76 protein-coding genes and 3 tRNA genes (1 of these 79 running past the window's edge) are annotated in these 95800 nt (G+C 39.9%); 33 read left to right on the plus strand and 46 right to left on the minus strand.

All coding sequences use genetic code 11. The annotated features are described in order from the left end of the window. The 7 genes from EFY79_RS17005 to EFY79_RS17035 form a co-directional block, all read right to left on the minus strand. Nucleotides 1-190: the 5' portion of an ABC transporter substrate-binding protein gene (locus EFY79_RS17005; RefSeq protein WP_158605237.1), read on the minus strand. 884 nt of this gene lie to the left of the window's left edge; 190 of the gene's 1074 nt are visible here — the first part of the coding sequence; it begins with the start codon at nt 188-190; the stop codon falls past the left edge of the window. Nucleotides 191-220: 30 nt separating this feature from the next. Next, a complete protein-coding gene (locus tag EFY79_RS17010; protein WP_123121945.1) occupies nt 221-946 on the minus strand; it encodes an ABC transporter ATP-binding protein in 726 nt (241 codons plus the stop codon). Then, complete coding sequence (locus tag EFY79_RS17015; protein WP_123121946.1) at nt 936-1742, minus strand: ABC transporter permease; 807 nt, start codon at nt 1740-1742, stop codon at nt 936-938. Before EFY79_RS17015 ends, EFY79_RS17010 begins: the two co-directional genes overlap by 11 nt. A gap of 230 nt (nt 1743-1972) precedes the next feature. Further along, on the minus strand, nt 1973-7489 hold the full coding sequence (locus EFY79_RS17020) for a T9SS type A sorting domain-containing protein (protein ID WP_158605238.1): 5517 nt from the start codon (nt 7487-7489) through the stop codon (nt 1973-1975). Nucleotides 7490-7523: 34 nt separating this feature from the next. Then, a complete protein-coding gene (locus EFY79_RS17025; RefSeq protein WP_148041958.1) occupies nt 7524-9935 on the minus strand; it encodes a T9SS type A sorting domain-containing protein in 2412 nt (803 codons plus the stop codon). 294 nt (nt 9936-10229) lie between these two features. Continuing rightward, nucleotides 10230-11027: an alpha/beta fold hydrolase gene (locus EFY79_RS17030; protein ID WP_123121949.1), complete on the minus strand. Its 798-nt coding sequence runs from the start codon at nt 11025-11027 to the stop codon at nt 10230-10232. Between the two features lie 196 nt (nt 11028-11223). Then, the gene (locus EFY79_RS17035; RefSeq protein WP_158605239.1) at nt 11224-12504 is read right to left on the minus strand and encodes a rhomboid family intramembrane serine protease; all 1281 of its coding nucleotides are present in this window, start codon (nt 12502-12504) and stop codon (nt 11224-11226) included. 213 nt (nt 12505-12717) lie between these two features. On the opposite strand from EFY79_RS17035, the gene EFY79_RS17040 reads away from it, so the two are divergent. The 3 genes from EFY79_RS17040 to EFY79_RS17050 all read left to right on the plus strand — a co-directional run bounded on the left by EFY79_RS17040 (nt 12718) and on the right by EFY79_RS17050 (nt 15258). Continuing rightward, entirely contained in the window at nt 12718-13596 is an 879-nt protein-coding gene (locus tag EFY79_RS17040) for a hypothetical protein (RefSeq protein ID WP_123121951.1), read from the plus strand. Between the two features lie 287 nt (nt 13597-13883). Further along, nucleotides 13884-14081 (plus strand): hypothetical protein, encoded by a 198-nt coding sequence (locus EFY79_RS17045; RefSeq protein ID WP_123121952.1) that lies wholly within the window; start codon nt 13884-13886, stop codon nt 14079-14081. 553 nt (nt 14082-14634) lie between these two features. Beyond that, nucleotides 14635-15258, plus strand: a complete 624-nt coding sequence (locus EFY79_RS17050; RefSeq protein WP_123121953.1) for a fibronectin type III domain-containing protein — start codon at nt 14635-14637, stop codon at nt 15256-15258. 179 nt (nt 15259-15437) lie between these two features. On the opposite strand, the gene EFY79_RS17060 is transcribed toward EFY79_RS17050, so the two are convergent. Further along, complete coding sequence (locus EFY79_RS17060) at nt 15438-16058, minus strand: LuxR C-terminal-related transcriptional regulator (protein WP_123121955.1); 621 nt, start codon at nt 16056-16058, stop codon at nt 15438-15440. A gap of 379 nt (nt 16059-16437) precedes the next feature. Between EFY79_RS17060 and EFY79_RS17065 the strand changes: the two genes are divergently transcribed. The 5 genes from EFY79_RS17065 to EFY79_RS17085 are packed head-to-tail and all read left to right on the plus strand — an operon-like array spanning nt 16438 to nt 23902. After that, nucleotides 16438-18237: a type I restriction-modification system subunit M gene (locus EFY79_RS17065; RefSeq protein ID WP_123121956.1), complete on the plus strand. Its 1800-nt coding sequence runs from the start codon at nt 16438-16440 to the stop codon at nt 18235-18237. Beyond that, nucleotides 18234-19565: a restriction endonuclease subunit S gene (locus EFY79_RS17070; protein ID WP_123121957.1), complete on the plus strand. Its 1332-nt coding sequence runs from the start codon at nt 18234-18236 to the stop codon at nt 19563-19565. The genes EFY79_RS17065 and EFY79_RS17070 overlap by 4 nt, the downstream gene beginning before the upstream one ends. Continuing rightward, a complete protein-coding gene (locus EFY79_RS17075; protein ID WP_148041959.1) occupies nt 19558-19902 on the plus strand; it encodes a hypothetical protein in 345 nt (114 codons plus the stop codon). The genes EFY79_RS17070 and EFY79_RS17075 overlap by 8 nt, the downstream gene beginning before the upstream one ends. Further along, nucleotides 19899-20915 (plus strand): hypothetical protein, encoded by a 1017-nt coding sequence (locus EFY79_RS17080; RefSeq protein WP_123121959.1) that lies wholly within the window; start codon nt 19899-19901, stop codon nt 20913-20915. The genes EFY79_RS17075 and EFY79_RS17080 overlap by 4 nt, the downstream gene beginning before the upstream one ends. A gap of 2 nt (nt 20916-20917) precedes the next feature. Further along, the gene (locus tag EFY79_RS17085; protein WP_123121960.1) at nt 20918-23902 is read left to right on the plus strand and encodes a type I restriction endonuclease subunit R; all 2985 of its coding nucleotides are present in this window, start codon (nt 20918-20920) and stop codon (nt 23900-23902) included. 123 nt (nt 23903-24025) lie between these two features. Here EFY79_RS17085 and EFY79_RS17090 read toward each other — a convergent pair whose 3' ends face one another. Together EFY79_RS17090 and EFY79_RS21475 are read right to left on the minus strand one after the other, a co-directional pair. Beyond that, nucleotides 24026-24958: a cation diffusion facilitator family transporter gene (locus EFY79_RS17090; RefSeq protein WP_123121961.1), complete on the minus strand. Its 933-nt coding sequence runs from the start codon at nt 24956-24958 to the stop codon at nt 24026-24028. A gap of 241 nt (nt 24959-25199) precedes the next feature. Continuing rightward, nucleotides 25200-25367 carry a hypothetical protein gene (locus EFY79_RS21475; protein WP_158605240.1) on the minus strand — a complete coding sequence of 56 codons (168 nt, stop codon included), beginning with the start codon at nt 25365-25367 and terminating at the stop codon, nt 25200-25202. A gap of 126 nt (nt 25368-25493) precedes the next feature. On the opposite strand from EFY79_RS21475, the gene EFY79_RS17095 reads away from it, so the two are divergent. From EFY79_RS17095 to EFY79_RS17120, 6 genes are all read left to right on the plus strand, one after another. After that, the gene (locus tag EFY79_RS17095; RefSeq protein WP_123121962.1) at nt 25494-25718 is read left to right on the plus strand and encodes a DUF433 domain-containing protein; all 225 of its coding nucleotides are present in this window, start codon (nt 25494-25496) and stop codon (nt 25716-25718) included. Continuing rightward, entirely contained in the window at nt 25708-26073 is a 366-nt protein-coding gene (locus EFY79_RS17100; RefSeq protein WP_123121963.1) for a DUF5615 family PIN-like protein, read from the plus strand. Before EFY79_RS17095 ends, EFY79_RS17100 begins: the two co-directional genes overlap by 11 nt. A 672-nt stretch (nt 26074-26745) precedes the next feature. Beyond that, nucleotides 26746-27162 carry an NAD(+)--rifampin ADP-ribosyltransferase gene (arr, locus tag EFY79_RS22045; protein ID WP_394338873.1) on the plus strand — a complete coding sequence of 139 codons (417 nt, stop codon included), beginning with the start codon at nt 26746-26748 and terminating at the stop codon, nt 27160-27162. Nucleotides 27163-27267: 105 nt separating this feature from the next. Beyond that, nucleotides 27268-27570: a DUF1330 domain-containing protein gene (locus EFY79_RS17110; protein WP_123121965.1), complete on the plus strand. Its 303-nt coding sequence runs from the start codon at nt 27268-27270 to the stop codon at nt 27568-27570. A 150-nt stretch (nt 27571-27720) separates the two neighbouring features. Further along, a complete protein-coding gene (gene pta, locus EFY79_RS17115) occupies nt 27721-29820 on the plus strand; it encodes a phosphate acetyltransferase (protein WP_123121966.1) in 2100 nt (699 codons plus the stop codon). 18 nt (nt 29821-29838) lie between these two features. After that, nucleotides 29839-31047: an acetate/propionate family kinase gene (locus EFY79_RS17120; protein WP_123121967.1), complete on the plus strand. Its 1209-nt coding sequence runs from the start codon at nt 29839-29841 to the stop codon at nt 31045-31047. 104 nt (nt 31048-31151) lie between these two features. Here EFY79_RS17120 and EFY79_RS17125 read toward each other — a convergent pair whose 3' ends face one another. The 5 genes from EFY79_RS17125 to EFY79_RS17145 all read right to left on the minus strand — a co-directional run bounded on the left by EFY79_RS17125 (nt 31152) and on the right by EFY79_RS17145 (nt 35719). Further along, entirely contained in the window at nt 31152-31535 is a 384-nt protein-coding gene (locus tag EFY79_RS17125) for a DUF3037 domain-containing protein (protein WP_123121968.1), read from the minus strand. Continuing rightward, nucleotides 31513-32310, minus strand: a complete 798-nt coding sequence (locus tag EFY79_RS17130) for a HipA family kinase (protein ID WP_123121969.1) — start codon at nt 32308-32310, stop codon at nt 31513-31515. The genes EFY79_RS17125 and EFY79_RS17130 overlap by 23 nt, the downstream gene beginning before the upstream one ends. Before the next feature lie 324 nt (nt 32311-32634). Beyond that, on the minus strand, nt 32635-33516 hold the full coding sequence (locus EFY79_RS17135) for a hypothetical protein (protein WP_123121970.1): 882 nt from the start codon (nt 33514-33516) through the stop codon (nt 32635-32637). A 79-nt stretch (nt 33517-33595) separates the two neighbouring features. Then, nucleotides 33596-34300, minus strand: a complete 705-nt coding sequence (locus tag EFY79_RS17140; protein ID WP_123121971.1) for a YggS family pyridoxal phosphate-dependent enzyme — start codon at nt 34298-34300, stop codon at nt 33596-33598. A gap of 264 nt (nt 34301-34564) precedes the next feature. Continuing rightward, nucleotides 34565-35719 (minus strand): acyl-CoA dehydrogenase, encoded by a 1155-nt coding sequence (locus EFY79_RS17145; protein WP_123121972.1) that lies wholly within the window; start codon nt 35717-35719, stop codon nt 34565-34567. Nucleotides 35720-35958: 239 nt separating this feature from the next. Between EFY79_RS17145 and argH the strand changes: the two genes are divergently transcribed. The 5 genes from argH (at nt 35959) to EFY79_RS17170 (ending at nt 42637) form a co-directional block, all read left to right on the plus strand. Beyond that, nucleotides 35959-37290 carry an argininosuccinate lyase gene (argH, locus tag EFY79_RS17150; protein WP_123121973.1) on the plus strand — a complete coding sequence of 444 codons (1332 nt, stop codon included), beginning with the start codon at nt 35959-35961 and terminating at the stop codon, nt 37288-37290. Between the two features lie 62 nt (nt 37291-37352). Beyond that, complete coding sequence (locus EFY79_RS17155) at nt 37353-38519, plus strand: 1-deoxy-D-xylulose-5-phosphate reductoisomerase (protein ID WP_123122016.1); 1167 nt, start codon at nt 37353-37355, stop codon at nt 38517-38519. A 76-nt stretch (nt 38520-38595) separates the two neighbouring features. Further along, entirely contained in the window at nt 38596-40062 is a 1467-nt protein-coding gene (locus EFY79_RS17160; RefSeq protein ID WP_123121974.1) for a site-2 protease family protein, read from the plus strand. Between the two features lie 209 nt (nt 40063-40271). Continuing rightward, the gene (locus EFY79_RS17165; RefSeq protein WP_123121975.1) at nt 40272-41405 is read left to right on the plus strand and encodes an endonuclease/exonuclease/phosphatase family protein; all 1134 of its coding nucleotides are present in this window, start codon (nt 40272-40274) and stop codon (nt 41403-41405) included. A 113-nt stretch (nt 41406-41518) separates the two neighbouring features. After that, entirely contained in the window at nt 41519-42637 is a 1119-nt protein-coding gene (locus tag EFY79_RS17170; protein WP_123121976.1) for an endonuclease/exonuclease/phosphatase family protein, read from the plus strand. Between the two features lie 6 nt (nt 42638-42643). Here the strand turns inward: EFY79_RS17170 and EFY79_RS17175 are convergent, their stop codons facing one another. Next, on the minus strand, nt 42644-42931 hold the full coding sequence (locus EFY79_RS17175) for an HPF/RaiA family ribosome-associated protein (RefSeq protein WP_123121977.1): 288 nt from the start codon (nt 42929-42931) through the stop codon (nt 42644-42646). Between the two features lie 179 nt (nt 42932-43110). On the opposite strand from EFY79_RS17175, the gene EFY79_RS17180 reads away from it, so the two are divergent. Beyond that, complete coding sequence (locus EFY79_RS17180; RefSeq protein ID WP_123121978.1) at nt 43111-43767, plus strand: toxin-antitoxin system YwqK family antitoxin; 657 nt, start codon at nt 43111-43113, stop codon at nt 43765-43767. On the opposite strand, the gene holA is transcribed toward EFY79_RS17180, so the two are convergent. Then, nucleotides 43764-44780, minus strand: a complete 1017-nt coding sequence (gene holA, locus EFY79_RS17185; protein ID WP_123121979.1) for a DNA polymerase III subunit delta — start codon at nt 44778-44780, stop codon at nt 43764-43766. The two genes, EFY79_RS17180 and holA, sit on opposite strands and share 4 nt — an antisense overlap. A 140-nt stretch (nt 44781-44920) precedes the next feature. Here holA and EFY79_RS17190 point away from each other — a divergent pair, with 140 nt between their 5' ends. Continuing rightward, entirely contained in the window at nt 44921-45913 is a 993-nt protein-coding gene (locus EFY79_RS17190; protein ID WP_123121980.1) for a coiled-coil domain-containing protein, read from the plus strand. Between the two features lie 279 nt (nt 45914-46192). Here EFY79_RS17190 and EFY79_RS17195 read toward each other — a convergent pair whose 3' ends face one another. The 4 genes from EFY79_RS17195 to EFY79_RS17210 all read right to left on the minus strand — a co-directional run bounded on the left by EFY79_RS17195 (nt 46193) and on the right by EFY79_RS17210 (nt 52542). Continuing rightward, nucleotides 46193-48652, minus strand: coding sequence for a TonB-dependent receptor domain-containing protein (locus EFY79_RS17195; protein WP_123121981.1), 2460 nt, complete (start codon nt 48650-48652; stop codon nt 46193-46195). 203 nt (nt 48653-48855) lie between these two features. Next, nucleotides 48856-49350: a GNAT family N-acetyltransferase gene (locus EFY79_RS17200; RefSeq protein ID WP_123121982.1), complete on the minus strand. Its 495-nt coding sequence runs from the start codon at nt 49348-49350 to the stop codon at nt 48856-48858. Continuing rightward, a complete protein-coding gene (locus tag EFY79_RS17205; RefSeq protein ID WP_148041960.1) occupies nt 49351-49710 on the minus strand; it encodes a hypothetical protein in 360 nt (119 codons plus the stop codon). 126 nt (nt 49711-49836) lie between these two features. Then, a complete protein-coding gene (locus EFY79_RS17210) occupies nt 49837-52542 on the minus strand; it encodes a valine--tRNA ligase (RefSeq protein ID WP_123121984.1) in 2706 nt (901 codons plus the stop codon). Between the two features lie 93 nt (nt 52543-52635). Between EFY79_RS17210 and EFY79_RS17215 the strand changes: the two genes are divergently transcribed. Both EFY79_RS17215 and EFY79_RS17220 read left to right on the plus strand, forming a co-directional pair. Continuing rightward, nucleotides 52636-54018, plus strand: coding sequence for an exonuclease domain-containing protein (locus tag EFY79_RS17215; protein WP_123121985.1), 1383 nt, complete (start codon nt 52636-52638; stop codon nt 54016-54018). Nucleotides 54019-54188: 170 nt separating this feature from the next. Then, entirely contained in the window at nt 54189-55349 is a 1161-nt protein-coding gene (locus EFY79_RS17220) for a DUF1624 domain-containing protein (RefSeq protein WP_123121986.1), read from the plus strand. 127 nt (nt 55350-55476) lie between these two features. Here EFY79_RS17220 and EFY79_RS17225 read toward each other — a convergent pair whose 3' ends face one another. The 5 genes from EFY79_RS17225 to EFY79_RS17245 all read right to left on the minus strand — a co-directional run bounded on the left by EFY79_RS17225 (nt 55477) and on the right by EFY79_RS17245 (nt 60203). Next, nucleotides 55477-58299: a PKD domain-containing protein gene (locus tag EFY79_RS17225; protein ID WP_123121987.1), complete on the minus strand. Its 2823-nt coding sequence runs from the start codon at nt 58297-58299 to the stop codon at nt 55477-55479. 324 nt (nt 58300-58623) lie between these two features. Beyond that, a tRNA-Leu gene (locus EFY79_RS17230) sits at nt 58624-58709 on the minus strand. Between the two features lie 75 nt (nt 58710-58784). Next, nucleotides 58785-58857: transfer RNA gene (locus EFY79_RS17235), tRNA-Gly, on the minus strand. A 63-nt stretch (nt 58858-58920) separates the two neighbouring features. Continuing rightward, the gene (locus tag EFY79_RS17240) at nt 58921-59127 is read right to left on the minus strand and encodes a hypothetical protein (protein WP_123122017.1); all 207 of its coding nucleotides are present in this window, start codon (nt 59125-59127) and stop codon (nt 58921-58923) included. Between the two features lie 44 nt (nt 59128-59171). After that, nucleotides 59172-60203 (minus strand): glycosyltransferase family 2 protein, encoded by a 1032-nt coding sequence (locus tag EFY79_RS17245; RefSeq protein WP_123121988.1) that lies wholly within the window; start codon nt 60201-60203, stop codon nt 59172-59174. Between the two features lie 97 nt (nt 60204-60300). On the opposite strand from EFY79_RS17245, the gene EFY79_RS17250 reads away from it, so the two are divergent. The 8 genes from EFY79_RS17250 to EFY79_RS17280 all read left to right on the plus strand — a co-directional run bounded on the left by EFY79_RS17250 (nt 60301) and on the right by EFY79_RS17280 (nt 66943). Beyond that, on the plus strand, nt 60301-61449 hold the full coding sequence (locus EFY79_RS17250) for a sensor histidine kinase (RefSeq protein WP_123121989.1): 1149 nt from the start codon (nt 60301-60303) through the stop codon (nt 61447-61449). Between the two features lie 42 nt (nt 61450-61491). Continuing rightward, nucleotides 61492-61575: transfer RNA gene (locus EFY79_RS17255), tRNA-Leu, on the plus strand. 253 nt (nt 61576-61828) lie between these two features. Beyond that, nucleotides 61829-62128: an ATP-dependent Clp protease adaptor ClpS gene (locus EFY79_RS17260; protein WP_123121990.1), complete on the plus strand. Its 300-nt coding sequence runs from the start codon at nt 61829-61831 to the stop codon at nt 62126-62128. 32 nt (nt 62129-62160) lie between these two features. Then, nucleotides 62161-62802, plus strand: coding sequence for a leucyl/phenylalanyl-tRNA--protein transferase (gene aat / locus EFY79_RS17265; RefSeq protein ID WP_199727565.1), 642 nt, complete (start codon nt 62161-62163; stop codon nt 62800-62802). A gap of 74 nt (nt 62803-62876) precedes the next feature. Beyond that, complete coding sequence (locus EFY79_RS17270) at nt 62877-63605, plus strand: glycerophosphodiester phosphodiesterase (protein WP_199727566.1); 729 nt, start codon at nt 62877-62879, stop codon at nt 63603-63605. Between the two features lie 316 nt (nt 63606-63921). Then, a complete protein-coding gene (locus EFY79_RS21480; protein WP_158605241.1) occupies nt 63922-64080 on the plus strand; it encodes a hypothetical protein in 159 nt (52 codons plus the stop codon). A gap of 120 nt (nt 64081-64200) precedes the next feature. Then, entirely contained in the window at nt 64201-65385 is a 1185-nt protein-coding gene (locus EFY79_RS17275; protein WP_123122018.1) for an acyltransferase family protein, read from the plus strand. A gap of 250 nt (nt 65386-65635) precedes the next feature. Next, entirely contained in the window at nt 65636-66943 is a 1308-nt protein-coding gene (locus tag EFY79_RS17280; protein ID WP_123121993.1) for a glucosidase family protein, read from the plus strand. Nucleotides 66944-67566: 623 nt separating this feature from the next. On the opposite strand, the gene EFY79_RS17285 is transcribed toward EFY79_RS17280, so the two are convergent. The 8 genes from EFY79_RS17285 to EFY79_RS17325 form a co-directional block, all read right to left on the minus strand. Then, nucleotides 67567-69198, minus strand: a complete 1632-nt coding sequence (locus EFY79_RS17285; protein WP_123121994.1) for a serine/threonine protein kinase — start codon at nt 69196-69198, stop codon at nt 67567-67569. A 1-nt stretch (nt 69199) separates the two neighbouring features. After that, complete coding sequence (locus tag EFY79_RS17290; RefSeq protein WP_123121995.1) at nt 69200-69967, minus strand: FHA domain-containing protein; 768 nt, start codon at nt 69965-69967, stop codon at nt 69200-69202. Nucleotides 69968-69990: 23 nt separating this feature from the next. Next, nucleotides 69991-74115: an FtsW/RodA/SpoVE family cell cycle protein gene (locus EFY79_RS17295; protein WP_123121996.1), complete on the minus strand. Its 4125-nt coding sequence runs from the start codon at nt 74113-74115 to the stop codon at nt 69991-69993. A gap of 3 nt (nt 74116-74118) precedes the next feature. After that, a complete protein-coding gene (locus tag EFY79_RS17300) occupies nt 74119-75513 on the minus strand; it encodes a PP2C family protein-serine/threonine phosphatase (RefSeq protein WP_123121997.1) in 1395 nt (464 codons plus the stop codon). 92 nt (nt 75514-75605) lie between these two features. Beyond that, entirely contained in the window at nt 75606-76556 is a 951-nt protein-coding gene (locus tag EFY79_RS17305; RefSeq protein WP_123121998.1) for a hypothetical protein, read from the minus strand. A gap of 434 nt (nt 76557-76990) precedes the next feature. Continuing rightward, nucleotides 76991-77413 (minus strand): VOC family protein, encoded by a 423-nt coding sequence (locus tag EFY79_RS17310; protein ID WP_123121999.1) that lies wholly within the window; start codon nt 77411-77413, stop codon nt 76991-76993. 192 nt (nt 77414-77605) lie between these two features. Then, entirely contained in the window at nt 77606-78790 is a 1185-nt protein-coding gene (locus EFY79_RS17315; RefSeq protein ID WP_123122000.1) for an MFS transporter, read from the minus strand. A 264-nt stretch (nt 78791-79054) separates the two neighbouring features. Next, a complete protein-coding gene (locus EFY79_RS17325) occupies nt 79055-79558 on the minus strand; it encodes a GNAT family N-acetyltransferase (protein ID WP_233578043.1) in 504 nt (167 codons plus the stop codon). A 261-nt stretch (nt 79559-79819) separates the two neighbouring features. On the opposite strand from EFY79_RS17325, the gene EFY79_RS17330 reads away from it, so the two are divergent. Then, the gene (locus tag EFY79_RS17330; RefSeq protein WP_148041961.1) at nt 79820-80707 is read left to right on the plus strand and encodes a hypothetical protein; all 888 of its coding nucleotides are present in this window, start codon (nt 79820-79822) and stop codon (nt 80705-80707) included. A gap of 17 nt (nt 80708-80724) precedes the next feature. Here EFY79_RS17330 and abc-f read toward each other — a convergent pair whose 3' ends face one another. The 12 genes from abc-f to EFY79_RS17390 form a co-directional block, all read right to left on the minus strand. Then, a complete protein-coding gene (abc-f, locus tag EFY79_RS17335) occupies nt 80725-82311 on the minus strand; it encodes a ribosomal protection-like ABC-F family protein (protein WP_123122003.1) in 1587 nt (528 codons plus the stop codon). A gap of 378 nt (nt 82312-82689) precedes the next feature. Then, nucleotides 82690-83493 carry a PIG-L family deacetylase gene (locus tag EFY79_RS17340; protein WP_123122004.1) on the minus strand — a complete coding sequence of 268 codons (804 nt, stop codon included), beginning with the start codon at nt 83491-83493 and terminating at the stop codon, nt 82690-82692. A 64-nt stretch (nt 83494-83557) separates the two neighbouring features. Further along, nucleotides 83558-84763, minus strand: coding sequence for a glycosyltransferase family 4 protein (locus EFY79_RS17345; protein ID WP_158605242.1), 1206 nt, complete (start codon nt 84761-84763; stop codon nt 83558-83560). Nucleotides 84764-85211: 448 nt separating this feature from the next. Further along, nucleotides 85212-85484 carry a hypothetical protein gene (locus EFY79_RS17350; RefSeq protein WP_123122006.1) on the minus strand — a complete coding sequence of 91 codons (273 nt, stop codon included), beginning with the start codon at nt 85482-85484 and terminating at the stop codon, nt 85212-85214. 19 nt (nt 85485-85503) lie between these two features. Next, on the minus strand, nt 85504-86712 hold the full coding sequence (locus EFY79_RS17355; protein WP_123122007.1) for a family 1 glycosylhydrolase: 1209 nt from the start codon (nt 86710-86712) through the stop codon (nt 85504-85506). Between the two features lie 2 nt (nt 86713-86714). Continuing rightward, the gene (locus EFY79_RS17360) at nt 86715-88859 is read right to left on the minus strand and encodes a family 1 glycosylhydrolase (RefSeq protein ID WP_123122008.1); all 2145 of its coding nucleotides are present in this window, start codon (nt 88857-88859) and stop codon (nt 86715-86717) included. Beyond that, a complete protein-coding gene (gene glf / locus EFY79_RS17365; RefSeq protein WP_123122009.1) occupies nt 88828-89970 on the minus strand; it encodes a UDP-galactopyranose mutase in 1143 nt (380 codons plus the stop codon). Before glf ends, EFY79_RS17360 begins: the two co-directional genes overlap by 32 nt. Beyond that, entirely contained in the window at nt 89963-91105 is a 1143-nt protein-coding gene (locus EFY79_RS17370) for a glycosyltransferase family 1 protein (protein ID WP_123122010.1), read from the minus strand. Before EFY79_RS17370 ends, glf begins: the two co-directional genes overlap by 8 nt. Before the next feature lie 328 nt (nt 91106-91433). After that, nucleotides 91434-92165, minus strand: a complete 732-nt coding sequence (locus EFY79_RS17375) for a hypothetical protein (RefSeq protein ID WP_123122011.1) — start codon at nt 92163-92165, stop codon at nt 91434-91436. A 62-nt stretch (nt 92166-92227) separates the two neighbouring features. Continuing rightward, nucleotides 92228-92362, minus strand: coding sequence for a hypothetical protein (locus EFY79_RS21930; RefSeq protein ID WP_262684791.1), 135 nt, complete (start codon nt 92360-92362; stop codon nt 92228-92230). Next, nucleotides 92363-92611, minus strand: coding sequence for a hypothetical protein (locus EFY79_RS17380; RefSeq protein WP_123122012.1), 249 nt, complete (start codon nt 92609-92611; stop codon nt 92363-92365). Between the two features lie 559 nt (nt 92612-93170). Further along, the gene (locus EFY79_RS17390) at nt 93171-93827 is read right to left on the minus strand and encodes a hypothetical protein (protein WP_148041962.1); all 657 of its coding nucleotides are present in this window, start codon (nt 93825-93827) and stop codon (nt 93171-93173) included. A gap of 304 nt (nt 93828-94131) precedes the next feature. On the opposite strand from EFY79_RS17390, the gene EFY79_RS17395 reads away from it, so the two are divergent. Next, entirely contained in the window at nt 94132-95199 is a 1068-nt protein-coding gene (locus EFY79_RS17395) for an IS110 family RNA-guided transposase (protein WP_123122015.1), read from the plus strand. Nucleotides 95200-95800 lie beyond the last annotated feature (601 nt).

Here is a 95800-nt window from a genome sequence, read left to right on the forward strand (position 1 = left end):
AGGTAAGATGGCAGGTAACAGGCAGGTAGCCCACGGTTAGTTCGCGGGTAGCTTTTTTATTTACGCCCTCGTGTATTACATCCCTTGCCGAATTTGCGCCGTTCTTTTCCCACGGCTTATATCTAAGCAGGCCCAGCGCGGTTAAGACAACCACTATCCCGAGGATCAATTTGCCAAAAGTAAATTTCATGCTCATTCTATTTTCAAATGTAATTTAGGATTATTGCTGCAATCCCAGTTCAATCAAAATTGTCTTCATCGTTTCAATCACTGCGGCGCCGGTCAGATCTCTCGGGCGTTGCTCATTCACATGCAGCTCGCGACAAATGGTAGCGGGCCGGCTCGACAATACCAAAACCCTGTCGGCCAATTGCGCCGCTTCTTCAATATCATGAGTTACAAATACAATCGTACGGGGCCTTTGTTTCAGAATCCTAACCAATTCAAGGCGCATGCGCAATCTTGTTTGATAGTCCAGTGCAGAAAACGGCTCATCCATCAGCAAAATATCCGATTGGCCCGCCAAAGCTCTTGCCAGTTCTACCCGTTGGCGCATTCCACCAGATAATTGATGGGGGTAATGATTTTCAAAACCCTGCAGATGTATTAACTCGATCAGGTCTTTTTTTTCCGTTTCGCGCTGCGGCTGATTGCCCAGGGAGCGTAATCCCATATCAATGTTCTCGCCAACGGTCAGCCACGGAAAAAGCCCATCGTGCTGATACACGGTGCGGATGTTTCCCGTCCGGTTTACCCTGCCTTGCGTAGGCCTGATATGGCCGGAAAGCAAATTTAATATAGTTGTTTTACCACAGCCCGAGGGCCCGACAAGTACGAGCACCTCTCCGTTTTGTACTTCCAGGCTTAATGACTGTAATACATTGACTGCGCCATAGCTGTGCGATACGTTGTCGAATGACAGGCTTACTAATTGCTTATCGTTCATAGCCCCATCTTACATTTGGAAGTTTAGTTAATTGTGCCAGCAGGCGGTCTATTCCCATACCAATTACACCGATTACTATCATATAGCACACGGCAGAATCCAGCCGCAGTCCGTTTCGCGCTTCCCAAATCCCATACCCGAGGCCATCCTGGCAGCCTACCATTTCTGCGGCTACAATTACCACCCAGGCGATGCCATAGCTCACCCGCAAGGCGGTAATAATTTGAGGCAAAACGGAAGGGAATGTTACTTTAGTCAGCAATTCCATTCCCTTATAATTATAATCTTTTGCCACTTTAAAATAGATGCTTGGAATAGTAGCGACTGCCGCCATAGTTGCCAGGGCCAATGGAAAAAATGTTGCCATAAATATCAGGAAAATGGCCGGCTTGTCGCCGATATGAAACCAAAGTATAGCAAAGGGAATCCAGGCCAGGGGAGAGAGGAAGCGAAAAAAGTTCAGCATGGGTACGAACGCCTGCCGCAGGTGCAAATGCTGACCCAGCAGCAAGCCCGCCGGAATGCCGAGTACGGCGGCTAATACAAAGCCCACCGCCACACGCCATAAAGAAGCAATGATATCGTTCAGCAGCCGGCCCGCTTCGAATTCTTCTTTAAAGCTTTTTAATACCGAGCCTGGTGTGGGAAGCGCGTATGCGGGGAAAAGATTGGCATAAGAAATGACCACCCATAATAATATCACAGCCACCAGCACTAACGCAGGTAATAATATCGAATCTGTTTTTTGAGAATTGGTGCCATTTTTAGAACCTGGTAGAAAAGAAATTTTAGCCATAACGTTTTGCGTAGCCGCCTCTCTGCGTTGCGGATTTTTGCAAAATATTACATTATTTGTAAATAATGGGTTTAGATGTGAAATAGTTTAGCCTGACGGCAGAAGATTTCTAAACACAGTGAATGAATAAATAGGCAGAATTTTTATTTTACAGCGAAAGAAAATTCATACATAAAAAACCTTAGCATGCATTCACATAAGCGAATGCGTGCCGAGGTTAATTGTAGTCTTTATTTTATTACCTGGATATTTTCCGTTTTTCCTGCTGGCGTATTTATTATTAACTGATACACCCCATTCGGTAAATTATCACATTTAATGTCTTCACTGTTGCTGCTTTCAGTATGTTGAATGTCTTTGGAAAACAATACCTGCCCGCCCGTATTGTATAATTTGATTTGGTATTTTCCTGTTGCCTGGTTATGGAGCTGTAAATGAATTACGTTGCCGGTAATGGGGTTTGGATATACGGTGATTGCTCCTGGCTTGCTTTCATTGCTCACTTTTACTATTGAACTATAGCTTGCTTTGCCATCCATGCTGATGATTTTTATCCGGTAGTAATTGGTTCCTTTAGTTGCATTTTGGTCAACCGCTGTATAATTTCCTTTCGGTTGGTTGGCTGCCTGGGCTATGGCTACCTGGCTAAAATGCGCTGCATCGACCGATTTTTCCACTTCATATTGCTTTATGCCGCTTTCATTGGCCACCGTCCAGCTTATGATGTTGTCTGCATTTTTGTTTATCGCTGTTACGGAGGTGATGCTTACCGGCAATGTGGCCATTTGCCTGAAGACTACTTTAAATCTATCTGCGGCTGAAGAGCCAGCGTCTGAGGTTATGGCTACTTCGATAATGGTGCTGTCGCTTAAACTTACCGCGGTTTCCGTCTTAAGGTATTTGTCTGTCAGTATGCCCTGGATACCGGTGGCTTCCATATGCTCAGGAGCAAAAATGAGCTTATAAGCTGTTTTACTGAGGTTCGTAAGATTGTAAAAAATGGTATCCCCGGCTGACACCTGGCTTTTGGCTTCTATGCTTAAAATTTTCCCTGCGCTTTTGATACCAAAGTTTTCTCCGCTATTCGTGAGCTTTACCACGTCGTTGCCGTCTATGGCATTTCTAAAACTGTTGTCGAAGGCTGCTACGTTGCCGTCTGCCATTAATCCGGCTGAGGTAACAAGGCTGGCGCGTAAAAACTGCCTGTCTTCATTGGTTGTGCCTGTGGCTTCCCTGTTTGAATGGCCTGGCCTTCCTGTTGCGGATTTACTGCCTTCTGTTATGGTAAGGTTGCCGTCGGTACTGCTGTTGGAATGTACAAAGAAGGCCTGCCCCGACTGGATAACTGACGACAGCACATTGACAGGATAAGCGCTGGTACCTCCCGGAACAGGCTTCCAATTGTTGACGCTGCTTAATGTCTGGTAGCCTCCTACGCCGTAGGTGCCATACAGGTATGGGTCATACACATAAAATGCATTATCAACATTCGCGTCTTTGGTAATCAAAGCAAAATCTATGGGTGAAGCATAGGGATTGCCTACAGACTGAAACTGGCCGGCTTTTACGGTTACGGGCAATTGTGTGCCTGTAAACAATGTGCCTTTGCTTCTGAGTATGGTCAGATTAGCGGCCTGGGCGGTTGTAGTTATTGTGCGGTCTCCTCTTATAAATACCATATAGCCGCCGGTATTTGATATAATGGCATTGGCGCTGCCAACACCTTTCCAGTTGCCGGTGGAGGGGTCAAAATATTTCATGGAAGGGGCCACGGAATACATATCAAAACCTGCTGCTGTGCCTGCAGGACCGCTTATCGTGGTTCCATAATTACCAGGTATATTTCCATTTTCCATCCAGCTTTCTTTTATGGTTTGCCCATAGGTGGGCGCTGATAAAAACTGCCATGATTTTCCATGCTGGCCCGCGCCGGTGCCGGTGTTGATGTATCTTTCTACAATTACTTTGCCGGTGATAGTGTTCCCAATCCCGACTGTTCCTATTCTTGCTGTTCCCAGAGAATTGGAAACCAGGGTGATATTATCGCCTGTATTTAATGTGGCGGTCGCGCTTCCAAAGGTTATTGCGCCGGTAATTTTCAATGTGTCGTTGGAAATAGAAGAAACGGATAGCCCGCTGCCTGTGTTGCTTACAATTAAATTCTGAATGGTTTTATTGAGGAACATGCTCCCGGATATGCTTTGAGCAGATGCACCGTTCATTTCTATGGTGCCGGAGGCGGCATTAAGTGTGCCACTATTTGAAACAGTCCCGGATATTTTTAATTTACCTCCTGCAACCGTCAAAGAGGCACCGGACTGTATGGTAATATTTCTGGCATAATCAGTTCCGGCATTTATAACCGGATAAAAGCTGAGCCCTGAAGGAATCGTAACATCAATTGCCGAAGTAGGAATAGGGCCGCATACCCAGTTTGCAGCGTCATCCCAATCAGAACTTACAACGCCTGCCCAGCTTCCGGAAGGGTACTGCGACAAAGTCACACTCGCTGATTTCGTAAATCCGTTTCCATCCGTAACGGTAAGTGTGTATGTAGTCGATGATACAGGCGTAGCAGTGGGATTTGCAATAGTTGTTGAACTCAAGCCGGTTGACGGTGACCATGCATAAGTCATGCTGCTGGTTCCGTTAGTAATAACCGGATTAAGGACTACAGATCCTCCTGCACAATAGCCGGTAGAAGAAATAGAAACCGTAGGCAATTGATTGGTGATTCCACTGATAATAATTCCTGTGCCGGTGTTATTTATAGAAGTTGTAGTAACCGTGTTGGAACTGATAATACCATACCTGACCCACGTAGCAGTTCCTGCGTATTTGGCTGACGAAATATTTGATTCAGTTCCTGCTATATCCGCTGCAACATATTTTGCATTTGCCGTGAATGAAGGCGCCGTAATTCCACTGTTACTTATTGTCCAATATCTTTTTAAAAAATCAGTAGAACTGGTATTATAAGGGCTCCTGGCGTTCGTTACCTTTACTCCTGAATAGGCGCCTGCTGCAAAGCTTCCGGAAGTATAGTTTAAAGTAATGGGCGAATATTCAGCGGTTCCTGTAATATCTCCAACGGGGAAAAAATAAGAACCCGTTGCTGAATAATTTTTTCTCACTTCACCGCCTCCATCTGCAACTATCATTGTAGCAGCAGAAAATGATCCGGCAACCGCGGCAGCCGAAGGACCAAAGGTAAAAATCTTTGTCCCGACATTTAATCGTCCGGCAGAAAGAGTTAAGGTTGAATTAACTGTCTGGTCTTGTGAGATACTTACACCCGAAGTGTTGTTTACAGTTAATTTGTTGAAGGTAGTGGGTGCAGTGCCACCAATTGTTTGTGCAGAACTTCCATTAAATGTAAAAGTAGAAGTGCCGGCCGAATATCCGGAAGCTGATACATTGTTGTACCAGTTACCGGCGATAGTGTGAGCATAAGTGGCTCCTGCGAAAACCGCTGAAGAATTTATGTTTAAATTACCTGCAATATTTACTACTCCGGTTGCTGTTTTTGTGCTATTGTTTGATACAGTAAGACTTCCATACGTGACAGGTGAAACAGATTGGGCAATGGTTCCATAATATTCGACGGTGCTGTTTACATTCAATGTATTCGTAGAAAATGATTGAGGAAAGTTATTTGCTCCGGCCGCTTTGAGCAATGTTCCTGAGGCAAGGGAAAATATTCCACCTAAAGTAGTTCTGTTACAGGTGAATGTAGTCAAATCAAATATGCCGGTTGACACAGTAAGGTTGCCGTTCATTACAATGTTGTTTGAAACTGAAGAAACGGTAACGCCAGCCGAAGGGTTGATGGTTAAATTATTGAAATTGTTTGAGGTGGTACCTCCGATTTGCTGATTGCCGGTTCCCTTGAAAGTGACGGTACTGCCTGCCGGAGTAAATGCACCGGAGTTAGTCCAGTTGCCGGTAATATTTATTTGAGGTGCGTTGCTGCAGGTTATCGAACCTAAGGAGCCAATGGTTAATGAACCGTTTAAATTCACTGTACCTGCGCTGATATTCATTGCGGCGCCACTTCCATAATCCACCTGGGTTGAACCATTCACGGTTAATGTACCGCCTATAGTTACATTAAACGTCCCTTTATTCATAACCAGACTTCCAAACGTTACATCTTTGCCATTTGTAGTAAATGTGCCATTTGCGCCAAACATAATCCAGGCTTCCTGGTTGGTTTTAAGCGGGCCGCTGGCCGTAAAATCGCCATTGTTCATCGTCAATATACTGAGTGTGGAGGCAGGATTTGTTCCGGTCTGTATGGTATGTGGGCCTAAACCATTTAGTTGAACATGTGACCTGACAGTTGGATTAAAAATACCTGTTACTTCAAGGTTGCCACCAATAGAAATATTTTTGCCAGCAGCATCCCAGTCCACACTATGAGTTAATGTTGCATTGGGAGAGACAGTTACATTCTTTTCAAAATTGTAATTATTATCTGTTGCAGCCAGAATAAGATTCCCCGTTGTAACGGTCAGGTCGTTGCTGACCGAAAAAGCTTTGGCAGAGCTGTTATTTGTCAATGTGATTCCGGAAGAAGATTTGTTTAATACAAGATTATAAAAAGTGGTAGACGCACTTCCGGTAATTTCTGAATTTCCTGACCTGTCAAAAGTTACCGTGCTGGTTGACGTAGTGGTAAAAGTGCCATTGTTGGTGAGGCTTCCGTTGATATTAAGTGAGGCAATTCCGGCACCTGTGGTATTATACACACCATTATTCAAAAAATTACCGGCAATGCTTAAAGCGGAAGTAGCCGTTTGTTTATAAGTGCTGCTGCTGTAGTTGAGATTTAAAGACCCATTTATCGTATTCGTTCCGCCGGATTGGGTAAATGTGGAATTTTGGCCCAGATCGAGTATAGCAACATTTATATTTCCTCCCGACAAAGTACAGGTTCCTTTGGGGGTAGCGCCCGAAGTGCCTAGATAAATGCCGCCTCCGCTTATATTAATTGTACCTGAACTGACTTGTAAGTCTCCGTCCAAAGTTGACGTACGTCCAATAAGCATTCCACCAACTGTGCTTCCAACAGTTAATGTACCTCCATCTACATAAAAAGTTCCCCCACTCACCACTACACCCCAGTTAGCATTTACAATTTGACCATTGGTGTGAAAAGAACCGCCAACCTGGTTCCACATGGCATAAAAATCCTCGTTAACAGTTACGGTCCCATTGGCGTAAAAGTTCCCGGTTCTAAACAATAACTTACAAAGAGAAGTAGAACCAGTATTGATATAACGCGTTCCGGAACCGTTCATCCAGACGGCAGGTGAATATCCGGTATAACTATAAGTACCGGCAATACTTAAGTCTCCATCAACTTCAAGAATAGTTGAGGCATTATCGTAATTGTTGTTTTGTTGAAGCGTACCAACGGATGCAACTGTTAAACTACCGCCGAATTTTACAGTTCCTGCAACCGTTATTTTGAGCGTTCCTGAAATTTGCACCGAACCTGCCACTGTCCATGAGGCGGCTGCTGTATAAATATGCCCTGATTGAACAATAAAAACATCTGCTGAGTTAGTAAAAGCAGCAGGGTGCAAACCGGTACCGTTAGTACCTGTCCACCAATAGTTTCTATTGGTTGCATCCCTATTACCATATGAATAATAAGTCGTTGCATTGACAACTGATGCTGACATAAGCAGCAATCCTGTAAAAACGATTGATACTTTATTAAAGAATTTATTAGTTTTCATGAACATGGATATTTAGGGTACGGTAGCCGGAATTTTATTTTTCAATTTTAAAAGTAGCCGTTCGTCCTGCAAGGCTGGTTTTTATAAAATAAATCCCTTTGGGCAGGTTTGCAAGATTATTGATAGCGGCAACAGCCTGGCCTTTTGTAACATTGACCTTTTTGTTCAGGATAATTTTGCCATTGATATCAGAGATAGAAATATTCAATATACCATCCTGCTCCTCTTTTAAAGAAATTTCAATTTTATCAGTAAAGGGATTAGGGAAAACTTTCGCGTAAGTGCTCATTTCACTGTTCAAATTAATTACCTGCACTTTACTGTAGGAAACCTGGTTGTCGTTTGCAATACTTTTAAGGCGATAGTATAATTTGCCAGAAGCCGGTACGCTGTTCAACGCACTGAAATCGGTTATGAAATAGGTTTGAATGTTTTCTGACTTACCAGGTAATTGGGATTGAATATCCGTAAAGTTTGACCCGTCAAAGCTTTTTTGAATTTTATATTGCTGCAGGCCTGACTCCTGCGAAGATTTCCATTGCAATAAAACATCATTGTTTTCCTGTTTTGCCCCGAAAGAAAATATCCGCAGAGGCAAAACACTATAGCTACCATATCCTCTTTCATTGATAGAAATATCATCAACATAACCAGTGAAGGTTCCGCTCTGAGCAGCATGATCATAGCCTACAAGAATTGTTTTGATGGTTTTACCGTTTACAAAACTTCCAATCTTACAACTGGTCTTCGTCCAGGTACCTACTGTTCCCCGGCCTGCTGAAGGATGCATCGACATACCATTATCATCATAAGCACCCGCATCACGAAGGGCTGTTCCATCGGTAAACAAAAGGTCAACCGAAATGTATCTTCCTAAAGCATTTGAAGGATTGGTCCAGAAAGTCAGCTCTGTAGTGTCAGAAACCGGAATATTAACCGAAAATGCATTAAAATAGACATACGAGCTGGACGTAGAATTATCAGTTCCTGTAACTTTTAACGCATAGGTGCCACGGTGTGTATTTCCTGATACGGTTGTGCACGTGGGTGTACCATACATATTTTTCTTCAGGTAAACCGTTCCTGAAGCTATTGCGTCGTATTTTTTTTCATTGCTGGTTCTGAAAAATATTGGCCCCACGGAATAAGGAATCGGAACAGTTGACGTTGATGCATCTGTTTGCTTGATAACCCTTGACGATTTGCCTGCCAACCGCAAATAAAAATCAGAAGAAAGGTAAGTGCCATCAGCGCTGCTGGTAACAAAATATTGGTCAGTTGGGATCATATCATAACCGTCGGCCATGCTCATGATTGCTGTGCCTTCATCGTATTCATCAAACATGGCAATTTCTGCAGATTTAATTCCCAATAAACGAAGATTGGTTACCTGTCGCCACAAAAATTCTCCCTTATTTCTCGGTATCTGATTTTGCGTTCCTCCATTCCAGTTTGACCATGAAAAGCCGGGAAAAATAACCGGTTGATAAGCGATACCATGTGAATTACAATAAGTAAGATCAGGAGTCAGAAAATTGGTTTTGAAGTTGTCTGCCGAAGCCTGATCAGAATAAGCGCCCACTGCCCACGGCGATATCATATCTCCGGCATTGTAGGTATTGATCCAACCAGGTAAAGATGCTCCCGTTCCGGTGCGCCAGCCTGTGGGAACGCCAATTATTACATAGCAGCCCTGTGCTTTGAACCAATTTATCAGATCGAGCTGAATTGCCGCTGTACCTATTATATGATTATACCCAATGCCCCAAAGTTGCACTACAGGCTTTCCGCCCTGTTTTGCATACATGGGTGAAGAAGTGAACTGAAGATTTCCGACCATGTTGGCAGACCAATCGTTTTTAATGGCGTCAAACCTTGCCTGATCATTGGCAGCCGGTACATTTCCCAACCCGCTGAGATCATAAACCAGGTAAAACATGCGGTTATATTTTTCAGCAGATTTTCTAACATGTACGGCCATTGAATCCCTGTTGGCTTTATACCTGGGATCAACCAGTACTTCCCAGATAAACCGTTGGAAAGCTACACCGTCAATGCCATTTTTTTGCATCAGGCCGAATTGTTTATCTGTCACATCCTGCTTTATGGAAGCGTATAATTTTGAGGATGTTCCATTCCCCAGGTTGGCAAAATTTGTCTGAAACAGACTTGATGAATCATAATATTCAACGTCCGGATATACATCAAAATCCAGGTTTGGATTCGGATTCGGCAAAACGCCTGCTTTTGGAGCCGTTCCGATAGACCAGTGCGACCATGTATTAATGGGAGAGCCATCGCCTTCGGCGGTAAACCAGCCCTGGTAGCCACAAACCACCTTTCCAATTATGGATGATGGATCTGCGGGGGCTTGGGCTTTTGCCCCGTTGGTAAAAAGAGACAAAAGTCCCAAACAAATCGCTTGTAAAATGTAGACGCATTTCATGGATTTTCGTTTTGAATTATTTGATTTAATGGATTTAGCAAAATATTAAACGGAAATTTTCCTGGTGTAGTATTTAAGCTACAGGAACGTATTAATAATATAGAAAATATTAACGGCGTGAAATTGTACAAAATGCCTTATTAGTAAGTGTTTCAGAACTTATGCATCCATTATTTAAGTAAGAAAGCTATTCTTCAGGCAAAAAAATATTGATAATTGTCAAATACTTTTTGAGTACAATTTATTATGGCTTTAAAACAAAAGGTTGTTTGCGTGGTAGCAGAATTTTCAAAACTATTTATCCAAAAATTTTTCAATCATTGGCACCGCCAGGTCAATTTCCCTGAAGCCGGGTGTAAGTGTTGTTATTTCACCAATGTAGTCGCCGTGGCCGCCAGGTATTATGGCTAATTCAGAATTAGCTATTTGCCGGTGTAGTTCGATGGCATGCTCGGGAGTTATAACGTCCCGGTCGCCAATGATGATTAACGCAGGCGCGGTAACAGATTTAATTTTTTCATCCTGAATGTCTTTAAAATTTTGCATTCGCTTTACATCCCTGTCGTGCATTATTTGCAGGTCGTTTGCATCGGCCGCCACTTGTTTATAGGCAACCTTTAACTGTTCGGGCATATCATCCAGCTTCGCGTTTTTCATAAAATCCCAAAACCAATCGTGAACGCCATGACGCTTGGCAAGGGCTGAACCCAAAATTATTTTGTCAACGATTTGCGGATGGCGGATAGCGATTTGAAGGGCGGTTGTGCCACCGTTGCTGAAACCGAAGAAATCCGCTTTATCAATATGTAAATTTTTGAGCAGTGTGGCCACATCATCCGCATCCTGTTCAAAAGTTAAGTCGGCATTGCGGTCGCTTGTGCGCCCGTGCGCTTGTAATTCAACAGCGATTACTTTCCGGTTTTTTGCAAATAACGGAATAGCTTTTCCGAAGGAAGTTTGAATGGTTGAACCGCCGCCATGAATTAAAACAAGCGGCTTACCGTCCCCGTAAATTTCGTAATACATTTTCAAACCATTTACCTGCGAATAGCCACTGGTAAAAGTCAATTGGCTTTGTGTTGCATTTTCCATTTTGTATTGCTGGCTTTATCTTTTTATAGAAGAGTAAGGTAAAAATCACGACGGAAAGATTACCTGTGTTTATTTCTTTTATTATCGAATGTAAATAAAAAAGCGGGTTATATGTTTGTTTACTATGAATTGGTTCTGCCCCAGGCCGTGTCTCTCTTTCGGGCCTTGTACATATGCAGGACACGGCCGTGCTGAATTATTCACTGTCAATAGGGTATTCGCTCTGCATTTTTGGCGACACTTTATTGTTGTTCTTCTTCCGTTTGTTACTAACTGTTCCGGACAATGTCAATATTGCGCCGGCAGCAAAACCTGAAATAAGTCCGCCGATATGTGCAGCATTGTCGATATTTCCGGCTAGTCCCATTATTAAGTTGTAGCCAACAAAAATTAAAACCGTTGTAATCATTCCGCTGTTTACTTCTCTGTCTTTTTTATTCACCAAAACAAGCAATGCTAAAAAGAAGCCATACAATCCAAAAATTGCACCCGATGCCCCGGCGCTAACAACATTGTCGTGCCACCAAACACTTGTGAGACTTGCACATAGTCCGGTCAATAGATACAAAAATAAAAACCATTTTTTTCCAAGTACTTGTTCAACAAAAACGGAAACGAAAATAAAGCCAATAGCATTCATTAAAAGATGGACGATACCTATATGAACAAAAATGTTTGTCAGTAGCCGCCAGTATTCACCTTGATATATCGTTAATGCCCTTACGTTCCCTCCCCAGTTTACGATGTCTGTAACAAGTGGTTCATAAATACTAACACCATCGAGTAGCATAAGAACGAAAACCAAAATATTGATATCAAGAATGAGCGCTGAAATGAAATTGTCTTTGGCTGGAATTAAAAATGAGAAAAAGCTAAAAAACGATGTTTTCTCCTCTGTTTCCTTACCAAACAGCACCGATTTGTAAGGCTGCTTTTGAGAGAAAGAATACCCCGATGTCTTTTTTACTAACCGTTCGATAATTTTCTCCGTCGCTTTTGTGATTTTAATTACCTGCTTTCCATTTTCACTCACTTCTATTCTTAAATTTTCGCCAACTTCAAACTGGTCAAAAGTTTCATTAGAGAAATAAAGCTTCCGCAAATAGTCATCAGCAAGTTTTAAACAATATTCGTCCTTTCGAAAAAGCGGGCTATTTATTTTATCGGTGACCTGTGTGACGATAATTCTTTTCAAACCTGTCTGCAAACCCAGGACAGCCCTGTGAACTTTTTTAAAATAGTTTATGGAGAGAGGAATAAGAAATATTAGCCCGAAGAACAGCAAAGCCATTCTATAACTCATACTTTCTATCAGTGGCTTTTGATTTGGTCTGTTTGTTAGAAAAGGCGCAACCAACCAAAAGGCACCAAAAATGATTAGTTCCAGCCGAAAATCTTTCTTCCGGTTTTTGAGGTTCTGAAGCAGTCGCTTCCTGTCACTCTCAGTCTGGGCAGATAGCAGGTGTATGTATGTCATAGAAAAACGCATAACAATATTATACTAAACCCTTCATAAATCCAAGAAGTTATCCCTATTGATTATAAGCAAATTTTTATTGCGTTTTTTGCAGTGTTGTCGTTCTTCAAAAAGCATGCTTTAGATAAAGCATGTAAAAAATAAATCAATTTATAATAACATCTTTTAAATTTATATTATTACTTTAAATTGAATTTCTAAATACTTACAATTGTGAATGAAGAAAATAATTTGCCGGAAGATGATAAATTCAGTGACGATCCGGAAGAGAACCTGCGCATGCAAAATGATTTTTTGAAAATGAAAATGATGGCGGAGTCCGGCGCTTTTTTTGGCGGTGAAGGTGGCCTGCCACCAGATATTGAAAACCAGTTTCTAAAAAATATAATGGAGTTTGAAAACGCCAACCTGGATGCGAAATCTTTTACCGTATTTGATCTTCTTGATAAACCCGGTTTTGAAGATGAAAAGGATCTTAACGATGAAAGGTTTGAAACTGAATATTCCAGGTTAATCAGGTTATTGCAGGATCACAGCATAGATGTTTCGTTTAGCCGTGAGAGAGATGATCGTTTTAAATACAACTTTATTACCAAAGAATTGTTTGAGCATCAAACCACTTTTATGCCGGTGAAGGGAATGGTAACAGGTTTTCTGTATGAAGAATTTCATCCTGATCATGAATTGGATATTACAAATTTAACCAACCGTTTTTTGGATGATTTTTTTGAAAGAAGCCTTGATGTAGATACTTATTATATCAATGAACAAATCATACATCCTGACGGCAAACTTATCCCCCGGGAAGAAATCATCAAAAGATTTTTGTCGATGTATGAAGCAATACCGGAATTTGAAAACACTTCTTTCGTTATAGAAAACCAGGATTTTGAATTGCAGCAAAAAGACGATGCTGAAACAGGAATGGGTTTTAGCGAGGGAACTATTCAGTATGATGCAATATTCCGGGACGGAGAACGTAAAAAAATCAATGGCCCGTTTAAAATATATTTTGCGTTGGAGTGGGATTGCTGGACAATTTGCTTCTTCTATCTCGCGGGGTATAATATCTTCGCAAAAGAAAAAGATTAGTCAGAAAGAGAAATAATTTTTTTTGTACCGCTGCTCTCTGTCCGTTTGCACCGACCAATAATTATCTGGCTGCTTCATTTTATGAAAAAGAGATAAGTAATTTGAAATTTGCAAAGCATATAGAGTGGTTTTTCTGGAACCATCGCGGTTTTCGTGAACACGACCAGGACTGGAGGAAGCCGGCCTGAACTAAAGTTTACGTGACGTCCACTCTCATGAGACGTTGCTTAGAAGAAAGATATATCCCAGTCAGACTGGCCTTTCCTTGAACTTTGTAGTTGTTTTCCATGAAAGTTTTTCTGCTTGTATTGCCGAAGTCAACCGGTAATTACCCGGCTGCCTCCTTTTATGAAAATAAGATAAGTACTTTCAAATTTACAAAGCATATCAGAGTGGTTTCTCCGGAAAACATCGCGGTTCGTGAACACGACCAGGACGGGAGAAGCCGGCCTGAATTAAAGTTTACCCTACGTCCACTATCGTGAGACGTTGCTTAGAAGAGGTCATTGTGAGGATATACAAAGGTCATTGTAAGGGTACACAACGGTCGTTGTAAGGATATACAACGGTCGTTGTAAGGGTATACAATGGTCATTGTAAGGATATACAATGGTCGTTGTAAGAGTATACAATGGTCGTTGTAAGGGTATACAATGGTCGTTGTAAGGTATACAATGGCCGTTGTAAGGGTATACAATGGTCGTTGTAAGGGTATACAATGGTCATTGTAAGGGTATACCATGGCCATTGTACACCGTGATTTTTGAAATTCCAGGTCATTCATGCGTCGGGGAGAGTTGAGCAAATACCGCTTTTCTGCCGCGAAATGTGGATAACTTCATTTTTCCAACAGCGATTTAAAAAAACTTTTTGGAAAACGGAAGCGCTGCAATGCCCTGTTTGCGGGCTTTTTTGCTTGCAACGAAAAAAACTGCTTTTCATTATACCCCATTAATGGGGTTGCAGGCGTCGGCTTTATATTTCAATTTAGCCTTCTCATTAAAAAAAAAATGAGGCCTAAATCTAAATTTTATATCAATGAAAAAGTTTATCAGGAGGGTTATCAAAACTTTCAAAAGACTAGCCGACGCAAATTTTCTGGCATTTGGTCAAAACGTTACCGGCAAAATGAATGCCGCCGTAGCCACATTCCCAAACCCTGTACCATCGCTCGAGAGTATTAACAACGAGCTGGACAATTATGCAGCGTTACTGCAGAGCTCGGCCAACAGGGACAAGGTACAGGTGCAGCTAAAAAACATCAGCAAGTTTAACCTGAACCAAATGCTGAGCCAGCTTGCAGATTATGTTAACACCACCACTACCGACTCGGCGTTACTTGCCAGCACCGGTTTTGAATTGAACAAGCTGCCACAACCCATTACGATCACAGCCCCCGAAAACCCTACTCTCACCGATGGTGGGGGTAGCGGCCGGCTGCTACTTAAATTTAAAGCGGTAAAGGGTGCATCAAGTTACGTGTTTCAATACACGTCGGATCCTACTTTGCAGGAGAGCAGTTGGGTAAGCTTCCCCGCTACTACCACCTCCTTCACTTTTACCGGGCTTACCAAAGGCACTACTTATTACTGCCGGGCATTGGCTGTAGGCGCCAACCAGCAGGTTAAGGACAGTATTGTCGTAAACCGTATTTCACAATAATCACCCACAGGCCTCGTTTTTTTCTTAATTGAAAGTTGAAAATGGAAAATGGAATTAACTTCCAAAACCCATTTTCAATTTTTATTTTCCATCCTTCTTCCTCCATTCTCCATTCTCCATTTTCAATTCCCAGTCTACAATTCTCCATTTCTCATAATTCATAATTCCTAATTCATAATTCACGATTCATAATTCAACATCCCCTCCATCCCCGCCACACTTCTATACCCCATCATACTCTTCAGCTTTTTCCGGTAGCTTTTTACCGTATTTTCTTTTAACCCGGTAGCCATAGCTATTTCTTTATTACTGTAGCCCATGCAAATGCAGTACAGCATCCGCAGCCACGTATCATCCAGGTTTTTTGCAAAAGAGGCTGCTCCGTTCAGTCTTTGCCGCAATTGGGTCTGGCTGCAATAATACTGTTTGCCTTTGGCCGCCTGCTTTACGGCATACAGGTATTCGATAGGCGACGCGTCCCGGGCAATGTATCCGGCATGCAAAGCGCGTATCATTGCCGGGAGTTTATCTGCATCCTGATGGCGCCATGATACCACCAGCTTTGTTTTGTCGCATCCGGCTGCCAGCTTTTGCCATGCAGCCCTATCGCGCACGCCCTCTAGTTCCAGCCCTGCCAGCACCACGTCAGGCTGCAGTTCCTTTACTTTTTCGGGCAGCGCTTTGCCATTGTCCACCCTTGCCACTACGCCGATGCCGGCATGTGACTCTACAATGTTTTGAAGAATGTCGCTGAACACATAGTGGTTATGGGCGATGATAAGTGTGATGGGAGTACTCATTTGGGGTTAGTTTGGTGGAATTAATTATTTGGTAGATTAAATATATATCGTTGTGATATGTTTTCAAAGAAATAGGGGGATTTTTTTTGGGTTCTTTAAATGGGAGGCAAGCGATAGGATCGCTACTGCGCCGTTTTGGTGCCCGCTAAAATTATTTGATTCAACACTTCCGCCGGATCGTGAAAAAATTTCTTTTTTAAATATTCAATTATTTTTACCTTGAAGCGCTTTTGAGTTTCTCCTTCCATGAAGAAACTAACTGTGGTTGATGAAAATATGCATTATCATACCATTCTATAAAAAAGCATTTAGCTTTTGTTCTCCGGAAGATAATCAAATTCATAAAGAGGACTGTTTTGAGAAATAATAAAAGATATTAATGAAGAACTTTAAAGAGAAAGCCGACCTAATTTGGAGAGTAGCTGACCTGCTGCGAGGAGATTACAAACAGTCGGACTACGGAAAGGTAATCCTTCCTATGACAGTGCTAAGAAGACTGGACTGCGTACTTGAACCAACCAAACAGAAAATGCTGGATTACCTGCCAAAAGTGGATTCTCTAAAAGAAAGCGCCAAAGATATTGCACTGAATAAAATTGCTGGTTTCAACTTCCATAACAGAAGCCAATTCAACTTTGATAAGCTGATTGCCGATCCAAATAACATTTCTGTAAATCTGAGAAACTATATAAACGGTTTCTCCACTAGTGCAAGGGAAATTATTGAGTACTTCAATTTTGACGATCAGATTGACAGAATGGACGACCCGAAAACAGACATCCTTTTCAGAGTGGTCAAAGCCTTTCAGGAGATTGACCTGACTGACATGGATTCTATTGAAATGGGTTACACGTTTGAAGAATTGATCCGAAAATTTGCGGAACAATCTAATGAAACAGCCGGAGAACACTTTACCCCAAGAGAAGTCATTCGGTTGATGGTGAATTTGTTGTTTATTGAAGACAAAGATATTTTAACCCAAGAGGGCATTGTAAAAACACTTTATGACCCTGCTTGCGGAACGGGTGGTATGCTTTCTGAAAGTGAAAAGTATTTAAAAGATTTCAATTCAAAGGCTGATTTAAAAGTATTTGGACAAGAAATCAATCCAGAATCCTACGCCATCTGTAAATCGGACATGCTGATTAAGGGACAAAACCCAAGCAATATCAAGTTTGGAAACACCTTTACTGTGGACGGTCTGGAAGATGAAAAATTTGATTACATGCTTTCCAATCCACCTTTTGGTGTGGACTGGAAAAAAGCCGAAAAAATCATCAAAGCTGAGGCAGATAGCAAAGGCATGAGCGGACGCTTTGGTGCAGGTTTGCCAAGAATTAATGATGGTTCTTTGCTTTTTCTGCAACACATGATTTCTAAAATGAAATCAGGCAGAACCCGTATTGGTATTGTTTTCAATGGCTCGCCATTGTTTACTGGTGCAGCAGAAAGTGGTGAAAGCAATATCAGAAAATGGATTATTGAAAATGATTGGCTGGAAGCCGTTATTGCACTACCCGACCAACTTTTTTACAACACAGGTATCAGTACCTACATTTGGATTGTTACCAACGATAAAAGTGCGGAGCGAAGTAGGAAAGTGCAATTGATAAACGCAACAGGAGCAAAAGATGAAGAACTAACCAAAGAAGGAAAATTAGATTTCAACCGTTTTTGGCAAAAAATGGATAGAAGCCTGGGCGACAAGCGAAAGAAAATTGCTGAAAACGGCAATAGCAAAGGCATTGGATTTATTACCCAACTCTACGGCAATTTTCAAGAGAACGAATTCTGTAAAATTTTACCCAACGAGTTTTTTGGCTACTGGCGAATTACAGTAGAACAGCCACTAAAAGAAAACGGCAAAGTGGTAAAAAGCAAAGGACAACGCAAACCAGACACTTCTTTACGGGATTATGAAAACATACCATTCTTGAAAAAAGATGCTGACGGAAACCTTATACCACAAACCATTGAGGAATACTTTGACACAGAGGTGAAACCTCACTTACCCCAAGCATGGATAGACCACAGTAAAACCAAAATTGGCTACGAAATCAATTTCACCAAGTATTTCTATGAGTTCAAGCCATTAAGACCTTTGGCGGACATCAAAGCGGATGTTTTGGCTTTGGAGGAAAAGACATTGGAAACCGAAAAAACAGTGCTGGACTCATGAGAAAATACGATTCATACAAAGAGTCTGGCATTGAATGGATTGGCGAGATTCCAAGTGAATGGAAGACAAAGAAAATCAAACACCGTTGCACTGTAAAAGCACGTGTTGGATGGAAAGGGTTAAAGTCTGATGAGTTTCTAACTGAGGGTTATTCTTATCTGGTTACTGGTTCTGATTTTAAAAATAATTCTGTTAACTGGAAAGAATGCTACCACATTGACCAAGAACGCTACGAGGAAGACCCATACATTCAACTACAAGAAGAAGATTTGCTAATTACAAAGGATGGCACGATAGGTAAACTTGCCATTGTTAAAAAATTAGATAAGCCGGCTTGTTTGAATAGTGGAATTTTTGTTCTTCGTTCTACCAATAAAGATTTCTCAACTGAGTTTTTATTCTGGATACTAAAGTCCAAAGCATTTACACAGTTTAACGACTATACATCCTATGGTTCAACGATTCAACATTTGTATCAAAATGTATTTGTTGAATTTTCATATCCTTTTCCAAGCACCAAAGAACAAGCCGCCATCACTCACTACCTCGACCGCAAAACAGCCGAGATAGACGAACTGATAGGCGACAAAAAACGTCTACTCGAACTCTACGAAGAAGAAAAAACAGCCATCATCAACCAGGCCGTCACCAAAGGCATCAATCCGGATGTACCAATGAAAGATTCAGGCATTGAATGGTTGGGCGAAATACCGGAACATTGGAACACAAGCCCCTTAAAGTATCTTGGTAAGTTCATTAATGGTTTTTCATTCAAAAGTTCCGACTTTTCGTCATATGGCGTACGAGTTTTAAAAATATCGAACATTCAGCATATGAGGATTGATTGGGGTGATGAATCATTCATTGATGAAATATTTTATGAGTCACATGAAAACTTTAGGGTTCTTGAAAATGATTTAGTCTTTGCCCTGACCCGTCCAATAATATCGACAGGAATAAAAGTTGCTTTGATTGATACTTCTGAACCTATTCTTTTGAATCAAAGAAATTCAATATATAGACCGACTGATATAGATATAAAGTGGGTTTACTACATTCTGCTTTCAGCAAATTTCATTCAAGAATTTGATAGCAGAATTGACAAAACAGGACAACAGCCGAACATTTCTTCTAATGACATTGGGGAGATAAAAATCACCATTCCAAAAGAAGGCGAACAAAAAGAAATTATTTCATTCATTGATAAAAGGTGTGCTGAAATAGAAATGAAAACAGCAAAAACTGAGAAATTAATTGGATACTTAACCGAATACCGCACGGCCTTGATTAGTGAAGTGGTAACGGGAAAAATAAAAGTAATTGAATAAGCTTATGGGTAATTTATTAAATAGAATAGAAATTGAAGAATCATTTTCGGCAATAAGAAGTTTTCTTCAAGCTGGCGGATTAAATCCTATTGACCATCATCTTAACTTGGAACTTGAAGTGTACGTTAAGAGGCAAAATTTCACTGGTCGATTTGAAATAGAATGTAGAGATTATTTGGACAATATAAGTTATATTCTTTGCTCAGATGTGTTTAAAGCTAACGGCTTTTATCGACCCGTTTGGACTGCATATAACTTATTTAGCTTTAATAATACAACTCAAGAGCTTTCTTTTCAACTTGACAAGGATAAATATATAATAAATCACCTAAAATGACACTGTGCACCGCATATATACGCCAAGCTAACGATACCGAAGAACTGGTATTTGCCACAGATAGTTGCTTGACTGGTGGCGAAAAATGGAAGCACGGCATCAAACTTTTTGAATTACCAAGAAAGGATTGCTTGCTTTGTTTTGCCGGTAGTACAATTCGTGCTTATCCTTTGGTTTTGAATTTGGTTTCTTCTATATATTTAGACAATTACCTGCAATCTCCTTCAGCTACGCTGGCGGAAGTATTAGAATTCCTGTCGGAACTCTTTACCAAACTGGTCAAGACTATTACAGAAGTTGGCAAAGAGCAGATCCATGAAGAACGAGGGGCAGCTCGCTTTCTGTTCGGAGGTTGGGATTGGCAGGAAGGCCGGAACGGTGCATTTAAGGTTTGGGAGTTGTTTTATTCTAAAGAGGTAGAAGGCTTCATTTTCAATGAACTGACTAACAACAGCACGCAAACCATCTTTTACACATTCCTTGGCGATGCGGCTATTGATGTAGAGAAGGAGGCTAAAGACCGTTTCAAAAAGTTGCTGGCTGACGAAGACAGGATCGGCTCTAAAATCGACATGGAACCGCTGCGCATCCTTAGTGGAATCTCATTGGATAAGAACATTCGGGAAGTGGACGGCAGTTTGCAGATAGCCAAAATTTATAAATCCAACCGTACTGAGTTCTTTGGCATTTACTGGGAATCCAGCAAAGGAAAACCCTGTTTTCAAGGAAGGGAGTACAACGAGATCAACAAACCATTGGTACGTTATTTTGATCCGGATACCTTTGAAATCATTGAATCCGATTTGCCCAATAAACTATGCAACATCACAGAAGAAGTTTATCAGGAAGATTACGAAACAGTAAAAGAATGTTTTGATGATGGAGGATTTTTGAAGGGAAATTTAACCGAGAAGCAAAAGTATACCCTACGATTGATATTCAAAAACGTTGCGTATAAGCAATTTATAATGCTGCAGGAAGAGTCAGAAGCGCAACTGCACATAAAAGAATGAGAATGAGCATAACAACCGAAAATACATTTGAAACCGCCTTAGTGCAGTCCTTAACAGAACAAGGCGGCTACACCGAAGGAAATGCACCGGATTACAGTCCTGAATTGGGTATGTTCAAATATGAAGTGATTAAATTTTTACAAGAATCACAACCTCAACGCTGGGAGAAGATTTGTTTGATCCATGGTGAAGACGCTTATAACCGGGTCATTCAAAGACTTTACAAAGAATTAGACTTGCGGGGTAGTCTCGATGTGCTTAGAAATGGTTTTGTAGATTATGGTGTACGGTTTCAAATGGCCTATTTTCAACCTGCTTCGGGCTTGAACCCGGATGCAGTGGATTTATACAATAAAAACAGCCTAAAAGTTTACCGCCAAATTTATTACAGCACTAAGGTTAAAAATTCAGTTGATGTACTACTTTCGCTCAATGGCATTCCTATTGCAACATTAGAACTCAAAAATCAATTTACAGGGCAAAATGTCGGCAACGCTTTAAAGCAATACAGCACCACAAGAGATACCAGAGAAATCCTTTTTGCCTTTAAAAAGCGTGCTTTGGTTCACTTTGCCGTTGACCAGGATGAAGTGTTCATGACTACCAAATTAGACGGTAATAAAACCTATTGGCTTCCTTTCAACAAAGGTACCAACAACGGCAAAGGCAATCCTCAAAACCCCCACGGATACAGAACCGCTTATTTGTGGGAAAATATTTTGAAAAAAGACAGTTGGATGGAAATCCTCCAAAGGTTTGTGCATTTACAAACGGAAGAAATTGAGGTAGAAGGCAGAATCTACAAAAAAGAGAAGCTGATATTTCCAAGATTCCATCAATTAGATGCCGTTAGACGCATTGACGAAAATGTTTTGAATGTCGGTATTGGTAAAAATTATTTGATACAACATTCTGCCGGGTCAGGTAAAAGTAATACCATTGCCTGGTTGGCTTACCGTCTATCAAGTTTGCACAACTCTATAGATGAGAGAATATTCGATTCTGTAATAGTAGTAACTGATAGAAAAATTCTTGACCAACAATTACAAAACACCATTTACCAACTTGAACACAAAACAGGAGTTGTTCAGAAAATAGACAAAGACAGTACGCAATTGGCTTCTGCCTTGGGCTATGGCACTAATATTATCATTACCACCCTTCAAAAGTTCCCTTTTGTCGTTGACAAAGTGAGTGAACTACCAGAAAGAAAATATGCCGTAATTATTGATGAAGCCCACAGTTCACAAGGTGGCGAAGCCAGTAAAAAACTAAAAGAAGTTTTGACTTCAAAATCTTTGGAGCAAGCAGTCACCGATGACAATGATGATTATACAAGTGACGATTTTGTAAGAGAACAAATCGAGAGATCAGCAGCAGCGAGAGGTCAACAACCAAACATTTCTTTCTTTGCTTTTACCGCAACTCCGAAATATAAAACATTACAGGTCTTTGGTGATAAAGATGCAGAAGGAAAACCAAAGCCCTTCCATCTGTATTCTATGCGTCAAGCTATAGAAGAAGGTTTTATTTTGGACGTGTTGCAGAACTATACAACTTATGAACTCTATTTTAAGCTGACCAAAGCAATTGAAGAAGACCCAAATTTCAATAAGAAAAAGGCAGCAAAAGCTATCGGCAAATTCATATCATTACATCCGCACAACTTAGCGCAAAAAACCGAGATCATCATTGAGCATTTCAGAAATATAGTTGCCAAAAAGATTGGAGGCAGAGCCAAAGCCATGTTAGTATGTGGTTCAAGATTGCACGCCAAACGCTATTTTGAGGAATTTCGCAGATATATCAAAACCAAAGGTTATGAAAAAGAAATCAAGGTATTGGTTGCATTTTCAGGAAAAGTAATGGACAATAATGTACCAAATGGTGTGTCTGAATCTGAACTGACTGGCTACAGCGAAAAAGAATTGCCAACTATTTTTGACAAAGAAGAATACAAAATTCTAATTGTAGCTGACAAGTATCAAACAGGTTTCGACCAACCCTTGCTGCATACCATGTATGTAGATAAAAAGCTTTCGGGCGTAAAAGCGGTTCAAACCCTTTCACGTTTGAATAGAACCTGTCCCGGCAAGGAGGACACTTTTGTGTTAGACTTTGCCAACTACAGGCAAACGATTCTCGATTCGTTTCAGCCTTATTACGAGGTAACTTCTGTGAAGGAAGAAACAGATGTAAATCACCTGTATGACTTGAAAGCGAGATTAGACGAATTTCAAGTATACTGGAAACAGGAAATAGAGGCATTTGCGAAAGTTTACTTCAATCCTAAGACCAAACTGAATAATCCTAAACAGCAAAAGCATTTATATGCATTTACTGACCCAGCCGTAGACCGATACAAAGCTATAGCTGAAGAAGAAAAAAAAGATGAATTCAAAAAGAGCTTACGTTCCTGGACAAACTTATATGCTTTCCTTTCTCAAATCATGCCTTTCACTGATTCGGAATTTGAAAAGTTCTATGCATATACCAAACTACTTCAAACCCGCTTGCCAAAAAGAGAACTGTCAGAATCGTTACATTTAGACGATGAAGTAGCTTTGGAATACTATCGGTTGCAGAAAATAAAAGAAGGTTCAATAGAATTACAAAAAGGGGATGAAGGTGAACTAAGTGGAACATCAGAGGCAGGATTAACAAGGTCAAAAGACGAAGAAGCTTTGCTTTCTGAAATTATTAATGTACTAAACGACCGCTTTGGGACTGAATTTGAAGAAGCAGACAAACTTTTCTTTGACCAAATAGAAGCCGAATTAATGGAAGATGAAACGTTGAAGACTCAAGCAAGAGTCAACAAAATTGACACTTTTAAATTCGCATTCAACGATAAGTTCATCGATAAACTCATCGGACGTATGGACCAAAATCAAGAAATCTTTGAAAAAATTTTAGAGGATAAAACTTTTGGCGATTTGGTAAAAGAATTAATGATGAGAAAAATTTATAAAAAGCTGAATGAATGAATTTACTCGCCTGTTTTTTTGAACTATGCCAATAATCAACCGGGCTCTACAGCATAACGGGTTATTTATGCCTTTTGATTTTAAATGATCTATCCATTTGTAAACAAGACAAATGACCCGCTTTTACCGTTGCTTCTTTTGTTGGCTATCAAATGCGGTATAGCCCTGCGGTTGGATGATCACAAATTCAATACGCGTGAATTCTTCTTTGATTGTCTTGCGCACGCGTTCTATGGCATTGGTTATTTCACCGGTATCCAGGCCGGGTTTAAAATATACGATGAGCATCAGCACCACTTCTTCGGGTGCCTCATAAGTGGAAAGTATGCGACTTACCTTAACAATTGATGGATCTTTTTCTACAAGCGCTTTTATCCTTTTTTGCGTTTCGGGCGCTATGCCTTCGCCCATCAGCAGGCTGCGGCTTTCTCTTGCGAGTATCATCGAGGCAAACACCAGCAATAAACCGACAAGTATGGAAGCAATGCCATCCAGCGCGGGCATGTTATAGGCATTGTTGAATACCATTAAAATAAAAACAATAAACAATCCAAGCACTGCTGCGCCGTCTTCAAACAGTACCAGAAAACTCGATGGATCTTTGCTTTGTATGATCGCTTTCCAAAATGACAGGTCGCCCCTGGCTTTATTAAATTCTTTTATAGCGATAAGAAATGAGCCGCCATCAAAAATAAAAGAAAAGCCAAGCACCGCATAATTCCAGGTGGGGTCTCCTAATGGCTCCGCGTTGCGGATATGTAAAATGCCCTGGTAAATAGAAAGTCCGCCTCCAAGGCCAAAAATGAGAATTGAAACAATGAATGACCAGAAATAAAGTTCTTTTCCATAACCAAAAGGCCTGAGATTATCTGCCGGCTTCCTACTTCTTTTCAGGCCATATAAAAGCAATACCTGGTTGACAGTGTCTACCAACGAATGAATACCTTCAGAAATCATGGAAGAACTGTTGGTGCGCGCACCGGCAATAAATTTTGTAGCGGCTATCAAAATATCAGCTACTAAGGCACTGTAGATGGATGCTTTATTTTTTACCATAGAAAATAGATTGCACTTAAAAGGCGCCTGATTTACAGAGGCATTTCATTTAGATTCGATCAGTCCTATCTGTTCTGAAATTGAACCGATCAAAAGCAATACCATCGTTACGATATGGCAAAAGAATTGTGGGTAAAGGTTCTTTTCGTAACAACGCGCGGGAAGTAACAGAAGTAAAGATTGTTGGCGGGGACGGCAACAACAGCAGGAAAACTGTACAAATAATTTGTTTGCCGAAAGATTAAAACCGGCAGGGCTGGCTTGTATAATTACCGTTGACGCCATTTGCTTTCCAGGCCGATAAAATCTTCGAGATGGTAAATTGAATCCGAACCGGCAAATAAAATGGTTCTGTCATCCACAATCGTGTCCATTCTCCTTTTTGAGCCGGATGAAAATATTGCTTCATCTGAAATTGAGAAGATTGAGTTAGACAGATGAGAACAAGCAAAACCTTATTGTCGGTGTTACGACCCACTCTTTTGCTACATCTTTTTATCTTAAGAATTCTGACTAACTTTAAACAAATATTTTTATGGTAACAGATTATATCGAACAAAAGCCAGGCGTGCTTGGCGGCAAAGCTGTAATAAAAGGTACGCGGATTGGAGTTGATCTTATTTTGGAAAAAATAGGTGCAGGCGAAAGCATTGAAGACCTTCTAAAAGCTTATCCTTTTTTAAGCAAAGAAGCTATCCTTGCCTGTATTTCCTACGGTGCATCATTGGTGAGAAATGAAATTCTTATCGATGTTGAATAAATTTCCTTTGATCATAGTGGATGAAAGTACTGATGCGAGAATCAGCAAAACTTTGAGGAATGCGGGTTTCAGTATATTTTCTGTTCAGGAAATGATGCCTGGAACAGACGATCTCGATATTATCAAATTTGCTGCTGAAAAAGAGGCTTATATTTTAACTGAAGATAAAGATTTTGGGGAGCAACTTGTTTATCGAAGATCTTCACATTACGGTGCAATGCTTTTGAGATTAAAAGGGATTGACATTAAAGAAAAGAATCGCCTTGTATTATTGGCTTTGGACAAACATTCGGTTGAATTGCTAAATAATTTTTCTGTATTGACTAAAAATAAATTACGAATTCGTAAGCGGTGACCGAGAGACATGCATTTAAGAAACAAACAGATTATGGCATTTTTGTTCCACGAATTTCTCTGCCATGGTTCCTGACTCATGAACCGCAACTTTAAATTATGGAATTGGAAAATTTGTATCTATATTATTGATACATTCATTTTGTCTTGTCCTAAAATACGTTTACGCAAAAAAAGTGTAAAATGTATAATTCAAATGAGTTTGTAACATGAACTTTTTCCAATAACAGCAGGACAAGCCTTCGACAGGCGTTCGACAAGCCTTCGACAGGCTCAGGCTGACATCCGCTGCAATGATTGATAAAATCGGGTTAATTTTATTGGCTAAAAATTTGCATTTCTAATTATGGAATTCAGTCCAAAGAATAACGTTGTAAAGCTTTGCCTGCAAGGTATGAACCTTGAACAAAATGGCAGCGCCGAAGAAGCGAAAAATATATTTCTCCGTGCATGGGATGAAGCGGCGTCCGGCTTCGAAAAATTTATTGCTGCTCATTTTGTGGCCCGCCACCAAAAAAATATTCCCGATCAGCTAACGTGGCTTCAGACTCAATTGAACCTGGCTCTACAGGTGAATGATGCTGCTGTTAAGCCTGCTTTTGCTTCGCTGTATTCTAAAATCGCGGAATGCTACGCAGAATTACATGATGCAGAAAATTCGGAAAAATATTTTATGCTTGCTAATTCGTGCGTACAAACACCTGCTGATAAAGGCCCTTTCTATCATGGAACAAAGGCGGATTTGAAAGCCGGTGATTTCCTTACAGCGGGTTTTGGTTCCAATTACAAATCAGATTTGATAATGAACCATATTTATTTTACGGCGATGATAAATGGCGCTGGCCTCGCGGCTTCTATGGCAAAAGGGGATGGGGAAGAGCGTGTTTATATCGTTGAGCCAACAGGCGAATTTGAAAATGATCCCAATGTCACCAACAAAAAATTTCCGGGCAACCCTACGCGTTCTTACCGGACTGATTCGCCTTTAAAAATTATCGGTGAATTAAGGGACTGGGCCCGGCAAACGCCGGAGGAGCGGGACAAATGGCGGGAGAGATTGGCAAATAACAAAGGAGAAATTATTAATTAAGGCCATCAACAAAATCTGCATTTCTTTTAACGAGCGGTTTAAGAAATTTATTCAAAAAAATCTTCTTCATCGATTGCACAAAATAATTATCTAAAATTATAACCGATGTTTTTTATCACGCAACTTATCTACATTAAACAAGAGCAGGAAAATGTGTTCGATCAATTTGAAGATATTGCCATGCCTCTTATTGCAAAATACAATGGCAGGCTTTTACTTCGCGTAAGGCCTACGGAAAATTCCTTTATAGAAAATCAGATTGATAAGCCTTATGAAATTCACCTGGTGGAGTTTGGCTCCGAACAGGATTTTCACAATTTTGGCAAAGATGAAGAGCGCAAAAAATTTCTTCATCTGAAAGAACAATCGATTAAATCAGTGATGATGATTAAGGGCACGGAAGTCTGAATACCGGCAACATTGAATTGTAACAGAATGTATGGTGGGAATGAAATAAAAAATTATATTATTTGCCTGTTTACTGCAAATAGGTTGTGCGTGCTTTTCACTGATAGAAATGACCGACTTTTGCAAACTTAAATGATAAACATCAAGTGAATGTCTAAAGCGATTTATATTGCTTCCTCGGAATCGAATAGCGGAAAGTCAATAGTTACCCTCGGATTAATGAATATATTATTGGGAACCATCAGGAAGATTGCCTATTTCAAACCAGTAATCAGGGATAGCCCTGACAACAGGAAAGACATCAATATCGAAACGATGATTGATCATTTTGAGCTTGATACTCTTTATGAAGATTGCTATTCATTTACCTATTCCGAGCTGCTGCGGCTTCGCGGTGAAGGCAATCATTCGTTTGTAATAGATTCCATAATTAATAAATACAAAAGGCTTGAAGACACTCATGATTTTGTGTTGGTGGATGGAATGGATTTTGAAGGCGAAGGCGCTTCGTTTGAATTTTCGTCCAATGTAGATATTGCCAAAAACCTGTCAATCCCACTTATCCTTGTGGCAAAGGGAAGCGGTTATACTCCGGCTGAGATAACAAGGAATGTACTTTCCACCATGCAAATTTTAAGAGAAAGGGAAGTGCCTTTGCTGGCGGTGATTGCCAATAAATTGGATCCTTCAAAAATTGAAGAATTACAAAATTTATTTGCGCACAGCTTGTCTAAAAGAGTCCTCACTTCCATCATCCCTTATTCGCAGCAATTAAGCAGCCCCACGATGAAAGAAATTGCTGAAGGCGTTAATGGAAAAGTTTTATTCGGGCAAAGCTATTTATCTAATCCTGTCGATCATTTTATTGTTGGCGCAATGCAATTGCAAAATTGCCTTACACACCTTGATGAAAATACGTTGATTGTTACCCCCGGAGATCGTGGGGATATTATTCTTGCGATGATACAGGCTAATCTCTCTAAAAATTATCCCAAGGTGGCGGGTCTTGTTTTTTCAGGAGGATTAACGCCCGACGAACCAATCATCAAATTGCTGGAAGGCCTGGAAACACTGGTGCCGATGGTGCAGGTGGAAACGGGAACTTTTGAAACGGTAAATAAAGTAGCCTCAGTTAAATCAAGAATTTACCCGGAAAATAAATTGAAAATTGATTTCGCTATCGCCGCGTTTGAAAAAAATACGGACACTGTTGCGCTTGTAGATAAGATTGCTACTTCGCAATCAAAAGGCATTACGCCGCGCATGTTTCAATATCAACTGGTAAAACGCGCCAGGCTTGCAAAAAAACATATTGTGCTTCCTGAAGGCAGTGATCCGCGCATATTAGAAGCCGCCGGCAAGTTGTTGAAACAGGAAGTGGTGAGGCTTACAATCCTTGGTAAGAAAGATGAAATAGAAGCTTCACTTCTGAAGTTAAATATTGAACTGGATGAGAAGAATGTCAACATTATCAATCCTGTGGATTCGCCTCTTTTGCCCGCGTATATATCCACATTATATGAATTAAGAAAATCGAAAAATGTGAACATGGATATGGCTACGGATTTTATGAAAGATGGCGCTTATTTCGGAACAATGATGGTATATAAAGGTGATGCGGATGGAATGGTTTCCGGTGCCATAAATACAACACAACATACGATTCGCCCGGCATTGCAATTCATAAAAACAAGACCCGGCGTTTCCACAGTGTCTTCTGTTTTCTTTATGTGTCTTGAAGATCGCGTAATTGTTTTTGGAGATTGTGCGGTGATTCCCAAGCCCACTTCAGACCAGTTGGCCGACATCGCCATTTCTTCGGCAGAAAGCAGCATTATGTTTGGCATTGAACCAAGGATTGCCATGCTGTCTTATTCATCCGGCGCTTCGGGCACAGGCGAAGAAGTGGAAAAAGTAAGGCGTGCGACCGAGCTTGTAAAACAACGCAGACCTGATTTACCGGTAGAAGGGCCCATTCAATACGATGCCGCCGTTGATCCTATAGTGGGCAAACAAAAATTGCCGAATTCTAAAGTGGCCGGGCAGGCAACGGTTCTTATTTTCCCTGATTTGAACACCGGCAACAATACTTACAAAGCCGTTCAGCGCGAAACCGGTGCAGTGGCCATCGGGCCTATGTTACAGGGATTAAACAAACCGGTAAACGACCTGAGCAGGGGATGCACCGTGGATGATATTTTTAATACGGTTGTTATTACAGCGATACAAGCGCAGCAAACCAAAATCTAAACAAGCCGAATTATTATCATGAACATTTTTGTTATCAACTCAGGAAGCAGTTCTATAAAATACCAGCTTATCGAAATGCCTTCGGAAAAGGTAGTGTGCAGCGGCATTGTAGAAAGGATAGGAAAGGAAGGCGCTGCCATTACGCATAAAGTATTCAGGGGCGAAAAGGAAAAAGACAAAAAGCTTGTAATGCAAATATCAGATCATGAGGAGGGCTTAAAAGAAGTGGTTGACCTGTTAACCGATGATCAAATTGGTGTGATAAAAGATCCTTCAGAAATCAATGTAGTTGGGCATCGTGTGGTGCATGGGGGAGAAAGCTTTGCTGCCACTACTTTTATTACAAATGAAGTAAAAGAAGAAATCAAAAAATTATTTCCGCTGGCATCACTTCATAATCCTCCTAATTATCTGGGAATAGAAGTGGCCGAAAAATTATTTCCAACTGCTGCGCAAATTGCAGTCTTTGATACAGCCTTCCATCAAACGCTGCCGCCGGAGGCTTATCGTTACGCTATTCCTTCAAAATTTTATAAAGAAGACAGAATCCGCGTATATGGCTTTCATGGCACCAGCCATAAATATGTAAGTGAAAAAGCCATTGAATATCTTCAAAAAGAAAATTCAAAAATTATCACCATTCATCTGGGAAATGGTTGCAGCATGACGGCTGTGAAAGACGGAAAATCGGTTGATACCAGTATGGGTTTTGGCCCGATGAACGGTTTGATAATGGGAACACGCGCCGGCGATATTGATCAATCTGTAATTTTTTATCTTGTTAATCAATTAGGATATGAGGCGGAAGATGTGAAAAATATGCTCAACTATAATAGCGGAATGATTGGGCTGACGGGCATGAACGATATGCGCGATATCATCGCAAAAATTGAAAGCAGCGATAAAGAGGCAATATTGGCTTATAACATGTATGCCTATAGAATCCGGAAATATATTGGAGCTTACACAGCGGTGCTGAATGGTTTGGATGCGATTGTGTATACCGGTGGGGTAGGAGAAAATGATAGCAGGATGCGCGAGCTTTCTGCGTCTGATCTTGAATATCTCGGCATCCATCTGGATCCGTATAAAAACAATCTGCGTTCAAAAGCAATTCGTGAAATCAATACCGAAAGATCGCCGGTAAAAATTTTGGTGATCCCGACTAATGAAGAATTAGAAATTGCATCGCAGTGTTTTAGTTTGATGGAGAAAGGGAAAAGCTGAAAGGCAGAAGGCAAAAGGCGTAAGGCGTAAGGCAAAAGGCAAGAGGCAGGGTGCTTTTCCAGTAAACGAAGAAATAGTTCAAATTTTTATTTTAGTCCGCAGGATTATAAAACCAACTGTTCAAACAATTTATTCAAAGTTTTTTCTGCATCGTCGCAAAATCCGGGATGGACTTTTGAAGTTTGAATAATAGTGCTTCTTGTTGCCGTAAGCCAGCGAAATCTTTCGGCAATCGGAAGCTTTGCGATTGGTCCGGAACCCGCATCTCCATTACTTATCAGCTCAAAAGTTTTTAAATATTCTTCCAAAATATTGATGTCGATCTGGTCACAAAAATGAGCGATTCTTTTTTTGTTGAGGTGATATTTTGCTCTCAGAAATTTTTGTTTGGGGCAATACAAAATGACGCCCACATTCAGGAATTCTTCACGCTCAACACGTGGCACAATTCTTATAACCGCATATTCAAATAATAGATTCTCTTGCATGCTTTGCTTCGTTTACAAAAGTTTCTGAATGTGCGATCCTGATTGATAAAAAATCAATATAGGCCTGGCGGTGTTTTTCTATCGATTCAAAAGTTGTTTCATCTTTTAACCATTCCTCCGGAATTGCAGCAACAATATTTTCAATAATCTCTTTTGAAAGAGCTCTTTTAAATTCACTATTGACCAAATCCAGCTCAGAAGCCTGTGGCAGCAACACATGATCTTTCACCAGCACAAAAGGTTTTTCCGCCTGTGCTTTCCAATTGTTCCAGGAATGATGAAAATAAAGCGAAGCGCCAAAATCTATCAGCCACAATTCTTTATACCAGATAAGCATGTTGGTGTTTTTCGGCGTGCGGTCCACGTTGGTAAGAAGGCAATCAATCCATACAATTTGAGAAGCCAGTTTGGGATCAATTGTTGAAACTGCCGGATCGTAAGTGATGGAACCTGACAAATAATGAAGCCCCAAATTAAGTCCTATACTTGCTTTCAGCAAATCCTGGATTTCTTCATCGGGCTCTGTGCGCCCAAATGCCGGATCTAAACTGGCAAAAACAATTTCCGGAACTTTCAATCCTAACGCCCGCGCTATTTCGGCGCCAATGAATTCGGCAACCAATGCTTTTTTCCCTTGCCCTGCGCCACTGAACTTTATCACATACAGAAACTCATCATCGGCTTCTGCAATTGCAGGCAGGGAGCCGCCTTCGCGCAACGGCGTTATGTACCGTATTACGTTCACGGTTCTTATCTCAGGAATATATTGTTCCATATAATGAGTGCACAATTTACATTAAGACAGTAAACAAAGAAAAAAGGAAATATTTTATTCCGGCTTTTCCTGATTTCATTTGATTCGGACCAGCAAAAAGTTTCAGTGAATTTAATTCCAGGAATCTTTAGCCGTTCTACAGCAATCAAATAAACTGCGAATCAGTATAAGAAGTAGAAAACAAAAATATTAAATATTTGCTGTTTCACTGTGGCTATAGTTCATTGTGAATGCAGGTTGCAAACAATTTAAGGGTTGTTAGAAAAAATTTTCTAATTTTTAAATAGAATCCCGGAAAAACAAGATTTGTTGTTTGAAAACCTCTTAATTCTTCAACACAAAATTAAAAAGTATCGTTCCGCTTTCAATATCATTTTGAGCTGCTGGAAATTTTAATTGCCTGGCTTTTTCGATAGCTATACTTCGTAACTGGGAATTGGAAGTGGTAGTTCCTTTCGCAACAACCGCGCCGGTAACGGTTCCTGCGGCATTTACTTTTATATCCACATACACTTTTGCGTTCTCATTAAAATCGCCCTGCATGTTCGGGAAATGAATCGGACGTCTTCCTGACAAGCCACGAACCACGCTGAACCCGCTTTTTCCGCCGGGAGAATTTCCATAAGCATCAGGGCTTCCGTCAGGACTTCCTGCGTCGCCGTTGCCAGGTTTATACCCCTGGTTTCTATAACCGTTATCTTCTGTCGCGCCGTTGCCACCTGTTCCTGTTCCTCCTTTGTATAAAGGAATTTTTGGTTTTGGCGGAGCGGGATTTGGATTTACTACCGGTGACGGATGAATATTTTTTGACGCTTTGGTGGAGCTTTCTTTATTTTCAATTTTTGCTGTTTCATTTTTCTTTTCAGTTTTCACAACGGGCGCAGCCTCTTTATCATCACTTTCATCAGCCGGGATATTTTGCGAAGGCTCTTCATTCACTTTTCTTGCTGATTGATGAGAGGCTACACTTTGATTATCCGGCGCACGGTCGCCTTTTACCAGGGGCTGCACATCGCCCATGCCTTCCACTTCATTGCCAAGATTTACATCAATGAGATCCATAACAACCGGGGTAGGCGGAACCTGCATTTGCCACGTATAAAAAATGGCGAATATTAAAAATATGCCGCAAACAATCGCGGTGTACATTAATGCTTTCCGGTTTTTTTCGCCTTCAAAAGAATGATTAATAAATGCTGAATCCAAGGCTTTAATTTTTTATCAGTTCAAATTTAATGAATGCATAAAAATATACATGACTGAAAATGTTAAAAGAAAAAGTAAATTATGACTTAGTATAATTTCTCTCTCCAAACAGCAAGCTTCCGATTCTTACCATGTTGCTTCCTTCTTCAATCGCGATTTTATAATCGGCGCTCATGCCCATACTTAAAATGCTGAAGGCCGAAGGCTGAAAGCTTAAAGCCGATGAAAACTTGTCAAATAAAAATTTCATTGAGTGGAATTCGTGTCTTACTATTTTTTCATCATCTGTAAATGAAGCCATTCCCATCAAGCCTTTTATAGAAATATTTTTAAATGATTTTTCTTCATTCGTGTTGTTTGCGAGATTGAGTGCCTGGATTATCTGCTCCAATTCGTTTTCATCTAATCCAAATTTAGTCTCTTCTTTAGCAATATGAACCTGCAATAAGCAATCAATGATTCTTTCATTTTTTTTGGCTTCTTTGTTAATTTCTTTCAGCAGCTTTTCACTATCAACGCTATGAATTAGATGAACAAACGGCGCGATTAATTTTACTTTATTGCTTTGTAAATGACCGATAAAATGCCAGTGAATATCTTTCGGAAGCTGATGATATTTTTCTGCCAATTCCTGAACATAATTTTCGCCAAAATCTTTTTGTCCGAGGTTATATAATTCTAAAATTTCAGCAACTGATTTGGTTTTTGAAACAGCAACAAGCGTTACATTTTTTTCTTTTAGTTCGTTTGAAATTTGGTGGTATAATTCTGAATGTACAGGCAAGTTTATTATTTGATTATTGAATTATTTGATTATTAAATTATTAAGGCGCCGCCGATTCTTGCATTCATTAGCACATCAGCTAATCAGCTAATTTTCTCATTTTCCCATTTTCAAATTTTCACATTCACTTGAGTTTATTATTTGATTATTGAATTATTTGATTATTAAATTATTAAGGCGCCGCCGATTCTTGCATTCATTAGCACATCAGCTAATCAGCAAATCAGCTAATTTTCTCATTTTCAAATTTTCAAATTTTCACATTCACTTGAGTATCCCCCTGCTGATCACAATTCTTTGCATTTCGCTTGTGCCTTCATAAATCTGTGTAATCTTGGCATCGCGCATCATTCTTTCTACATGATATTCTTTTACATAACCATAGCCACCGTGGATTTGTACCGCTTCTGTGGTAACCCACATGGCAGTTTCACTCGCATATACTTTTGCCATCGCTGCGCTTTCAGTATAATCCTGGCCATTATCTTTTTGCCATGCAGCCTTTAAACAAAGTAATCTTGCGGCGTTAATTCTTGTTGCCATATCGGCAATTTTAAATTGAATAATCTGGTGGTTTTTTATTTCTGTACCAAAAGCTTTTCTTTCTTTTGAATAGGCAATTGCTCTTTCCATTGCGCCGGAAGCCAGTCCAAGCGCCTGTGACGCAATTCCGATACGGCCACCGGAAAGTGTTTGCATTGCGAATTTAAAGCCAAACCCATCCGCGCCAATCCTGTTTTCCTTTGGCACTTTTACATCGGTGAACGAAATGCTGTGTGTATCACTTCCGCGTATGCCCAGCTTATTTTCTTTGGCGCCCACTTTTACGCCCGGCCACGCTTTTTCTACAATAAATGTGTTGATTCCATGGCTTCCTTTTTCAGGATGAGTTTGCGCCATCACTAAATAAACTGAAGCCGTATTTCCATTGGTTATCCAGTTTTTTACTCCATTAATTACATAATGATCTCCTTTATCTTCCGCAGTAGTTCTTTGGGAAGTGGCGTCGCTGCCGGCTTCGGGCTCGCTTAATAAAAAAGCGCCGATGTATAATTCGCCATCTTTTTTCCCCTGCGCAAGTGGCACGAGGTACTTTTTCTTTTGTTCTTCGTTGCCAAAAGCTTCCAGGCCATAGCAAACCAAACTGTTGTTAACGCTCATACAAACGCTGGTGCTGGCATCTATCTTACTGATTTCTTCCATTGCCAAAACATAGCTGATCATATCAAGTCCTGCGCCTCCGTCGTTTTCAGGCACCATCATTCCTAAAAAACCGAGATCCGCAAGCTTCATCACCTGGTCGTAAGGAAATTTTTGATGCTCATCCCGTTCGATAACTCCAGGCAAACATTCATTAACTGCAAAATCACGCGCAGCCTGTTGAATCATTACATGCTCTTCCGATAACGAAAAATCCATAGCTTATTTTTGAGAGTACAAAAGTACATGGAATTAAATAAGGAAAAGATCATACACCAGGCAATGAAATTTTAATACTGGGTTGCGTATCATACAATTTTGGATTCAGAATAAAAAAGAGGCTTATTTATTTGTTTACTACATTAGCGCAGCATGAAAAAGCAGGAATAAGATAAAATTGAAAAAGGAATTATTATTGCAAAAACGGGCGGTTAATCATTAAACAATTATTAAATAAAATGAAACTCTGGCAAAAAAATACGGATTCGCTAAAGGAAGTCGAAACATTTACGGTGGGAAAAGACCGCGAGCTGGATTTATTTTTAGCACCGTATGATGTTTTAGGCTCTTTGGCACATATTAAAATGTTGGAAAAGGTTGGCTTGCTAAGCACCGAAGAATTGACTGAACTTGAAATTGGTTTGAAAAATATTTATGCCGATATTCTTGCAGAAAAATTTTCATTAGACGAAGATGTAGAAGATATTCATTCACAAATTGAATTTCTTTTAACGAAAAAATTAGGAGATGCCGGTAAGAAAATACATGCAGCCCGCTCAAGAAATGACCAGGTGATTTTGGATCTGAAACTTTTTTTCAGAAATGAAATTGAAAACCTCGTTCATGAGGTAAATGCTTTTTTTGAACTGCTTTTGCAGCAAAGTGAGAAATATAAAAATTATTTATTTCCCGGCTATACGCATTTGCAATTGGCTATGCCTAATTCATTTGGTTTGTGGTTTGGCGCCTATGCCGAAAGCCTCGTTGACGATATAATTACCATGCATGCTTCCTGGCAGATAGTGAATAAAAACCCGCTGGGATCGGCTGCGGGGTTTGGTTCTTCATTTCCTATTGATAGAAAATACACTACTGAATTATTAGGATTTGACGAGTTAAATTATAACGTGGTGTATGCCCAGATGAGCCGTGGAAAAACCGAGAGAGTGATTGCCCAGGCGCTATCAAATATAGCTTCCACATTGGCACGCATGAGCATGGATGCCTGTCTGTACCTCAATCAGAATTTCGGATTTATTTCTTTCCCCGATGAACTTACAACCGGCAGCAGTATTATGCCGCATAAAAAAAATCCCGATGTTTTTGAATTGATACGCGGGCATTGTAATCGCATACAAGCTCTTCCCAATGAAATTTTGATGATGATGACGAACCTGCCGTCCGGGTATCACCGCGATTTGCAATTATTAAAAGAACATCTTTTTCCGGCCATTCAAAATCTTAGATCCTGTATTAATATGGCGTCGCTCATGTTTCAACATATCGAAGTGAAAGAAAATATTCTCGAAGATGAAAAATACAAATACCTTTTTACGGTAGAAGAAATGAACAAGCTGGTTTTGCAGGGAATTCCCCTGCGGGACGCTTATAAAAAGATAGGTGCAGATGTAGAAGCGGGAAGTTTTACAACTGATCGCAAAATAGCCCACACTCATGAAGGATCCATCGGGAATCTTCAAAATGAAAAAATCCGGAGCATGATGCAAAATGTAATCAGCCGTTTTACATTTAAGGAAGTGAATGATGCTTTACAAAAATTAATACAGTAAATTGCCGCCACTAAAATGGGGGTATTTTGGGTTCCCCTTTCTTATATATTAAAGAAGATGAAATGTCAGAAGCGATAAAGAAAAGGATTGCTGTTTTTGGCTCCACTGGTTCCATTGGCACCCAGGCGTTGGAAGTGATTGAAGCGCATCCTGATTTATTCGAAGTTGAAATATTGACCGCTCAAACCAACGATAAGCTACTAATAGAGCAGGCGTTGAAATTCAATCCGAATGCCGTAGTGATTGCGGATGAATCACGGTATGAAAAAGTAAAACTTGCGCTGGAATCAACGGATGTAAAAGTGTTTGGTGGCGAAAATGCTTTAGACGAGGTAGCTGATTTTGATACTTACGATATGATGCTGGCCGCAATTGTAGGATTTGCGGGATTGAAACCAACATTAAGAGCGATAGAAAATGGAAAAGCAATCGCGCTGGCCAATAAAGAAACACTGGTGGTGGCTGGTGATTTGGTAATGCAATTGGCGGTGGAAAAAAGAGTTCCGATAATACCGGTGGACAGTGAGCACTCAGCGATTTTTCAATGTCTTGTTGGCGAAACGAGAAACCGGATTGAAAAAATTATTTTAACCGCAAGTGGTGGCCCATTCCTTGGGAAAAAGCCCAATTTTCTGGTAAATGTAAAAAGAGACCATGCGCTGCAACATCCTAACTGGAAGATGGGGGCCAAAATTACCATAGACTCTGCAACGCTGATGAACAAAGGGCTTGAAATGATTGAAGCTAAATGGCTTTTCAATCTTACGCCCGAACAAATTGAAGTCGTAATCCATCCGCAAAGTATTATTCATAGTATGGTGCAGTTTGAGGATGGAAGCATCAAAGCGCAAATGGGGCTGCCTGATATGAAATTGCCAATACAATATGCGCTTGCCTTTCCTCAAAGGGTTGCCAATAATAATCCCCGGCCTAATTTTAAAAAAATCCCCATCCTGTCTTTTGAGCCGCCGGATGTAAAAACCTTCCGCAATCTCAGCCTCGCAGAAATGGCGCTTGAAAAGGGCGGCAATTTTCCCTGTATTTTAAACGCAGCCAATGAGATAGCTGTGTGGGCGTTTCTGAACAACCGCATTGGTTTTTTAGATATTACCGCCGTCATAGAAAAAACACTTCAGAAAATAAATTATATAGAAAAGCCAAATCTTACGGATTATTTTGAAAGCGATGGCGAGGCGCGTAATTTTGCAGCTTCTTTAATAAGAATGTGAGCAAAAGGCTAAAAGCCAAAAGCTAAAGGCTAAAAAACAAAATCAAACATCATATATCATACATCGTTCATAAAGCATGACATTATTAGCAATTAACTGGCCGGCTGTGGGTTTGCAAGCTGGCTATCTTATTTTCTCCCTTTCTATACTGGTAATCGTTCATGAATTTGGACATTTTATTACAGCCAAATGGTTTAAATGCCGCGTTGAAAAATTCTATTTATTTTTTGATCCGTGGTTTTCCATTTTCAAAAAAAAGATAGGAGCTACAGAATATGGCATAGGCTGGCTTCCTCTGGGCGGGTATGTAAAAATTTCGGGAATGGTGGATGAAAGTATGGATAAAGAACAAATGAAACAGCCGCCACAGCCGTGGGAATTCAGGAGCAAACCTGCCTGGCAGCGTTTGATTATTCTTTTGGCAGGCGTTACCATGAATGTGTTGCTGGCTTTTTTTATTTATGCAATGATCCTTTTTACCTGGGGCGAAACTAAACTTCCGCTAAATAGTTTGCAAAACGGCATTGTGGTTTCAGACAGCCTTATGAGAAATATTGGCTTGCAGACAGGAGATAAAATTGAAAAAGTAAACGGTGAACCTGTTCAATATTTTGATGATCTTCCGGGAAAAATTTTATTAGGAAAACAAATCACTTTAGAAAGAGACGGACAACAAAAAACCATTAACGTTCCTGTTAATCTGATTGAGCAATTGGTTGAGAGGAAAGGTAAGACCACATCCCTGGGAATAGAGCCGAGAATGCCAGTGATCATCGGCGGCTTTCCGGGAAGTGAAGACGCTGCCACAGGCGCATCAGGTAAAGCTGCTTATTCTACGATAAGGGATGCGAAGCTAGATGAAACCGGGAGTAAAATGCCCTCAAAAAATGGCAACCAGCAACGCCTGGAAGTGGGCGATAGAATCGTCGGCGTAGATTCTTCGGCTGTCAGCTATTTCGATCAGATGTCGCCCTTGCTTCAACAGAAAAAAGGCGACAGCGTTACTTTAAAAATCATTCGCAGCGGAGCACCGATCGATGTAAGGGTTTTTGTGGATACTGCCGGCACAATTGGGTTCTACAATATCAATTATGTGCAGGCTGACAGCCTGGGCATCTTAAAAATTGAAAATAAAAAGTATGGATTTCTTGCCTCCTTTCCTGCGGGTGTAAGGGAAACCGGCAAGCAATTGAATTTTTACATTCAGCAAATTAAGTTGATTTTAAATCCTGAAACCGGTGCCTATAAAGGGTTAGGAGGCTTTAAAGCTATGGCTTCCATTTTCCCTGACACCGGTTGGAACTGGCAGGCCTTCTGGCGAATCACTGCCTTCTTTTCTATTATTCTCGCCTTCATGAATTTATTGCCCATACCGGCGCTGGATGGCGGCCATGTGGTGTTTACCATAGTTGAAATGATTACGGGAAGGAAGCCAAGCGATAAATTTTTGGAATATGCGCAGATAGCGGGGATGGTAATCTTGTTTGCTTTGCTTATTTATGCAAATGGCAATGATTGGTTTGGGTGGGGCAGAGGCCACTAAGGTAATTGTGTTGCGTTTGTGATTGCTGGTTTTGCTTTGCAGTGAGGCAATAAATAATTTAAATTTTATCTTGATTAGAAAGCAAGAAAAGTAGCATGGTATGGCCCGCAATTGACCACAAACAGTGAAACATTAAATAAGGTGATTTTTTATTTCAAAAATTTTGCTGAAGCGGGCTTCAATTTCAGCGTTGTAATACATTTAAAACTATGTCTTATTACAAGCGGCCGGTTTACCAGAAAATACTAATCGTTTTTAGCTTCTGCATCATCATTCCTTATTTGCTGGCGTGCCTCGTGCCTTTTGTTAATACCGCCGATAACTGGTTTGTTGCCTTACCGGGACTTATATTTCCAATCCTGTTTTTTGTTTTGCTTCTCTTGATTCTGATGTGGGCTGTCTTAAAATCCCGGATGGTTTGGATTTGCCTGATAACCCTTTTGCTTGGCATCCAGCAAATAACTGCAGTTTTCTCTTTTCATTTTCCTCAAAAATTTTTGTATCAAAAAAATCCCAATACTTTACGCGTGCTTCAATGGAATGTGATGGCATGGGACCAGGGAAATGAACAACAAAATATTGAGCAGGGCGGCCATGCCCTGCGCCCTTTGATGATGGAGGAAGTGAAAGATCAAAAAGCTGATGTGCTTTGTTTTGAGGAATTTTTTGAGTCAAAAGATTCTTCGGTTTTTGGTTCCAACATCGGCATGATTGAACAAATGGGATTTCCGTTTTATTATTTTCCCGATAGAAATGAAGACACAGGAGCGCCCTCCGGCCTGGCTATTTTTTCAAAATATCCAATCATTGACACGGCTGCTTTCAGCTTAAACCTGAACAGAAAAGGGGCACAATTAATTTATGTCGATATTAAAGTGCAAGGAAAAACTTTCAGGGTTTTTACTATGCATTTGATACCGATACAATTTGCAAATTGGCAAAACCGGAGGGAAATGAACCAGGAAATATATGGCGAGGCGCGCAGCGGTAGCTACCAAAATATTTTAAAAAAGTTGATCCGAGGTTATGAAATCAGGTATTACCAATCTGATTTGGCTGGAAGAAAAATTGGTGAAAGTCCATATCCTGCAATTGTTTGCGGCGATTTTAATGATGTTCCTAATTCAAGCACTTATTTTAATATTAAAGGAAATCTGCAGGATCCGTTTCTTAAAAAGGGAAGTGGGCGAGGGCGAACCACGCGCACATCATTTGGCCTTATATCACCCACATTGCGGATTGATTATATTTTGGCTTCGCGAAATTTCAAAGTGCAGCAATTTGAAATTCCGCATGTTCCCTATTCCGACCATTTTCCGGTGATAACTGATTTGCAATATTAGTTACAGACGATTATTACCGTTATAATAATTCTAAAAATTCTTGTTTAATAATTTATTTTGTATTAGCTTCTTATCTTTCGTTTTTATCAGAAATATTTCGTGCAAAATTGGCTATGAAAGATAAGGCCCGATCTCTATTTAAAGGTATTTTTCTGCTCATCAACTTTGGAATCATTTTTCTTTATCTTTTAGTTTGCCTTGTTCCCTATATTGATACAGGAAAATATTGGTTTGCAGCTTTCCCAGGTTTGATATTTCCTCTTCTTTTTTTCGCGCTGCTGTGTTTTTTTATCGTATGGATCGTTTTAAAATCCCGGTGGGCGTGGCTTTCCTTAATTGTAATGCTGGTTGGGTATCAACAGGTAACCGCGGTTTTTTCATTCAGGACGCCAGGGAAATTTAGTTTAGAAAAAAATCCAAATACATTAAGAATTTTTCATTGGAATGTGGAGGGCTGGGATGATTATTTTGCAGACAGAAAGTATGACGATGAAGGATATAAGCCGCAGATGATGGACTTGATAAGCGAACAAAATGCCGATATCCTTTGCTTTGAAGAATATGCTGACAAAAAAAACCTGCACAATAAAACATCGGTAGCGTCCACTATTCAGCGAATGGGATATCCCTATTATTTTTTCGCAGAAACGGATTCAAACCACAGGTACAATTCTAAAGGCGTCGTTATTTTTTCAAAATATCCTGTAATTGATTCGGGCATGTTTCATTATGGAATGAATTCCAATGCAGAGCATTTAATTTATGTGGATATTAGAAAAGGTGAACAAATTTTTCGGGTGTTTACTACTCATTTGCAGTCTGTAAGGTTTGAACATTCAGATTACAGGAGCCTTACGCGCCTCAAGCATGCCAAAGATCCGGGGTTTCACGATTCACGAAATATCCTTTCAAAACTAAAATCAGGGTATAAATACAGATATGACCAGGCGCGGCTTGTAAGGGAGCAGATAGACGCCAGCCCTTACCCTGTCATCATCACAGGAGATTTCAATGATGTGCCTAATTCTAATACTTATTTTACCATCAGGGGCGATTTAAAAGATACCTTCCTTGAAAAGGGCAGCTTTATCGGGCGCACTTTCAGGTACATTTCGCCTACGTTAAGAATTGATTATATCCTTGCTGATAAGAGATTCCAGGTAAGCCAATTCAGGGTAATTCATGTTCCCTATTCAGATCATTATCCTGTTGAAACTGATTTGAAATTCTAAAAAAAATTAAGCTTTTACTTTTTTTCTGTTTAATATTTTTTGAAGCACATCCACACAAGTATGAACTGCCTCCTCAAAGGTGGATGCATTTTTTGTAACGAAGTCGTCGTTGCCCGGAACAATCAACCTGATACCACAAACTTTATTTTCAACGCTATCATTGTTTAATGAAAGCGTAACATCTGCCCGTATAATTTTTTCATCAAACTGGGATAGCTTACTTACTTTTTCATTTACAAAATCTTTTAATTCCTGTTTGGCAGTGAACTTTAAGGTTTGAAGATTGATTTGCATGTTTTTCTTTTTATGGTTCCAATAAAGATAAAAAACTATTCTTCATAAAAAATTTATAAGATCAGAATCAGCTATTCTTAAAGTTAAAATTTATGGATAAAAATTTTTTCGGCAGTTGAAATGTTCTTCTTTTGGTAAATTTGAAGAGACATTTTATTGATATTAAAACAATCCTCCTCATGAAAAGATTCGCTTTTCCCTTAATCTCATTTCTTCTTATTAGTTGCTTTGCTGATGCTCAGTATAAGAGTTATAAAATTTCCGTAAAAGGAGATACGATAAATGCTATTGATCACAATGGCTTAAAGCAGGGCAAGTGGGTAATACACGTGGATCCATTACGTGGCGAGCCCGGTTATGAAGAAGAAGGCATTTTTGAAAACGACAAGCGTGAGGGCACGTGGCGGAAATACACATTAGAAGGTGATTTTATCGCTTTTGAAAATTATAAGCATGGCGATAAGGATGGCAAATGGCAGTTTTTTACACGGTTTGGCGATTTGCTAAGAGAAGAAAACTGGCGGGCCTATAATCCTGACCAGCCGTACGATACAATACCGGTTTATGGAACAGGCAACAATGAAATTATAAGCTATAAAGTAGTGAAAGCAGAACCCTACAGTGTAAAAGATGGCACCTGGAATTATTATGAAAACGGCAGGATAGTTAAAAGCGAAGAGTACGACAGAGGCCATTTGTTGCAGCCTGCCAAAACCGAACCTGTTGCCACTGAAGAACCAATGAAAAAAATTGTTCCAAAAGAAGTTCAGGAATATCGGGAGAAAAACAGCAAGAAAAAAACCATCAAAGTGATTGATGGAAGTACCAGCTATTAAATTTTTCTTGCTCTGAGGTTCATGATTTTATAAGATAATTCTTTTAAAAGCGCTCCTGTACTAATTCCTGAAGTGCCAATTCCAAGACTTTTCAAATTGGCATCGTGCAGCAATAAGATAACCTGTTCTATTTCCGCAAAAGAATAATTCTTCAAAGTGTGCATTACATGCTCAGTCACCGAAGGGTTATAATTAAAAACCGGCTTTATGGCGCGTTCACTTTTATCCGACATTTGGTACACAGCAAGAATCCTGGAAAAATGAGAATACAACGATGGCAATATTAATTGAATTGGAACTGCCTTTGGATTTGCATCAAAATATTGAATAATCCGGATTGCCTTCGGCTGATCTTTTTTGCTCAATGCATTTTGTAATTCAAAAATATTATACTCCTTACTGATGCCTATAAATTTTTCTATATCATCTTCTGTGATATTTTTAGAAGCTCCCAGGTTCAATGAAAGCTTTTCAATTTCATTTACAATACGCGAAAGATCGTTCCCGATGTGATCCACCAATAAGGCCAGGGCTTTGGGTTTGATAGAAAAACCATTATCCTTCAGGTAGTCATTTATCCAGCCGGGTAATTGATTCTCATATAATTTCTTAGAGAGAAAAACTTCTCCCTTTTTTTTAATAAGCTTCGAAAATTTCTGTCTTCCATCAAGAGTTTTTCCTTTGTAAGAAACCACTAATATTGTGGAAGCCAAAGGATTTTCAACGTAGCCTTCGAGCTTTTCAACATCCCTCATCACCTGCGCTTCTTTAAGCAATACCACCTGCCGCTCAGCAAACATAGGATAGCGGCGGCATGCATTAATTACATCGGCCCAATTGGCATCCTTTCCATAAAAAATAGTTTGGTTAAACTCTGCTTCGTTTCCAGTCAGTATTTTTTTTTCTGCATATTCCATTACCTGGTCAATGAAATAATCTTCATCGCCTTCAAGCCAGTAAACGGGTTTAAATTCATTATTTTTCCAGTTAGAAATGATAGAGGCAGCGGTCATGTTTCAAAGATAAAAATTTTCAGATTACATTAGGAAGAAAAGAAATAGCTTTGGCTTATCCTTCTGAGTGTCAATTTCATTTGGCATGATTTTGGAAAAATTAAACGTATTATAACTTTTAAAAATAAAAAACTTACATCATGAGTTACGAAAACTTCCCTGATTCTGAAAATCCCAGGGAACCAGAAGTAGTTAAAAAAAATAATAGTGGACGTAATGTTTTAACTGCCATACTGGTAATTGCCCTGCTTGCGACGTGGGGATATATCATTTTTGATAAAAATAAAACCCGCCAGGAAAAGCAAGATCTAACTACGCAGATTGTAAACAGTGACTCAGCTAAAAATGAGCTGCAACGCGAACTGGATGATGCTGCTTTGCGCCTTGATGCCCTTAAGACAAGCAACGTAAAAGCGGATAGTCTTTTGAAAACGAAAGATAAAGACATTGATGATTTAAGAAAAAGAGTACAAAGCATTATCAATGATAAGAATGCATCAAAAGCACAGCTTGCTGAAGCACAAAGGTTGATTGCCCAGTTAAAAGGAAATATCGAAATGTACACTGCTCAAATCGACTCGCTGCAAAATGCAAATGCCCAGCTTACAGAAACAAACCGGGTAGTAACTCAGCAAAGAGATATTGTTCAGAAAAGCTACGACTCCGCCAATACAGTTATCCAACATAAAGATACATTGTTAGATATCGGGTCTACATTAGTGGCTTCTAATTTTTCAATTGAGGGGATAAAAGAAAAGAGCAGCGGCAAAGAAAAGGTTACCTCCACCGCAAAGCGTGTCGATAAATTAAGAATTTCATTTTTGCTCAACGCAAACAGGATTACTGCTTCAGGTCCAAAGGATATTTATGTATGTATTACTGCGCCTGATGGCAAACCGGTACAGGTAGATGCTTTGGGTTCAGGGGATTTTACAACGCGTGAAGGAGTTCAAAAACCATTCACCAAAAAAATACAGGTGAACTATGTGCAGGGACAAAAGCAGCCGGTAAAAGTGGAATGGTCACAAAACAGCCATTTTCAAACCGGTGATTACAAAATTTCCATTTATAATAATGGCTTTGAAATCGGGCAGGGAACAGTTAGCCTGAAAAAAGGCGGCTTGTTTTCATAACTGAAGTAAAGATTTTGAAAAGAGGCTTTTCGGTTAATCCGAAAAGCCTCTTTGTATTTGTACGAAATAAAAAAAAGAATATTTATTGCTTCACTATCAATTGTTTCGCATCCAATGTAAATCCTTCGTGAGAAGCTCCCGGATATCTCACCAGTGACAGACATTATTAATAATCAAACCTTCCAGATTGAGAAATTGCAAATGTTATAAACATGTTTATTGAAAAGCGACCGGCAGTAAAAAACTGCCGGTCGCTTTATTATTTTAACGATACTTCTTCTAATTAGAAGAACTCTTCACCCTGTTCTGCTCATCCGAAGCGCCACCGGTTCTTCTGTGTGGCTGATTTTTTATGGGGTTGCCAAACCGGTAAGAAAAGGTAAGTGAAAAAGTTCTGCTGTCCCAAACATTTTTAATCCGCGCATCTATGTCCTGGTAATTAATATACCCCTGAAAATATTGCGAATTAAAAATATCACGTACGCTGAATTTTAAACTTCCTTTTTTCTTAAGAATTAATTTTTGAACGCCTGCATCAAGCCTCCACATTGGATACATAACGATTTGCCCTTCGATGGCTTTCGACCTGTAAAAGCCACTTAACTCAGCGCTCCAATCTTCGCTAATCTTAAACTGGTTATTCATATTTGCCATAAATGTTGTTGCTTCAATATTCAGATTACCACCATCAATTACTCCGCTGAATGCGTTATAGTTTACATTGGAAAATAAATTAGTTGACCAAAATGAAGTAACCGGAAAATTAGCGCTTACGGCAATTCCATAATTTGTTTTGGATGCGAGGTTTTCTTTGGTTTGAAAAGTTTTTCTTTCGCTTGTTATTTGCTTGAGCACATCTGAAAAAGCATTGTGCGTTTTTGTGTAATTTAAAGTGGTGGTCAAAAAGCCTTTGTAAGTATGCGATAATTCAATATTATCCGAAAACTGAGGTTGCAATAATGTGTTGCCTACCTGGTAAGTATATTCGTCCAGGAAGTAATAGAACGGATTTAAATCTCCATAGTCCGGCCTGTCTATTCTTCTTCCATAGTTGGCAGAAAAAGTATTTTTATCATTTAATTGATAACTCACATACACGGTCGGAAACAGGTTCACATAATTTTTTGTGAAAGCAGAATCGGGATGTGAAGCGTTGCCCAATTGATGGCCGTAAGCATTTGTGTTTTCAGCACGCAGGCCCGCTTGCAAACCCCATTTTTTTATTTGCCGGTTATAGTTTACATAAGCTGCATTGATATTTTCTTTATAAATAAAATGGTTGGTTTTTCCTTCGTCTATCACAGTCTCATCCTGCGTTTGATTGCGATACACTGCATCATTATCGGTGGTTACATAGCTGCTTTTTATCCCGGTTTCGATTTTTGCATTTTTCTTTAACGGAAATGTAAAATCCGTTTTAGCAGAATAAATTTTTATTTTGGATGGCAAGGTTCCCAACAAAGATGAAGGGTCTTTCCTGACCGTCAAATCAGGATTATAATAGTTGTTTGCGAGCAAAGAACTGGATTTCATGTTGTAATCTATATAATCCAGGTCGACGGTAAATTCTTTTCCGGCAGAATCAAATTTGTGATACAGGTTCAGATTCGTTGAAAAGTTTTTTGAATTTCCATCGTTGGTATAATCTGCTATCACAACGGAATCAATTTTATTTTTTCCATCGTTTAAGTTAGTGCGGTTTCTATTAAAGCTTTCAAATGGATTGATATATCCTGAAAATACAGCGCCTACTGTGGTGTTCTTACTCGCATAAAAATCGAAGCCGGCTTTAATATTGTGATTTTGCGACCTGTTACTGCGAACTATTTTCTGGTCAAAAATCGCTTCGGTTACCTTGGTGTTTGTATCTCTAAACTTCCTGTTGATCGTTTGATTAGTATGCCCACGCCATAAAGAATAGCTGTAATTCCCAAACAGGTTTATTTTGCCCGTGCGGTAGTTCAGGTTTAAACTTTGGTTGGTTTTTGTGTAATAGGATTGAAGAACAGAAGAAGATACACTTCCGTTGAATCCTTTCATTTTATTCTTTTTCGTCTTGATATTAATAATGCCAGAATTACCGGCTGCATCATATTTAGCAGATGGGTTTGTCATTATTTCAATCTGGTCAAGCGCTGAAGAAGGCATATTTTTCAACAAGTTGGCTAATTGATCGCCGCTGAGGTAGGAAGGTTTTCCATCGAGCATAATAGTTACGCCTGCTTTGCCTTTCAAGCTAATGTTACCATCTTTATCAACGGATACGCCTGGCGATTTTTCCAGCATTTCCAGGGCAGAAGTTCCGGCGTTGGAGATTGATGCGTCCACATTTACAATGGTCCGGTCTATTTTTCTTTCGATAAATGGCTTTTTGGCTGTGACGGTAATCCCTTTTAATGTTTTGATTTCATTATTTAATTTCAAAACGCCAGCATTGATGTTCTTATCTGCCACAATTATTGTTGAACTATAAGTTGCCAGGTGGCCTATGGAGGTAGCCAATAAATAATATTTACCTGCCGCAACGTGTTGAAAATCAAAATTTCCTTCCTTGTCGGCGATGCTAATCTTCATTAATGAAGAGTCAGATGCTTTATATAATGACACGGTTGCCGCATCAATAATTTTCTGGCCGCCACCATCGGTAATCCTTCCAGATATAGAGCCGTCCGGTGTTTGAGCTTTTGAAGCCATTGATATTATCATCAAAAAACCCAGAAATAAAAATGCTTTTTTCATAAAAAAAAATGTTGATGAGTGTATGCTTATTACATTGCAAACCTAAGTAGTATGTGTTGCATAGTACATAGTGATACATGAATGGTTAATATTTCCTTTTGATTGGTAAAAGTTGTGGGTTAGACGGATGGGGAAATTAAAATGTTACAGTGAAGGCATAAAAAAACAGATTTATATTTTCGCCTTGAAGCAAGAAGCAATTTTTAAAATTTTAGTTCCATTACATAATCGTTCATAAAATAACCGGATCCGATATCAATATCTTCTTCCCGGATAATCTTAAATCCTTGTTTTTCGTAAAAATGAAGGGCTTTATTGTACCGATTCACATTAAGCTGCAGAGAAGCAGCGCCGGTTTTTTTGACCTGTATAATAACATGGTTCAATAATTCTTTTCCAAGATTTTTGCCCTGGCAGGAGGGAAGCACATAAATTTTGTTCAGATGGTAAACAGAACCGTCCGTATGTGGTGAATAGGACGCAAAGCCTGCAGGTAAACCATTTTCAAATAAAATTATAAATTGATGATGTAAAACCGTTGCCTGGTTCTGAAGAGAAGGAAGGGAATAAATTTTATCTAACATATAATCCAACTGCTCCTGCCCAAGAATTTTCAAATAGGCTGAAGGCCAGGTTTCATGGGCCAATTGATGAATTATAACCAGGTCTTCAGCATTTGCCGGCTTAATTTCAATCATTTACTTTGTGGTGATTTTTATTTCCGGCGCAAAGAATTCTCTTCCTTCTTTATCCTTTACAACAATGTCAAAAAAATAAAGCTGTTCTTCGGGTTGCAAACGTTGCCTGATATTATCTACCCAAAGTTTTGGTAAAGGCGTTTCTTTGAAACGATTTGCAGAAATAGTGAAAACTTTTTCCTTTTTCCCACTTTCGTCATTTAAGATATATGATTTTTGCCTGTATAAAAACTGGTACGAAATCACAGGGTACTGGTTGTTTTTTTCATCAGTAATTTTCAGGGGAAGGCCCACCAATTGGATTCCTTCATCTAAAGTAACCTCCGCGCCGTTTTGGTTCACACCTAAATAAGTTTTCACCACCGGTGGTTTAAACTTTGGTTCCTTGCTAATAATTTCTTTATTCTGGGCGAAAAGATTATAACTGCAAGCTACCAGGCAAAAGCAAAAAAATGTTCTTAAATAAAATTTCAAATTATGAGGTTTTCAATGGTTCAGGGAAGCAAGCGTTTGTTCTATCACATTTATTTTTGATTCGGTATCTGATTTCTTTTTCCTTTCTAATTCAATCACCTCGGGCCGGGCATTATTTACAAATTTATCATTAGTTAGTTTTTTGTTAATTGTAATTAGGAAACCTTTAAGATAATTTAAATCTTTAGTCAGCTTTTCTGTTTGAACCGATGAATCTATGGCTGTATCTGATTCTATGTAAATTTTTTCGTTGCCAGCCACGGTCATAATTGCGGACGAAGCAGGTGCTTCATTAAAAACAATTTTATCTGCATTGGTTTGCTTCGCTAAAATTTCTTTTATAAGATGATAAGAAGATTCTTCAGCGGTGTCTATAAATAATGAAACCGGTTCTTTGGGCTTCAGGTTATTTTTATTTTTTGCATCCCTGATAGAAGTGATTACATTTTTTAATTTGAGACCTTCCTGTAAAATTTTACTGTCAAATTTTTCAACAGGTTGAAATTGTTTTACAGCAAGGTCATCATTCCTCTTTTTCAGTAAATGATAAATTTCTTCAGTGATAAAAGGCATGAACGGGTGAAGCAGTTGAAGAAGATTGTCGAAAAATGTAATTGATTTTTCATACACATTTTTTGAGATCGACTTTCCATATTCGGGTTTAATCCATTCTAAATACCAGCTACAGAAATCGTCCCATATAAGCGAATAGATAGTTTTTAACGCCTCGCTCAACCGGAATTGTTGCATCAGATTTTCAATTTCAATCCGCACTTCATTTAACCGGTTTTCAAACCAGGTAATTGCAAATTGACCTCCGTCCACAGATGACTGACCACCGGAAGCTAGATCGGTCGTCGGTGGAGGGTTGTCCGTTGTCCCTTCCTCCCACATTTTCAGCAATTTCGTGGCGTTCCACAATTTATTATTAAAATGCTTGCCTTGTTCAAGGCTGCTTTCATCAAACAATAAATCATTGCCGGCAGGGGAGGATATCATTATTCCAAACCTAACCGCATCTGCGCCATATTCGTGAATCAGCGTTAAAAGATCAGGACTGTTTCCCAGGCTCTTGCTCATTTTTCTTCCGAGCTTATCGCGCACCATACCTGTAAAATACACATCACTGAAAGGTTTCTCTTTCATATATTCCATTCCTGCCATAATCATTCTCGCTACCCAAAAGAAAATAATATCCTGGCCCGTTACCAATACGGAAGTGGGATAATAATAATTAATGTCTTTATTTCCCGGCTCTGTAATCCCCCTAAAAACTTCTATCGGCCACAACCACGATGAAAACCATGTATCAAGCACATCCTCATCCTGTTTTAGTTGAGCATTGGTTACTGAATATTGATCGCTGAATATTTTTTTTGCCTTTTCTTCGGTTTCGGCAACTACGAATCTTCCTTCTTCATCGTACCACGCCGGGATTTGCTGGCCCCACCAAAGCTGCCTGCTGATGCACCAGTCTTTTACATTTTCAAGCCAATATTTGTAAGTGGCGTTATATTTTTCGGCAGGATGAATTTTAATATCGCCGTTGGTAACCGCCTCCAATGCCGGCTCAGCAAGGCCCTTCATTTTTACAAACCATTGCGTGGAGATTTTCGGCTCTGCAACGGCGTTGGTGCGTTGGCTGTAACCTAACCTGGTAGTATATTCTTCCTCTTTAACGAGCAAGCCTTTTTCTTTTAATTCATCTACTATTTTTTTGCGCGCTTCAAACCTGTCTTCGCCAATATAAATTTGTGCAGCTTCACTCAACGTGCCATCTTCATTCAATGTATCAACTACCGGAAGATTGAACTTTAAACCGATATTGAAATCATTAATGTCGTGAGCGGGCGTTATTTTTAAAATGCCTGTTCCGAAATCTTTATCGACGTATTCATCAAAGATTACAGGAACCTCTTTGTCGATCAATGGAACAATTACTTTTTTCCCCTTCAGATATTCATAACGATCATCGCCGGGATTAGCGCATACAGCCACATCGCCCATAATGGTTTCCGGTCTTTGGGTGGCTATCACAATATAGTTTTCTTCGTTGTCCTCCGCCTTTTGCCTTGCGCCTTTTGCATTTTGCGTTCCGCTTACTGCATATTTTATATAAAATAATTTCCCCGTTACATCTTTATATTCTACCTCTTCATCGCTCAGGGCAGTTTTGGCTACGGGATCCCAATTAATCATCCTGGCGCCACGATATATCAGGCCCTTATTATACAGATCAACAAAAACTTTGATAACTGCTTTATAATAATGATCATCCATAGTAAATGAAACCCTGTTCCAGTCTACACTACAGCCCAATTTTTCTATCTGGTTATAAATTATATTACCATATTTTTCTTTCCATTCAAAAGCGTATTTCAAAAATTCTTCTCTTGATAAATTTTTTTTATCAATTCCTTTTTCTCTTTTCAGCATCTCCACCACTTTCGCTTCGGTAGCTATAGAAGCATGGTCGCTTCCAGGCACCCAACATGCATTAAAGCCACTCATTCGTGCTTTTCTTACCAAAATATCCTGGACAGTTTCATTTAAGGTATGGCCCATGTGCAATACGCCTGTCACATTTGGCGGCGGTATCACAACTGTAAAGGGCGGCTTGCTTTCATCAGGTAGGCTATTGAAATATTCTTTCAATTTCCAATGCGCATTCCATTTTTCCTCTACCGGTCCCGGAATATAATTTTTGCTTAACTCCATTTTTTTGTAAAAAATTTAAGGCCCGCAAAGTTAATACAAACATGGTTTAGTAACTTGCTAAGTACATTAGTAATAATTTAATTTAACCGCCTTTTGTTATTCGCAATTGTAGATATTGAAACCACCGGGGGCTATGCGGCTGCCAATGGAATTATTGAAATCGCTGTATTTATCAGTGATGGTGAAAAGATTTTAAATGAATTCCATTCCTTGATAAACCCATATTATACTATTCCACGCTTTATTGAATCGCTTACAGGGATTACCAATTCCATGGTAGAAAATGAAAAGGATTTTAAAAGCGTTGCTGCAGAATTATATGATTTGCTTCACGACAAGATTTTTGTAGCTCACAATGTCAATTTTGATTATTCTTTTGTTAACCATCATCTGCTTGCATGTGGCTATCAGCTGTGCTGCAAAAAATTATGTACGGTTCGCCTGGGGCGAAAAATAGTTCCCGGTTTAAAAGGATATGGCCTCGGAAAAATTTGTAAGCATCTCGGTATTGAAATTGAAGAAAGACACAGAGCAAAGGGAGATGCAAGAGCTACTGCCACGTTGTTGCATTATCTTTTGAAAATGGATACTAACGGCGATGTGCAAGCGATGTTAAAGGGTGGAAGCAAAGAACAATTTCTTCCACCTAATGTGGTGGCTTCTGATATTAAAAAGCTTCCCGCCCAGCCGGGCGTTTATTATTTCCACGATAAAAAGGGTAAAGTAATTTATGTAGGCAAAGCAAAAAATTTAAGCAAAAGAGTCAACAGCCATTTTTCAAACAACAAACCTAACAGGCAGAAACAGGAATTCCTAAAGAAAATTTACCACGTCAGTTTCCAGGTTACTGCAACAGAGCTGATGGCTTTTGTTTTGGAAAGCACCGAAATTAAAAAACTATGGCCCGACCAAAACCGAAGCCAGAAAAGATTTGAGCCGGCTTATGGCATTTATTCATTTGAAGATTCAAATGGCTACATGAGATTGTTTATAGAAAAAGTAAGAAAAAATCTGAAGCCGCTTTATAAGTTTGCGTCTCTTTCGGAAGGATATTCATCGCTTCGCAAAATGGTTGTAGAATATGGTCTTTGCCCCAAATTGTGTTTTCTGCAATCAGGAAATATTGAATGTCAGTCGCTCGCCAATAATGCATGCAAAGGCGCATGTGAACAACGCGAAAGCAGTGAAGATTATAATACCAGAGTGCTTGATTGTATCTACCACATTCAGTCTTCCTTACCTACATTTGCTTTGCTTGATAACGGATTAAAGCAACAGGAGAAGAGTTGCATTTTAATTGAAAATGGAAAATTTTTCGGAATGGGATATTTACCTTTTGACATTCAGGTGAGTTGTGTTGAAGACTTAAAAACTTACCTGACTCCTTATGCTGAAAATGAATACATCCGCGGGATGGTGTTTCAGTATGCTGAAAAGTATCCTTATAAGAAGATAAGATTTTCTTCAGCAGAGTAACCAAAAATTAAAATTGTGGTTATTTGTGCTTTTACTATTCGGATTATTAGATTTTTTTTCGTCTTATCTTAAGAGGATCCAAAAGAGAATGAATATGTATTGCTTTTATTCAATTTTTAGAAAACAAAAAAGAAGTCAACCAACAAAATTTATAGTATCAAACTAAATTTATGTCAAGAATCAGGAGCATTGATTTCGCCAGAGGCATTGTGATGATCATCATGGCATTAGATCATACCCGCGATTTAATGCATGTAACTTCACTCACTCAAAGCCCCACCGATCTTGCAACTACAACGCCACTATTATTTTTTACCAGGTGGATTACTCATTTTTGCGCGCCGGCATTTGTATTCCTGGCCGGCACTTCGGCTTATCTTTCCTTTAAAAATAAAAATGATGTGGCAGCCAGCAGGCGCTTTTTATTATCAAGAGGAATATGGTTGGTCATCCTTGAATTCACGTTAGTCAACTTCGGAATGTTTTTCGATATTCATTTCAGTGTTTTCATTTTTGAAGTCATTGCTGCTATTGGTTTCGGTTTTATTATATTAAGCATTCTGCTAAAGGCGCCCACCAAATCAATCGCTGCCATTGGAATAATTATTATATTTTGCCATAATCTTTTTTCTTTTATTCCCTTCGCAAATGGCTCTGTTATAAAATCCATTTTATCTCCTTTGCTGGTTCCCGGTGCATTTCCGATTTCGTCCACCACCACGTTTGTTATTGCATATCCGCCTTTGCCATGGCTCGGAATCATGCTTGCCGGTTTTGCCGCAGGAAAATTATTTTTGTTGAACCCTGCTAAAAGAAAAAGAATATTTTTTAACCTGGGATGGATTGTTCTGATTTTTTTTATAGTTATCCGGTTTTTAAATATTTACGGAGACCCCGCGCCGTGGTCGGTTCAGAAGAATCCTCTTTTCACAATTTTATCTTTTTTAAATGTTACAAAATATCCGCCATCTCTGCAATTTTGCCTGCTCACCCTTGGCGCAATGTTTCTAATAATTTCTGTTGCAGAAGGATTGAAGAATAAAGTCACTGACTTTGTGATTGTATATGGTAAAGTGCCCATGTTTTATTTCCTGGTTCATTTTTACCTCATACATCTTATTATGCTTGTGATGGTTTACCTCCAGGGTTTTCACGGTTCACAGATGATTTTTGGATTTAATTTTGGCAGGCCTAAAGAGGGGAGCGGTGTTAATCTTTTGGGAATTTATCTTATCTGGCTATGCGTTGTGATTGTTTTATATCCTTTGTGTAAATGGTATGGAAACTATAAAACCTTACATAAGGAAAAACAATGGCTCAGATATTTATAAATCAAAATGAAAAATGTTTGCTTATAATCCATTGCCGGAATTTTAAAGCAACCGGAATAGAAATAAGCCTTATTTGCAGTTTTACTGCACCTCACAAAAAATCTCAAAAAATACATCAATAAAGTTCTTATCTTATCAACACAAAGCTACCTTTTTTATATACCGTCTCGCCCTGGTCGCACAAGGCTTCAATTACATATACAAAAACTGAAGAACGTTGATCTTTGCTTTTCAACTGGCCATTCCAGCCAAAAGATTTTTCATTGGGTGAAAAATTGCGCGCTTCAAATACGGCCTGGCCAAAACGGTTAAAGATGGTGAATTTCCGGATGGTTTTAATGCCTCTTGTTATTGGGTAATAGTAGTCATTTAATCCATCATTATTTGGCGTAAACGCCGTAGGCATCAGGATATAAGATTCTTTACACTGGACAAAAATCGTGATGCTGTCTTCCGCTATGCAATTGCTGTCTGAAGCCACTTTGATATGATAGGTTTCGCTTTTGGAGGTTATGCCATTCGGGAAGGCACACGTAGTGCATGACAACGACGAAGATGGTGTCCAGGTATAAGACACAATATTGCTGCTATACGTAGGATGGATAGAAAAGGGCGCGTTGAATGGATAGCTTGTGTCCGCTCCGGCCTCTACCGTGGGCAAACTTTTTACATGCACATTTATACTGACACTTCCCGTGAAACATCCAACAGAATCCGTTAAAGTAGCCGTGTAAGTTGTATTGGTTAAAGGCACAACAAAAGGGTCATATCCCGAAGGATTTGACAAACCTTCTGAAGGTGACCAAACAATTTGTTTCATTGGCGGCTCAACTTTCAGAACAATGGTGTCCGTTTGGCAAATGTAGGGGTTAGGTTCAGGCGACCTTGCCGTAAAAGGATTATACACCATCACCATCACGCTATCGCGGTAAGTACATCCGTAAGTGTTGGTGGCAATGGCATAAAATTTTGTATTAACGGATGGGGTTGCAAGCACGGTATCGCAGGTTTCGCAGGACAAATCGGAAGCGGAAGTCCACGTAAGTTTATTATTATGAAATGCAATCAATGTATCTGCAGTACCGGCGCATAACGTGTCCAGTGAAGGAATGGTTTGCACAAAAGGCAAGGGATTTATCGTAAGAGGCTTTGTCAGGCTGTCTATGCAACCGTTAATATCTGTCGCAATCAATTTTACATCGTATTTCCCATATTTATTGTAAGAGAAAGGCTCGGGTTGATACACATCATAGCTGACAGTTCCGGCGCCAAAATTCCAGTGCCATGAAACAATAGAATCCGCTGGGATAAACGGTTTCGAAGTATTTTTTACAGTGAACAAACTATCAAAACAAATAGCAGGTGAAGAAGTAAAACTTAAGTCCGGGCCTCTTACTAAGATTTTGTGATCAAGATAAACAGTGTCTTTGCAATATCCTGAACCATTATTGATGATTACGAAATTGTCAAAATTTCCCAATTTATCTGTTAACCGCGTATAGCCTGTATCTTTAAGAGCACCCGTAATTGCGCCGACTACATGCCAGGTGTAAGTCACCAGAGGATTGTCATAGGTATTTAAAATAGTAAAAGAAGTTTGTGAGTTTCTGCATAGTGAAGAATCTGCATTAGTAAGAATAGGTTCTGCGGTATAAATGGCGCGGGCAGTTGTATCGCTACAACCTGTCGAATCATCTTTTACAATTAATGTGGTAGTTGAAACATCGGATGTTGGGAATGTATGAGTAGCATTGAGTGTAGAGCCTTCAGGTGAGCCATCCCCAAAATTCCAGGTGATATGTGATAAATTTCCCTGGCTTCTGTTGGTAAAAGAAAATGTATTTTTTTCGGTGCAAATATTGGAATAATTGTAAGCAGCAATTACTCCCACCACTTCAATCTGGAAAGTAACCGGTGTACCTCTGCAACCATTAAAAGCAGGGGTTGCCGTTACATTTTTTATTCCAAGCGTTTTAAATTTATGTTCAACCAGCGTATCTGAAACAGTGGTTCCGGTTCCATCTCCAAAATTCCAGATATAGGCATTGGCTTTGGTGGCTTTTGAAACAAATTGAGCTGTTTCCGACCCGCAAATCACAGTCTTAAAAGGATAGGCTTCCGGATTAGTGGGCGGTGTGCCAAATGCCACGGTTGGATAATCAAATGTGGCAGTACATCCTTCATTAGTCGTAATAGTCACAGATGGTGAATGGCTTTTGGTATCTGAATAAGTATGCGTAGAAGTGGAGGTAGCATTGGTAGAAAAAGAATCGCCGTCCCCAAAATTCCATACGATATTGGCAACCGAGCTCCTGGGTGGTATATCCGCTTTAGTAGTAAAAGTTACCGGCGCTGGCATACAGCCAGACGTTGGAGTGACGGTCCCTGAAACCAAAGGATCTTTCAAAGAAACTTGTATGGTTGTAGTATCAAAACAGCCGGAAGAATCAACGACTTTTAGTTTAACATCATAATCCTGTTTTGAAGAAAAAAAGTGTGATATAGTATCAGAAAATGCGGTGATTGGCCCGGAGCCATCACCAAAATCCCAATAATAAGTATCCGAAATGCCTGTGGCGGCCGCCGAAAACTTTATGGCACCTGGCGTGCATATAAAATTTCTGTCTACTTTCAGGTTTACTGTTACAACCGGGTTAACGGTTATTTGTTTTGTAATAGCTACCGCATTATTCTTATACACCGCGATTAATTTTACGTTATAGGTTCCGGCGTTACTAAAAACAACCTCAGGATTTTGGCCGTTTGTAATGGTTCCGTTTCCAAAATTCCAGATAAAGGCTTTAGGAGGTTCTGAGGATGTGGCCGAAAATTCGACTATCGCGGGATTACAGAATAAGCCGTCGCTTGTCTGGTAAGTAAAATCAACAGTCTGGCAAACTGATGCAACGGAAGAAAAAAGAAAGAAAAAGAATACACCAATTTTACGCATTTGAGAGACTATTATTTTTCAAACTAAATTTTAATAAGTGAAAGGTTTAACATGGCAAAAAAGACACCAATTCTAAAATACAACCGGCGCTTTACGGATATCCGACAAAAATAATCTTTTAAAAAAAGCTTTGCAATAGCTAAACGATATTTTAAATTGAATAATTGAAAAATCGGATTGAAAACTAGGGAGTTTTAATCTTCTGTTCCGGTAAAGCAATAAATAAGCAATTTTTATTTCGTTGATGTTCAGCAAACAGGCAGGGGATTGACTGAGAGGATTTTTGCTTTGGCTATAAAAAAACCGCTTCAAAAAGCGGCCTAGTACCCGGGATGGGAGTTGAACCCACACGACCATTGCTGATCACAGGATTTTAAGTCCTGCGTGTCTACCAGTTCCACCACCCGGGTAAACACTTTCATTATTTTTCTTAGAATAATCTAAATAAAAAAAGCAGATAATACTGCTTTGTTTATTTTGTTGTGAGCGGAAAACCGGGCTCGAACCGGCCACCTCGACCTTGGCAAGGTCGCGCTCTACCAAATGAGCTATTTCCGCGTTGTTTGAATAAGAACTAAAAATGGAGTGCAAAAATAGGGTTTGAAACCTTTGAACCAAAATTTATTTGTACTGTGGATTGTATTGGGTATTTCCGGGAACTTCTACTTGCGGCTTACCTGTATACCGGTGAACATAGAACGTATAACAGCCGCCCACTATAATAGCAACCAATATGGCTACCTGGCAATAAAACAAAAAACGGGAAGTAGAAACCCAACTATATCCTAAGTCTTTACCTTTGTTATCAATAACTTCTTCGTGTTCCATAATTTTTAATTTGCTTGGCAAAAATAACAGATTGAACTCAAAAATCATTTTTTGAATGCAACAATTTCCGAAAATCTCTTCTTTTTTTCGATAAAAAACTTTTTCACAATGTTGCCATTATACACTCCGGTAAGTTCTGTGAGTTTTCTTTTTGGCAGATGATTTTTTTTCTTTAAAACAAAATTCCATTTTATAAAATCAATATGAGCCTTTTCTATCGCCTTAAAGGTTTTGACATCTCCTTTCATTAATGCCTGCATGGCAGCCAAATTATCAAGTACCAACCGTGCAGGAATTTTGAAAATTTTTTCTAAAACGTCTAAATTTTTTGCGAGCATAGCAAGATTATTCCTGAAATTTAAATAAACTTTTCTCTCACTTCCGGCGGGCAAAGTGCCTCCACCTACATGGTACACCACCGATGAAGGAACTGCAAAAATTTTATAACCGACCCGTTTTATTCGCCAACACAAATCAATTTCTTCCTGGTGTGCAAAAAAATATTCGTCGAAACCGCCCAATTGATGAAAGACTAGTGACCTGATAAATAATGCAGCGCCGGAAGCCCAAAAAATTTCTTCAACTGTATCGTATTGTCCTACATCTGTTTCACAAAAATCAAATACACGGCCACGGCTAAACGGATAACCGTAACTGTCTATCCAACCGCCGCAGGCACCTGCATATTCAAATTTATTTTTTTTATGATAAGAAAGAATTTTAGGCTGGCAGGCTGCAATCTTTTCATCACTTTCCATCAGCGAAATGACGGGCATAATCCAGCTTTTTGTAACTTCTACATCGCTGTTTAATAAAATATAATAATCAGAAGATACCTGATTCAATGCATCATTATATCCTTTCGCGAAGCCCTCATTTTTTTTATTTTTAATAATTCTGACAGCTGGAAAATTAGTCTCTAAAAAAGAAACGGATTCATCAGTTGAGGCATTATCAGCCACTACTACAGCAAGATTGTCATAATCGGACTGCATCACTGATGGAAGAAATTTTTCCAGAAAATCTTTTCCATTCCAGTTAAGAATTACAACTGATACTGATGGGGATGTACGCAAAAATCTGCTGATTTAGTTATCACAAACATAAAAGATTTTAATCTTCATAACCTTAATTGTGCGAAATAGATTTTAGATTTGAAAATAAACTGCCAAAATGTTGAGGCAACTTTTTAACTTAAGGTCAGGACTCGCTCTCATTGCTGTTGCTATCGTTATCGGAACAATTTTTTATTCTAATTTTTTATCAAAAAAAATTGAGGTAGAAGAAAGGGAAAAAATTAATCAGTGGGTAGAAGCCAATAAATTTATAGCGAATGCCCCGCAAAATATTGACCTCACACTCGCCAGTGAAATACAGCAAAAAAATACCGACATACCCATTATCTGGACAAACGAACATGATAGTATTATCGATTCAAGGAATATTGATACGTCCTTAATTCATGCGGATCCTGATTATCTTAAAAAGAAATTGAAAGAATTTAAGTCTTCCAATCCCCCGATTATACTCCAATTGAGCAAGACACCTTATGTTGCTGACAGGTATTATTACGGAGATTCAAAATTGCTGAAGCAGGTAAGATACTATCCGATAATTCAACTATTAATAGTAGCACTTTTTATTTTTATCACTTTTTATGCGATTTCCGTTAGAAATAAATCTACGCAAAACCAGGTGTGGGCAGGAATGGCAAAAGAGACGGCGCATCAATTGGGCACACCCATTTCTTCGCTGCAGGGATGGATAGAGATGCTAAAGGAACAAGAGCCTGATTCAATTATTTCCAAAGAAATGGAAAAAGATGTAAACCGGCTAAAACTGATTAGCGACAGGTTTGGCAAGATTGGAAGCGCTCCGCATCTTGAAGAATCTGACATTGCAGAGCAGGTTGAAAAAATGATGGCGTACATCAAAAGGAGATCAACAGAAAAAGTGAATTTTATTCTGGAACGCCCGGAAGAAAAAGTTTGTACGAAAATATCAGAACCGCTTTTCGATTGGGTGATTGAAAATCTTCTAAAAAATGCTTTGGATGCGATAAATGGTAAAGGCACAATTAAGGTGAGCATTAAAAATCTTCCGGCAAAGGTGGTTGTTGATATCAGCGACACCGGCAGAGGCATCAGCAAACAGAATTTGAATAAAGTGTTTAAACCGGGATTCACCACGCGGAAAAGAGGGTGGGGGCTTGGCCTCTCACTTGCCAAGAGAATAATAGAACAATATCACAACGGCCAGCTATTTATAAAATCGTCTGAAATAAACAAGGGCACTACTTTTAGAATTGTTTTAAATACCTGAGTTTTTTAATTGCCTGTTTATTAAATTTGCAGCCAATATATTGCGGAGGTGGCGAAACTGGTAGACGCGCTACTTTGAGGTGGTAGTGCCCGAAAGGGCTTGGGAGTTCGAATCTCCTCTTCCGCACTTTTTCAAAATAGAATTTAAGAACGCATAATTTCCCTACAGGATTTATATTGCGGAAGAATTAACCTAATGGCCACTTATATTCCGGCATTCAGCTATTGCTACTAAGAAAATAAAAAATCTGTTTATTTGTGTCTTTACTCCAAAATCAAATATTGTAGTTCCCCGGCATCTCATAATTTTAAGTTTGCTAAAAAATCAGCCTGCTGCAAAATTAAATTCATAAAATTGTAATTTTGCAGAAGAATTAATTATGAACACGACAGAACCTTACAAAGCAGAATCGGAAGAGGCAGACCTTCTTGTCGCAGATGGAAACCGTTACCAGTTGGTGGTTTGGAACGATGAGGTGAACACTTTTCAATGGGTAATTGAAACCCTGATAGAAGTTTGCGGCCACACACCTGAACAGGCTGAACAGTCTGCCATGATAATCCACACAAAAGGCAAATATGCCGTAAAAGAAGGCGCTTATAATGTGCTTAAATCAATGCGCGACACAATCGTCGAACGCGGAATTAATGCAACCATTGAGGAGCTTTCTGAAAAATAATCACGCTATTTTTTTACATAAACTTTCCTGGTTTGGATCAAGATGCCATTTATGATTTTCCGGAATCTCAGGGAAATAAAGATGGGCTTGTAGCGGTAGGAGGTAATCTTTTAACGGGCACTTTACTAAACGCATATTCCAAAGGGATTTTTCCCTGGTATACGATTGGCGAAACTATTTACTGGTATTCGCCCGATCCGCGCTTTGTTCTTTTTCCCCATAAAATAAAAATCAGCCACAGTATGAAAAGTATTTTAAAAAAGAATACATTTCAATTTACGGTAGACAAAGCATTTGATGAAGTAATCAATAAATGCAGGATAATAAAAAGGAATGGAGAAAATGAAAGCTGGATTAGCGATGATATTGAAAATTCATATATACAGTTTTTTAAAAACGGATATGCTCATAGTGCGGAAGCCTGGCAAAATAACCGATTGGTCGGAGGCCTGTATGGCGTTTTGCTCGGAAGGGTTTTTTTTGGAGAAAGCATGTTTGCTGAAAAAAGTAACGCAAGCAAATTCGCGCTTATAAAATGGGTGGAAGCGCTGAATAGAAATGGAATTGAGTTGATAGATTGCCAGGTTTATACCAAACATCTTGAAAGCATGGGAGCCGAATTTGTTTCTGGTGCAGAATTTAAACTAATGTTGAAAAAATTTATATCGAAATGAAGGTATCATTTTTAATTTTAGCAGCCATGTTAATGACCGCTTGCAATTCTTCTCGTAAAATTAAACAGCCATCTATGACATTTGCAAAAAACAAAGTGATTGCACACAGGGGCGCATGGAAAAAAAATAACCTTCCTGAGAATTCCATTGCGTCTTTGAAAGAGGCCATACGCCTTGGTTGTGAAGGTTCTGAAACGGATATTCATATGACTGCCGACAGCTTTTTAGTAATTAATCACGATAATGAATGGGGCGGTATCACTATTCAAAAAAATTCCCTGGCTGATGTAAGTACAAAGAAACTTTCTAATGGGGAATCGCTGCCCCTGCTGAAAGATTTTTTATCCATTATAAAACAACAGCAGCATACAAAACTGATATTAGAAATTAAACCATCAGTGAGGGGGAGGGAATGGGCAGATGCAACGGTTCAAAAAGTGGTTGAAATGGTTCAGAAAATTAAAGTGCAGCCATGGATTGTATACATCAGTTTTGATTATCAAATTCTGAAAGAGATTTTAAATCTGGATGCATCGGCAAACACCCAATACCTGGATGGCGACAAGGATCCTGCGCAATTGAAAAAGGATGGAATCAAAGGTGTGGATTATCATTTTTCAGTTTTTCAAAAACATCCTGAATGGATACAATCTGCAAAAAAAAATAAGATTGATTTGAATGCCTGGACAGTAAACGATGAAGAAACCATGCATTGGCTTTTGCAAAATGATTTTGATTTTATCACCACCAACGAGCCTGAATTATTATTTAAAGTCGTTGAGGAATTTGCGCAAAAGAAATAACGGTTTGTTTTGAACTCAGTTTGTAAATTATTTTTGAAGCAAGTCCTTCCGCCCTGAGCAATTGTTGGGGCTATTTTTTGAAAAGATTAGAAAACATTTTCTATTAATGGCAAATAAAAGGATATTCAAAATCGTCATTTTTCTTAATATTTAGCAAAAGGAAAGTTTATATTTGATAAGAAGAATTCAGCTATGCGAAAAATCGCGGCGATATTGTTTCTTTTTATTTTGCTGTTTCAAAAGAAATGTTTCTCACAATTCTCCAAACAGTTGGACAGCCTTTGTATAATGTGCGACAGAAGCATCTCCGAATCTCTTGTGGAAGCAGGAGGCATTTCCAAAATTTGACATCCAGAGCCTTAAAGGCAAAGGATTAAAAATAGGAATGATTGCCACCGAAAGCGGCTGGAGCGCTACGCTTGGAACAGTTTCGGACGACGGTTCACTGGCTTTCTTTTTGGATACAAGCGAATAGAAATGCCGGTTATTGTTGCTTTGCTGTATGAAAACAATTGTGAAGGATCATTTATTTTTAAAGGACAAATACATTTCATCGCATAAGATTAAACAATCACAAATTAACCATCATTCCATTATGACCTCATCACCAGATTACCAACCAAATATTTTTTCTGGAAAAATTGCGGCGCCTGCCGTTGAAAAAAATAATTTAAAAACGATTATTGGCGGCGGCACCCGGCTTGCTTCGCTTGATTTTTACAGGGGGTTGGTGATGGTACTTTTGATGCTGGAAGCGTCTGGCCTTTATGAATATGCGCGCGAGCTATCCAATCCAGGTTCTTTTCTTCACTCACTGGCGATTGAATTTGATCATGCCACCTGGCATGGATTGCATTTCTGGGATTTGATACAACCGGCTTTTATGTTTATTGCAGGAACGGCAATGGCGTTTTCGCTTACCAAACAAACAGCAAAAGGAAGCACATGGACACAGCAGTTTAAACATGCTTTGAGACGAAGCTGGTGGCTGTTTTTTTGGGGCGTATTTGATTATGCCGTTAGAGGAAATCATTTGTCTTTTGAACTTTGGGATGTGTTAACCCAACTTTCTTTTACCATGCTCGTTGCGTTTCTCATCTTTCGCTGGAAGCCAGGCTACCAGATACTTTTAAGCGTTGGTTTATTGATTCTCACCGAATGTTTGTATCGCTTTATCAATATCCCGGGTTTCGATCAGCCGTTTACTGATCAGCACAATTTTGGAAATTATATCGATGTGATTTTGATGAATAAAATTAATCCCGGGGGCTGGGTGGCTATCAATTGCATTCCAACTGCTGCGCACACCATTTGGGGCGCGGTGGCAGGAAAATGGCTGCTTACACGAACCGGAAATAATAAAATAAAGCCGATTATTATTTTTGGAATCATTACTTTAATCGCAGGTTATGCCTTGGATTTTACTGGTATTACGCCAATTATAAAACGAATCGCTACTTCTTCTTTTACGCTCGCAAGCGGAGGTTGGTGTTTGCTTGCTTTGGCATTTCTCTATTACTGGATTGATGTGCTGGGCCATAAAAAATTTCTGAGTTTTTTCACCATCGTTGGGATGAATTCCATTTTCATTTACCTCTTCTTTGAAATCGTCGTCCACCGCTGGCTTTTTGATTACAGCAATACGATTGTGAATGGCGTAATAGCACCAACCGGATTACCTGAAGCGGCAATCATGATCATTTCAGCGCTTGTTTTATTTATGGTTCAATGGTATTTATGTTATTGGTTGTATAAGAAGAAAATATTTTTTAAAGTGTAAAATAAAGATTCGCTTTAATTATTTGTTTACTGCAAATAAAGGAGTCGTTCAAAATATTACCCGCTTAATTTGATAAAATTCTCTATAAGTACAAATAGCAGCTAAAAAATCCTGTAAACAATGAAGTTTACAAGGATTGACAAATTGATTCTTCTTTTTGTGGGATGGAGAAGATTCGGATATCTACCATAATTTTATTTTTAATTGAGGGAAATTCATTTTAAGAATTCCATATTTTCAACATGAAAAAATGAAAAGATTTACTTTGATAACATCTATCATTTGCATTGGTTTACTATTAAATATAAATGCAAGCCAGGCACAGACGTCCGAAAAACTCGCGGAAAAAATTTTGAATGATCACAAACTTGATACAGTGCTGGAGAAAGCGAAAGCGCTGTTGAGCAAGGGGTTTAATGCGGGAGATGGGTATCCGCAGGTATGGATACGTGACCTTAATACTTTCATAGAACTGTCCTGCCTGGTATATGATCATACAACCATCCGTGATAATCTTCTTACTTTTCTTTATTTACAACAACCGAATGGGGAGATTGTAGATGGATATGCTTTAAAAAGGCATGTTACCTGGGGCGATCCCAATATCTATACGTCATCGTATGATACTTTACATATAGGCTTTAAAAATACCGTTGAATCTGACCAGGAAACATCATTGATACAGGCTATTGATAAATATATAACGATCGTCCGTGATACAAGTATTCTTCATGAAGAGATTGCAGGAATGCCCGTACTCGCGCATCTGGGCCGTTCGATTGACTATCTTTTAAAAAACCGGTATTCGAAAAAATATAAACTTTTAACAGGCGCTACTACACAGGATTGGGGCGATGTGCAAATTGAAGGAGGCGCTGTCGTTGATGTGGATGCGAATACACACTGGGCAATTGATATTTATGATAATGCCATGTTTGTAATTGCGCTAAAAGATATGATTCATTTTACCCAGGATCCGGCTGAAAAGAAAAAATGGGCAGATTTAAAAAAACAAACAGAACAAAACATCCGGAAATATTTGTGGGATTCGACAAGGCATAAATTTATTCCGCATATTTATATTAATAAAAGCCCGTTTCCAAAAAGTTTTGACGAAAATAAAATATACTTCCATGGTGGTACTGCCATAGCAATAGAAGCCGGAATATTGTCAAAAAAAGAAATTGAATTAGTGAACAATGACGTGCTGAGGAATGTAAAATTATCGGGCGCCCCTTCGATAGGATTAACATTATATCCACCTTACCCTGATAGCTTCTTCAAGGGTTCAAATACCTGTAAGCCCTACGTCTATCAAAATGGAGGCGACTGGTCGTGGTTTGGCGGAAGGATGATTCAGCAACTGGTCCTGAACGGGTTTGTACAAGAAGCCTATGATGAACTTCAACCCATGCTGGATCGGGTTATCAGAAATGACAAATTTTATGAATGGTATAGTGTAGATGGCAAGCCAAAAGGCTCGGCAGATTTTAAGGGATCAGCCGGCGTGTTGGGAAAAGCAATTGATATGTTACGCACATGGGCAAAAAACCAGTAGAAAAGCGGCCGCTGATCTGTTTTTGATTCTTGTTTGAGATGGCAAGATTAATCATCACATACTTCTCTTTTTTTGGAATTCCTGTATCAAACTGAGACACATGCTGTATCAACCGGAAAGTTTTGTTTTTTCCTGGTTTTTAATCAACTGTAAATTAAAGTATAAGTAACTGGCATTAAATTTCTTGTATGCATTTGCAAAAAGTTTGAGAATGTAGTAATCTGTTAGTTGGCGTTGTATTAATTAGCCAATGTGAAACAATAAATCTGCAATATTTGTTCGTTTACCGGAGTGGTCGGTATAGAAGGTACCGACCGTATCATGAAGAGAGAAAATAAAAAACTTATGATATTTATCCATTTACTGAATAAGAATAACGGTGATGCATAAACGAAAAGCATAAGAATAAATTATAGTAGTTCTTATTATCAAAAGATTTTATCGTATTGGTCTTGATAAGCTGTATCATTGCCGTGCCTGTTTGAGGACCGAGTAATGTGATAATCAGGCAAAGAAAAAAAGTGAAAATAAAAAACAGGATAATTATTTGTTTACTGTTTAAAAGGTAAGAACATTCTTAACAAATAGCAGGCACCGGGCTCACAGTTTTTCCAATACAAACATTAGTATTTCGTTTCCGGTTTAAAATCTTTTTTCATTAGCCAGCCTTTAATGGGCTTTCCATCGGCATCGATAAAGATCGCGTATTGGAAGTCGCCGTTTTCTTCCTTAAGGGTAAGGGTAGCATCACCAGCCGTCAGGTAAACGTCACTTCTTTTGTTGGTATCCGGGGCGTCGTAAAAATAGGTGTCTTTTAGAATCGCATAGGTCCCGCTGTGCCGACGGTAATACTTATTGGTAACAGGTGTGTTTTTTTTAGCCGGCTTATGGCTTGTATGAGCAACGGGCTTATCCGGCTTTTTGGGTGGGGTTCTCCTGTGTTCTTTTATTGTTTTATCGCTGGCCGGAGTAACAGCAGGAGTTGTGGCCGGATCCCTGTTTGCCTCTAATTTATTGTTGTCGACATTGGTAATAGTTGGTGGCGGAACGTTGTTACCGGGTTTTAAAAGTTTATCGTAAGCTGCATAACCACCCAGCCCAAGGGCCACGATAAATACAAGGAAAAAAAAGGATTTTGACACGCCGTTTCGCGTTGCAGCCAGGGAGCGCTGGGCTTCTATCAGTTCCCGGTCGCGGGTTTCAACAAGATATTGAAGGTCTTTCACCAGGTTTTCCTTTTTGGCAAGAGCAGCCTGCAACACCACTAATTCTTTTCTTAATGCAAGTTCATCTGCAGCCGGCTTTACCGGTTGCGCTAAAATGGTATCAACGGCTTTTTTCCTTTCATCACTGATGGTACCCCGTTGGATAAATTCCTGCAACTCGCAGCCGTTAGTAAACCGGTTGGCAGGGTCTTTTTCGAGGCATTTATAGATCATGCTCAGCAGCCATACGGGAATCTCCATTTCCCTTTGCTGCTTGTCGGCGCTCCAGTCTGCGGGCAGGGCGTTGCGCCGGAGGGTGATGATATCAGGTGGCAATTTTTCCATGTGAGCCAGCATCACTGCATTGCGCGCCATCTCTCCCTTATTGCCCAGCGGAAACGGAACGTTGCCGGTGAGCAGTTCAAACAAGACAACTCCATAACTGTATACATCTGTTTCCGTAAGCGTTTCCCCGGTGCTTTGTTCCGGCGCCATAAACTCTACAGCGCCTGCATACCGGATGCTGGTGCGCCGTTGTTCATCAGACATTACTGAGAGTCCAAAATCCAGCAGCACATAATTTCCTGTACGCTGGTTGAATTTTACATTGTTGCTTTTGATATCTCCATGCTTGATATGGGCGCGGTGGCAATGTGCGAGCGCATTGGCGAGGTGGTCCGCTACTTTCAGCACTTCTTTTACGCTAAAAACCGGGTCATAAGGAGGTTGCAGCAATTCACCAAGGTCAGGTCCTTCAATGTATTCCATTTCAATAAAAGGAAGATTGCCTGAGCTGGTGATGCCCGATGCGATGATGCTCACCACGTTCGGGTTGGGAACTTCGTTTACCCGTTTTAATTTTTGCACTTCATTTTGAAAGGAAATAAAATGTTTGTCGTCATCATTTTCGCTGGCGATTGGTGTGGGAAGGATCTTGATGGCGGTAATAATCTCGCCGGTTTTACGTGCTTTATACACCGAGCCCTGCCCTCCCGATTTCAATGCTCCGAGATTTTCCAAACCTTCTGCTATGGTAAAAATCTTTGCCATTTTATTCTTGTCCTGAATAGGTGAATTCCAATACGGCCATATCGCCCAGGATCACCTGGTCGCCTTCCTCGAGGCGGTGGCCCACTTCTATTGCCTGCATTTTTATTAATACACCTTCGGGCGTGCGCACTTTTACTTTATTATTTGGAGGTATTCCACCTTCATCTGCAAAAATCAAAAATGAATTGCTGTCAGCTTCCCACTCGATGTGGGCATGCTGGCGGCTCACAGCACGATTGCGCTCTGTAGGCATGAAGGCAATCGCATTTTTTCTTACATAATTTCCGGCAGCCTGTACTCTTGATTCGCGGCCGATATTGATCCTTCCACCAGATGAATCGAGCAGGTAACTTTCCTGCTCCGCTTCGCCATTCAAAACCTTGATGAATGCGCTGCTTTGTTTATTGGTTAACCCTGATCTTTTGGTGGAAATAAAAATGGCTGCATCCATTCCTTGCAACAGTTCAGCTTGTGGCGGAAACAGGTTGGTAAAAGAAACCTCCAGCCTGAGAGAAGATGGCAGGCTAATAGCATAATCGTCTGCGATCTTCTGCACTTCCTCAGTCTTAAATTTACCGGGAATGCCGGAATATACCGCAGACTCATACAGGTGTTTATCATATTCACTGCAATTGATAAAAAGATATATCCCCAGTATAGTCCCTCCTTCACCTCCCTGCATTCTTTGCAGCTTTCCCTTTATGTTTTGCAACAGGATATGGCGGATGCTTTTTACGTCAGGTGTTTTTTCTTTAGATAAATTAAACATATCGATGTTGTTTTTTTAATGAGTTAATGTGTATCGTGATCAGGACGACGCATGGTGAGGTCATTTGTATTATCAACCTGCGGTAGCTTTTTCACCGGATCGAAACTTTTTATGTAATTGTTTTCCAGTAGCAGCGGGATGATGTGAGCACCCGCAAGCGCCATGGCATCGCTCGAACCTTTTGTTCCTTCGATACGGATACATACCACAACGTGACCGGAGTCGTTAGCAGCGGGAGCAAAAAAGACGTACCAGCCGTCGTTGATATTTTCTCCCTTCACGATTCTTTCAGGTGTTCCTGTTTTGCCTGCAACAAAAATTCCGAACTGTGATTTTTTCGGAGCGCTTTGTTCTCTCATATAAGTTTCAAGATACTGTGCGTACACCGGGTCGCCGGCAATTGAAATGCCTTGTTTGGGTTGCGTCGGATGGCCGCTCACGTTAAGCACATACCGGGAAGGCATCATGATACCATCATTGGCAATCCCCGAAGCGATGCGTGCCACAGATGCAGGCGTGGCCACCAACTCGCCCTGCCCCCAGGCCATTCCTGAAACGCCAAGTGCCCGTGTACGGCGTATGTTGTTAGGATCGTACCGTTGCAAACTTTTAAATTCTGTCTCCCGCCAAAATTGTCTCCACTTTTCCTGTTGCGCAGCATTGTTATTGTCATTTTCAAAATAATAGCCGCCTACACCACGAAGGAACATTCCTGATTGCATGTACAGGTTTACCATCTGTTCCTGTAACTGGCCTTCATTAGCCAACCGGATGAAGAATGAGTTATTGGATTTTACAATGGCTTTATCCATATTGATAAGGCCTGCTTCGTCTGGCTCGGGACCGGTTACTCTTATCAAATCTTTCGGGTAGACCCGTATTGTTTTTTTAGCAGCGGCAACACCGAGTTTGTTGAACGCAGCCATAGCGGTAACCAATTTTGCTGTGGAGCCGGGCTGCGTGGCATGCGTGAATCCAATATCAGTGTTTACATTCCAGCCGGGTAGCTTATTGAGTTCATTTTGAGGCAGCGTTAGTTTGTCCCAATCGTTTACCGGCGGCAGCGGCCAGCAGGCTGAAGCAAGTACATCACCGGTGTTGTCTTTCATTACAACCACGGAAACCTCTTTCCTGTTTACGCTATCATCCTGTTGCAAGGCGAGCTCAATCTTTGTCTGCAATGCTGCATCAATTGTAAGTGTTACATCCCTGTTGCGCTTTTTAAATTGGGCAACCTGGTCGCTGTTAATTCCGGACGTAAGTAAATCAGCTAGCGCGCTGAAATCTCTTTTAACGACAGTCATTTCTGTGCCGGATACCGGCAGAAATTTTTCTTCGCGGTAGCGATCGGCGCTCACCTGGTATTTTTCAAGAGGAGCAGGAAAACCTCTGAGCTCCGCTGCGTGAGCGTATTCCGCAAAATAACCATTGCTGCCACCGGAAAATACGCCTGTGTTGGCATCGCCTGTCCAAAAGAACAGGTATTCACCGAACGGATAATAACGGTCCTGCCTTTTATAAGAAAGCGATTCGATATTTTCGGGGGGTACGCCCATTGCCAGTAATGCCTCTTTCTGACTTTGCACCAGCTTCAGATCGCTTGATGCCAGCAACCTACCGTTCCTGTCGTAAATATTTCCTGCCTGCAGCCTGTTCATTAAGATACTGATTCTTGGGTTGTAACTGTACATCCTTGAACCGCTGCGATCGACTACCAGTGCTGGCTCTACGACCCATTTTTTGCGCTGAAAGGTATAGGCCGACACGTTGACAATCAATAACACGATGACAGCACAGGCCGCCAGCAAGGCCGGCACGAGGTTTTTATCCTGTCTGCGGGAAATGTAAGCCATTTGCGCCTGCGTTCCCTTTAAACGCGATACGCTCAGTAAAAAGCCTATCGCCACCATACTACATAAAAGTGAGGTGCCCCCGTAGCTGGTAAAAGGCAATGCCACTCCCGACAGCGGCAGGGCGCCGGTAGAGCCTCCTGCAATCAAAAGAAACTGAACAAATAACCCGATGCCTGCTCCGGCGCAGAGGTAAAATAAAAAGGGCGGCCCCGCTTGTCTACCGATAATAATTGACCGGTGCAGCAACACGAGGAATAAAATAAAGATGCAGGCAATACCCACCCATCCGAATTCTTCACCAATGGCAGGCAATATCATATCGGTATGGGCTTCAGGGATCGTTTTGCCGAAACCTTCACCAGCGCCTTGTCCCGTAATGCCACCTGTAGCAATGGCCCAGATGCCGTTGGCCACCTGGTCGCCGCCATACACCTGGTTATTCCATGGGTCAGACCAAATAGCTTTGCGGTCAACTAACCTGTGTATGGGACCGGGGATAACTTTCGCTAAAACCGAAACCTGGTCAAGCAAGAGGAACCCGCTTACCACTACCAGCGCCATCACCGATGATTCACTTAGTCTTCTTTTTCCAATAAGCATAAAGAGCAGCATGGCCCCGATGGTAACCCCGGTTGCCATCCACACATTTTTAAATATCCAAATGGTGAGTGCATACACGAGCATAGTGGCCACCATCTGTATAAAATCGCCTCGCGAAAAAGAGAAAAGTATGATGAAGGTAAAACAGCAAATAATTGCCGGTCCCAGGTCGCCGATGATAAGGAACAATAAAATAGTGGCCACAATAGCGATAACAGCAAATACAAAAAAGGACACACGCTTTTTAAAGGAAGGATATTCTGAAATGAACTTTTCATTGATGGCGAAGAAGCCCGCCAGGAAAAGAATAACCATATATTTTACCACCTCACTAGGCTGAAATCCAAATAAATTTACTTTAACGCCGCTACCCTCGGGGCCGGTACCAAAGAGGATGTCAAGGCACAACAATCCCACAGCCGCCAGCGCCCAAGGCCAGCCATTGGCAGCCCTTCTTTCATTTTTAAAAACAAACAGGCGATAGAATCCTGAATCAGGAGTAAACTTTTTGAGGTTGATAAACTGGAACGCCATGATGGCGCCCATCCCTATGCAGAAATAGATAAAGGTGGTCTTCACCAGGAAACGGTCTCTTAACGGATCCTGCAGGCTGAACAAGGCAATAAACGAAAGTCCTGTGAGTATCATTACTACCGGCAACAGCAACTGGTCGGCGGCGGGGGAGCGGATTGACAGGACGATATGCGCCAGCAGGAAAGAAGCAAAAAATGTAATAACAATCATGCGAAACCAGTAAGTCACTTCCTCCGGCGTTCTTACAATAAAGGCCTTTTCTTTTTTCAGCGTATTAAAATCCTGTGTTGAAAAGAGCTTTATCGTATGCGGTGACTGTACGAAATGGAACGTAGCGCTTCCGTGAAGTTTTTCCACTCCCTTCGAAGGCCCGAATTCATAGCCGGGCTGAAGAGGAATCAGGTCAAAAGATTCGTTTACTGGCAGGCCTGAGAACAAAAAGTTCCCTGAAGCATCAGTACGGGCATAAGCATTAAATGATAGCGGCTGCAATTTTTTTGTCGAATCGCGGTAGAGCACTTTGCGGACACCATTCTTAAATTGTATAACATTGTTATCGTCATCCGTTGCTCCACTCGCATCGTCGTGGGGAACCAATAGCCGCAGCCGGAGCAATGCGCCTTGTACCGGCGCGCCACTTTGATTTTTTATAGCACCAGAAATAGTGCCTGTGCCTAATCCCACGTTGGTTTGTGCAGCCACCTGCATGGGATGCTTTTTTTCTTTTTCAAAAGAAGTGGAGTCTTCAGCAGAAAAGCCCAGCAAATTCCTCGAAAGCTGTACCCGTCTTTTAAAAGAGGCGCCGCCTTGCGAAAATGCCTGGTCTGCATTTATGAAATAGGGCTTTTTATTTAACGTACCTGCATTGTCAACCTCTATGCCTGGTGTTTTTGCTGTCGCAACAGTGGCGGCGATAAAGGCAATATCTTTCGGATCTTCGAAATACATTCCTTTTTCCAGCACCTCTTTCATCCTTTCCCCCGGCTTATCATCGTTTAGGTTGATCATGGTTCCCTTTGCCATGCGCGTGCCTGCTTCGGCAAAATCACGCTCCAACACCAAAAACATTTTCCAAAACAGGAATGCCATGATGATGCCGGTAAGCAATAAACACGTACGTTCCGCATTTCTGTTTTTAAACCATGAGCCGGAATTTGTCATACATTACCTGGATTTTGTCGGGGTGAAGAATAGGGAATCTTTAAACTGGCCTGAGACCACGGAATCCTTAAATGCCACTTTATATTGAACCGGAACGCGACAGTTGATAAAGCGGACGTGCCTGAACGTGATATTGTTCTTTTGGATCACAAAGCCCACATCAAAATTTTGAAATACCACGCTGTCAATTACAATATTTTTTGCCGCAACATCAATGATAATGGCAGGGCCTTTATACAAGCTGTCGGCCACGAACACGGCCCCATTGCCGGAAAGGTAAAAGCTGTCTTTCGCTATCGTTAGCGGGGCATCCAATGGGATAACATCGTTATCCGTTGGCAGCGAATACAACTTCGATGAGTCGCTCAAGTGTACCCTCAATTGAGTGAGCCATTCGTTCGGTTTCTTTTCTATGCTCAGAATAACGCTGCCGGGGGTAATCTCTTTTTTGTTGTTCTGAAAAGCAACAGTTAGCGAGATAGCGCCCAGGCCAATCAAAATAATAACGATGAACGCCATCATTCTGCGGTTTTTCTTTTTAGCCTGGGCCAATCCCGTTTGTGGCAAAACTTCATTGGTAACAACAGGAGCTTCAGTTTCCGCTTTTTTTCTTTCTATAGCTACGGGCGCTTCCTTTTGCTTCGGCCAGTTATTGTTTTGTACGAGCACCACTGTAATGTTATCATTTCCGCCAGCCTCATTCGCCGCATCTACCAGCGCCTGCGCTTTGCCGGCAATATCATTCTCTACAATTAACACCTGCATAATCCTGGCTGAAGAAATCATATCCGTAAGTCCGTCGCTGCAGAGAAGAAGCTGATCTGCCGGAAGAAATGGCGATTCTCCTGTTTCAATAAAATCTTCGGCTAAAGCAATATTTTCTTCGAACCCCAGGGCTTTGTTGATCTCGTTGCGCCTTGGATGGAGCATCGCTTCCTCCTCTGATAGTCTTCCAGAGTCTTCCAAAAAGCCAACTACCGAATGATCATTAGATAATTTCACCAGGGAATGATCCCTGAGCAGGTAAATTCTGGTATCGCCTACGTGGGCAAACGAACAAATATTGTCTTTTTTATCAACCACCACGCAGGTAAGCACGCAGGCCATTTGATCATTGCCTGGTTCTTCCTTTTTGGCCTCATTTATTTTTACATTGGCGGCGATAATGGCCTTGCAAAGCGATTCAATTACATTCTCTTCGGAAATACTTTCCAGCTTTTCCACGATTACCGTCCGGGCTATTTCGGCAGCAATGTCGCCACCCTGGTAGCCACCCACACCATCGATAACCCCCGCAACCAGCAGTTGTGTGCCGGGAATTTCGCGCGCGAAGAAAGTATCTTCGTTCTTCCCGCGGCGTTTGCCCTTATCCGTTATGCCATAAAAATATTCAGCCATTTTTATGAGTTTGCCTGATGTCAGAAAAATTGACCACCAATAGCACAATGCTGATCACTAACAGTCCTATTGCTAACAGTGAATCCATATTGCTATACTTTGAATATGTTGATTGATACGATGCCGTTCAATACCATCCTCGAGTTCATGGGAAGCACTGTCCACACGGGTGCATCCGGGTAGCTCTTCGCTATCTCGTTTTCATTTACCAGCGTCTTTTCTCCAAATGAGGCGATGTAAAACTTATCAGCCGTTTTATCATAGCGCACAGACAGGTGAGGGCTGGATACCCAATCAGAGGGAACCCGGAAAACGCCGGGCTGATCAGGCTTTTCGTCGCTTCCCGATATCAGGAAAGCTTCCTCCTTAACGAGGTATTCAATCTTTTTGCCCACATATTCTTTTTCCGGAACGGTGGCGTCGAGCCGTGCAAAGTAGCGTGACCGGCTTATGTCGCTTGTGTCACCGGCTTCGAGTGTATCCTGCCAGGGCATTTCATAATAGCCATCGCTGTAGTAGGTAAAGTCTTGTAATAGATCGTCAGCAATATCAAACGTTTGGGCAATACCCGTTTGACGCGGAATGAACGTGACGCGCAGGTTTTCCTCTCCTCTGTGCACCTTGCCCGGAAGCAGTTTGCCTATAAAACTTTTGTCGCCTTTCCCGTAATCGGGGTGAGATACAAAGCGGAACACCCATTTGTTGGCAGAGGCGGTAACCTTCTTTCCCTTACGGCGGTGCTCCTGCAATATGCCGTAAAAAGCCTTTACAGATTCTTTTATGATCAGGGAAAATATGCCCCTATTGTTATCCATAAACTTATTGTAATCAGGAGGACTGAAGCAAATGATGTATTCATGGTAAAATATGATGCGGTCTGCAAAAGATAGCTCGGCGATGGATTCTTTAAATTTTTCAATGATATACTTGTAAACAAAATCCGGCGTCATCGAAACAGTTTCGCTATAACTGGTTTCTTTTTTTAAAAACCAGCTTTGCACGCCTGTGCGTTGCCAGAAGGTAGGTTTTGTAGTTGTGGGCATTGGCTACTCTTTTAAATCGTGATCATGATTGTGTTCGACTGAAAAAGCTTGTACATAGCTTGGCCGTCATTCACAATATTTCCTTAAAATCTTTGAGTAGAAATTTTTGATACCAATGCTGTAGTTAAAGTAAAACTATCTTCTATACGCAGGTGGTGATTAATGAGTAACGTGCCGCGACACGATTAAAACGATTACTGTTTGAGAAATGAAAGTAACAGAATATTTCTTAAAGGATTGCCAAAGCTTTTTTGCAGTCGTGAAGAAAAACTTAAAACTCAGTGATGTTATATTCAAAGAACCTTCTGCCGGAAACATCAGCCTGCCTGTCGGCCGTTAGGCCGGTTGAAAAACTACGAGGGAAATAAAATAAAAAAAGCTGATTTTTGTCTGTCTACCGGTCAATTCCCGTGCTGCGGTTGGCATTGATGTCATTACAGTTTTATATTGTCATTTTCGTCAAGTGGCCAAAACGGATTATAAGCAACTTCAAATAAATATCCGTCCAGGTCTTTGAAGTAACCACTGTAACCGCCCCAATAAACTTTCTGTGCAGGTTTTACAATTGTGCCACCAAGTTTTTCAACTTGTTCTAAAATGTCGTCGACTTCTTTTTCCGATTTTGTGTTGTGGGAAATTGTTAATCCCGAAAATGTTGCCGGCTGATATGTCAATGTCGTGTCGTCTGCAAGTTCCTGTCTTGGATGCAATGCTAAAATAATTCCGCCCAGATCAAACAACGCCAGATTATCCATACTTTTTTCCGACTTTTTCCAACCAAGCCCATTTTCATAGAAGTCTAAAGATTTTTGAAAGTCGTCAGTTCCGAGTGTTATCAGGTTTACTTTTTGTCGCATTACTTTGCCGTTTTTGATGTATTTGTATAATTTCCAATAACATGCTAATTTATATTAAAAACTTTGAGAGAGGCAAAGGTCTTAATCATTTTGAAATCTTTCGCTCTCAAAAGAACTTCGAAATAATCGAGCCTATTAACCACCCGGCTTTAAACCACATGGGATGCGATATTACAGGCAGCGCGCTTGTCTTTATATGTCAGTTGTTCCATTTGCAGGTTTGGGAATGGTAAAAAAGTAAGCGAAAACAATTAGTGTCACAATTGCTGTCAGTGTAAACGCAGTTGCTGCACCAAACTGAAACCAGATAAGCCCGGTCAATGAGCTTGCGAGCATAGTACAAATACTTTGCAGGCCCGAAAATGTTCCGATTGCCGTTGCTGTGTCTTTTTTGTTGGTAATGTTTGAAATCCACGCTTTGGAAATTCCCTCCGTCGCTGCTGCATAAATGCCATACAGAAAAAACAAGCCAAAGAATAAATAAATATTTGTGTTGATTGCCATTCCAAGATATACTGCAGAAAATAAGGCAAGTCCTGTTACGAAAACCGTTTTAAGCCCAATCCTGTCCGCAAGAATACCAACGGGAAATGCAGACAATGCGTAAATAAGATTGTAAAAAATGTAAACACCAATTACTGCCGTATCGTTAAGCCCCGTTTCTTTCGCTTTAAGAAGCAGAAAAACATCCGAGCTGTTGAACAACGTAAATACCAAAAGTCCAGCTACTAATTTTTTATAGGCCGGTGGACTTTCTTTCCAATAATGCAGGAATGCAAAAAGCGAAACCGAAGTTTTGGGTTTGCCTGCCGCCCTTTTTTTGTCTTTCAGTAAAAAAGAAACAATAACGGCAAAAAGTCCCGGCACAAAAGCAATGTAAAAAAGTGTTTTGTAGTTGCCTGGATAGTAATATAGATAAATCAATGCCGACAGAGGTCCGAGTACCGCGCCCAGAGTGTCCATTGAGCGATGAAAGCCAAAAATTTTTCCTTTGGTTTGTGGGGTTGCTTCATCAGAAAGTATAGCGTCTCTTGCACCTGTCCGGATTCCTTTACCAAAGCGGTCTATTGTTCTAGCAAAAAATATCCAAAGCGGATAAATGAAAACTGCCATCATTGGTTTTGAAATCGCGCTGAAGGCATAGCCTATCTGCACAAAGGGCACTCGTCTGCCCGAAGCGTCGGAAAGTTTGCCGAAATACCCTTTACTAAGCCCCGCCGTAGCTTCGGCAACGCCTTCAAGTATGCCAATAAGAACAACTGAAAATCCAATCGTTTTTAAATAAATGGGCATAATCGGATACAACATTTCACTTGCTGTGTCGGTAAGCAGACTTACTACTGATAAAACCCAAACTGTGCGTGTAATATATTTCAACTTTTGTCCTGTTTCTTTATTGGGTTATTGCTTGCTGTGGGGCCGCTATTCGGTCCAGGGATTTGTGCGATATTCGACATTCCTGCCCGCCCTGAACTGTTAGCCGAATGTAGAATAAAAAAGTTGATTATTTGTCTGCCGACTGGTAGGCTGATTTGGTTACTAATGGAATTTGCCCGGCCCCGACTGATGGAGGTTGTGGCACCAATATGGATGTTTATTTCTGCAGCCTCCTTCGCGCAAAACCTGTTAGTGCAAGTTTTGCTATGCTATCCGTTTGCCTAGAATTTTCAAACCGCGCTCATAGCCGTCTAGTAATGCGATGTTTGGAAGAGTTCCCCATTCTTCAAAGCCAAAGTGCCTAAATAATTTAAGACTTGGTTCATTGTGTGAAAAAATAAATCCTAATAACGTCTTGATTCCGTAATCCGGGGCTTTATCAATACAATATTGCAAAACTTGTTTGCCCAGGCCCTTTCCCCGATGGTTTGTATCTAAGTAGATGCTGATTTCTGCAGTTGCATCATATGCCGGGCGTCCATAAAAAGATTGGAAACTTACCCAACCTATTATTTGTTGTGTGCTATCTTCAATAACCCAAAGAGGTCTTTTTAGCGGGTCATGTTCTTCAAACCATTTTTGCCTGCTTTCCACCGAAACGTTCTCAGTGTCTGCAGTAACCATCCTGGATGAAATAGTAGTGTTGTATATTTCTACAATTCTGCTCAGGTCTGGAAGATTTGCATCTCTGTATTTTATGTCAACCATGTTTTTAATAATGTGGTTAAATAAAATTGGCGCTTAACGGCGACGCATTGGCGATTGCAGGCTAATTTATGATTTTCTACAGGAACGCCTGCCAGTAAACGAATAAAAAGTTGAGAATATATTCATCGCCACGCCATATTGCCAAACCGAATCCTATGTTTACATTTTCAATAGATGTGTGGGATTAGCATTTTTGTCTTTACCGGTATGTGTCCATATTTTATTTATTTTCGCGTAAATTTTTTTACCTCAAAGGCTGCTATGAAAAACAATTCAATTCTGTTTCAGTTTCTCGCAATAATCTGCACATTGTCAATAACTTTCTCTGCCTGCAAAAAAGATCCGGCAGGCATTTCAAATATAATTCAGCAAGGGAACACAACTATAGAAATCAATGCTATTTATACAGGTTACTATTTACAGGTAAGATATAACAACGTGATAAATGCGCCAATCCGTGCTACCGTCAGGGTTTATCAAAATGGAAAGACGATGGATGTTCCTGTAAATATCCCTGCCGCTTATAAAAGCTTGCAAGAATGGAACGAGGATGATTTTATAAACACCTGGAATTATAACGGGTATTACGATTCAACACGCGTCAATGGCTTACCTGTAATAACCGGCACTGTTGATTCTGTGAAAATAATCGCCGCAAGCTGCCCCGACAAAGAATATGGATTTAGAATCGTAGGCGGCAATATCGATTGGAGCGCTTTTTATCATCCCACAGATCCGAAAACAACGGTAAGTTTCATTTCTAACACCGATACCGTTTTATATAGCGATTATGACTTTAGCAGCGGAACAATTTTTTATAACAAAACGTCAAAATTGTATCGTTTTGTTATGTACAACCTGACTTACCAGGTATATGCTGCGCCCGCAAACTACCCTCTACAGGCAGGGATGACAATGGATGTACCTATTTTTATTTATTTCTGGAATGGGAGAAATTACGGGCTTCCGGCAGAAGGGCCGCTGGCAGGAACTAATGGTTCTACCGTTAAGCTTACCATCACCAACGTATCAGATACTCACTTCGATGCCAGCTTTTCCGGAAAAGTATGGGCATCACGCCTTGCAGATACACTATTTATTTCCAGGGGAGAAATTAAGAATGCTTTATTACCCGTTATTGATCAATAATCGTTTCAGCACTTCCGTCAAAGTTGCATGGTGTGCTCAATTTTTATTTGCTCTAAAAATGTTTCATCGTGTGATACAACGATTAATGTTCCCTTGTATTCGTTAATGGCTGCTGTCAATATTTCTATATTTTGGATGTCCAGGTTGTTGGTGGGCTCGTCCAAAATAATGATGTCTGGCGACTGATTCCTAATAGTGAGGCAACAAAGAATTAAACGCATTTTTTCTCCGCCACTCAATGCGCTGCAAGATTTATCCCAATCGTCTTTGGTGAATAAAAACCGGTTAAGCCTGATTTTGAGTTCGTGTTCCTGTAATGCGGAAACGTTAAATTGCTGCGCTTGTTCATATACGCTAAGATGGTTGTCAATCAACGAATAATCCTGGTCGATGTAAATCACTTTATTGTCTGACCGGTAAACTGTTCCTGTCTGCGATTCTAACTTGCCTAAAATTATTTTGACTAAAGTGGTTTTGCCCGAACCGTTCAAGCCTTTCAATACAAGGCGTTCGCCACTTGTGATTTGGAAAGTCAAATTGTCTTTCCACAATGGTTGATGATTGTAATTATAATTCATATCCTTCGCTTTAAATAGAATTTTTCCTCTGTGTAAATAAGAATTGTCAAAGCCAAATTTCATTTTATCAATTTCAGGTAAAGCGGAACGTAGTTCCTGTAACTCTTCTTTCATTCCAACAATTTTTTCTGTGTGAACCTCTTTCAATTTTGAAGTGCTGTTTTCTGCATGGTTTCGTAGGCTGTTCATCATTATTCGGGCAACACCCGCTTTTTCCTGTTTAGCCTTTCCCCGGCTGTTTAATTTTTGTTGCCGTTCCAAAGTTTCCCGTTCCTTTTCTTTCGCTTTTCGCAATGCCTTCTCCTTGCTCTGCAAATCCCGGTGTAAGGCATTATTTTCTTGTTGCTTTTGGCCTGTATAGAAATCATAATTGCCTCCGTAAATTGTTATCCCACGCTTGCTTAATTCAGCTACCTTACCAAAAAGATTTAAAAGTTTTCTGTCGTGGCTCACGATGAGTAAAGTACTTTGTGTGGACTGAATAAAACTGTACAAAAGCTGTCTGCCCGCAATATCCAAATGGTTTCCCGGTTCATCAAGCAAAACCAGTTCCGGTTGATGAATGGAAATACCTGCCAGGAATACTTTTGTTTTTTGTCCTCCGCTTAGTGTTGCCATTTTTTGCGATAAGTCCAAATCGGTTAATTGCCAATATCTCAAAGCTTCATTACAACGCTCTTCAATCGTCCAATCATCGCCAAGAACTGAATAATTTTGCTCACTTACGTTGCCTTTAAGAATTTCCTGTAAAGCATTGAGTTTGTTTTCAACTTTCAAAGCTTGTCCGATGGTAAGGTGATTATATTGCCCGAAAATTTGCGGAACAAACCAGGGTTCAGCATTTACAATAAGTTTTCCGCCCGAAGGCTTCAATTCCCTTGCGATAAGTTTCAGTAAAGTAGATTTTCCTGAACCGTTGTTACCGATTAAAGCTATTTTTTCGTGATCGTTTACTGTCAGATTGATGTTGTCAAACAACAGAGTTTTGTTGGGATGTATATATGACAGGTTTTGTAAAATAAGCATAATTTCTTTCTTTTAAAGATGAATGGAATGGTTAAACCGGATAGTGGTTTACCGTCTTTAATTTGTCTGAAAGAAATTATTTTTTACATTCTTGCCGCTTATTCTTTGCTCTGCAAATATAGAAATTATTTTTCTCTGCTTCCGTTGGATCCCTGCAAGGAAGCTTTGAATTAAGCGTTGTTCGAAAAGTAAATTCTTATCTAATAAACGCTTATTCAAAATTTGAAACTTTATTTTATTTACCTAATACCTCGGCCATTTATTTTATAAAGCCACATCTCTCAAATCTTTTGCGATAATAATTCCTTTACACAGGATTGCGCTAATACCGAGATAAATTATTTTCGATTGCAGCTTCACCAATATCTTATTTAGTTGTTAGTTAATTGTAATAAAATCAGCATTTCGAAAACACCATTGTTCATATTGAGCAATATCTTCCTTTAATGTACTGTATCCGCTCATATCAAATACCGCCTTCTCATACGCTGCCAACATTCCTATTTTCCAAAAAAGGTTTGTAGAAGATATACGGGCCGGTGATTTACAGGCATATCCCGAAAACACTGCCCGGTGACATACTGGTAAAATATCCATAGCTTGTACAGCGAGGCCTGTGGCACAATGATCAGGATGTTCAAATAAATTTGAATTAGTTTCAGGAATCAGATAATTAATCCAGGTATTGCCTGACCCTTTGCTTTCATAATTAACAACTTCATTCAGGGTGCTACAAAAATCTTCCCAGCTATTATAAACCGTTGAATGATCAACTGCATTAATCGTTAAAGTATCCCGCAATTTTAACCGGCTAAGGCTTTGATAAGCATTAACGGAAAATCCATTTCCATCCAGGTCGCCATCAGGCAATCGAAAAAAATAACAGGTGGCATTGTTCAAGCGCCAATAATTGATACGGTGCTGATTCATTTCCCTTAAGCCACCCGATTCGTTGATGTAAGAATGAGCTGCGATGCAAAAGCGGACAGAGCTCTTACACCCTTCTTCACGGGCAGCCCAGTATTGTGGGCCCATTCCTGCATCCCCGGCAGTAGTTATAATTATGACTACTTTATTTTTAGGGTTTGTCAAATCCAAAAATACATTCGGGTTCATAAAAAGCTGCCAATCATCAGCATGAGCCACTATATAAAAGGAGATTTCTTCATCTTGTATTGCCATACAATTTTTTTAGAATGATCCATCAAAGCCATGTTGTAAATGCATTAATTGTCCTCCTTTAACATCAAACTTTCTTTTGTAAAGAATCTTCATTAATTATTTCTCTTACCAGAGATTGATTATTGAGACGATTGAGGTTTTTTAGGGGCTTTAGATTTGTAGAATCTTTTATAGCACGTTTTTGTAAAATATTTGCAACGAGATTTGTATTAGTGGCTACATTGAAATATTTTTCTATTCTTATTCTGCCTGCGGCGCCCATCTGTCTCAGCATCGCGGGATGTTTTAATAATTCTACAATATTTAAGGCAAGATGTTCCCAATCGGCGGCGAGCAGTCCCGTTGTTCTGTTTTCCACAATTTCAAGAACACCGCCTATTCCGATAGCTACCGTTGGGCATTCACAGGCCATCGCTTCCATTAAAACCAATGATGTTCCATCACTTCTGGAAGTATGGGCAAGTATATCCAGTTCAGAATAGATTTCCGCATTATCAGTCTGCCAGTCTATAAAATGCAATTGTGTATCTAATTGCATTCGTCTGCGTATACAATGCAGTTCCTCTTTCATGCTGCCGCCACCTACCATAACAAATTGTACTGCCGGCATTTGATGATGAATCTGCTCAGCGGCCTTTAAGAATAAATCAGGGCCTTTTTCATATTCGAACCTTCCCATAAAACCTATTATCGGAATATTTTTCGGTATGCCTAAGGAATCCCGAAAGCTTGTAGAATCCCGCTTTGGAATAAATGCTGAAACATCTATTCCATTCCTTATCAGATCTACATAAAGAGGCGGAACACCTAGCGACAGTGCTTGTAAATAAGCCTGTTGGTTATTTGTAATAATATGTGATCTTACCGTTCTCGTTATCCCCAGTTCATGGGAAGTAATCTCCATGCCGTGAACGGTTGCCACCACGGGTTTTTGTGTGAGTGATCCAACCAGTCCCGCCAGGGCATGTGCCTTTGGCATGTGGGCATGTATCACATCAATCCGGTGGCTCCGAACTAATTCGGTGGCCATTTGAATGGAATTCCACAGTGGGTTATCTTCGATAGCTGTAACATACACGCCCCCAATATTTAGATCCCTCAGCAGCGAAGTAAATCTGCTTTCATAGGGGCATATACACGTCAATTGAAATTCATCAGGAAGATAGGAAATGAAGTTTTTTAAATAATTTTCCATTCCGCCTCTGTCAGCATTTCCAATAATTTCGAGAACATTAATATTCGGCCGGTTAGTATGCACGATTTCGGGCATAAGGAGTTTTTTCTGCATTCTTACTAAAGGAAGGTTAGGTTTTCAATTTCAAATCATATGCCAGTCGAATTGAAAATTTAATCTTGATTCATCTACAAAAAATCGAATAGTTTTTTTTGAAGTGAAGCCTTAATTTTTTTAGGGAAATAAAGTGGCCGGGTCTGGTAAAGATCTGCCAATACTATAGCTTTCGATGCAGGCAAATCATATCGGCTTCTATAGTAAATAATTAGCTTACAATTGATTAAATGAAGCAGCTTCTAAGAGATGTTGAGGGCGATTCCTGACGATGATGCCAATTGTAGCTAAAAATCTACAAAAGGGACATAATAGCGAAGTGGGGAATTCATCAATATAAAATTTACATAAATTCTGTTTATATCAAATCAAAACTTTTGCCTATCAAATTTAGATAGATTGATATATCAAACCCGGCGGAACAACAGCATTATAACGGAGGTTGGGGTGAAATACATCGGTTTGGCATATTTTTTACAATAACCTTAAAATAGATCATGGATAAAAATACAAAAGCCCCACTATTTAAGAAGCCGGAACCGGGTTGCAGGACCGCATTGCTACAGGCATCTTCATCTTCCATCAAAAGTTCTTCAACACAAACCTGTTGTGATGAAGAAGAAAACGTAAATGATAGAATCTGCGCATCAGAATTGTTTTCACTGTTTACAGCGGACATCATTAAAAAAGAAGTTATTTTCATTCGGTGATAATTAACCAGCCTAATGATTATGAAAAACAAGGCCAAAGCTTTCTTCCCTGATAATATCTTTCCATTCCCCGATAAGTTTTTTATAAGCAGTACCCACGGGCATAATCTTTCTGTTTAGATCATACAATCCTAATTCATTAACAACTCCGGCATCGTTTCGCAACGCTGAATCCCAATCTACCTGGTGAGTTAAGCTATACCACGTAAATCCTATCACCGGTATTCCATCATATTTCAGACGATGTACATTGGCCCACTGCTTTAAAAGCCATTCTCTGCATGCAGGCATTTTAATATTAGTTTCGGTATGCATAATAGGTAACCGGTATCTTTTATAGTATTGAGACGTGATGACGTAATATCCAAATATTTCACCTGCGGCCTGGGTGCTGCCATCGGGGTGTACAATATGTTCGTTGGTTACATAATAATCATTTCCCATAATACATTTGGCTTTCACCTGGTTATCTGTAAACCATTGAAATTCATCCTTTGTGAGGCCGTTACTTAAAAGATATTCATACATTGTTACATTTAGGGGATAACCATACGTAAGATCAAGGGAAAGAAACCTCTTTTGGTTAAGAAATCTTGCTAAAGGAAGTGCCTTGGGATCAATTGCATGAAAGTATTCCGATGACTCACTTTGGATAAAAGTAGCTTCAGGTTGAATTTTGAGAATGGCGTGCATGGCCATTACATTTGCTTTGCAAATATTTTTCAATGCAGTTACAAATGCTCTATCGGATTGAAGCCGTTCATTCCACCAACCATATTGTGCTGAAAACATGGCAGCAATGAATATTTCATTAACGGGGGTGTAAAGATTTAAATAGGGAAATCGGTTAGCGAATGCCCCGGCATATTCTGCAAAATAATGAGGGAAGTCAGGGTTTTGAAAATTGCCAAGCCAATCGGGTATTCCAAAATGACACAAATCAACTATAGGATAAATTCCTAACTCCTTCAAGCGATTAAAAGTCATGTCAGTAAATTCCCAATCATAACATCCGGGAGCCGTGTGCACCCGGTAATATGGTGGCCCATATCGTAAATATTCAATTCCTAATTCTTTTACTAATTTAAAATCAGTTTCCCAATGCTCATAGTGGCAACACTTTTCCATCTCATCTATTCTTTTGGTAGTGCCATCAGGCAAAAGAATTGTAGGATAACTGTTTTCTATTCCTGTGGAAAACATAAAATTTCTACCAGCCATAATCAAATATATTTTTCTTTAAAAAAGCGCTCGATGGCGTCGTCGAGAGATGGAAGTTTTAAACCTTTATCGCTTTGTAATACACTATAGACAGGTCTTTTAGCTTTCCAGTTTATTTCATCCTGGCTACAGCTTATTAAATTTTTGTTATTATACCCACCTCTTTCTGCAATAATTTTTGCAAAGCCGCTCCATGTTATATTCCCGTCATTTGTTAAGTGCCAGATTCCTGTCTCCCGATCAATTAACAGATCTAACGACTGATTAACCAGGTCTGGTATATAGGTTGGAGAAATTGTAACATCTTTAGCAGATTGGCAGTTTCTGCCTTCTTTTAAAGAGCTTAAAATGTACTGGGCAAAATTGTATTTATCCCATGGGCCAAAGAAAGCACTTGTTCTTATTATTAGTGAAGAAGAGAAGTTACTCATTACTAACTCTTCGCTTCTTGCTTTACTTTCACCGTAAACATTTAAAGGCGCCATATCGTCCTGTTCGATGTACGGGCTTTCTTTTTTACCATTGAATACTAAATCAGAAGAAAAGGTTAGTAACTGGATGCCATGTTTGTTGCACAATTGAGCGATGTTCCCGGCACCCTGAACATTCAAATTAAAGCAGATATTCTGTTCAGTTTCCGCTTCGTCCACTTTAACATATCCTGCGGCATTGATGATAGCCCATGGCTTATACCTATTGATAGCCTCTTTTATTTGTGAGACATCCGTAATATCAACTTCGTTCCGAAAGGCTGCCTGGCAGCGGAGAGATCGTGAGTTACAAATGTTAGTAAAGGCGGTTCCTAATGTTCCTCCTGCACCTAAGATAAGAATCGGTCGCCCTTTCAGTCTATGAACCTTTGAGGCTGAAGGATAACTTTTATGCCACCAGCCTTTTTCACTTAGCACAGGATGATTATACTTTCCCTTTTTTGCAAGTTCAGTTATCATTTTGGCCATTGCAGTTGCGCGCAAACGACTTTTGGAGACATCAAAAACACCTGTCTCGTATTTCCCGGATTCCTTTGTTAACAAGCTATCCCAATCATATGCACCCAGCAGCGACCATGCAGTGATTGCTTTTACTTCTACGCCTCCTTTTCTTAATTGAACACATTGATTCCAGGCTTCCATAAACCAACGTAGCTGCTCTTCACGGGTACAATTTAAATGTATTTCCGTCAGCGCCATTGGTGAATGATATCGTTCCCATACCTCTTTTAATAGTCCTTTTAATCCATTCAACCTGACCGCTCTTACAGCGGCTATATCTGAATAAATGTGTCTGCCATTTCCACCCGGCGATGTTTCACTGTACAATTCAACCTTTTCATCAAGATACCTTTCTGAAGTAACATAATAATTACACCCTGTAATATCAGGAATACAAGGCCGTTCTAAAAAGAAGTTTAAATCTTCTTTCCGCAAACCATTACTGATCAAATGCTGCCAGAGCACGTGATTTTGATCCACTTTACCGTGAAGAAAATCATAGGTAAGCCATCGCCTGTTATTTTCAAAATCCGCCTGGTATTTCAGTAACCGTGTACTATGGGTTTTAGCCAGGTCTTCTGTTTGAACCAGTTTTGCCTGTGGATTTATTTTACGTATGGCTTCCATAGAAAGCACTATTCCTTTTAGCTGGTTTAACAGCATTTTTAAAAAAGAAGATTCACTTTTTTTATGGGGATACCATAAACCATAAAGCCCGCTAAAACGAGCTGTAGTCAAAGGTTCATTGATAGGCGTGTAATATTCAAGCCATGGAAATTGTTGCGCAACCCTAAAAGCGTAAGAAGTCATTTTTGCAGGAAAGTCGTTATCCAATAAATTAGTAAAACGTGGCCCGCTTCCGTGATGCAATAAACCGGCAATCGGAATTATTTTGTGAGATCTTATTTTTAAAAGTTGCCTGGAAGTCTGATCCCAGTTAATTATTTCATTTTCATTATCTGTTTGATGAGCCTCCCACAAAATGGGATACCGAATCATTTTTATTCCTGTTTGGGCAATTTTATCAATGTCATCCTTTCGTTTATAATGCCCGGCATATTGTAACTGATCGCGAAAAGAGTTTCCAATCCTGTTGATCGTGCATTCTAATCCGCCCCATATTTCAGGATTGTATAAAAGATAATTGTTGTTCATTTAATCTATGTTCGTGCTCCCTGGAAGATGCTATTTTTTTATATAATGTCAGTGCCTGGGCCACTACCTGGTCCATATTATAATATTTATAAGTAGCCAGCCGGCCTGCAAAAAATACATTTTTCTCCCCGGCCGATAATAACTGGTATTTCCGGTATAATTCAGCGTTTTCCGGGCGGGGTACCGGGTAATATGGATCGCCTTCATCCATTGGATATTCATATACGATGGATGTTTTTGCATGTTTTTGGCCGGTGATATATTTAAATTCTGTGATTCGCGTATATGGATGTTCGTTAGGATAATTTACCGTCCCGGTTTGCTGGAATACTTCAAGGTCAAATGTTTTAAATTTAAATTCTAATGAGCGGTAAGGAAGTTTGCCATAAGTATAGTCAAAGAAATAATCTATAGGTCCGGTGTAGATCATCTTATTGAAGCAAATTGAATTTTCGATCTCTTTATAATCTGTATTCAACATCACTTTTATATTCGGATGATTAAGCATTTTTTCAAAAAGCCGGGTATAACCATGTAATGGAATCGCCTGGTAGGTGTCTGAAAAATAACGGTCGTCGCGATTATTTCGGGTCGGGATACGTGAGGTAACTGATGCATCAAGTTCCGATGGATCTAAATTCCATTGCTTCTTCGTATAACCTTTAAAAAACTTTTCATATAAATCCCTTCCTACCTTACTGATTACTACATCTTCCGAAGTTTCTATGCGGTCTTTTTTTTCGGCTTTTGATTGCAGGAAACCCTCCATCTCGCTGCTTGACAGATGTAATCCATAAAGTGCATTGATAGTATTCAGATTTATAGGAATCGGCACGAGCATGCCATCCACACTTGCAAGTACTCTATGCTCATACGGGCGCCATTGTGTGAAGTGGCCGAGATATTGAAATACATCTTTACTGTTCGTATGAAAAATATGAGGGCCATATTTATGAACAAGTATGCCATCATCATTGTAAAAATCGAAAGTGTTTCCACCGATATGGTTTCTCTTATCTATCAGTAATACCTGTTTTCCGGATTGAGTGGCAAGCCGCTCAGCTAACACACTTCCGGCCAAACCAGCGCCTACTATCAAATAGTCAAACATATATTTGCTTTTTATTGTTTTTAATCAGGGGTTTCTTTTCCATTGCCTCCTTGATAATCTCTACCATTTCCTTCCAGGTTTGATCCCATGAATTGTTAGACAGAAAATCATCAACGCGCCTTAACCATGGTTGTTTATCCTCCGTATTGAAAATCTTTTCTGCAGCTTTTATAAATTCCGCAGGAGTGTCCGCTATTTCCACCAAATCTTTTTTAGCGTAAGGGTTTACCACATCAGTAATAGATGTAGAGATTACAGGTTTTCCCCCGGCAAGATATTCCGGTGTTTTTGTAGGGCTTATAAATTTGGTGGAATCATTTAATTCAAAGGGAAGAATGGCAACGTCCCAACCGGCGAGGTACCGAGGTAGCTCGTCATATTGTTTGCCTCCCGTATAATATATGTTTTGCCCTTTAGGCAATATGGATGGATCAATTTTAGCAATTGGCCCAACTAATATAAAATGCCAATCAGGCCTTAATTTTGAAAGCTCATTAATTAAAGAAAGATGAAAGCGCTCATCTATAACTCCATAAAAACCAAAACGGGGGTGGGGGATAGAAGCCTGATCCAATGGTTCTTCCGTCGGGTTTCGGGCTTTTAAAAAATGAGCGTAGTCGATGCTGCTGGGAAAAGGATAAATGTTGTGATGTAAATGCTTTTTTTCGTTATATAAACTGTAGCCTCCGGTGAAAACCACATCGGCTTGTGAGAGCAGTTTTTGTTCCCAGGATTTCAAACTTTGCGGAGCAAACTTAAATGCAGAAAGTTCATCCATACAATCGTAAATAGTAACTATAGGTTCCAGGTGATCGCTGTAGGCCAATGCCATGGGTGTATAATACCATGTTATATATTTGGTGATGTCGTTGGCATACAACAATGAATCAAGAAGGCCCTTTAATGTGTGATTAGTGTGATCATCACTTATACCGCGGGAACAATGCAGATTGACTACCCACAAGTCTTTATTCTCCTCCACTTTGTTGATTTCATAATATTCCGGACCTGAAGTATCAAAAACGGGCTCCTCAATAACAAAAACGCGGTTATTAACAGCAAAACGGTTAAGAAGATGCTGGGGGCGTTGGTACACAAAATTCCACCGTATATGGCTAAAGCATATAATATCCATAATTCACATTTTTAAAAATTGTAAAACAAAAAGTTTAGGCAATAAATAGAAAGTAACTGTTGATCTAATACGATTTATATGCCAAATTACTTTTAGATAAAAAACGAGAATTATTCATTCTTTTATTAAGGAATCAGCAGCTTATTTGTAGAAGCAAATCCACGGCTATATAAGGTTATAGAATAAACGCCTGTTTTGTAACTCCGCTGAGTAAGTCACTTTTTCTGGAATAAAAATATTTGATAAAGATTCGTTTACTGGAATATATAAGGCTTAATGCTGTGGGGGAGGACGCCAGCAGCAGCATTGTGCGCATAACTCCTCGTCTTTATTTAAAAACATACCCAAGGCGAATACCCGCAGTACATGCGAAGTTTACAGAAGGATTATCTTTTGCAACGGCCAGCACAAACGGATGTCCATACAAATCGTCTCCATCCTTCACATTGTCAATTTCCGCGCCTCCGCCCAGGTACATTTCAAGCAGGATCCTGCCGTTGAACTGCCATTGATGGCCGGCATCCAGCATCAGCGCCGCAAAGCTGTGATGTCTTCTTACGATGCGGTAGGTTCTATCATGGCTAAACTGGTTGAAACTGTAGGCTCCCGCTACTATAGAAGGCTTAAGATATGAGCCACCGAATGCATTTCCCCAATAATAATTAACAGGCAGTTTTTTATTTGCGTGAACCGGTTTTATAAATTTGTAGCCCAACTCAATAAAGCCACCAAACTGGTTTCTCATGCCCGGGTGGTGGTAGCTGTACCCATCATAGAATAAGAACATAGGTCGGCCCTGGATGCTTAAATTCATGCCCGCTCCTATAATACCCAGGCCGAGTTGAATGTTCCTGCGTTGGCGAACCGGTTTCTCCAAAGAAAGTTGCGAATAGCCAAGCAGAGGCGCAAACACATTAACCTTTACGGCCGCGGGTGATGTAAAAAATGTATTTGAAGATTTATTATGATTGTCTGCAACTTTATTTTCACGAGCCGGCAAGTTTTGAGCAAACACATGACTGTTGATAAACAATAAAATAAAAAAGGAAAGCTTTTGCATGGCAGTTTAGTATGGACTCTTAAGAAGGAAGTTAAAAAATCCTGACTTAATAACATAAACGTTCAGGTGTTATCTTTATTATGAGTCGAATAATTGTCAATAAAGATGTATTCAATATCAGCCTTTATAATTTTCATCCTTCTTCCACCACCTTTCTTTCCTCTTCCGTTAAGCCATATAACTGGTACACCATTCATCTATCTGGAAGATTTTTGTTCCAGCACAAAATTATAATCCGGCTGCGGCTTTAGCGTATAGCCAAGCACGCTGACAAGCAAGTCTCTTACAAAACCTTCCTGGTATTCTTCCTCCTTTGCGTGCAGGATATTTTGCTGAATGATGGCATTATGAAAATGATGATGAAATCTTTGCCATGCAGCCTCCAACGATACTTTATCAAGTTGTCCTACATATTTTTTTAAAATGGAATGCTGAAATAAAGCCATTTAGTTCAAAGTAAAAAAGTTTGGTGAAAATAAGGAAAAAAGGGAATGTTTTTTTTGAGGTTGAAATAAAACACGGCCGCTTCTATTTTGTAAGCAATGTGTCATTACGAAAAGCCTGTTATTTCAAAGAGGTGACACCTTTTCGAAAAGGTGTCACCTCTCTCAAAGGATTTTTCTATAACCGCTTGTTATCGGCTTTTTGTTTCACAGAATTCGTTATATGCTTCTGTAACCATCGATGTATTCGGAAAGCGGGGGCCCCCGAAAAAATACCTGACGGTCCGGCAGGCGGGTTTATTGGAAAAACAAATTGTGCCTGTTGTGTGAATGACGGGTAGGGGAACTTTTGTAATACCCGGAATAAAAAAAACGCCAAAAACACGTTTAAAAAACAGCTTTGGGGAGCTCATTAAAAAAATCGAAACGCTTGCTGCTTCAACCAACCTGCAACTGCTCTGCAACAAATCCATACTAAATTCTTATTGCCCGGTTTCGTTCAACTATGGTTTCATTTCTTGCCCGTTGGGCAAAACGAAACCTTAGTTATTGTGCGATTTGTTTAGTAGAAAAGTTTAAATTTAGCAAACGTGTTTGTTTCGGGAATTTCTACAGACATATCATAATAATTTGATTTCTTGTCAAGTATTTTATATTTATACTTGTCACCGGGCTTACTAAATCCCTTTCTAATTACATTATTGCTTTCTATAAACTCAATTTCAAATTCGCAGTTGTTTAACCAATGAAATTTGAGTTTTGAAAATGTTCCATCCTTAAAATGGTCAATCCAAAATCCGTTTTCAATTTGAAGATTAACTGAATCTCCTTCAGGTTCTAGATATTTATATCTTTTATATTTTAAGAATTGTTGGCAATCATTTTTATTAAGTACAGAATTTGGTGTACTACTTAATACTTCCCAATTTTTTTGTGAGGAATCATTTCTATTTAATATTTCCCAAAATATTTTGCAATTTCTTTGAAGCCTATCATAAATATGAGATAAAATCTCCTCTTTCTTGTTTTCCGGATATTTTGCAAGGAAAGATGGAACATGTGTTGAATAAGCATTAAACACCTTTGTAGAATCAACGTTACTATTATTTGTTTCTATGCTTCTGCAAATTTCATTTACCAACGAATCTATCGACTCTTCTTTTTGACCAAAAGAAATCGCAGTAACAAAACAAAGTCCTATCATAATTATCACTCTCATAAAGTAGTTTGTCGCATTTCGCACAACGGCTCGGTATTTATGCAGGCAGGGCATTCAACGCCGTGTCAGCCGATAACCGAAGCCGAGTAAAGATACAAAGATGAATTTATTACTAATGTTCAATAGCGTTCCGTCGCGATGGAACTGAAGCTGATAAGAATTACTGCTGCTGAAGTGCGTAGTGTCAGCCTTGCTTGCATAAAGTCTCCATGTAACCTAAAAAAAACTGTTGAGGCAGTTAAGGAAGTAGTCAAATAAATTCGCTACAGTAACTTTTAATTTCATTATAAAAACCTCAACAGTCATGAATAAAGTTAATTCAAATTTCGAAGGCCAAACCATTTTTGTTGGTATGGACATTCACAAATCCAGCTGGAATCTTGGTATCCATCTGGGCGACATGTTTATAAGAAACGTGCATCAAAAACCAAATCCTCACATTATGGCCAGCTACTTAAAGCAGCATTATCCCGGTGCTCAATATAAAGCAGCATATGAAGCAGGTAAGTTTGGCTTCTGGATACAACGCCAACTAACAGCTTTAGGGATTGAATGCCTGGTGGTAAATCCTGCCGACATTCCCAAATCACAAAAAGATTCCTTGCAAAAAACTGATCCGCGTGATGCGCGTAATCTTGCACTGCGTCTTCAGTCAGGTGTATTGCACGGCATTCATATTCCTGATGAACAACAGGAAGCTGACCGTGTGTTTTTCCGGCATCGCAAAAGAATCCTCAAAGATCTTAACCGTTGTAAAAACCGTATCAAAGGATTGCTTGCTTTTACTGGCATTGATATTCCTGAGCAATATGATAACGCAAGCTGGAGCCATAATTTTATTAACTGGCTTAAAGCACTTGATTGTAAACAAACTTCCAGGAGAAGAGCGCTTGATTATATGATCGCTCAGATGGAATATTTACGTAAAGAACTTTTATCGCTCAGCAATGAGCTTCGCAAAATGATGCGCGAAAAGCGTTACAACAAAAATTACTATTTGCTTAGAACCATCCCCGGTATTGGCCCGCTGACAGCAGCAAGCATTCTTGTAGAAATAGGTGATGTGAAACGCTTTGAAACCTTTTATCATCTCAATAGTTTTGTCGGATTATTACCTATGGAGCATAGCAGCGGACAATCAGAAAATAAATTGAGTCTTACAGTCAGGAAGCACCGGCAACTCAGAAGCGATTTGGTAGAAAGTGCCTGGACAGCCAGGAGAACCGATCCTGCAATGGCGCTTTACTTCCAGGAACAAATAAAAAGAAAGGATAGTAAAATCGTCATCATCAAAATTGCACGAAAGCTTTTAAACAGAATCCGTTTTGTATTAATCAATCAACAACCTTACGAATTTGGAATTGTAAAATAATTATGAGCCCTGACTACTAAACATTCGTTGTATAAATATACCTCGCCAAGGCTGTAGCAGGGTTCATTTTAAAAAGATTTAGAAACAAAACTATTCACCAACATACCGTCAAAAAAAAACCGCGGGCATGACTACTAAACAAAAGTTGTTATCGTATAATAATCAAAAAGCGAAGTGTTTTCTTCTGCCAAGTCTGTAGCAGCCTGTATTTACGCCACTTTTCCCGAATAGCATCGGGATTACTAAGCGTAAAAACTCAACAAAAAATAACGAAGAACTGTAGCGATTTTTGCCACTCCAGATAAAAACCGGGACTAAGCAAAAAATTAACTGACTACTCAATGGATGCTGAAGTATGTTGACTTAAAAAATTTATTAAATTTGGGATAACGAAAAAAATCTTGCGAAGGGGAAAGGTTGAAAAACCATTCAATCTTTCTCTTTCAAAAGAAAATTATAACTACGATATTATTCTTCCTCGGCGCTCTTTAGGTACAATGGAACCTTTTGTTGAACTAAACCTACGGTAGCCTTCCGCAACTATCCGTAAATTTAGCATTCACTAAAACTTTAAAAATGACAACGAAAAAAAAACGCCGGA

This window comes from Hanamia caeni (assembly GCF_003721595.1).
GTDB lineage: Bacteria > Bacteroidota > Bacteroidia > Chitinophagales > Chitinophagaceae > Ginsengibacter > Ginsengibacter caeni.

Bases quoted from the DNA above. Each gene is read 5' to 3' on its own strand.
- EFY79_RS17010 (WP_123121945.1), bottom strand. From the start codon at position 946: ATGAACGATAAGCAATTAGTAAGCCTGTCATTCGACAACGTATCGCAC.
- EFY79_RS17015 (WP_123121946.1), bottom strand. From the start codon at position 1,742: ATGGCTAAAATTTCTTTTCTACCAGGTTCTAAAAATGGCACCAATTCT.
- EFY79_RS17020 (WP_158605238.1), bottom strand. From the start codon at position 7,489: ATGAAAACTAATAAATTCTTTAATAAAGTATCAATCGTTTTTACAGGA.
- EFY79_RS17025 (WP_148041958.1), bottom strand. From the start codon at position 9,935: ATGAAATGCGTCTACATTTTACAAGCGATTTGTTTGGGACTTTTGTCT.
- EFY79_RS17030 (WP_123121949.1), bottom strand. From the start codon at position 11,027: ATGGAAAATGCAACACAAAGCCAATTGACTTTTACCAGTGGCTATTCG.
- EFY79_RS17035 (WP_158605239.1), bottom strand. From the start codon at position 12,504: ATGACATACATACACCTGCTATCTGCCCAGACTGAGAGTGACAGGAAG.
- EFY79_RS17045 (WP_123121952.1), top strand. From the start codon at position 13,884: ATGAAAGTTTTTCTGCTTGTATTGCCGAAGTCAACCGGTAATTACCCG.
- EFY79_RS17050 (WP_123121953.1), top strand. From the start codon at position 14,635: ATGAAAAAGTTTATCAGGAGGGTTATCAAAACTTTCAAAAGACTAGCC.
- EFY79_RS17060 (WP_123121955.1), bottom strand. From the start codon at position 16,058: ATGAGTACTCCCATCACACTTATCATCGCCCATAACCACTATGTGTTC.
- EFY79_RS17065 (WP_123121956.1), top strand. From the start codon at position 16,438: ATGAAGAACTTTAAAGAGAAAGCCGACCTAATTTGGAGAGTAGCTGAC.
- EFY79_RS17070 (WP_123121957.1), top strand. From the start codon at position 18,234: ATGAGAAAATACGATTCATACAAAGAGTCTGGCATTGAATGGATTGGC.
- EFY79_RS17080 (WP_123121959.1), top strand. From the start codon at position 19,899: ATGACACTGTGCACCGCATATATACGCCAAGCTAACGATACCGAAGAA.
- EFY79_RS17085 (WP_123121960.1), top strand. From the start codon at position 20,918: ATGAGCATAACAACCGAAAATACATTTGAAACCGCCTTAGTGCAGTCC.
- EFY79_RS17090 (WP_123121961.1), bottom strand. From the start codon at position 24,958: ATGGTAAAAAATAAAGCATCCATCTACAGTGCCTTAGTAGCTGATATT.
- EFY79_RS21475 (WP_158605240.1), bottom strand. From the start codon at position 25,367: ATGAAGCAATATTTTCATCCGGCTCAAAAAGGAGAATGGACACGATTG.
- EFY79_RS17095 (WP_123121962.1), top strand. From the start codon at position 25,494: ATGGTAACAGATTATATCGAACAAAAGCCAGGCGTGCTTGGCGGCAAA.
- EFY79_RS17100 (WP_123121963.1), top strand. From the start codon at position 25,708: ATGTTGAATAAATTTCCTTTGATCATAGTGGATGAAAGTACTGATGCG.
- arr (WP_394338873.1), top strand. From the start codon at position 26,746: ATGCTTGCTAATTCGTGCGTACAAACACCTGCTGATAAAGGCCCTTTC.
- EFY79_RS17110 (WP_123121965.1), top strand. From the start codon at position 27,268: ATGTTTTTTATCACGCAACTTATCTACATTAAACAAGAGCAGGAAAAT.
- pta (WP_123121966.1), top strand. From the start codon at position 27,721: ATGTCTAAAGCGATTTATATTGCTTCCTCGGAATCGAATAGCGGAAAG.
- EFY79_RS17120 (WP_123121967.1), top strand. From the start codon at position 29,839: ATGAACATTTTTGTTATCAACTCAGGAAGCAGTTCTATAAAATACCAG.
- EFY79_RS17125 (WP_123121968.1), bottom strand. From the start codon at position 31,535: ATGCAAGAGAATCTATTATTTGAATATGCGGTTATAAGAATTGTGCCA.
- EFY79_RS17130 (WP_123121969.1), bottom strand. From the start codon at position 32,310: ATGGAACAATATATTCCTGAGATAAGAACCGTGAACGTAATACGGTAC.
- EFY79_RS17145 (WP_123121972.1), bottom strand. From the start codon at position 35,719: ATGGATTTTTCGTTATCGGAAGAGCATGTAATGATTCAACAGGCTGCG.
- argH (WP_123121973.1), top strand. From the start codon at position 35,959: ATGAAACTCTGGCAAAAAAATACGGATTCGCTAAAGGAAGTCGAAACA.
- EFY79_RS17155 (WP_123122016.1), top strand. From the start codon at position 37,353: ATGTCAGAAGCGATAAAGAAAAGGATTGCTGTTTTTGGCTCCACTGGT.
- EFY79_RS17160 (WP_123121974.1), top strand. From the start codon at position 38,596: ATGACATTATTAGCAATTAACTGGCCGGCTGTGGGTTTGCAAGCTGGC.
- EFY79_RS17165 (WP_123121975.1), top strand. From the start codon at position 40,272: ATGTCTTATTACAAGCGGCCGGTTTACCAGAAAATACTAATCGTTTTT.
- EFY79_RS17170 (WP_123121976.1), top strand. From the start codon at position 41,519: ATGAAAGATAAGGCCCGATCTCTATTTAAAGGTATTTTTCTGCTCATC.
- EFY79_RS17175 (WP_123121977.1), bottom strand. From the start codon at position 42,931: ATGCAAATCAATCTTCAAACCTTAAAGTTCACTGCCAAACAGGAATTA.
- EFY79_RS17180 (WP_123121978.1), top strand. From the start codon at position 43,111: ATGAAAAGATTCGCTTTTCCCTTAATCTCATTTCTTCTTATTAGTTGC.
- holA (WP_123121979.1), bottom strand. From the start codon at position 44,780: ATGACCGCTGCCTCTATCATTTCTAACTGGAAAAATAATGAATTTAAA.
- EFY79_RS17190 (WP_123121980.1), top strand. From the start codon at position 44,921: ATGAGTTACGAAAACTTCCCTGATTCTGAAAATCCCAGGGAACCAGAA.
- EFY79_RS17195 (WP_123121981.1), bottom strand. From the start codon at position 48,652: ATGAAAAAAGCATTTTTATTTCTGGGTTTTTTGATGATAATATCAATG.
- EFY79_RS17200 (WP_123121982.1), bottom strand. From the start codon at position 49,350: ATGATTGAAATTAAGCCGGCAAATGCTGAAGACCTGGTTATAATTCAT.
- EFY79_RS17210 (WP_123121984.1), bottom strand. From the start codon at position 52,542: ATGGAGTTAAGCAAAAATTATATTCCGGGACCGGTAGAGGAAAAATGG.
- EFY79_RS17220 (WP_123121986.1), top strand. From the start codon at position 54,189: ATGTCAAGAATCAGGAGCATTGATTTCGCCAGAGGCATTGTGATGATC.
- EFY79_RS17225 (WP_123121987.1), bottom strand. From the start codon at position 58,299: ATGCGTAAAATTGGTGTATTCTTTTTCTTTCTTTTTTCTTCCGTTGCA.
- EFY79_RS17240 (WP_123122017.1), bottom strand. From the start codon at position 59,127: ATGGAACACGAAGAAGTTATTGATAACAAAGGTAAAGACTTAGGATAT.
- EFY79_RS17250 (WP_123121989.1), top strand. From the start codon at position 60,301: ATGTTGAGGCAACTTTTTAACTTAAGGTCAGGACTCGCTCTCATTGCT.
- EFY79_RS17260 (WP_123121990.1), top strand. From the start codon at position 61,829: ATGAACACGACAGAACCTTACAAAGCAGAATCGGAAGAGGCAGACCTT.
- EFY79_RS17270 (WP_199727566.1), top strand. From the start codon at position 62,877: ATGACATTTGCAAAAAACAAAGTGATTGCACACAGGGGCGCATGGAAA.
- EFY79_RS17275 (WP_123122018.1), top strand. From the start codon at position 64,201: ATGACCTCATCACCAGATTACCAACCAAATATTTTTTCTGGAAAAATT.
- EFY79_RS17280 (WP_123121993.1), top strand. From the start codon at position 65,636: ATGAAAAGATTTACTTTGATAACATCTATCATTTGCATTGGTTTACTA.
- EFY79_RS17285 (WP_123121994.1), bottom strand. From the start codon at position 69,198: ATGGCAAAGATTTTTACCATAGCAGAAGGTTTGGAAAATCTCGGAGCA.
- EFY79_RS17290 (WP_123121995.1), bottom strand. From the start codon at position 69,967: ATGTTTAATTTATCTAAAGAAAAAACACCTGACGTAAAAAGCATCCGC.
- EFY79_RS17295 (WP_123121996.1), bottom strand. From the start codon at position 74,115: ATGACAAATTCCGGCTCATGGTTTAAAAACAGAAATGCGGAACGTACG.
- EFY79_RS17300 (WP_123121997.1), bottom strand. From the start codon at position 75,513: ATGGCTGAATATTTTTATGGCATAACGGATAAGGGCAAACGCCGCGGG.
- EFY79_RS17305 (WP_123121998.1), bottom strand. From the start codon at position 76,556: ATGCCCACAACTACAAAACCTACCTTCTGGCAACGCACAGGCGTGCAA.
- EFY79_RS17310 (WP_123121999.1), bottom strand. From the start codon at position 77,413: ATGCGACAAAAAGTAAACCTGATAACACTCGGAACTGACGACTTTCAA.
- EFY79_RS17325 (WP_233578043.1), bottom strand. From the start codon at position 79,558: ATGGTTGACATAAAATACAGAGATGCAAATCTTCCAGACCTGAGCAGA.
- EFY79_RS17330 (WP_148041961.1), top strand. From the start codon at position 79,820: ATGAAAAACAATTCAATTCTGTTTCAGTTTCTCGCAATAATCTGCACA.
- abc-f (WP_123122003.1), bottom strand. From the start codon at position 82,311: ATGCTTATTTTACAAAACCTGTCATATATACATCCCAACAAAACTCTG.
- EFY79_RS17340 (WP_123122004.1), bottom strand. From the start codon at position 83,493: ATGGCAATACAAGATGAAGAAATCTCCTTTTATATAGTGGCTCATGCT.
- EFY79_RS17345 (WP_158605242.1), bottom strand. From the start codon at position 84,763: ATGCCCGAAATCGTGCATACTAACCGGCCGAATATTAATGTTCTCGAA.
- EFY79_RS17350 (WP_123122006.1), bottom strand. From the start codon at position 85,484: ATGAAAATAACTTCTTTTTTAATGATGTCCGCTGTAAACAGTGAAAAC.
- EFY79_RS17355 (WP_123122007.1), bottom strand. From the start codon at position 86,712: ATGGCTGGTAGAAATTTTATGTTTTCCACAGGAATAGAAAACAGTTAT.
- EFY79_RS17360 (WP_123122008.1), bottom strand. From the start codon at position 88,859: ATGAACAACAATTATCTTTTATACAATCCTGAAATATGGGGCGGATTA.
- glf (WP_123122009.1), bottom strand. From the start codon at position 89,970: ATGTTTGACTATTTGATAGTAGGCGCTGGTTTGGCCGGAAGTGTGTTA.
- EFY79_RS17370 (WP_123122010.1), bottom strand. From the start codon at position 91,105: ATGGATATTATATGCTTTAGCCATATACGGTGGAATTTTGTGTACCAA.
- EFY79_RS17375 (WP_123122011.1), bottom strand. From the start codon at position 92,165: ATGCAAAAGCTTTCCTTTTTTATTTTATTGTTTATCAACAGTCATGTG.
- EFY79_RS21930 (WP_262684791.1), bottom strand. From the start codon at position 92,362: ATGAATGGTGTACCAGTTATATGGCTTAACGGAAGAGGAAAGAAAGGT.
- EFY79_RS17380 (WP_123122012.1), bottom strand. From the start codon at position 92,611: ATGGCTTTATTTCAGCATTCCATTTTAAAAAAATATGTAGGACAACTT.
- EFY79_RS17390 (WP_148041962.1), bottom strand. From the start codon at position 93,827: ATGAGAGTGATAATTATGATAGGACTTTGTTTTGTTACTGCGATTTCT.
- EFY79_RS17395 (WP_123122015.1), top strand. From the start codon at position 94,132: ATGAATAAAGTTAATTCAAATTTCGAAGGCCAAACCATTTTTGTTGGT.